Annotated in this window: 88 protein-coding genes; 9 read left to right on the forward strand and 79 right to left on the reverse strand. The window is 51.1% G+C overall.

What is annotated here, in order from left to right; translation table 11 throughout:
- Positions 1–108: 108 nt before the first annotated feature.
- From sigF to PCH05_RS13310, 11 genes are all read right to left on the reverse strand, one after another.
- Positions 109–864, reverse strand: a complete 756-nt coding sequence (gene sigF, locus PCH05_RS13260; RefSeq protein ID WP_127602879.1) for an RNA polymerase sporulation sigma factor SigF — start codon at positions 862–864, stop codon at positions 109–111.
- Positions 865–876: 12 nt separating this feature from the next.
- Positions 877–1,338 carry an anti-sigma F factor gene (gene spoIIAB, locus PCH05_RS13265; RefSeq protein ID WP_127602880.1) on the reverse strand — a complete coding sequence of 154 codons (462 nt, stop codon included), beginning with the start codon at positions 1,336–1,338 and terminating at the stop codon, positions 877–879.
- Positions 1,335–1,688, reverse strand: a complete 354-nt coding sequence (gene spoIIAA / locus PCH05_RS13270) for an anti-sigma F factor antagonist (RefSeq protein ID WP_127602881.1) — start codon at positions 1,686–1,688, stop codon at positions 1,335–1,337. Before spoIIAA ends, spoIIAB begins: the two co-directional genes overlap by 4 nt.
- Positions 1,689–1,779: 91 nt before the next feature.
- Complete coding sequence (locus PCH05_RS13275) at positions 1,780–2,958, reverse strand: D-alanyl-D-alanine carboxypeptidase family protein (RefSeq protein WP_127602882.1); 1,179 nt, start codon at positions 2,956–2,958, stop codon at positions 1,780–1,782.
- Between the two features lie 233 nt (positions 2,959–3,191).
- Positions 3,192–4,016 carry a purine-nucleoside phosphorylase gene (locus PCH05_RS13280; RefSeq protein WP_127602883.1) on the reverse strand — a complete coding sequence of 275 codons (825 nt, stop codon included), beginning with the start codon at positions 4,014–4,016 and terminating at the stop codon, positions 3,192–3,194.
- Entirely contained in the window at positions 4,003–4,938 is a 936-nt protein-coding gene (gene xerD / locus PCH05_RS13285; RefSeq protein WP_127602884.1) for a site-specific tyrosine recombinase XerD, read from the reverse strand. Before xerD ends, PCH05_RS13280 begins: the two co-directional genes overlap by 14 nt.
- 83 nt (positions 4,939–5,021) lie before the next feature.
- A complete protein-coding gene (locus tag PCH05_RS13290) occupies positions 5,022–5,309 on the reverse strand; it encodes a DUF4227 family protein (RefSeq protein WP_307719538.1) in 288 nt (95 codons plus the stop codon).
- Positions 5,310–5,432: 123 nt separating this feature from the next.
- On the reverse strand, positions 5,433–5,912 hold the full coding sequence (gene fur / locus PCH05_RS13295) for a ferric iron uptake transcriptional regulator (protein ID WP_127602886.1): 480 nt from the start codon (positions 5,910–5,912) through the stop codon (positions 5,433–5,435).
- Between the two features lie 92 nt (positions 5,913–6,004).
- Positions 6,005–6,655, reverse strand: coding sequence for a stage II sporulation protein M (spoIIM, locus tag PCH05_RS13300; RefSeq protein ID WP_127602887.1), 651 nt, complete (start codon positions 6,653–6,655; stop codon positions 6,005–6,007).
- Between the two features lie 65 nt (positions 6,656–6,720).
- A complete protein-coding gene (locus PCH05_RS13305) occupies positions 6,721–7,944 on the reverse strand; it encodes an endonuclease Q family protein (protein ID WP_127602888.1) in 1,224 nt (407 codons plus the stop codon).
- Positions 7,941–8,513 carry an NUDIX hydrolase gene (locus PCH05_RS13310; protein WP_127602889.1) on the reverse strand — a complete coding sequence of 191 codons (573 nt, stop codon included), beginning with the start codon at positions 8,511–8,513 and terminating at the stop codon, positions 7,941–7,943. Before PCH05_RS13310 ends, PCH05_RS13305 begins: the two co-directional genes overlap by 4 nt.
- Before the next feature lie 98 nt (positions 8,514–8,611).
- Between PCH05_RS13310 and mciZ the strand changes: the two genes are divergently transcribed.
- Positions 8,612–8,761 carry a Z-ring formation inhibitor MciZ gene (gene mciZ, locus PCH05_RS13315; RefSeq protein WP_127602890.1) on the forward strand — a complete coding sequence of 50 codons (150 nt, stop codon included), beginning with the start codon at positions 8,612–8,614 and terminating at the stop codon, positions 8,759–8,761.
- 141 nt (positions 8,762–8,902) lie between these two features.
- Positions 8,903–10,129 carry a tetratricopeptide repeat protein gene (locus tag PCH05_RS13320; protein WP_127602891.1) on the forward strand — a complete coding sequence of 409 codons (1,227 nt, stop codon included), beginning with the start codon at positions 8,903–8,905 and terminating at the stop codon, positions 10,127–10,129.
- 74 nt (positions 10,130–10,203) lie between these two features.
- Here PCH05_RS13320 and PCH05_RS13325 read toward each other — a convergent pair whose 3' ends face one another.
- On the reverse strand, positions 10,204–11,328 hold the full coding sequence (locus tag PCH05_RS13325; protein ID WP_127602892.1) for a M20/M25/M40 family metallo-hydrolase: 1,125 nt from the start codon (positions 11,326–11,328) through the stop codon (positions 10,204–10,206).
- A gap of 103 nt (positions 11,329–11,431) precedes the next feature.
- Here PCH05_RS13325 and prli42 point away from each other — a divergent pair, with 103 nt between their 5' ends.
- Positions 11,432–11,533 carry a stressosome-associated protein Prli42 gene (gene prli42 / locus PCH05_RS13330; RefSeq protein ID WP_127602893.1) on the forward strand — a complete coding sequence of 34 codons (102 nt, stop codon included), beginning with the start codon at positions 11,432–11,434 and terminating at the stop codon, positions 11,531–11,533.
- Between the two features lies 1 nt (position 11,534).
- On the opposite strand, the gene lipB is transcribed toward prli42, so the two are convergent.
- The 5 genes from lipB to lpdA all read right to left on the reverse strand — a co-directional run bounded on the left by lipB (position 11,535) and on the right by lpdA (position 17,237).
- On the reverse strand, positions 11,535–12,233 hold the full coding sequence (gene lipB / locus PCH05_RS13335; RefSeq protein ID WP_127602894.1) for a lipoyl(octanoyl) transferase LipB: 699 nt from the start codon (positions 12,231–12,233) through the stop codon (positions 11,535–11,537).
- Between the two features lie 33 nt (positions 12,234–12,266).
- Positions 12,267–13,622 (reverse strand): dihydrolipoamide acetyltransferase family protein, encoded by a 1,356-nt coding sequence (locus PCH05_RS13340; protein WP_127602895.1) that lies wholly within the window; start codon positions 13,620–13,622, stop codon positions 12,267–12,269.
- Positions 13,623–13,642: 20 nt separating this feature from the next.
- Positions 13,643–14,629, reverse strand: coding sequence for an alpha-ketoacid dehydrogenase subunit beta (locus PCH05_RS13345; RefSeq protein ID WP_127602896.1), 987 nt, complete (start codon positions 14,627–14,629; stop codon positions 13,643–13,645).
- The gene (locus PCH05_RS13350; protein WP_127602897.1) at positions 14,620–15,660 is read right to left on the reverse strand and encodes a thiamine pyrophosphate-dependent dehydrogenase E1 component subunit alpha; all 1,041 of its coding nucleotides are present in this window, start codon (positions 15,658–15,660) and stop codon (positions 14,620–14,622) included. The genes PCH05_RS13345 and PCH05_RS13350 overlap by 10 nt, the downstream gene beginning before the upstream one ends.
- Positions 15,661–15,815: 155 nt before the next feature.
- Positions 15,816–17,237, reverse strand: coding sequence for a dihydrolipoyl dehydrogenase (gene lpdA, locus PCH05_RS13355; RefSeq protein WP_127602898.1), 1,422 nt, complete (start codon positions 17,235–17,237; stop codon positions 15,816–15,818).
- A gap of 202 nt (positions 17,238–17,439) precedes the next feature.
- Between lpdA and PCH05_RS13360 the strand changes: the two genes are divergently transcribed.
- Complete coding sequence (locus PCH05_RS13360) at positions 17,440–17,742, forward strand: DUF2627 domain-containing protein (protein ID WP_127602899.1); 303 nt, start codon at positions 17,440–17,442, stop codon at positions 17,740–17,742.
- A 44-nt stretch (positions 17,743–17,786) separates the two neighbouring features.
- Here the strand turns inward: PCH05_RS13360 and PCH05_RS13365 are convergent, their stop codons facing one another.
- Together PCH05_RS13365 and PCH05_RS13370 are read right to left on the reverse strand one after the other, a co-directional pair.
- Positions 17,787–18,125, reverse strand: coding sequence for a hypothetical protein (locus PCH05_RS13365; RefSeq protein ID WP_127602900.1), 339 nt, complete (start codon positions 18,123–18,125; stop codon positions 17,787–17,789).
- A gap of 95 nt (positions 18,126–18,220) precedes the next feature.
- Positions 18,221–18,433 carry a hypothetical protein gene (locus PCH05_RS13370; protein WP_127602901.1) on the reverse strand — a complete coding sequence of 71 codons (213 nt, stop codon included), beginning with the start codon at positions 18,431–18,433 and terminating at the stop codon, positions 18,221–18,223.
- Positions 18,434–18,612: 179 nt separating this feature from the next.
- On the opposite strand from PCH05_RS13370, the gene PCH05_RS13375 reads away from it, so the two are divergent.
- Positions 18,613–19,203 (forward strand): thymidine kinase, encoded by a 591-nt coding sequence (locus PCH05_RS13375; protein ID WP_127602902.1) that lies wholly within the window; start codon positions 18,613–18,615, stop codon positions 19,201–19,203.
- Positions 19,204–19,331: 128 nt separating this feature from the next.
- Here the strand turns inward: PCH05_RS13375 and iolB are convergent, their stop codons facing one another.
- The 20 genes from iolB to PCH05_RS13475 form a co-directional block, all read right to left on the reverse strand.
- Positions 19,332–20,141 (reverse strand): 5-deoxy-glucuronate isomerase, encoded by an 810-nt coding sequence (gene iolB, locus PCH05_RS13380; RefSeq protein ID WP_127602903.1) that lies wholly within the window; start codon positions 20,139–20,141, stop codon positions 19,332–19,334.
- Between the two features lie 27 nt (positions 20,142–20,168).
- Positions 20,169–21,215 carry an inositol 2-dehydrogenase gene (iolG, locus tag PCH05_RS13385; RefSeq protein ID WP_127602904.1) on the reverse strand — a complete coding sequence of 349 codons (1,047 nt, stop codon included), beginning with the start codon at positions 21,213–21,215 and terminating at the stop codon, positions 20,169–20,171.
- The gene (gene fba, locus PCH05_RS13390) at positions 21,203–22,090 is read right to left on the reverse strand and encodes a class II fructose-1,6-bisphosphate aldolase (protein ID WP_127602905.1); all 888 of its coding nucleotides are present in this window, start codon (positions 22,088–22,090) and stop codon (positions 21,203–21,205) included. Before fba ends, iolG begins: the two co-directional genes overlap by 13 nt.
- Positions 22,091–22,136: 46 nt before the next feature.
- Entirely contained in the window at positions 22,137–23,582 is a 1,446-nt protein-coding gene (locus PCH05_RS13395) for a CoA-acylating methylmalonate-semialdehyde dehydrogenase (RefSeq protein WP_127602906.1), read from the reverse strand.
- A 48-nt stretch (positions 23,583–23,630) separates the two neighbouring features.
- Entirely contained in the window at positions 23,631–24,635 is a 1,005-nt protein-coding gene (gene iolC, locus PCH05_RS13400; RefSeq protein WP_127602907.1) for a 5-dehydro-2-deoxygluconokinase, read from the reverse strand.
- A gap of 40 nt (positions 24,636–24,675) precedes the next feature.
- Positions 24,676–25,593, reverse strand: coding sequence for a myo-inosose-2 dehydratase (iolE, locus tag PCH05_RS13405; protein WP_127602963.1), 918 nt, complete (start codon positions 25,591–25,593; stop codon positions 24,676–24,678).
- A 23-nt stretch (positions 25,594–25,616) separates the two neighbouring features.
- Positions 25,617–27,491: a 3D-(3,5/4)-trihydroxycyclohexane-1,2-dione acylhydrolase (decyclizing) gene (gene iolD / locus PCH05_RS13410; RefSeq protein WP_127602908.1), complete on the reverse strand. Its 1,875-nt coding sequence runs from the start codon at positions 27,489–27,491 to the stop codon at positions 25,617–25,619.
- A 32-nt stretch (positions 27,492–27,523) separates the two neighbouring features.
- Entirely contained in the window at positions 27,524–28,321 is a 798-nt protein-coding gene (locus tag PCH05_RS13415; RefSeq protein WP_127602909.1) for an inositol monophosphatase family protein, read from the reverse strand.
- A 28-nt stretch (positions 28,322–28,349) separates the two neighbouring features.
- Positions 28,350–29,159, reverse strand: coding sequence for a Cof-type HAD-IIB family hydrolase (locus PCH05_RS13420; RefSeq protein ID WP_127602910.1), 810 nt, complete (start codon positions 29,157–29,159; stop codon positions 28,350–28,352).
- A gap of 34 nt (positions 29,160–29,193) precedes the next feature.
- The gene (locus PCH05_RS13425; protein ID WP_127602911.1) at positions 29,194–29,973 is read right to left on the reverse strand and encodes an MgtC/SapB family protein; all 780 of its coding nucleotides are present in this window, start codon (positions 29,971–29,973) and stop codon (positions 29,194–29,196) included.
- A 35-nt stretch (positions 29,974–30,008) separates the two neighbouring features.
- On the reverse strand, positions 30,009–30,896 hold the full coding sequence (locus PCH05_RS13430) for a sugar phosphate isomerase/epimerase family protein (protein ID WP_127602912.1): 888 nt from the start codon (positions 30,894–30,896) through the stop codon (positions 30,009–30,011).
- 14 nt (positions 30,897–30,910) lie between these two features.
- The gene (locus tag PCH05_RS13435; RefSeq protein WP_127602913.1) at positions 30,911–31,915 is read right to left on the reverse strand and encodes a LacI family DNA-binding transcriptional regulator; all 1,005 of its coding nucleotides are present in this window, start codon (positions 31,913–31,915) and stop codon (positions 30,911–30,913) included.
- A gap of 103 nt (positions 31,916–32,018) precedes the next feature.
- The gene (locus PCH05_RS13440) at positions 32,019–33,437 is read right to left on the reverse strand and encodes a phytase (RefSeq protein ID WP_127602914.1); all 1,419 of its coding nucleotides are present in this window, start codon (positions 33,435–33,437) and stop codon (positions 32,019–32,021) included.
- 22 nt (positions 33,438–33,459) lie between these two features.
- The gene (locus PCH05_RS13445) at positions 33,460–34,626 is read right to left on the reverse strand and encodes an ABC transporter ATP-binding protein (RefSeq protein WP_127602915.1); all 1,167 of its coding nucleotides are present in this window, start codon (positions 34,624–34,626) and stop codon (positions 33,460–33,462) included.
- 1 nt (position 34,627) lies between these two features.
- Positions 34,628–36,493: an ABC transporter permease gene (locus PCH05_RS13450; protein WP_127602916.1), complete on the reverse strand. Its 1,866-nt coding sequence runs from the start codon at positions 36,491–36,493 to the stop codon at positions 34,628–34,630.
- A 54-nt stretch (positions 36,494–36,547) separates the two neighbouring features.
- Complete coding sequence (locus PCH05_RS13455; RefSeq protein ID WP_127602917.1) at positions 36,548–37,711, reverse strand: ABC transporter substrate-binding protein; 1,164 nt, start codon at positions 37,709–37,711, stop codon at positions 36,548–36,550.
- Positions 37,712–37,750: 39 nt separating this feature from the next.
- Complete coding sequence (locus PCH05_RS13460; protein ID WP_164766644.1) at positions 37,751–38,617, reverse strand: protein-tyrosine phosphatase family protein; 867 nt, start codon at positions 38,615–38,617, stop codon at positions 37,751–37,753.
- Between the two features lie 334 nt (positions 38,618–38,951).
- The gene (locus PCH05_RS13465) at positions 38,952–40,052 is read right to left on the reverse strand and encodes a carboxypeptidase regulatory-like domain-containing protein (RefSeq protein ID WP_127602919.1); all 1,101 of its coding nucleotides are present in this window, start codon (positions 40,050–40,052) and stop codon (positions 38,952–38,954) included.
- A gap of 94 nt (positions 40,053–40,146) precedes the next feature.
- Positions 40,147–41,247: a carboxypeptidase regulatory-like domain-containing protein gene (locus PCH05_RS13470; RefSeq protein WP_127602920.1), complete on the reverse strand. Its 1,101-nt coding sequence runs from the start codon at positions 41,245–41,247 to the stop codon at positions 40,147–40,149.
- A gap of 94 nt (positions 41,248–41,341) precedes the next feature.
- Positions 41,342–43,141 carry a pyrroloquinoline quinone-dependent dehydrogenase gene (locus PCH05_RS13475; protein WP_127602921.1) on the reverse strand — a complete coding sequence of 600 codons (1,800 nt, stop codon included), beginning with the start codon at positions 43,139–43,141 and terminating at the stop codon, positions 41,342–41,344.
- A 696-nt stretch (positions 43,142–43,837) separates the two neighbouring features.
- Between PCH05_RS13475 and PCH05_RS13480 the strand changes: the two genes are divergently transcribed.
- Entirely contained in the window at positions 43,838–44,227 is a 390-nt protein-coding gene (locus PCH05_RS13480; protein ID WP_127602922.1) for a cupredoxin domain-containing protein, read from the forward strand.
- 70 nt (positions 44,228–44,297) lie between these two features.
- Here PCH05_RS13480 and PCH05_RS13485 read toward each other — a convergent pair whose 3' ends face one another.
- The 32 genes from PCH05_RS13485 to PCH05_RS13640 all read right to left on the reverse strand — a co-directional run bounded on the left by PCH05_RS13485 (position 44,298) and on the right by PCH05_RS13640 (position 71,086).
- Entirely contained in the window at positions 44,298–44,519 is a 222-nt protein-coding gene (locus PCH05_RS13485) for a DUF3006 domain-containing protein (protein ID WP_246049549.1), read from the reverse strand.
- Between the two features lie 9 nt (positions 44,520–44,528).
- Positions 44,529–45,416 carry a ComEC/Rec2 family competence protein gene (locus tag PCH05_RS13490; RefSeq protein ID WP_127602924.1) on the reverse strand — a complete coding sequence of 296 codons (888 nt, stop codon included), beginning with the start codon at positions 45,414–45,416 and terminating at the stop codon, positions 44,529–44,531.
- A gap of 18 nt (positions 45,417–45,434) precedes the next feature.
- Positions 45,435–46,286: a stalk domain-containing protein gene (locus PCH05_RS13495; protein ID WP_127602925.1), complete on the reverse strand. Its 852-nt coding sequence runs from the start codon at positions 46,284–46,286 to the stop codon at positions 45,435–45,437.
- Positions 46,287–46,446: 160 nt separating this feature from the next.
- On the reverse strand, positions 46,447–46,956 hold the full coding sequence (locus PCH05_RS13500; RefSeq protein ID WP_127602926.1) for a metallophosphoesterase: 510 nt from the start codon (positions 46,954–46,956) through the stop codon (positions 46,447–46,449).
- A gap of 461 nt (positions 46,957–47,417) precedes the next feature.
- Entirely contained in the window at positions 47,418–48,425 is a 1,008-nt protein-coding gene (locus PCH05_RS13505; RefSeq protein ID WP_127602927.1) for an anti sigma factor C-terminal domain-containing protein, read from the reverse strand.
- Positions 48,422–48,922, reverse strand: a complete 501-nt coding sequence (locus PCH05_RS13510; RefSeq protein WP_164766645.1) for an RNA polymerase sigma factor — start codon at positions 48,920–48,922, stop codon at positions 48,422–48,424. Before PCH05_RS13510 ends, PCH05_RS13505 begins: the two co-directional genes overlap by 4 nt.
- 212 nt (positions 48,923–49,134) lie before the next feature.
- Positions 49,135–49,941 (reverse strand): sporulation transcription factor Spo0A, encoded by an 807-nt coding sequence (gene spo0A / locus PCH05_RS13515; protein WP_127602929.1) that lies wholly within the window; start codon positions 49,939–49,941, stop codon positions 49,135–49,137.
- A 184-nt stretch (positions 49,942–50,125) separates the two neighbouring features.
- Entirely contained in the window at positions 50,126–51,463 is a 1,338-nt protein-coding gene (gene spoIVB, locus PCH05_RS13520) for a SpoIVB peptidase (protein WP_127602930.1), read from the reverse strand.
- A 105-nt stretch (positions 51,464–51,568) separates the two neighbouring features.
- Positions 51,569–53,305 carry a DNA repair protein RecN gene (gene recN / locus PCH05_RS13525; RefSeq protein ID WP_127602931.1) on the reverse strand — a complete coding sequence of 579 codons (1,737 nt, stop codon included), beginning with the start codon at positions 53,303–53,305 and terminating at the stop codon, positions 51,569–51,571.
- Between the two features lie 29 nt (positions 53,306–53,334).
- Complete coding sequence (gene ahrC, locus PCH05_RS13530) at positions 53,335–53,784, reverse strand: transcriptional regulator AhrC/ArgR (RefSeq protein WP_127602932.1); 450 nt, start codon at positions 53,782–53,784, stop codon at positions 53,335–53,337.
- A gap of 26 nt (positions 53,785–53,810) precedes the next feature.
- A complete protein-coding gene (locus PCH05_RS13535) occupies positions 53,811–54,293 on the reverse strand; it encodes a hypothetical protein (protein WP_127602933.1) in 483 nt (160 codons plus the stop codon).
- Positions 54,294–54,503: 210 nt separating this feature from the next.
- Positions 54,504–55,367 carry a TlyA family RNA methyltransferase gene (locus PCH05_RS13540; protein ID WP_127602934.1) on the reverse strand — a complete coding sequence of 288 codons (864 nt, stop codon included), beginning with the start codon at positions 55,365–55,367 and terminating at the stop codon, positions 54,504–54,506.
- A gap of 24 nt (positions 55,368–55,391) precedes the next feature.
- Positions 55,392–57,299, reverse strand: a complete 1,908-nt coding sequence (gene dxs / locus PCH05_RS13545; protein WP_127602935.1) for a 1-deoxy-D-xylulose-5-phosphate synthase — start codon at positions 57,297–57,299, stop codon at positions 55,392–55,394.
- A 252-nt stretch (positions 57,300–57,551) separates the two neighbouring features.
- Positions 57,552–58,418: a polyprenyl synthetase family protein gene (locus PCH05_RS13550; RefSeq protein ID WP_246049552.1), complete on the reverse strand. Its 867-nt coding sequence runs from the start codon at positions 58,416–58,418 to the stop codon at positions 57,552–57,554.
- A gap of 31 nt (positions 58,419–58,449) precedes the next feature.
- Positions 58,450–58,713, reverse strand: a complete 264-nt coding sequence (xseB, locus tag PCH05_RS13555) for an exodeoxyribonuclease VII small subunit (RefSeq protein ID WP_127602936.1) — start codon at positions 58,711–58,713, stop codon at positions 58,450–58,452.
- Positions 58,694–60,064 carry an exodeoxyribonuclease VII large subunit gene (gene xseA, locus PCH05_RS13560; RefSeq protein ID WP_127602937.1) on the reverse strand — a complete coding sequence of 457 codons (1,371 nt, stop codon included), beginning with the start codon at positions 60,062–60,064 and terminating at the stop codon, positions 58,694–58,696. Before xseA ends, xseB begins: the two co-directional genes overlap by 20 nt.
- Positions 60,065–60,079: 15 nt before the next feature.
- Positions 60,080–60,937 (reverse strand): bifunctional methylenetetrahydrofolate dehydrogenase/methenyltetrahydrofolate cyclohydrolase FolD, encoded by an 858-nt coding sequence (gene folD / locus PCH05_RS13565; RefSeq protein WP_127602938.1) that lies wholly within the window; start codon positions 60,935–60,937, stop codon positions 60,080–60,082.
- A 69-nt stretch (positions 60,938–61,006) separates the two neighbouring features.
- On the reverse strand, positions 61,007–61,459 hold the full coding sequence (gene nusB, locus PCH05_RS13570; protein ID WP_127602939.1) for a transcription antitermination factor NusB: 453 nt from the start codon (positions 61,457–61,459) through the stop codon (positions 61,007–61,009).
- Positions 61,460–61,642: 183 nt separating this feature from the next.
- Positions 61,643–61,879 carry a DUF2273 domain-containing protein gene (locus tag PCH05_RS13575; RefSeq protein ID WP_127602940.1) on the reverse strand — a complete coding sequence of 79 codons (237 nt, stop codon included), beginning with the start codon at positions 61,877–61,879 and terminating at the stop codon, positions 61,643–61,645.
- A gap of 11 nt (positions 61,880–61,890) precedes the next feature.
- Positions 61,891–62,430: an alkaline shock response membrane anchor protein AmaP gene (gene amaP, locus PCH05_RS13580; protein WP_127602941.1), complete on the reverse strand. Its 540-nt coding sequence runs from the start codon at positions 62,428–62,430 to the stop codon at positions 61,891–61,893.
- A 110-nt stretch (positions 62,431–62,540) separates the two neighbouring features.
- Positions 62,541–62,948 carry an Asp23/Gls24 family envelope stress response protein gene (locus PCH05_RS13585; protein ID WP_127602942.1) on the reverse strand — a complete coding sequence of 136 codons (408 nt, stop codon included), beginning with the start codon at positions 62,946–62,948 and terminating at the stop codon, positions 62,541–62,543.
- Positions 62,949–63,063: 115 nt separating this feature from the next.
- Positions 63,064–64,407, reverse strand: a complete 1,344-nt coding sequence (gene accC, locus PCH05_RS13590; protein ID WP_127602943.1) for an acetyl-CoA carboxylase biotin carboxylase subunit — start codon at positions 64,405–64,407, stop codon at positions 63,064–63,066.
- A 30-nt stretch (positions 64,408–64,437) separates the two neighbouring features.
- Entirely contained in the window at positions 64,438–64,935 is a 498-nt protein-coding gene (gene accB, locus PCH05_RS13595; RefSeq protein ID WP_127602944.1) for an acetyl-CoA carboxylase biotin carboxyl carrier protein, read from the reverse strand.
- A 144-nt stretch (positions 64,936–65,079) separates the two neighbouring features.
- Positions 65,080–65,913, reverse strand: a complete 834-nt coding sequence (locus PCH05_RS13600) for a SpoIIIAH-like family protein (protein WP_127602945.1) — start codon at positions 65,911–65,913, stop codon at positions 65,080–65,082.
- 43 nt (positions 65,914–65,956) lie between these two features.
- Positions 65,957–66,598, reverse strand: coding sequence for a stage III sporulation protein AG (gene spoIIIAG, locus PCH05_RS13605; RefSeq protein WP_127602946.1), 642 nt, complete (start codon positions 66,596–66,598; stop codon positions 65,957–65,959).
- A 20-nt stretch (positions 66,599–66,618) separates the two neighbouring features.
- The gene (gene spoIIIAF, locus PCH05_RS13610; protein WP_127602947.1) at positions 66,619–67,371 is read right to left on the reverse strand and encodes a stage III sporulation protein AF; all 753 of its coding nucleotides are present in this window, start codon (positions 67,369–67,371) and stop codon (positions 66,619–66,621) included.
- A gap of 13 nt (positions 67,372–67,384) precedes the next feature.
- Positions 67,385–68,572 carry a stage III sporulation protein AE gene (gene spoIIIAE / locus PCH05_RS13615; RefSeq protein ID WP_127602948.1) on the reverse strand — a complete coding sequence of 396 codons (1,188 nt, stop codon included), beginning with the start codon at positions 68,570–68,572 and terminating at the stop codon, positions 67,385–67,387.
- Between the two features lie 18 nt (positions 68,573–68,590).
- Positions 68,591–68,980 (reverse strand): stage III sporulation protein AD, encoded by a 390-nt coding sequence (gene spoIIIAD / locus PCH05_RS13620; RefSeq protein WP_127602949.1) that lies wholly within the window; start codon positions 68,978–68,980, stop codon positions 68,591–68,593.
- A gap of 9 nt (positions 68,981–68,989) precedes the next feature.
- Positions 68,990–69,193, reverse strand: a complete 204-nt coding sequence (gene spoIIIAC, locus PCH05_RS13625) for a stage III sporulation protein AC (RefSeq protein WP_076170008.1) — start codon at positions 69,191–69,193, stop codon at positions 68,990–68,992.
- 14 nt (positions 69,194–69,207) lie between these two features.
- On the reverse strand, positions 69,208–69,723 hold the full coding sequence (gene spoIIIAB, locus PCH05_RS13630) for a stage III sporulation protein SpoIIIAB (protein WP_127602950.1): 516 nt from the start codon (positions 69,721–69,723) through the stop codon (positions 69,208–69,210).
- Positions 69,716–70,708, reverse strand: a complete 993-nt coding sequence (gene spoIIIAA, locus PCH05_RS13635; RefSeq protein WP_127602951.1) for a stage III sporulation protein AA — start codon at positions 70,706–70,708, stop codon at positions 69,716–69,718. The genes spoIIIAB and spoIIIAA overlap by 8 nt, the downstream gene beginning before the upstream one ends.
- Positions 70,709–70,822: 114 nt before the next feature.
- Positions 70,823–71,086 carry a YqhV family protein gene (locus tag PCH05_RS13640; protein ID WP_371860544.1) on the reverse strand — a complete coding sequence of 88 codons (264 nt, stop codon included), beginning with the start codon at positions 71,084–71,086 and terminating at the stop codon, positions 70,823–70,825.
- Between the two features lie 202 nt (positions 71,087–71,288).
- On the opposite strand from PCH05_RS13640, the gene PCH05_RS13645 reads away from it, so the two are divergent.
- A complete protein-coding gene (locus tag PCH05_RS13645) occupies positions 71,289–72,026 on the forward strand; it encodes a 2-phosphosulfolactate phosphatase (protein WP_127602952.1) in 738 nt (245 codons plus the stop codon).
- Between the two features lie 91 nt (positions 72,027–72,117).
- On the opposite strand, the gene PCH05_RS13650 is transcribed toward PCH05_RS13645, so the two are convergent.
- The 6 genes from PCH05_RS13650 to PCH05_RS13675 all read right to left on the reverse strand — a co-directional run bounded on the left by PCH05_RS13650 (position 72,118) and on the right by PCH05_RS13675 (position 77,533).
- Positions 72,118–73,116: a DUF1835 domain-containing protein gene (locus PCH05_RS13650; RefSeq protein WP_127602953.1), complete on the reverse strand. Its 999-nt coding sequence runs from the start codon at positions 73,114–73,116 to the stop codon at positions 72,118–72,120.
- A gap of 199 nt (positions 73,117–73,315) precedes the next feature.
- Complete coding sequence (locus PCH05_RS13655) at positions 73,316–74,569, reverse strand: aspartate kinase (protein WP_127602954.1); 1,254 nt, start codon at positions 74,567–74,569, stop codon at positions 73,316–73,318.
- Between the two features lie 201 nt (positions 74,570–74,770).
- Positions 74,771–75,328, reverse strand: a complete 558-nt coding sequence (efp, locus tag PCH05_RS13660) for an elongation factor P (RefSeq protein WP_127602955.1) — start codon at positions 75,326–75,328, stop codon at positions 74,771–74,773.
- Between the two features lie 37 nt (positions 75,329–75,365).
- Positions 75,366–76,442, reverse strand: a complete 1,077-nt coding sequence (locus tag PCH05_RS13665) for a M24 family metallopeptidase (RefSeq protein ID WP_127602956.1) — start codon at positions 76,440–76,442, stop codon at positions 75,366–75,368.
- Positions 76,443–76,493: 51 nt separating this feature from the next.
- A complete protein-coding gene (aroQ, locus tag PCH05_RS13670) occupies positions 76,494–76,940 on the reverse strand; it encodes a type II 3-dehydroquinate dehydratase (protein WP_127602957.1) in 447 nt (148 codons plus the stop codon).
- 83 nt (positions 76,941–77,023) lie between these two features.
- Complete coding sequence (locus PCH05_RS13675) at positions 77,024–77,533, reverse strand: YqhR family membrane protein (protein ID WP_127602958.1); 510 nt, start codon at positions 77,531–77,533, stop codon at positions 77,024–77,026.
- Between the two features lie 203 nt (positions 77,534–77,736).
- On the opposite strand from PCH05_RS13675, the gene PCH05_RS13680 reads away from it, so the two are divergent.
- Positions 77,737–78,732, forward strand: a complete 996-nt coding sequence (locus PCH05_RS13680) for a DUF1385 domain-containing protein (protein ID WP_127602959.1) — start codon at positions 77,737–77,739, stop codon at positions 78,730–78,732.
- Positions 78,733–78,739: 7 nt separating this feature from the next.
- The gene (locus PCH05_RS13685; RefSeq protein ID WP_127602960.1) at positions 78,740–79,066 is read left to right on the forward strand and encodes a hypothetical protein; all 327 of its coding nucleotides are present in this window, start codon (positions 78,740–78,742) and stop codon (positions 79,064–79,066) included.
- 72 nt (positions 79,067–79,138) lie between these two features.
- On the opposite strand, the gene PCH05_RS13690 is transcribed toward PCH05_RS13685, so the two are convergent.
- A complete protein-coding gene (locus PCH05_RS13690; RefSeq protein ID WP_127602961.1) occupies positions 79,139–80,071 on the reverse strand; it encodes a patatin-like phospholipase family protein in 933 nt (310 codons plus the stop codon).
- Positions 80,072–80,147: 76 nt separating this feature from the next.
- Positions 80,148–81,767: a family 10 glycosylhydrolase gene (locus PCH05_RS13695; protein WP_127602962.1), complete on the reverse strand. Its 1,620-nt coding sequence runs from the start codon at positions 81,765–81,767 to the stop codon at positions 80,148–80,150.
- Between the last annotated feature and the right edge of the window lie 67 nt (positions 81,768–81,834).

Genomic DNA, 81,834 nt, shown 5'->3' on the forward strand with positions numbered 1-81,834 from the left:
CTGAAGTTTTTCTTGGGATTATAGAATGGTTCAACTTCGCTGAAATTTATAAATTCTGTAATCATAAAAAAAGGAACGGATAAGGAAATTTCCTTATCCGTTCCTTCTTCACTGCGCGATCTGATCGCGGATCAGCTGCAATATTTTCTTTTCCAGACGCGATACCTGCACCTGGGATATGCCAAGCCGTGATGCGACCTCCGATTGCGTCTGATCCCGGTAATACCTGAGGTATACGATCAGCTTTTCCCGTTCGGAAAGTCCGTCGATCGCCTCGTTCAAAGCGAGTTTGTCAAACCAGCGCTCCTGGGAGTCATCCGCAATCTGATCCATCAGGGTGATCGGATCGCCATCATTTTCGAATACCGTTTCATGAATCGAGGTCGGGGGCTTGTTCGCCTCCTGGGCAAACACAACCTCCTCTGGAGTTACGCCCAGCTCGTCAGCTACCTCCTTAATCGTAGGCAGCCGGTCGAGATGCTTCGAGAGCTCGTCCTTCTTCTTGCGGACCTTGTTGGCCATCTCCTTCAGGGAGCGGCTGACCTTGAGCGTGCCGTCATCGCGCAGGAACCGCTGGATTTCCCCGATGATCATCGGAACGGCATAGGTGGAAAATTTAACGTCATAGCTCAAATCGAATTTATCAACAGACTTCAGCAGACCGATACAGCCGATCTGAAACAGATCCTCCGGCTCATAGCCGCGGTTCATGAACCTTTGTACAACGGACCAGACGAGACGGATGTTGCAGTTTACCAGCGTATCGCGGGCCATGCTGTCTCCGGTCTGGCTCAGTGCGATCAGACGTTTGACTTCCGCATCTTCCAGATAGGTCTGCGAAGGTTTTTTCACATCAGCATCCATGGCGCCCAACCCCTAATTATACAAAGCTTTCTTGGATTCAATCCTTTTCTTCATCCTGATCGATGTACCGGAGCCGGGTTCGCTGGAAACTTCAAATTCGTCCATGAAGTTCTCCATGATCGTAAAGCCCATACCCGATCTCTCCAGTTCAGGCTTTGACGTGTACAGTGGCTGACGGGCCAGATCCAAATCCTCAATGCCCGCTCCCTTGTCTTCAACCGTAATGGTAACCGTATCTCCGACGATCTCGGCGGTAATGGTCACTTTACCATCCGGATCACTGTTATAGCCGTGAATGATGCTGTTCGTGACCGCTTCGGAAATGACCGTTTTCAGGTCGCTCAGCTCATCCATAGTCGGATCAAGCTGGGAAATGAAAGCCGCGACGGTAACCCGCGCAAACGATTCGTTTTCCGATTTGGCTGCAAATTGGAGCGTCATGAAATTGCGCTGCAAAGCTTGTTCCTCCTTCATGACACAACCTCCAGTCCCGAGAGCGCTTGACCCTCGTTATCATAAATAGGCATGATCTTGAACAGCCCGGACATGTCCAGCAGACGATAGACCGCTTCATTCACATCGCATACCGCCATCTTGCCGCCCTTGCTTTTGATCAGCTTGTAGCGTCCCAGAATCACGCCCAATCCGGAACTATCCATAAACTGCAAGTCCTTGAAACTAAGAACCAAATGCTCCGTTTGTCCTCTCTGGATGGATTCATCCAGCTGTAAACGGACATGATCGGCGGTATGATGGTCCAATTCGCCGGATAGACGCACAATCAGTGTTTTGCGATGATGCTCCATTTCCACTTTCAGATTCACGCCTGCTCACTCTCCTTCCTGTCTTGCACAAGGATTTCTACGCAGTAAAATGAGATTCCTGCCCCCCGACAAAACTAGAAGAAAACCGCTATCAATCTACAAGAAACAATTTGGCCGTCGTCCGCTTGAACAGCTTCCACCAGCTTGCCTTTCCGATTTGTTCCGGAGATTTGAGCTCGAATTCCTTGAGAACTTTGTCGCCCTGGTAAACAACCAGCTTACCGAGCACTTGGCCGGCCTGAACCGGAGCTTGAATTTCTTTCGGCACCTGCAGCTCGTGACGGACGCCTTCGGCTTTAGCATTTTTCTTCAGCAGCACGCTGTAATTCTGACCTGCGCTCAGCGTTAATTCCTTCACATTGCCTTTATTGACTTTGACCGTTCCGATCGGATCTCCCGGCTTGAATATCGTATGTGTCGTGTACTGCGCAAACATATAGTCGAACATTTTCGCCACTTCTTCATTGCGCGTTTTCGTATTAGGCTCGCCCAGCACCACGGCTACGGCTCTTAAATTACCGTTAACCGCCGTAGCGGAAAGACAGAATTTCGCTTCCGAGGTATAGCCTGTTTTCAATCCGTCCGCGCCCGTATAGAAACGCACCAGCTTATTCGTATTGACGAGCCAGAAAGGCTTCTGCGTATTTTTGCGCAGATAATCCTGATAGGACCCCGTATATTTGGTAATGTCCTTATGCTTTAACAGCTCCCGGCTGATGACCGCTATATCATGGGCGGATGAATAATGATTCTCCGCAGGCAAGCCGTTACAGTTGGCAAAATGGGTGTCGGTGAGCCCAAGCTCCTTCGCTTTGTCATTCATCATCTGCACGAAGGCTTCTTCGGTTCCCCCGATTTTCTCGGCCATCGCGACGGAAGCATCGTTACCGGATGCCATCGCGATTCCTTTCAGCATTTCATTGACGGACATTTCCTCGCCCGGTTCCAGAAAAATTTGCGAGCCCCCCATCGATGCGGCATATTCGCTGGTGCGGACCATATCGGTCAGCTTCAGCTTGCCTGAGTCGATTGCCTCCATGGTGAGCAGCATGGTCATGATCTTGGTGATGCTGGCTGGCGGCAGTTTATCATGGCTGTTTTTTTCATAAATGATCGTTCCGGTATCCGCATCCATAAGAATGGCGGACTTCGCATTCGCCGCGAGCTCCGCCCCGGCCTGTTTAGCCTTTTCCTCTGCAGACCCCGTCTGCGGAAATGCGGCAGCCGTTAAGCAAAAAGCGAGCACAACTGCCAATAGCGTCTTTCTCAAAATAAGTCCCCTCCTGACCTCTGGTCATTAGTGATATGAGAATCTGCAGGTAGGCCAGAGTTGCCCATGTGCTTCTCCGGTTTGCAAATTCTGATATTGCTGCTGTTTTCCAGTGTCGGCAGGTTGACAGAAAAATATTCCATGAAACCCGAGCGTATTCAGGAAAATTTCGGAAAACAAAAAAAATCCACAGGTCAATGACCTGTGGATCTCACGCGCTTAAGCTCGCTTCATTACATATTCGGGATGACGGCGAGCACCAGGCTCAAAAATTTCTCGCGTACGCGGTCTGTCGTTTCCATGACTTCGTCATGCGAGAGTGGCTGATCCAGGATGCCGGCAGCCATGTTGCTGATGCAGGAAATGCCAAGCACCTCAATACCTGCATGGCGTGCCACGATTGTTTCCGAAACCGTCGACATTCCAACGGCGTCAGCGCCCAGTGTACGAAGCATCCGAATTTCTGCAGGTGTTTCATACGTCGGTCCGAGCAGGCCTGCATACACGCCTTCCTGGACTTTAATACCCTTGGACTCCGCCGTGTCTTTGAGGAGCTTGCGCAGACGGCGGCTGTAGCCCTCGGACATATCCGGGAATCGAACCCCGAGCGCGGAGTCATTCGGACCTACCAGCGGATTTTTACCTGTCAGGTTCAAGTGATCGGATATCACCATAAGGTCGCCCGGCTCATAGGAGATGTTTACGCCTCCGGCGGCATTCGTAACGAGCAGGCTTGTAACACCCAGTTCTTTCATTACACGGACCGGGAACGCGGTCACTTCAGGGCCGTATCCTTCATACATATGGAAGCGGCCTTTCATCATGACAACGGCACGGCCTTCAATGTTGCCGAGCAGAAGCTCTCCGTCATGTCCTTCTACAGTGGACACCGGAAAATGGGGGATATCCTGATACGGAATCGAAATCCCGTCCTGAATGAGGTCCGCAAGGATCCCGAGACCGGAGCCGAGAATGAGGCCTACCTCCGGTTTCACTCCTGTTTTGCCTTGAATATAAGCTGCTGCCTCTTGAATGACTGTCTGATTAATCGTTGTCATGTGAAGATCTCTCCTTCAATTGGGTTGAATGCATGCGCTCCCGCGGATGATGGCTCTCATAAACTTCCTTCATTGCTTTTTTCGTCAAGGCGCCATAGAGGGGTGAGGCGGAGATGTCAGTATACCCCAGCATTTCCTGTACCGACCGGATATCCGCACCGTCCTCCAGCAAATGGGCCGCGAACGAATGGCGCAGCGTATGCGGAGTAATTTCTCCGTTGATGCCGGACTCTGCGGCGTATTTTTTTAATATTTTCCAAAAACCCTGTCGGGTTAATCGGGACCCCAGATTGTTGATGAACAGGCTCTTCTCCTGTTCTTCTCGAAGCAGCTTCGGACGCATGCGTGTGATGTAAATCTCCACGGATTCCGCCGAAATGCGGCTGATCGGAAGGACCCGCTCTTTGCCCGAACTGCTTGTACAGCGGATAAATTTCATATCCGGATTTACGTCTCCCAGGTTCAGTGCCATCAGCTCGGACACCTTCATGCCTGTGGCGTACAGCAGCTCCAGCATCGCTTTATCCCTCATACCGGGCGCGGTCGTAATATCCGGAGCCGCAAGAAGACGTTCCACCTGCTCGACTGTCAGCACCTGCGGAACTTTCTTCTCCAGTTTCGGCGTTTCCATATACAGTGTCGGGTCCTGCTCCAGCAAAGATTCCTTGACCATGTAATGAAAAAAAGAACGCAGCGATACCAGCTTCCGCGTCACCGTCGATGCTGCGAAGCCATGCCCTTTCATATCGTTCATGTACATGGAAATATGCAACTTCTTGATTTGGTCTGCCGACTCAATCCCCTGCTCCTCCAAAAACCCGAAAAATTGCAGCAGGTCGCGCTCATAGGATTCGAGCGTATTACGCGACAGCCCCTTCTCATCACCGATATAACGAATGAAGGATTGAACGTACTGCATCATAAGTTGAAAAAGCTCCTTCGGATAGATTCGCTGATCCTTACATCAATTCGACAAGAAACTCCATATCCCTGCCTGCTGCCCCACTATTCACCGTACCAGTAGAAAAACCGCAGTCTGTCTCCCATCATCTCGCCGGTCCGGGCCTTGTCTGAAGGCTGGAACGCCTTCACTGCATGTCCCTCCGGGATCCGGTAATGATCGACCGGAGTAATCCATGCGCCGATCATGCCAAACAGCTGGTACAGCGCATAGGTAAGCGCCGCAAACACAATCAGAAACTTCAAGGACGACAAGCATCTCCGCACAGATATGATCACATTATCACGCTCCCGGCAAATAGAATGCAGCCGGCTTGCGGCCAGCATCCTCATTATTCCCAGCTTATGAACCGGGATCGGGTTATATGACAAGCCTGTCTTGAAGTCACCAAAAAAGCCCTCTCCGACAGAAATGCCGGCGAGAGCTTGTGATCTTGGAGGATCATATTCGATTGTTTAATGATCCGACTTCTTGTCATCGCTGCGCTGACTTTCTTCCTTATCCTTACAGCGGTAACAAATCCCATGGAAATCAAGTCGGTGATCGGAAACCGTAAAATTAAACTCGCGTTCCAGCCGCTCTTCAAGCGGTCCCAGCCAGTCCTCGCGGATTTCATCCATGCTGCCGCATTTCACGCAGATCAGATGATGATGGTGGTGTTTTGCGGTATCAGTCCGCAAGTCATATCTTGCAACGCCATCGCCGAAATTAATCTTTTCCACGACATGCAGTTCGCTGAGCAGCTCAAGGGTACGGTATACGGTAGCCAGACCGATTTCAGGAGCCTTTTCTTTGACGAGCATGAAAACATCCTCTGCACTGAGGTGGTCTTCTTCATTCTCGAGCAAAACTCTGACGGTAGCTTCCCGCTGGGGTGTCAGTTTATAGCCCTGGGATTGCAATTGTTGTTTGATTTTATCGATCCGCGCTTCCATTTTCTCCCTCCCCACAGGAAAATCACTGCACCTTTGCTATATCACATCTTTCATTATAGGGGGAGTTACGCCGCAAAGTCAAACGATTTTACTTACATCCCGGGCAGTCCGGCGGTTTGCAGCAGCGTCGGTGTAACCCATCTCATCATGGCCGGAGTCACCCAGGTTTCAAACGAGGAAATGCCCAGCATGATCAGACACATGACCAGCGTTAAACCGACATAAGACGCGAATGGACGCACCACGTTGACACGATTATGCATCATGACCCTGTTTTTGATCACATGCAGCGAGAAGGCGATGGCAGATACGCTGGAAACGATCAGCACCGGAATGATAATCAGATTCGGCGGAGCGACGGTTACAAGCGCAAAAAGCAGGCCTTTCCATGAAAATTGACCCACCAGGTACCCGACCGCAAATCCGACCAAAACGCCCTTCAAGAAATCTAAAATAAGAATTCCGGGCAGACCGATGACAGAGAGTCCCAGAAACCAGATTAAACCGACCCACTTCAAATGCAGCCCCGCGATATTCCAGAACGAATCTGCTGCCACCGTCCCGGTTTCGCTTTGATCAACGGTAAGGAAAAAATTTTGAAGATACCGTCCCAAATCCTGCTGCTGTTCGAGCGACAACGCATTCACCATAAGCGCCCCGAAGATGACTCCGACGAGAAACAGCACGGCAACGAAAATATAAAGAATCGTCTGCTCCTTCAAGGTATGGCGGAAAGTTCGCATACAGGATTCCCCCTTCCTATCACATACCTCTACTCTATGAAGACAAGCTCCAAACTATGCCCTTGTCACTCGCTTGGTGCTGCGACCTTCCCGTACGTGCCGCCCCCACCGGAAACGAGAGACAGCGTGCCGTTTCTTGCCTGGATGATCTGACCGGCCATGCTCTTCCCGACGACCTCCGAAAGCTCCGCCTCGTCGGCTTGATGCAGGATAGACATTTCCGTTCCAAAACGGGCGAGCAGCTTCTCCATCGTCGCTTTTCCAAGACCCGGAATAAATTCCAGCGGAACTTGATAATGATAGGCCGGGCGATGGGAGGGCATCTCGGAATCCTTTCGGTCAGCGATATCCAATATCCGGTCGAGAACCCCCAGTACCTTTTTGGATCCGCCGCAGTACGGGCACACGCCGGTGATCACCTCGGCTTGATCCAAAATGCGGCTGCAGCCGAGACAGTATGTGCGGTGGTATTTTCCCAGACGGGGGTTCAACCCGTAATTGGCTGTCACCGCCCGTCCCTCAGAACGTTCAAGGGCCAGCATAAGCTCCTTAAAGCTGGGCTCACTCATTCGAATGCGGTTGTATTCCCTGCCGATCTTGCCTAGAGAATGGGCATCCGAATTCGTTACGAAGGTGTATCGGTCAAGCTCGGAAAGATGCCCTGCCATGTCGGAATCGGCGCTGAGCCCAAGCTCAACGGCGCTGATCATGGACAAGTCCAGCACTTCAGACATCTTCGGGGTCACGTTGCCATATAGGCCTTTGTGAGGCGTAAAGACATGCGCAGGAATCAGGATCCCGCCCCGAGCGTATATTTCCTCCTGCAGCTGACGCCCAGGCACGTAAATCCGCTGGGAGCTGAGATTCACATTTTTCATATGCTTGGACATCCACGCCGTAAAATGCTGCATGACCTTCAGGCTCGGAAAATAGGCGAGCAGATGCGCAGCGCCCTTGCCTTCTTCATAAATTTCGATTTCGCTCCCCAGCAAAATCGTCGTCCCCCGGTAGGAGATCCCTCCATCCGCAATCTCGGTCATTTCCCCGTTATGCAGGCAGTCCATAATGTCCTTTTGCACTTCCGGCGAATGGCAGTCGATGATGCCGACCAGATCGATGCCTTTGCGCTCTGCTGCCTCCCTGGCAATATTCGCGAAGGTCAAATCCTTGCTGCCGCTGATTTTAACGGCCTGTCCGGAAGTGGATCTCCCAATGTGAATGTGCAGATCGGCATAAAATTCGTTCAGAGCAAAGCCTTCTGTATATGGTTTGGTCAACGGCCGGTTCATAATCCGAATGTCCCTGTCGCCAGTTTCAGCTTCCAAGCATAAATGGCCATCACCGTCTTGGCATCACTGATTCGTCCGGAACGGACCGCTTCTTCCGCTTCCTCCAGGGTCAGCTCATACACTTCAAGAAACTCATCCTCGTCGGGAGCGGCATCGCCGCTGGCCAAATCCTCCGCGACATACAAATGTATGATCTCATTCGCAAAACCCGGAGACGTATAGAAGGAATGTAAAAGTCGAATGCTGCTGCATACATACCCGGTCTCTTCTTGCAATTCCCGTTTTGCTGCCTCAAGAGGATTCTCATCCTTTTCAAGCTTTCCAGCCGGAATTTCCAGCCCGCAGCGGCCCATGGCCTGCCGGAACTGATCCACCATTACGATTTTATCTCCATGAACGGCAAGTACAGCCACGGCTCCCGGATGCTTGATGATTTCTCGGGTGGCGGTACTTCCATCGGGCAGCTTTACCGTATCGATTTGCAAGGAAATGATTTTCCCGTCGAATACGGGCTTGGTCGAGACTGTCACTTCGTCAAGTTTTGAATTCTGGTTCGAAATAGGTTTCAACGTCTCATCTCTCCTTCATTTTAAAAACGTGCATGTTTGTCCATGCTGATACATATGGTGTTATTATAACAAACTTCAAGCTGAAAGAAGGGAAGCGAATGAAGAGCTATCGTACGAAAACCTCTTTTCATATGACTGGGAAGGCATGGCAAATTCGAATCATGCTGAAGCAATGGATGCAGGAAACAGAACCGCTCACTCCGCTGGCACAAATTCTGAAGGACTCCAAAGGAAACGAAAGAGGCTAAACTGCGACTTTAATCCCTAATCCATAAGAAAATTCTCAAAAAATGTGAGAAATGTCACGCTTTTTTGGATTTTTATATTTTTTCTTTCGCTTCCTATAACTCTGAACAGATAAAGTTGTTATATATAGCGGAGGGTTCATTATGAACAAAGGTCATTTATCTTTATTGCTAAAATCCCAGCCCGAATCTTCTACATTACATTATAAATTAGGAATATGGTACCGCTCCCGCGGTATGATGGACGAGGCCGCTGCAAGCCTGGAGCAAGCCCTGTCTTACGCATCCCGGAGTCCTGAAGGCAGCAAGGAGCATACCTTTGATGAACCCTTGTGCTGGCTGGAATACGGCAAGCAGCTCCGGCTGCTCGGCCAATCCTCCCAAGCCGCAGCGGCATTCGAGCAGTGCTTGAACCATAACGGCTACATCATTGAGGCTCTGGTGGAAATCGGAGACATGCTCTACCGGGCCGGAATGACTGATGATGATTTGACCCTCAGGCTTACTGCCATCGCATCCGCGTCAATCCAGAATCATGCCATCCCCGTAGCGGAGGCTCTCAGGTTACTTGGAGCTTATCATGCAGCCACTGAAATCTACGCTGCCAGCATGCAGTCGAAAGGCTGGACAGAAAACAATTTAGTCCATTATATCCTTTGTCTTATTTACATAAACCAATTCAAGGAAGCGCTCGCCTTATTATCAAGGAAAGCGATTCATCAGGAGCGCGTTCTTCTGATGACCGCCCAGCATATCATCCGGGTTACAGAAGTTATCAATGTATGCAAATGCTGCCTATACGGTATGAACGGAGGAAACGGCATGCCAGCTTTGTCACGGTATGAAGCCTTAGAAACAGCCAAAACAGCCATCGCACTTGGAAAAATCGATGAAGCTCTCGCCATCTTGTCCAGTCCTACCCCACACGAGTACAATGAATTGATATATACCTTGTATCAGCAAGGTTATCGTGAATTGGCCGCGAATCGGATCGCGGAAATGGATCAGCTTCCGCTTTACGAGCGTAGTCAGATCTCCCTCGACCTTTGTTTCATCGCTGCGGAAATTCAGTACGATACCGGTAAATACGAGGAAGCCGCCGCCATCTTCGAAGCGATATACAGTACGGATCCCAATCATTCACCAGCTAGATTCGGCGCAGCTTCCTGCTATCTGCAGCAGACCCATCGATCTCTGATCTCCAAGATGGAAAGCTGCGTGATCGGCAGCGAAACGTTCATGAAAATCGACCGCTATCTCAGCAACATTACCCGCGCACTCCACATCCTTAACATTACGCAGTGGCATACGGAATGGACGCCTGCCCAGCAGCGCAATCACCAGGCTACCTCTGCCGCCATGTTACATTAATAAGCATGAAAAAGGCTATTCTCAGCCGGCTTTACATGGGCCGCCTGAGAATAGCCTATTATTGTATTTCAGTTTTATTTCGTTGTCTCGCGAATGATGCTGATGATCATTTCCGCTGCTTTTGCCATATCTACCGCGCGAATCCGTTCTTTCGTCGTGTGAATATCTTCATAGCCGAGCGCCAAATTGACTGTAGGGACGCCCATGCCGTTGAAAATATTCGCATCGCTTCCCCCGCCGGAATGGAACGTCCGGCTGCTGAGGCCGATGCTTCGAATCGCACGCTGAGCCAGTTGAACGACCTCGTCATCCTCGCCAAAGTTAAATGCAGGATACACGATTTCACTGATAAACTCGCATTTTGCCCCGCATTCCGAAGCGGCGCTTTCCAGCGCTTCCCGCATATGCTCGATCTGCCGCTCTACTTTATCCTGAACAATGCTGCGCGCTTCCGCATCAAGCTCAACGTAATCGCATACCACGTTCGTGGCGCCGCCCCCGGCAAATTTACCGATGTTGGCGGTCGTCTCATGGTCCAACCGGCCGAGCTTCATCCGTGAAATCGCTTTGGAAGCAACCTGGATCGCGCTGATTCCGTCTTCGGGATTCACGCCGGCATGGGCGGACTTGCCGAAAATCTTCATTTTCATTTTAGCCTGGGTGGGTGCCGCAACCGCGATGGCGCCGATTTCTCCATTGGAATCGATGGCGTAACCAAGCTCCGCGTCCAGGTATTTCGGATCCATGCAGCGTGCTCCCAGCAATCCGGATTCCTCGCCTACTGTAATGACGAATTGGATCTGACCATGCTCAATCTGATGTTCCTTCAGCACTTTAATGGCTTCGAACAACACCGCAATCCCGGCCTTATCGTCAGAACCAAGGATCGTCGTGCCGTCGCTCGTAATCCAGCCGTCCTCGTGAAGCGTAGGCTTGATTCCTTTACCCGGTGCTACCGTATCCATATGGCAGGTGAAAAACAGCTTCGGTGCCGTACTTCCCGCCTTGCCTTCCATCGTCACGATCAAATTTCCCGCGCCGTGCCCCGTTCTTTCCTTGGAGTCATCTTCCATCACATGGAGACCCAAATCACCGAATTTCTTCTTCAACAAGGCAGAGATTTCTTCCTCATGCCCTGTTTCGCTGTCTACCTGTACCAGCTCCATAAATTCTTCCACTAAACGGTCTTGTCTGATCATTGGACTTTCCTCTCTCTCCTGGTTAAGTTACAATAAACATAGCAGTCTGCCCAACAGAATTCATTACTGCACCCATAAATCTTAAATCTGAAAAGGAGAAGCTATGCAAAATAAGAAATGGTTCCGTGTTTTTGTTTACCTGATGCTGATCGCCATGTTCGGTTCCGTTATTTTCGGAGTCGTTGAATCCCTGATCGCCCGCTGATTCAGCGGGCCGTTTCATTTATCGGGTCTTTCACTGCCTCAAATCCGAAAATGTCGGTAAAGAACGGTACAATTTCCTCCGCCACTTGCTCTACGGTAAACGTCATGCCGGTGCACTCCTCGAGCGAGGTGACCCCATACTCCTGGATGCCGCAAGGAATAATTCCTTTAAAGCCCTGCTCTCCGATCCCTGCCTTGATATTGAAAGCAAATCCGTGACTTGTCACGAATGCGCGCCGGCTTCGGCATTTATTAAATTTCACTCCGATAGCGCACACCTTCAGATCACCGACCCACACGCCCGTATATTCCGGCTTACGACCCGCCTCGATGCCGTAGTGCCCCAAGTAATTGATCACGACCTGCTCCAAATCGCGCAAATAGGCGTGCAAATCCAGTCCCGCCCCCTCCAACATAAGCAAAGGGTATCCGACCAACTGCCCGGGCCCATGGTATGTAATGTCGCCGCCACGGTCAATCTCAAACAAACCGATGCCCTGCTCCTCCAGCTGTTCCTTGCTTAATAGCAGATGCTCAGGATGCCGCTGTGAACCAATGGTGTAGGTTGGCGGATGCTGCAAGAGCAGCAGGGTATCCTGCTGCTCTCCAAGGTCAATGCTTTTTACGATCGATTTTTGCAAATCCCAAGCTGCATCATAGCCCATCATCGGCGTATACGAAACATGAAGTGCTTTGCTCATAAATGATTCACGCCCTCTCCAGATGATGAATGATTAATATACTTTGGTATCCAGCGTATAGGCTTCGATATTCTCCTTCACCCGCTGCAGGAAGCGTCCGCAGATCACCCCGTCGAGAATCCGATGATCCAGAGACAGACAGATGTTGGCCATGGAGCGGACCGCAATCATGTCATTGATGACGACCGGCTTCTTCACAATCGATTCGAACGTCAGAATCGCGGCCTGTGGATAGTTGATAATCGGATAAGAGAGAATCGATCCGAAGGAACCCGTATTGTTCACGGTAAAAGTACCGCCCTGCATGTCGTCAAGCTTCAGCTTGCCTTGCCGGGTTTTGTTCGCAAGCTCTTCGATCTCGCGCGCTAGTCCGGCGATGTTCTTCTGGTCCGCTCGTTGGATGACTGGCGTCATGACCGAATCCTCCGTGCCAACGGCCAGCGAGATGTTAATGTCGCGTTTGACGATAATTTTATTCACGGCCCACACAGAGTTCATGATCGGATAATCCTTGATCGCATTCACGACAGCCTTCAGGAAGAATGCCAGATACGTTAAATTATACCCTTCTCTGCGCTTAAATTCATCCTTCAGCTTGTTGCGCAAAAGCACGAGGTTCGTCACATCCACTTCCACCATGGTCCACGCATGCGGAATTTCGGAAACGCTCTGACGCATGTTGGTTGCAATCGCGTTACGGATCGGCGTTACGTCGATCAGCGTTTCGCGTTCGCCCCCTCTTTCCACCTCGATCGGCGGAATTTTAGGAGATTCGGACATATGCAGTCCCGAATTTCTTTCCGGCTGCGGCGGCTTCGGAATATACTGCTCCGGCGTAACGGCAGGGTTGGCATGCGGCAGGTCCTTGAACGGAGATTTGACTTCCGAAGCGGTTCCTGCTTGCGGACGGGCAGCGCCGCCCTTTTCCACGAAAGCTAAGACATCCTTGCGGGTAATCCGTCCCCCCATACCGGTGCCCTGAATCATGCTCAAGTTGACTCCATGCTCGGCTGCCAGCGACTGAACGGCAGGTGAGTATCGGCTTCTCATCGACTGATCGCCTGTAAGTTCAGCTGCTGCATTCGTTTGCGTATCCTGCTGTGCTTGATGATGTTGGATAGGTGCTGGAGCCTGGCCTTCGACCGCCATGCGGCAGATAACCTCTCCCACCGCGACCTTCTGGCCTTCCTCAGCCACCCACTCGGCCATAACGCCGTCTATGGTGGAAGGAATTTCGGCGTTTACCTTATCGGTAACAACCTCACAGATCGGTTCATACTGCTCTACCTTGTCCCCCGGCTGCTTCAGCCACTTGGCAATCGTCGCTGAAACCAGAGATTCAGCCAGCTGCGGCATCACCACATCGGTTAAATTTTGATGTTCTGACATGTTTTCACCCCTAAGCTTCCCTAGTAGATTGCCAATTGACGCATGGCTTCTTTGACTTTGTCTTTGCTCAGCATATAGAACTTTTCCATAGGTGGACTGATCGGCATCGCCGGCACATCCGGGCTGCAGCAGCGCATGATCGGAGCGTCCAGATCAAACAGGCACTCCTCCGAAATAATGGCCGCGACTTCGGCGCCGACGCCTCCGGTTTTGTTGTCTTCATGAACGATCAGCACCTTGCCGGTCTGACGGACGGCTTCTATGATGCTGTCACGGTCGAGCGGCTGCAGCGTGCGCAGATCAAGAATATGCGCCGTGATGCCCTCTTCCTTCTCCAGCTCCTCGGCCGCCTGCAGACAGAAATGAAGCGGCATGCTGTAGCCGATCACGGTAATGTCCGCTCCCTCGCGCAGCAGATTGGCTTTTCCGATTGGTACGGTGTAATCTTCAAGGGGCACATCGCCCTGGATCATTTTGTAGCATTTTTTATTTTCGAAGAAAAGAACCGGATCCGGATCTTGAATCGCAGCCTTCAACAAGCCTTTGGCATCGTATGCCGTAAACGGAGCGACGATTTTCAGACCCGGCGTGCCGAAGAAAATCGATTCCGGACATTGGGAATGGTACAGTCCGCCGAAAATGCCGCCGCCGATCGGCGCGCGGACCACGACAGGACAACTCCAGTCATTGTTAGAGCGATAGCGGATCTTGGCCGCTTCACTAATGATTTGGTTGGTAGCCGGCAGCATGAAATCCGAATACTGCATTTCCGCGATCGGCTTCATGCCGACCATGGCAGCACCAATGGCAACACCGGCAATAGCCGACTCGGCCAGGGGTGTATCCAAGACCCGTTCTTCGCCGAACTGATCCAATAGGCCTTTGGTCGTCGTAAACACGCCGCCTTTGACACCGACGTCCTCACCAAGAACAAATACCGATTCGTCCTTCTCCATCTCTTCCTTGATGGCTAGACGAATCGCATCGATATATTCCATTACTGCCATGTGGTTTCCCCCTCTTTACGATCATCCGCGTAGACATGCAGCAGCGTATCTTCCGGTTTCGGATAAGGAGCTTTATCCGCAGATTCGGTCGCATCCTTAATTTCCAGGGATACCTGTTCCAGCAGATCCGCATCCTTGGCTTCATCCCAGATACCGCAGTTTATCAAGTAGGTTTTAAACCGGGCAATGCCGTCCTTCTTCCAGTTTTCTTCAATTTCTTCTTTGGTCCGATATGCCAAATCATTATCGGAGGTGGAATGCGGGGACAAGCGGTACATCATCGCTTCGATCAGCGTCGGTCCTTCACCGCGGATCGCCCGTTCGCGGGCTTCCTTCACCGCCTTGTATACGGCCAGCGTATCATTGCCGTCCACGCGAATGCCCGGGAATCCATATCCGAGCGCGCGGTCGCTCACCTTGCCGCTGATTTGTTTATGAAGCGGAACGGAAATCGCGTATTGGTTGTTTTCGCACATAAAGATGACAGGCAGCTTATGCACGCCGGCAAAGTTGCAGCCTTCGTGGAAATCGCCCTGGTTGCTGGAACCTTCCCCAAAGGTAACGAAGGAAACAAGCTCCTGCTTTCTCATTTTGGCAGCAAGCGCAACGCCTACCGCGTGTGGAACCTGAGTGGTGACCGGACTGGAGCCGGTCACGATACGAAGTCTTTTGGAACCGAAATGTCCTGGCATTTGACGTCCGCCGCTGTTCGGATCTTCCGCCTTCGCAAAAGCCGAAAGCATCAGTTCGCGTGCAGTCATGCCTACCGATAATACGAAACCATAGTCGCGATAATAGGGAAGGAAATAATCCTTCTCGCGGTCTAAAGCAAATGCCGCGGCTACCTGAGCGGTCTCTTGACCCACGCCCGAGACGTGGAAGTTAATTTTGCCTGCGCGCTGCAGCAGTAAGTTACGCTCATCAAACTTGCGTGCGAGCAGCATATATCTGTACATGTCAATCACTTGTCCGTTGCTGAGACCAAGCTGCTCATGTTCATGCCCTGTTCCAACAGTACCTTGTTCATTCATGCGAGGTACCTCCTTATTAATGAAGCCTTTGACCAGTTTCTTAACCTGATATTAAAACCTGGTACTAAGACTTGGGTTAACCTTATTATAATCCTTCCCGCACCAAAAAGAAAAGGAGGTTTTTCAAACTTTTCTGACGGTACCCGATCAACTGGTCACAAACCGATCGAAAGTCCATCCACCGCCAGCATGCCTTCACCAATGATTTCGGCAAGCGTCGGGTGCGGATGAACCATCTGCCCCACTTCCCATGGCGTGGCATCCAGAAGCTGCGCCAAAGCCGCTTCGCTGATTAAATCCGTCACGTGCGCACCGATCATTTGCACCCCAAGAATGTCGTTAGTCTTAGCATCAGCTACAACCTTTACGAAACCTTCCTTGCTGCCATGCACGAGCGCTTTGCCAATCGCCTGGAAAGGGAACTTGCCAACCTTGACATCCATGCCCTTTTGGCGGGCTTCTTTTTCCGTCATTCCCACGCTTGCGACCTCCGGTCTGGTATATACGCAGCGCGGAATCAGATGCTGGGCAATCGGATGAACGGCTTCACCGGCAAGATGGTTGACGGCTGCAATGCCTTCATGACTCGCCGCATGCGCCAGCTGTAATCCTCCGATGACATCGCCGATGGCATAAATATGGCCTTCTCCGGTTTGCAGATAAGGATTCACCGCGATAAAGCCGCGCTCCACGCGCACATCCGTATTCTCCAGCCCGATATTCTCCACGTTCGCCTGACGTCCAACAGACACGAGAATGCATGAAGCTGTCAGCTTCTCGCTCTTTTCTCCCTTGCGCATGTCCAGGCTGACTTGCCCCTCCTTCGCCTGATAAGTATCCGGCTGTACTGTGGATCCGGTATGGATGGCAACCCCGCGTTTAGCCAAGAGCTTCTGAAGCTCGCGAGCCACCTCTTCATCCTCGGCAGGCAAGAGCTGGTCAGCAGCTTCGACAATCGTGACCTGCACCCCGAAATCATTCAGCATGGACGCCCACTCGACGCCAATCACTCCGCCGCCGACGATGATGATGGATTCCGGAAGTGCCTCCATTTGCAGCGCGTCATCGCTTGTCAGAATATAACGACCGTCAGGCTCCAACCCCGGCAGCGTGCGCGGACGGGAGCCCGTTGCGATAATGAGGTTCGTCGCTACGACCGTCTCCATGTCGCCATCCGCCAATTCGACTGCGACGGCTCCGCTTTTCGGAGAGAAAATCGAAGGACCGGTAACGCGTCCTTTGCCCTCGAGCACTTGAATTTTATTTTTGCGCATCAAATACTGCACACCTTGATGCAACTGTTCAACGATGGCCGATTTCCGCTCCTGCACTTTCGAGAACACCAGCGTCGCTCCTTGCGTCTCAATGCCGTAGCTTTCACTATCTCGAATCTCCGCATATACTTCCGCGCTGCGCAGCAGCGATTTGCTTGGAATGCAGCCGCGGTGAAGGCAGGTCCCCCCCAGCTTGTCCGCTTCAATAATGACGACCTGCTTGCCGAGCTGTGCTGCCCGGATCGCCGCCACGTACCCACCAGTACCGCCTCCTAGAATTGCCACGTCACAAGTAATTGTCATATCCATCCCCCACATATATTTTTCATTTGATTTGATTTTATTTGCACCATAAACTCTATGTATGGTCTCACCCTTGTATCTTTTATATTGTACTCTCTTTTTCCTTCAATACAAATCTTAAGGCCTGCCGAAATGGACAGAAGTTCATGAAAACGTTATGATAGGAATAAGCAAAAAAGAACGACAGGAAGGGATTTTCCATATGAAATTAATCGTTTCCCGATTCATTGCAATCCTTATACTGGTCGTACCGGGATTGATGGCAATGACAGGGTTTTTATTTATGAAGGACGCCGTATTCGCCTTCTATTCGGTCCACGGTGATGCGAGCGTAGCCCATCCCGCATTCGGCTGGGGTCATTTTCTTCTCGGCTTGCTGCTGTTCGTGGCAGGCATGAGCTTCCTCGGCGGATGGATTCTGTACCGCGACCGCAAACGGAATTACGTTGGACCGAGGTTCAAGGAAAAGCGCAAGCCGAAGCCTCCGGCGCAGCCCACGTCATAAACACAGCAAAACCCCGCCTCAGTTTTCATATGTGGTGGGGTTTTTTAATGTTTGCGCGTCAAATGGGATTGAGACAATATCGCCAGCGGACTGATCAGATCCGGGCCGCTTGCGATGACATCCAATGGGATATCTTCTTCTTCCTCCCGCTTCTTGTTGCCCAAGACCGGCTCCTCCGTTAATGAAGTGCTGGTCAATATCACTTTCAGTTCGTTATTGCGATTGTAAAGCACGGATTCCACCACGAAAAAGCCGGAGAGAAGAGCACCCACGACAGCAATTTGCTGCGGACTTAATTCCGTAGACGTAATCGAAGCCCGAAGGGGCTTTTTTCTTGGAGGAGCTTTGTAACCGCCCTGCGGCTTTTTTCTGGGACGCCCCACTTCATCACCCCACCATATCTGATGTACTTCTGATACAGCATATAACGGGAAAGCGAAATTGGTGTATCTTAAACGGAAAATAACCTTCGTTCACACTATTCGTATAAAGCGTCCCTCAGCTTGGTGGACATCCTCGATTCCTTCGAAGAGCTTTTCAGAATGGTTCTCCGTAAAGCATGGTTCTGCTTCGTGGAATGGCTCAAATCCTCCAGCAGCTCATTTACGAGCGTTTGGATTTCCGGCGCCTTCTCCAGCTCCTTCGACAATTCGGCGATTCTTTCCTTATAATGTTCAATCTTCTCAAGCATGGTTTTAACCTCCGTCGTCCTGCATTTTCATCCCTAACCTTATCACTTTCTGTCCTTTACAGCCAGTCCGCAAATGTCTATAGCCACCCCCCACGGATTGTGGTACTCTATAAAAGTCGCCATTTTTCGTGATTCTTCATCCAGTGAAGACCTGCTTCAAGTGGGAAAGGAGCATACAAGTGAATAGAGGACGGATTACCGTGATTACGGGACCCATGTTTAGTGAAAAATCAGGTGAACTCATCCGCAGATGCCAAAAGCTGGTGCAATATGGACGGAAAAAGCTGATCGCTTACAAGCCGGCTGAGGATCAACGGTACGCAAAAGATGAAATCGTCAGCCGGATCGGTTACCGGCTGCCGGCCATTTCCATTCCGAAGCATCTCACTGACGAGCTCGTAGGCAAAATTCTCAGCGAAACATCCGATGCGGACGTCGTTGCTTTTGATGAGGTTCAATTCTTCAATAAACCGATCCTCGGTCTTGTCGAAGAGCTGGCATACCGCGGCAAGCATGTGATTGTGGACGGCTTGAACATGGATTACAGGGGCAAGGAATTCGGTTTCATCGGCGGTCTCTTGGCGATGGCCGATGACATTCAGCAGCTCACCGCCTTCTGCGCGGTTTGCGGAAGCCCCGATGCCGTCTTCACGCAACGGATCGTGAACGGCAAACCCGCGCCGCTGGGTTCGATCATTCTGATCGGGGATTCGGACGATTACGAGCCGCGCTGCCGGAACTGCTTTGTACCTCCCCATAAAGCTCAATAACAGCCGGATCGCCGGTCTGTTCTTATTTTTGAGAATTACGCAGAGAACCCCCTTCCTGTTCAGGATAGGGGTTCTCTTTTTCGTGCGTTAAGATCGAATCCAGCATGCTTTTCCCTCGGCACGATTGCTTACTTCGGGTTCATGATCCACGCATGATCCGGATCGTTGTGAAACTTCCATACCCGTTTCGGGCCGGCCATCACGTTCAAATAATATACGTCATAACCGGGTGGAGCGGATACGGGGTGATACCCCTTCGGAACCAGCACCGTCTGGCCGTCGCCTACGATCAGCGTCTCATCAAGACTCCGGTCATCCGTGTATACCCTCTGCATCGCGAAGCCCTGCTCAGGCTGAACCCGGAAGTAATAAGTCTCTTCCAGCAGTGATTCGTCAGGCAGCGCGTCGCGGTCATGTTTGTGAGGGGGATAGCTGGACCAGTGGCCCGCGGGGGTGAACACTTCCACGACAAGTAGGCTGTCCGCGGATTCGGTCTCCGGCAGAATGTTGTGTATCTTTCGTTCGAGCAAGCCATATCCCCTGACTTCCGTCCCGACATCTCCGGGTTCGATCAGACGGGCATCATGCCCTCCATGTCCGGGCGCGGCGCAGACCGCGAATTCCAGCGGCGTCAACGCCAAAACCTCAACCCTGTCGTCATTCGGCACATATACGGCATATGGCGGCAGCTGTTCGAAAACGTTCATGCGCTCCCCGATCCCAAGCCATTGCTTTTGACTCGTTGTGACATCGGCTCGGCCTTGAATCAAGACTAGGCATAACTCCTGATCCCCCGTTGTTCTACTGAATGTCTGACCTTCCGCTAACTTCACCACCTGAAAGCCCACATATGTCCATCCGGCCGTTTCCGGTGTGACCGAGAGAACGACCCCGTCTTCTTCGGGACGGGCTGCCGGATGCACGATCAGCTTTGACATCGGCCTCTCTCCTTTCCCCGTGAGGGTTCAATTCGCTGAAATACCCGCTGATTCGCTTAATGGATGAATTTCGTCGATCCGTACCGGTCTTCCATAATGCAATGACCATTTGGCCGCAAGTGCGGCCCGTTCCGCTTGAAGGCCGTCGTTTCCGTTAACGGACAGCGGCGTTTGGTTCAATATCGATTCGATAAACGCATGTACCTCATCCCGGTAAGCCTGTTCATACCGCTCAAGGAAAAAATGAAGCGGTTTGTCGCGCGTGACCCCTTCGGCCGTACTGATCACCACGGTGTTCGGATAATCATTCGTGACGGATGCATTTCCCTGAGATCCAAACACTTCAACCCTCTGGTCATAACCGTATACCGCCTGCCGGCTGTTATCAATAACGCCCAGCGCACCGTTTGCGAAGCGAAGCGTGACGATTGCCGTGTCGACATCGCCGTATTGGCTGAACAGCGGATTGATGAGCACGTTTCCGGTGGCATACACTTCTTCGATCTCGCTGCCCGAGATGAACCGGGCCATGTCAAAATCATGAATCATCATGTCCATGAATATGCCGCCCGATACTTTAACATAGTCCGGATGCGGCGGACTGGGGTCGCGCGAAGTAATTTTGATGACATGCGGATCGCCGATAGTGCCGTTCTGGACATGCTCCCTCAAACGCATGAAATTATGATCGAAGCGGCGGTTAAAGCCGACCTGCAGTTGGATGCCCGCCTGGCGGACCACCTCAAGCGCTCGGCCGGTCGAAGCCAAATCCATGCTTACCGGCTTTTCGCAAAATACATGCTTACCGGCTTGTGCCGCCTGCTCGATTAATGGAACATGCGTATCCGTGGATGAACAAATGAATACCGCGTCGATGTCCGGGCTTCCAATCAAGTCGTCGCTGTTCGCGTAAATCCGTTCAATATTCCTCGCGGAGCACCACGCCTGCAGTTCCGGACCGCAAAATAAATCGCTCATGGCAATGACCTCTACCTCGTTCATTTTCATCAAATGGTCCGCATGAATCTTGCCGATTCGGCCTGCTCCGATAATACCGACTTTTACTTTTCCCACCGCTTGCTTCCTCCCGCTTTACCTGAACTTCCGAAGAGGTTCATTTTTAATTGGACGGACTCCTTGATCGCTTTCTTGGCCGGTATGAGATATTCCCGCGGATCGTAAGTACGGGGATGTTCTTCCAGGTACTGGCGGACCGCCTCCGTAAATGCCGCTTGATTATCGGTGTTTACATTTATTTTACTGGTGCCCAGCTTGATTGCCTGCACAATTTCATTTTCAGGCAGTCCGCTGCCTCCGTGAAGCACGAGCGGCAGGCCCGTCAAGTCTCGAATCTCAGCCATTCTCTCAAAACCGAGCCGGGGCTGCCCCCGGTATGGCCCATGCACCGATCCGAGGGCCGGCGCCAGGCAATCGATCCCGGTATCCCGGGCAAGCCGGAGACATTCCTCCGGAACTGCATATTGTCCGTCTTTGTCTTCAATGACCAGATCGTCTTCCCTTCCGGTAATGCGCCCGAGCTCTGCTTCAACTGTTGCCCCTCGCGCATGGGCAGCCTTAACGACCGATTTCGTGATCTCGATATTCTGCTCCAGCGGGGCATGGGATGCATCGATCATGACCGACGTAAAGCCCGCTTTCAAGGCAAGTCCGCAGATTTCATCCGTGGATCCATGATCCAAATGCAGAGCGACGGGCACGGTGATTCGGTCATATTCCATCAAACTCCGTACGATCCCCGCAATACAGGGCAAGCCCCCCATATAAGGAATGTATGCTTCGCTGACCCCCAGGATAACCGGGGACTCCGATTCCTGGGCTGCCGTAAGAATAGCCTCGGTAAATTCGAGATTGACCAGATTAAATTGACCTATGGCATATCCGCCTGCCAAAGCATCCGACAGCATTTCCTTCATTGATACCAGTGCCATATTCGTCCTCCTACCCGTCGGGTGATTCAAGTGGGTTTACAATCATTCACCAACGGGAAGTGACCATTTTCTTCCGGGTGTAAAATTCCACGCCATCCGTTCCGTTGGCATGCAAATCGCCATAAAACGATTTCTTCCAGCCCGAGAAAGGGAAGAACGCCATCGGGGCCGGAACACCTAAATTGATCCCCAGCATGCCCGAATCGATTTCATCGCGGAACTGTTTGACGCTGCTCCCGTTCTGCGTAAACAAGCAAGCGCCATTGGCAAATTCGGAGGCATTCGCGACTTCGATCGCCTCCTCCAGCGATTCAGCGCGCATAACGGACAGGACAGGGGAAAAAATTTCATCCTTCCAGATGACCATGTTCCGCTGCACCTGGTCGAATATCGTCGGCCCGACAAAATACCCCGTCCCGCAAGCCTCCTGATCCTCACGTCCGTCGCGGATAATCCGCGCCCCTTCCTTCTCACCGATTTCGATATACGATAACGTCCGCTCCTTATGAGGACCCCGAATGACCGGACCGAGGAATACGCCTTCATCTTTCCCGTTACCAATCGTAAGAAGATCGGCTGCGGCCTTCAGCCGCTCAACCAGTTCATCGCCGATCCCGCCGACCGCCACGACCACGGAACAGGCCATACAGCGCTCGCCTGCTGAACCAAAAGCGGCATTCACGATCTCCTTGACTGCCAAATCGAGGTTCGCGTCGGGGAGAACGATGGAGTGGTTCTTGGCTCCTGCAAGCGCCTGTACCCGTTTGCCATGGGCCGTTGCCGTCTTATAAACGTATTCGGCGACGGGCTGGGAACCGACAAAGGATATCGCCTTAATGTCCGGATGCTCCAGCAAACCGTTGACGACTTCGCGCGCGCCATGGACAATGTTCAGCACCCCGTCCGGCAGGCCGGCTTGCTTAAACAGCTCTGCCAGGCGCCCTGCCAGAAGCGGTGTCCGTTCAGAAGGCTTCAGCACGAAGGTGTTGCCGCAGGCAACAGCCAGCGGAAACATCCAGCAGGGCACCATCATCGGAAAATTAAATGGCGTGATCCCTCCAATGACACCCACCGGATAACGGTACATGCCCGATTCCAGATTCGATGCGATATCGGGAATTTGTTTGCCCATCATAAGCGATGGAGCGCCAGCCGCGAATTCAACGCATTCGATACCGCGGAGGACCTCACCATAGGCCTCTCCTGTGCTTTTCCCGTTCTCCCGGGTGACGATTTCGGCAAGTTCCTCCCAATGATCGATCAACAATTGCTGGTATTTAAATAAAATCCTGGCCCGCTTGGGTACCGGCGTTCGGCTCCAGCTCGGAAACGCGGCTTTGGCGGCAGTGACGGCCCTATCCACATCCTCCTTCGTAGAGAGCGGGACGAGAGCCAATACCTCCTCTGTCGCCGGGTTATATACGGGTTCAGTGGCTGTGGCCGCAGAATCGACCCATTCACCGCCAATCCAATTTCCTAATCTATTCGTCATTGTCATGTTTCTCCTTTCCTGCCATTCATGCGCTTTCAATGATTCGGTTCATTTTACTTCTTCGCGCTTGGACTGCTCGATAAAGCGCTGCACCTGCTCTGCAGTCGGCATTGCGTCCGAGCAGCTGTGGCTGGAAATGACGATGTTCGCCGCTGCGCTTCCATGTTCCATGCTGTTCCCGATCGTCCATCCCTGCAGCATGCCGTATAGAAATCCCGCTGCATAAGCGTCGCCGGCTCCAAAGGTCTTCACGACGTTTGCCGGAAAGCTTCTTGCCCTGTGCTCGCTGCCATTCCTCGCATAGGCGATGGAGCCTTCCTTGCCATGTTTGATAATGACGATCTGAGCGGAATGATCGAACCATTTGCCTGCCGTAATCCGGTCCAGGTGAGCCGGGTTGTCCTCAAAGCGCTCCATGATATCGAACTCCTCACGGGTGCCAATGATCACATCGCATTTCTCTGCGGCCAGATTGTAATAGACGGCCGTCTCTTCCGCGGATGTCCATGTATATGGCCTGTAATCAATATCAAAAGCAATGACTACTCCATGTTTTTTGGCATACTGCAGGGCCAAGAACACGGCTTCGCGTGAAGGGCTCTTCGCAAGCGCCGTACCGGAGATCAGGAGCATTTTCGCTTGGGCGATCAGCTCTTCACGGACTTCGCCCGGCTGCAGATTCAGATCAGCCGCATGGTCGCGGTACATGAGAATACTGCAATCCGTCGGGCTTTTGATCTCGGTAAAAGCGAGACCCGTGACGGCTCCGGTCCGGTCCGTAACCACATTCGAGGTACCGATGCCATTGCGTTCCAAATACTGGACGATAAAGCGTCCCATTTGATCGTCTGAGACTTTGCCGACAAAGGCACATCTCTTGCCCAGTCTCGACATTCCTATGGTGATGTTAGCCGGAGACCCGCCGACATACTTGGTAAACGTAACGGTCTCTTCCATCGGGCGGTTAATCTCATTCGCGTTCAAATCGACGCAGAGGCGTCCGATTGCCACGAAATCAAGCGGTTTGTCGGCATGAAAAGACAGATAAGTCATAGCTTCACAACCTTCTTTCCAGCGAAATTACGAATCGCCTTCATGTATGAGTCTGATAGATCCTGTCGATCACGTTCCCTATATATTCCAGAGATTTGGCAGCATATTCGCGAGCCGGATGAACCGCAGGATCCTGTTCTCCTTCAAGCATGGCCCAGCCGGAGTAATTCATGTCCAGCAATTCCCTGAATATCGGATCGAAATCGATGCAACCGTCTCCAGGAACTGTAAAAACGCCTTTACGGATGCAGGTAACGAAATCAGAGCCTTCCTTACGAGCTTCCTCCAGAACCGCCTCGCGGATATCCTTCAAATGGACGTAAGCAATCCGGTTCCGGTGTTTTCTAAGCATAGCCAGCGGGTCTCCTCCGCCGTAATAGGCATGACCGGTATCGAACAGCAGGTAGACCAGCGACGGGTCTGTCATCTCCATCAGACGGTCAACCTCTTCTGGCGATTCGATGACCGTTCCGCCATGATGATGGTATGTCAGCTTAAGACCATGCTGGAGAGCTATTGCCCCTGCTTGATTCAGTCCATCCGCAAGCTGCTCCCATCCCCGTTCATCCAGCCGCTGGACTTCCTTTTCGACGGGCGTTCTTCTCGGATCAAAATGAAGCGATCCTCCGATTTCGCAGGTGCTGATGACGGTGCTCCCCAAATCACGGAGAAATTCCGCGTGTTTACGGTAATGTTCCAGTTCCGAGTCACGCCAGGCGGAATCCGTGAACAAGACGGACTTCCACTGGGATACAAGCCGGATTCCCCGATTGGACAGTTCTGTTTTTAACAGGCTCGGTTCCTTCGGAAACTTGCGTCCCATTTCGGTGCCTGTCAGCCCTAACGCTTGGATGTCATCCACGATCTGCTCGAAGGTGGTATGATCTCCATGCTCCCGCACATCCTCGCCGACCCAGTTAATAGGATGAATTCCCAGGCGGAAAGGCAGTGTCCTCAGATTCCCCATTTGTCTGTCCTCCTCTACCAATCTCTCGACTTCAGCGCATCCGTCTTCTGTTTCATTTTTGCATGGGCAGCCGTCACTTTTTCGCTGGGTGACACCTCCGGAACGCCTACATTCCACCAGGACTCGTAGCCTTGGGAATTCGTGCCCGGCAGTACCGGGATTTCGATCAGGGTCGAAACCCGTTCCTGCTTGGCAAGCAGCAGCGCTTCTTGCAAAGCCTCTGCCGAGGCTGCTTTATAGGCGGCAGCTCCCAAACTCAAGGCCTGAGCGGTAAAATCAATTGGCATGTAATCTCCCGATAATGCACCATTCTCGGACCGGTAGCGGAATTCATTGCCGAAGCCGTCGCTTCCATGCTCCCTCTGCAAATTATGAATGCATTGGTAGCCGTGGTTGTTAAAGAGCAAAACCGTTATTTTACGCCCCTCCTGCAGGCTGGTAACAAGCTCGGAATGCAGCATCAGGTAGCTGCCGTCGCCTACAATGGCGTATACGTCCCGCTCCGGCTCCGCCAAGGCAGCTCCAAAGGCACCGCTAACCTCATAACCCATACAGGAAAAGCCGTATTCCATGTGATAGGTTTTCGGCTGGGCGGACCTCCATAACCGGTGCAGGTCGCCGGGAAGGCTGCCTGCGGCGCAGACGATGACTGCAGACGGATCAATGGTTTGGTTGATGATGCCAAGCGCCTCCGTCTGCACGAATCCGCCTTCATGCTTCAAAGCATACAGGCGGTCCACCTCGGCATCCCATTTCTGCTTAAGGGCCGCGATGTCCTGAAGTGGATACCCGGCAGCATATCCTGCCTGTGTGAGCGCTTTCGCCAGCGCCTGCAAACCTTCGCGCGCATCGCAGATTAAGGCATAGCCGTTGAGTTTGACGGCATCCATAGCGTTGATGTTCACATTAAGGAATTCGACCCCTTCGGATGAGAAGGCCGATTTGGAGGCTGTCGTGAAGTCGGAGTAGCGGGTGCCAATGCCGATGACCAGATCCGCATCCTTGGCGAGCAAGTTCGCCGCAAGCGATCCGGTCACGCCGATCCCGCCGACATTGAGGGGATGATCCCAAGGCAAGGAACCTTTGCCTGCCTGCGTTTCGGCAACCGGAATGCCAAAGGCTTCGGCAAAGGCAGCAAGCTCCGATTCCACGCCTCCGTACAAAACGCCTCCTCCGGCCACGATCAGCGGCTTCTTCTTGCCCCTGATCAGCTCCACAGCCCTGCCGAGTGCCTCTGCCGCAGGGGGTCTGCGGTCCAGGTAATGGACTCTCTTCTCGAAGAAAGAGAGCGGGTAATCATAGGCTTCAGTCTGAACGTCCTGCGGAAGTGCCAGGGTTACTGCTCCGGTCTCTGCCGGATCGGTGAGTACTCGCATCGCATGAGCTGCCGCTTTCATCAGCTGCTCCGGACGGACGATCCGGTCCCAATATTTGCTTACAGCTTTCAGCGGCTCGTTCGCGGAGATGGTATAATCGCTGCCTATTTCAAGCTGCTGCAGCACGGGGTCGGGCTGCCTTGAAGCAAAATTGTCTCCTGGCAGCAGCAAAACCGGAATCCGGTTCACCGTTGCCGTGGCGGCAGCAGTCACCATGTTCAGTGCACCGGGGCCGATCGACGTCGTACAGGCGAATATTTCCCGCCGGTTTGTCTGCTTGGCGAATGCAGCAGCTGCATGGACCATCCCTTGTTCGTTTTTGCCTTGGATAAAGGTCAGGTCCAAACCGCCCCGCTCCAAAGCCTCGCCGATTCCCGTTACGTTTCCGTGACCGAATATTCCCATGATGCCCTTGAAGAATTTAGTCTCTTGACCATCCATCTGTACATACTGCCGATCTAAATAACGGAGCAAGGCTTGAGCCATGGTTAGCCGAATCGTCTTGGTCTCCATTTGCCCCATCCCTCCCTTATCGCTTCATTCTATCATTTGAAACAATCCAACAGCGGCGCATGGATGCGGGCGTTTGAGGCTGCAATATCCGTAACCTCCAGGCTGTACGGATTTCCGGCCGTATCGCTTACCTGTCCTCCCGCCTCCTTGACAATAAGTGCGCCAGCGGCCACGTCCCATGCCTTGAGTCCGTTTTCCCAAAAACCATCCAGCCTTGATGCTCCGACATAAGCCAGATGGCGTGCAGCCGATCCGAGCGAGCGAATGGTCCTGCACTCGTGAATCAGCTTTCCGAGTCCGCCATAAACGGCAAGGCGGGCTTCCATGCTTGACGGGAATCCCGTGGCAATGACACTCGTATTCAAACCTTCCTTATCGGATACGCGTATTCGATTGCCGTTTAGAAATGCACCTTGATCCTTTACGGCCCAGAACATTTCATCCGCGCACGGGTCATACACAACCCCTACTAGCATTTCACCCTCGCATGCAAGGGCAATGGAGACTGTAAAGCCGGGAATGCCCTGGACGAAGTTGCTTGTTCCGTCTATGGGGTCCACGATCCATACGTAGGGCTTCGATTGGGCATCCGCAACGATCTCTTCAAGTGAACTTCCATTTAAATACGTTTCTTCTTCTCCCAGAAAGCGGTGGTCGGGATAATGATCCGCGATTCCTTTCCGGATCAGCAGCTCCGATTCCTTATCCACTTCCGTCACCACATCGAAGCTGGATGACTTTTCTTCGGTAAGGATCCCCTCTCCCATCTTGGAAAGGATCAGTTCGCCTGCCGAACGCGCGAGCGATTGAGCCAGACTGAGATATTCCATTCTCTAACATCACTCCCAGCATTTTTATTCAAGCAAGAAGCTCTTTATTATTCATAATTCCGTTGATGATGTCGGCGATCGCATGATTTTCGTGATGAACCGTCAAGCTGGTTGCATGCGTTTTCAACGTTGGATGGGCATTCTCTACAGCAAAGCTGTGATCCGCCTGGCGGATGATCGCCAAATCGTTCAAATTGTCTCCCACGGCAATCGTGAACAGCTCCTTATTCGGCAGCAGCTTCAGCAGCTCGATCAGCGAGGTCCCCTTGGATACGCCATAAGGAAGAATTTCCAAATAGTTATGTTCCGAATAAACGATTTCAGCCGGAAACCCGATCTCCTCTGCTTTCTTCTCGATCGAGATAAGATCGGATGAATTCCGGGCAATCAAAAGCAGCTTCGTTACCGCTTGATCTTGCGTGCCTTCCGGCAAGTCGCTGCATACAACCCCGTCCTTGCGTTCATGGTATTCCAATAAGGCGTTGCGCCAAGGAGCGTAAACCTCCCCGTCCCGGTAGACGAGCATTGCCCAATCCTCCGATGCTTTGGATAGCGCGAAAGCCCAAAATCCATCCGGAATGACCATGTTTTTTTCGAACAACACCTTTTGCGTCACAGGGCAGTATATTTTCGCTCCGTTATACAGGATCAGCGGCGTGGTCAAATTCAGCTGCATGATATAGGATGTGACCGCCTGCTCCGTGCGTCCGGTGGCAATGGTAAACAATCCGCCCTGCTCTTCAAACTTCCGAATGGCTTGGATGTTTTCCTCGCTGATTTGCTGCGAGGATGTCAACAAAGTCCCGTCAAGATCACTGACCAGCAATATATTTTTCAATAGCTACAACCACCTGTCATTGCGTCTTCTTTCTTTATGGCATGGAAACCGTCTCGTTCTTACTTTCGCTGATGTCCAGCTTAGCGGAAACATCCCGTTTGATCGTCGCTTCAACGGACTTGGCGATGTTGAGCGAAATGATTTCCTCCATTGCCCGTAAGCACTGATCCGTCTGAACCGCCGTGACACTTAATAAAAGGGCTACATCGGACTGCTCTGATTTTCCATTCCCGGAAGAGTCTCCATGAAGCATTTTGACATTCGTCACCGCCACATCGTACTCCTTAAGCTTCGATATAATCAGATCGAGTTTGCCCGGCTCGTCGCTCACGACCATCTGGATCTCATGAAAGCGGCGTTTCTTGATCCAGATCTTTTCCCACTTGTTAAACAGGAACAAATTCACCAAGACGATGACTGTACAGGTAATCGCCCCTATAAAAAAACCCGCTCCCACGCATAATCCAATCGCCGCCACCACCCAGATGCTGGCAGCCGTCGTCAATCCCTTGATCATATTGCCGTTGCGCAGAATGGCCCCCGCTCCCAGAAACCCGATTCCACTGATAACCTGGGCGGATAACCGGGCGGGATCGACCCTGACATTCGTCTCGTCAACGAATTCCGAAAATCCGTATATGGATAACAACATAATGCTTGCCGAACCCAAGCAAACCTGGATATGAGTCCGGAAACCTGCTGCATGATTGCTCCATTCTCTCTCGAATCCAATGATGCCGCCTAGTACGGCGGCCAGTACCATGCGAACGACCAGCTCCCATGGAGTGATGTGCCAAATATCCGTTGCCGGCATCGTGCTTCGCTCTCCTCCTCCAGTACGTTCCCTGGCTATCCATTCAATACAGCCTTCTTCAATCTCTGGATCGATGCCGAGGCATGATCCAAGATAGGCCTGTCGCTTCCGAATTTGTACATGGTCAGCTCAAGGTTATATATGCCCTGATAACCGGCATTCTGCAATGCTTGCACGTAATGCGCGAGAGGCAGGCTCGATGGATCAGTCAGAGGCTGATGCGTTCCTCTGCTTCCAATGCCATGAATATGGGTGTGAACGACCCGCCGAATAAATTCGGGTTCAGGCAAATCCAGGATCGGCACCTGAAGCTTCCGGCCTTCCTGGCTGTGCAGCAGGTCAGAGTAGAAGTGTCCCATATCCCAGGTGATACCCAGAAGCGGACTTCCGACTTGCTTCACCATGTCCAGAACACCCGCCGTCGTGTCACCCGGATCTACTTTGCCTGTTTTCTTGCGGTTGTTCTCCAAGGCGAACCGAAGGGGAAGCTGTTCGCGTTCAACGATGGAAGTCCATTCACGGAACAATTCCACGGTGCGCCCAAACAGCTGCTCCTCGCTTCCGGATGCCGCATCATAAGCATGGATGGCCATCATGACCTCATCCTGATGATTTCCCAAGTGACGCAATATATATTTCATCGATGGGTACACATCTTCGAAGCGGTTCCCGACCATGTTCCCTTCCACGTGCCCATGTACCGTAATTTTCAGCCCCGCGTCCCAGATCCGTTGAATGACTTCCGCATAGGCTACCGGATTCGCATGCCTCGGAAGAATGCGGACTTCAATAGAGCATACGCCTTGCTCTTTCAACCAATGCAGGAATTCGTCCACACTGTCGCAGCTCCCGATCAGATCATGGGGAGTACGCCGGGTCAAAATCCCCTGGAAAACCGGGTCTTGTATCGAATAGCCCAGCATCTTCGTTCCGCTCCTTACGTGATGGATTGGCAGGTGTTGCGAATGATCAGCTCCGTATCAAACAGGATGGATGAGCCTTTCGATCCTTTGGTTTGGATCATTGTCATCAGCAGTTCCGCTGCCCTTCTTCCCATCTCCTTGCGGGGCTGGGCAACGGTCGTTAACTTGATCCAATGCAAATTGCTGACCTCCAAGTTATCGAAACCGACGATGCTCATTTGCCCAGGAACAGAAACTTTTTGCTCGGCCAGCCATTCGAGGGCTCCGATTGCGAGAATATCGTTCGCTGCAAAAACGGCCGTCATTTGGGGATAAGCCGACGCAAGCTGTGCCATGGCTTGAAATCCGCCTTCATAAGATCTCGCTCCGAAGACGATGCCTTCCGGATGAATGTCAATGCCATGCTTGTTCATGGTATCGCGGTATGCCCGGTACCGTTCCTGACCGGTGTAAGAGTATTCCGGCATGCCGATAAAACCGATATGCTCATGATGAAGCGAGAGCAAATACTCGACGGCTTTGCAGGAGCCCTGGTAATGGTCTACGTCAACGAATGGCATTTCCAGCTCAGCCGGTGGCCTTCTGCGAAGGAACACGACGGGAATATCCAAATTTTTAAGCAGCTGAATCATCTCCGAGTCCATAAAATCCGACGTGATGATCAGCCCATCCATTTTTCGCTGCGCCGCACTCAGCAGGAAGCTCTCCTCCTTTTCACGGCTTCGTGAAGTATTTCCGTACACAACCTGGTAACCGTCATCCGATAATACCTCTTCGATTCCTTGAGCCATCGCCGACAGAAACGGGTCCGTGATATCCGGCATCATGAGTCCAATGGTGTAAGATCTGCGCTGAATCAAGCTTCTTGCGACGGCATTTGGCGTATAATTCAGCTCTTTCATGGCTTCCAGCACTTCCTGTTTCGTTTCCGGCCGGATGTCGGGATGATTATTCATCGCTCTGGATACGGTTGATACGGAAACTCCGAGTTTTTTTGCTACGTCTTTTATCGTTGTCATATGGTCTCCTCCATGGGGGCAAATTCTTGGTAACGATTCCGGTAACGTTACCAGTTTAATCCAGACCTATTTCATTTTCAATCCCTTTTCGGAAGGCTTCTGGTTATCTTTTCTTCATCTTTCGAGGATCCACGCCCTTCATCTCCAGCTTATCGTCCGAACCCTTTGCGATTTTCTCCCAGGCCACGACCTTGTAATTTTGGTTGGCCACGCTTCCGTCCGGTTCGGTATTGGTGTCATCCTGCGTAATAAAGAATCCGTTCGGATAGCGGTTCCCCAAGCCGTATGAGATGACGTCGATGCCGTCTGTCTCCGATGTGCCGTCTATCGCGCTGCCGTCTCCAACCATAAACGTGGTGATGTATTCTCCGTCTTCCCGGTCATAAAGCGCATAGCGATTGCTGCCTTGGCTCGAAGCAATCAGATAGCCTTTTCCGTCCTCCGCATAATAGATGGCCAGCCCTTCCACATCGGCTGTGAGCCTGATCCCGTCTACCGTATCGATCCGTGCTTCCGGAAGAAGTCCGCCATCCGGCTCGGCGTTGAATTTCCAGATCGCCACATTCTCTTCGGCCACGTAGAACTTGCCATATTCGTCATCCGCCACGATGCCTTCCGTGACGCTGCCCAGCTTGAGTTCGCGAACCAACTTGCCGTCTACCTTGCCGCTGCCGTTATCGAACAGCTCCCACTGTTCAAATTCTCCGTCCTTCCCAGTGATTAAACCGTACATCTTACCGCTTCGCTGGCTTTGATATAAGCTGAAGCCGTACACTTCCTCCATATGGGAAGCAAGGTTGTTGCCTGTCACTTCGGTCAACACGCCTGTGGAAGGATGAATGGCGAATATGTTGATTTGGTTCGTAGTGCGGTTGGTGGATGCCGCGATATCCACTTTTTGTCCGTTTAATTTGAAATTATATCGGACATCCACGTTGTTCATTTTACCGACTCCGTAAGATCCGACGCGTTGGCCATCCAGATTGTAGGCCTCGATTCCCCCGGGATTTGCCTTTTTGTTCGCACCGATAATCAGGCTTTTCTCCGGATGATTCGGATGAACCCATACCGAAGGGTCGTCGGCAGCATCCCCGGACTGCTCCGCGGGTTCCGTTTCCATATCGGCCTTCACTTTAAACATTTTTGCCTTGGATTGTCTCGTAATATCGAGGACATTGCCGCTTGCGTTCTCCAAATTCACGTTCTTAATAAAAACATCGTCTTCAGAAATAAGGGCTGTCGTCCCCTCCAGGATGACCGCAGCCGCGAAGCTGCCCGTTTTATTTCCGATTTCATATTGCGTGCTGCCTACCGTCACTTTCCCGACAAGGCCGTTTCTCAGCTTAAACAAAACGGAATGGCTGTTCACGTCCCACACGGAAGCTGCACCGATCGGATTCAAAACCTCCGCCTGCAGCGGAACGTACTCAATCTCCTCTTCTTCAGCCGAAACTGCGGCAGACATAGACAGCACCAGAGCGCTGCTCAACAGAAATGTAATACCTTGTTTATATGTTTTCATTTTCATCATCCTCTCCGAATATTTATTTGCCGCTTACGCCCACAGCCAGGCCGGCTACGTCATTCACCCCCGCAAGGGCACCGCTGTACTCGCTTGCCAGCGGAATCAATCGTTTACTTTCACGATCGTAAACATTTACCTTTTCTTTCGGAAATGTGATCCAAACGTCGCTTCCGATCGGGTATTCCTTTTCCCCCATATACTTCGCAAGCAGCATCGTTTGATCGTTGACCATAAGCTGGATCAATGTTTCCGAACCTGCCGGCAAAATCGAAGATACGATACAACGGATGCCTGACTCGTTCCGATCCTCATGGATGGTAATGTCTTCCGGATAAATCGTCAGCACGATTTCTCCGCTGTGCTTTTGGCCGCTTGGAATGTCCACGGTGCCAAGGCCCGATTCCGTTACCAGGCAGCCGTCCTGATAGCTGCAGATCGCATCGACGAAATTAATCGTCGGATTCCCGATAAAATCGGCCACCCTTAGATCGGCGGGATGACGGTAAATTCCCCGCGGGGTATCCAGCTGCACCAAATCTCCTTCGAAGAAAACCGCGATTTTCGTCGACATCGTCAGCGCCTCGACCTGATCATGGGTAACATAAATAATCGTCGTATTCAATTCGCGATGCAGTCTTTTCAGCTCCGCCCGCATCTCGAGCCTGAGCTTGGCATCCAGATTGGATAACGGCTCATCCAACAAAAGGATTTTCGGCTCCGTGACGATCGCCCGGGCAATGGCGACCCGCTGCTGCTGGCCTCCGGATAATTCCGAGGGGTAACGGTCCTTATATTGGATAATCCTCATTTTTTCCAGCGCCGTCTCCACCCGTTTTCGGATATCCTGTTTCGTGACCTTTTTAATCGTCAGACCGAAGGCGACATTTTCAAACACCGTCATGTGGGGCCAAAGGGCATAGCTTTGGAAAACAAGGTTTAATCCGCGCTTCGAGGCAGGCGCATAATACCGGTTTCTTCCATTAACGACTTCCTTGCCGCCGATGGTTATGATCCCTTCTTCCGGGTTTTCGAGTCCTGTAATCACCCGGAGCATGGTCGTTTTGCCACAGCCGGACGGCCCGAGAAGCGTCATGAAGTCGCCTTCCTCGATCACGAAATCGATGTCTTTTAAAATATGGTTGTGATCGAAATACTTATTGATTTTTTTAAGTTCGATTCTGCTCATGTTAGCCTCCTATCCCTTTCGTAAGGTCTGCTTTTCCCCATTTGGTAGCGATGAAATACGTCGCGATAATAATGGCGATGATGATCACGGTGATTGCGTTGGAGAATTGCTGGTATCCGCTTTCGGCATATTGAAAGGTTAATGTGGTCAGAGTGCCCGTTTTCGGGGTCACCAGAAGAATGATCAAGTCCAGCTCTTTCATTGCACTGATGAAGCCAAGCAGAAAGGCGCTGATCACTCCTTTCCGGGTAAGCGGAAGCATAATGCGGATAAATCTGCGGAAGAACGATGCCCCCTGGATTTTGGCTGCCTCCTCCAGCTCTCCGCTGATCTGCATCACACTGCTTGTTCCTGACCTTGTCGCGAAAGGCAGGTCTTTGACGACCGTAATCAGAATGATGATGGTGATGGTCCCGTACAACGCAGGAATGAGAAATCCCGGTTTGGCGAAAATGGACAGGTAAATCGCCGCGAAGGCAATCCCCGGAATCAGGTAAGGAATAAAGGTTAACTGTTCGATGAGTTTGCCTGTAAATGTGCGTCTTCCCTTGGCGATGATATAACCGAAGGTCACCCCGAGAATCGCAGACAGTCCGGCGCCGCCAAACGCGATGAACAGCGAGTTTTTCAGTGCCATACGAATGTTGTTGCTCATCAGCACGCCGACTTCACCCGATGCAATGTTCGGATCGGACGCTCCCGTCCAGAAATGCGTCGTGAAGTTGCTTAGGCTGTATACGCCCTCCTTCAGCATGAAGGATTGCAGGAAGAGCATGAGCAGCGGAAACACACCGGCAGCGAACATAAACAGCATCACGACTGTAAAGACCGGCATTTTCCAACGGCCGAGTGGCGTAAGTGTTTTGCGGGCGTCCTTTCCTCCGACAGTTGTGTATCCCTTTCTTTTGCCTATGGCTTTCTGGTTGATATAGATCGTTATCGCCGCGATAAGAATCAGCACGAGACTGAGAATGTAGCCTTGGGAGGCCATACGGCTGCGTATGCTGCTGTATAGCATCGTCGCTATGGTGTAGTACTTGATCGGCAATCCGAGAAAGGCTGCCGGACCGAAGGTACCCATCGACTTGGAGAAGGTCAAGATGAATGCGGAGAGGATGGCTGGCAGGACCAAAGGGAACGTTATTTTTCTGAGAATCGTTCCGCGGCGAGCGCCGAGAATATCGGCCGTTTCTTCCAAGCCGCTGTTGATCGAGCTGAGAGCCACGGCCAGCAGCAGGTAGAAGAACGTGAAGTAATGTCCGACGAGCACGACGACGATCGGGATTAACCCATACGACATCCAGTCGGGCGGGCTAACGCCGAAGACGGATTGAATGAGGCCCGGGCTTCCGCCGATCCGGTCGTTCTTGAAAATGACAAGCCATGCCATCGATTTCATCCAGGATGGAAGCATGTAAGGAATGATGGCCATGAAGGCGATCGACTTTTTGAAAGGAATATCCGAGCGCGTCACGAGCCAGGCCAAGGCTCCACCGAGAATCGCCGACAATAAGGAAACCCATATGGCAATGTTGAGCGAATTCAATATCGGTTGATAAAACACGTTTTTGCTGATGGCGCTTGTCGTCATATGGATCCAGTGCTCAAACGTCAGCTTGCCCGGCTCTGCTTCGGAGTAGGCTCGAAGATCGTCATGGCTCCAGGTGACCGTGCTCGATACCATTTCGTAGAGCGGAATCAAAATCGTGTAGATCAGAAATACAATCGCTGCGATGCTGATCAGATGCAGCGGGTTGCTGAAAAAGGATTTCAACTTATTTTTGAGCCTTGTCTTGTTGAATTTGGAATCCGTCTTTTGGGGCTTGATCTGGATGTATTCTGCCTTTGAATATTCTGCCTTGCGCATCGGTACACACTCCTTCTTTGAAACTCACAACCCCGCAGGCAAAAGAATGCGCACTCATTTGATGTTTTTGATCCAAAACTCGCGGAATTTAATAGAGTTGCTGTAATAATAGTTGGCATCATACGCCCAGACATCCAGCTGATCAAGATTGATTGGGTTTTTATGCTCCGTTGCGGTATTGGCTGGCCAGGATCCCAGCACGTTGAACGGTCTGAGTCCCTCCCCCGCACCATCCACTTCGCCCATCATCCATCGGATCATCAGTTTGGCAGCCGCGGAATGCTTCGCTTGATCGGCTACATACAAGTAAGTAGGCCCGAGCACCGAAATTTTTGGTTTCATATTGAAATTGGCGCCGATTGTCAGTTCCTTTTGTTCGATGTTCCGCAGTTTCGATGAAGCTCCAATCCCTACCGGCGGCTTGGCTTGGCTGTCGTTTCCGACATTTTCAACGACGTCATCGCTGGATTTCACCAAAACCGGATCGTTCTTGAGCAGGCGGGCAATGAATTCATACCCTGCATTTTCCTCCGTAAGCTCTATTTCCTTTCCGTATAGTTCCTTATACGCCGCAGCCATATCATCCGAATGCTGAATCATCGACAGGAGCAGCTCCATCATATCGGAGGAATCCAGCGGATCGTTGATCAGAACCCTGGTTTTCCATTCCGGTTCGGTCAGCTGCCACCAGTTCGTCACAGGCGATTCCTTGTAAACTTTCGTGTTGTAATACAAGGTCCGGATCGATGCGTAGGACACGATTCCGGGTAATTCTTGAAACGGCTTAGCCAATTTGTCCATGATATCCTTCGGTTTATACGCATGCAGGATTCCCCTGCTGACCAAATCGGAAGATACCACCCCTAAAGCATCTTTGACGAATACGACATCCGCGTTATATATGCCTGACTCCTGTTCGCGCACGAGCTTTTCGACAATTTCATTCGTGCTCATATCGAAAGCCTCCACGGTAATTCCCGGGTACTTGGCCTCGAAGGAAGCTTTCACGTCTTTAATCCGACTGGACTGGGAGTATACGACAACCATTCCCTCTTCTTTGGCTTTGGCATACAGCTCATCCACGGTTTCGGTTTTATCCAGTCCCTGTTCAGCCGCCCATTCCGCAGATGCGGTATCCCCCTGCTTGCCACCGCCTGAGCTGCATCCTCCGATAACCATAGCCGCACATAAAGAGAGCAGCAACAACATTTTCCCCATCCCTTATAACCTCCCTTATTAAGTACTGATCAACAAGCCTTAGCTTATATCTCTCTGTGAATGCAGCCATTCCGACCATCCGGTGTCATAGTCCCCATGCCGGCTGGCACAATACTCATAGAACTTCCGGATAAAATCCAATCGGTCGATCGCTGCTTTGTACAACTCCTCGCCGTCGTTTGGGCTCATTCGGTACATGTCCCTGCCGCCGATATTTTGCTGCCTCCGTAATATATCCTGAAGGCTCACATGATCCGCGTTGCGCATCATGTCGTACATCAAAATAAACGATGTCGCCCTTCCTACCCCTCCTCTGCAATGAAAATGAAGCCAAGTACCACCAGGAAGCGCTTTCACGAATTGAATGAATTGATCCACCACTTCATCAGGCGGTCTATGGTGATCAGTCACGCAAAAACGATAGTAGCCCAGGCCTTCCGATTCCGCTAATTCGGCTTCGCTCTGCACGGTTCTCGGACCCTCGATCTCCTCCTCACAAAGGAGGGATTTGCCTTCGAGATAATCAAATATTACCTTCTCCTCCTGCCTCATCCCTTCCAAATTTTGTTTTTCGAGCGAGAGAACTTCCTCTCTGGTTAAGCCTCTATTCGCGGTATTGTCTTCACCATACCAGCTCATGGCCTTGCCGTTCACGAACCCGTGACATTCCTGCCTCAGATCAACGATGGTGATCGGATGCTCTGGAATCACGCGTTTCATGTATTCCAATCCGCCGCGTGAGAATTGTCCGCTGGCGGATGCCCTGAGCTCGGCGAGTCCCGTCGTATCGCCTTCATGATCGGCCGGATGGATACACATACGAAACCGTTTGGGCGCTTGATCGATATCATCCGCTTCGATTAATCGATAGATCCGGCGATTTCTCATCTCAATAGAGTCATTCAAATGATTATCCTCCAAAACTTCAATGTAATTTTTAAGGTATCCGGAATTTGAGACATATGACAGGAGCCAAAGATGGTGTGTGAAATACGAGTTGTGTAGGGGAATAAAGCGGGCGTCCATAAGAACGCTTTCAAAAAATCATTATAATACGTTATAACGTTGCTCTTCTGCCGGAACTGTGATGATCGTATTGCTCATTCCATCCCTCCTCAGAAAAGTCACTTGCCTCTGGTAACGTTATCGGTAACGTTACCAGAAAACTATAGCGTTATTATAAAACTACAACTTTCAGGTGTCAATAGGGTTTCTTGACGATTTCAGCAAAAAAAGCTCTTCATGATGAAGAGCTTTTCAGCTGAGCTTGAATATGATCTGGTTCATAAATCCGGGCTGGAGGTATCCGCTCGGATGGAATGACGTCGCCCGCTTGTAAAGGAGACGCCTGAAACAGACGAATTTTCGTCTCATATAAATGCGGGTGCTCCTCCCATACTTTCTTTGGCATCGTCAATAGGAAAGCACCGTCCTTGGTCGGAACCGTCGACGTGTACGTTACCGACTGGCCGGAAGAAACGCCGATCATAATGCCTTGATAGACCGCGCCGGGAAGCAGCCTCGTTCGCAGCATGCTGGAAGCCAGCTCCAGACCGTGCTTCGGCAGAGTGATGTCTGCCTCCAAGCTCGTTTGAGAGGGAATCGTCAGTAAGATATTTTGCTGCAGGGCGTAAGTCATTTGATTTATTTGGACGCGCAGACTTACCGCTTCAACATTTTTGGGGATGGCTTCGAACAAATAGCCGCCATTTGCCCCCGACGGCTCCGAGGAAGTCAAAGGCTCCATCCCCTCCTCTTCCCACAGTTCGATGACTGCTCCCTTAACCGGTTGACCGCCTCCGTCTTTGATGATCCCGTACCAACCGTAACGGTCAAACATCGGTGCAGGAAAAAACGTTTTTGTTTCCAGCTGCGCCTGCGCATGAACTTCGACTTGATCCGGGTGACCAGGCGATGCGACGACGCTTTTTATGGTAATCGGATATGCAATCTGCAGCTCAGCTTCGGCCATTTTCATCGCGTCCTTCATGGGTTGATCCAGGTCCTTGCCCTGGACTGTCGCCTTATCCAACGATTGAATATGCACCGGAATCTTGAGCGGCTGACTTTGGTCGATGACGGCATCGAACCTTCCGCTGAGGTCAGTCTCTACCGTTTTGACGGTTGAGATGGCTACCGACGCCCGTGCTACGGGCTGATTGTCGAGCAGCACTTGACCTTGAAGCTTCGTCATATGGGAATTGTCCATCTGCCAGGCTTTGACCGGGAGCTCAGACTGCAGGAACGTGATCGTTCCATGATGCTCGCCGCTGACTTCGGTGCCGCAGGCTGTAAGTACCAGAAGAAGCATCATCAGCAGGAGCCATCCTGTATTCTTCATATTTCCCTTCCCTTTGCAGATACTGCATTCCGTCATTGAAAAAGACAGGGATGCGATCCCTGTCTTGCTTCATGATTGAACGCGTCTGCTAAAATTAAGCTTTGGGCGTTTCTGCCTTAATATGCGTCGGATCCTTGGCTGCCGGTTTTTGCAGCTGATCCGAAGTCATCGTATCTCCAGGCTTCAATTCCTTCTCGATAAACCGGCTGAAGTTGGTTTCATAAAAAGTCGGCCATTTGTCCCATGCCTCTTTCGGTATCGTCAGCGTAAACTCGCCTTCCTCGTCCGGAATCGTTACCTCATATTTTACGTCATCCCCTACATCCAAGCCTACCATAATCCCGGTGTACAAGGCGCCCGGCGCTTCTTTGCTGACCAATGTCGGTGGCTCGTCCCGAATAACGGTTCCTTCCTTCGGAAGGATGATGTCCGTTTCGATGCTCGTTTCGTCCGGGAAGAAGTATACTTTATCCGGAGGCAGCGTGTATTTCACTCCATTATACCCTACTTCCAGGTTGATCTCTTCATCGTCTTCGGGAATGTAGTACATATTGAATTTACCGTCTTTATCCGCCGGCGTGGATTTGGCAAAGCCTTCACCGCCGTCCCGCGTAATCCATACGACCGCATTCTCGGCAGGCTTGTTATCCGCGCCCATGACGACTCCGTGAATGCTGTATTTGTCTTCGTGAATGACAGGCCATTTCTCGCCCGGCTTCAACTGAGCTTTAACGTGCACGTCAACCTTGCTCGAATCCTTCGCGTTTACCGTCGTATTCTGTATTTGGAGCGGATAATATACATGAAGAGGGATTTCCGTATTCAGCAGTTTTTCCGATTCCTTCTCACCGATCTCCTTGCCGTCTACCTTTGCCTTATCGATCGACGCCACTTTAATGTTGACCGTGGAAATCAGGCTTTGGTCCACCAGCAATTCAAAAGAACCATCCTTGCCCGTTGTTACGGTGTGGTTATTGCTGCCTACCTTCACTTCCGCGCTCTCCACTGGCTTGTCGCCTACCAAGAGCTTGCCTTTTACGGGCACCGTATGTGAATAATCCATGTTCCATTGCTTGACCGGGAAAGACGTCTGATCCAGGGTCAGCTTGGCGTCCGGCGCTTCTTTCCCGCTGCCGCAGCCGGCCAGGGAAACCGCAAGCGCAGCCACGATGGATAGCTGTGAAACTTTACGCATTAAACAAGACTCCTTTCGCATCTGTTGCCGTAGATAACAAAAGGACAGGCTGTCAAAAAGCCCGCAGCCTGTCCAATGTAATATTGACGCTTAATTATTTCTTGGAGTGTGCGCTGCTGTCATCAGCACTGCCTTCATGACCTTGCGTTTTATCTCCGCCAAGTCCAAAGACCATTATTTGCGGTTTGGAACCACCTGTCGTTTGAACAAAGTAATCCTTGCCGTCCACAGTAAAGAAGGAAGGTGCAGCACCGATGTTGTCACCCGTAGTTTGGAATGTCCATACGAGTTTACCAGTTTTGATATCCATCGCGTTCATTTTACCGTCAAGCTCACCATAGAATGCAAGACCGGCGCTATTGCTAGTAAAGCCGCCTCTCATCATATCGGTGGTTTTGTTTTGGTATGCCACTTTACCTGTGTTCATGTCAATTGCGGTAATTGTGCCATAGGACTTGATATTATCTGGAGCTGCTCCCATGGTTGTACCAAAAGCTTTGGCTCCTACATAAGCATCATTGTGCGCTTCCTCCGTTGATTTTGCGGATTTAAGGACATTTGGTGCTTCAATACCAGGGATCAGAACAAAGTTCGATTCTGGATCATAGGTTTCTGGTGCATAGTTTTCGCCGCCTAGTGTACCTGGATATACCAGAACACCTTCAGGCGTTGGTTTTGGATGGTCGATTTTTGCAAAAGGCACACCGTCATAGATGACTTTGCCTGTTGCGGCATCCCATGCCCACCATTGTCCGGATTTACCGCCTTCGACAACAACCTTTTGCTGTTTGCCGTTCACCGTTGCATTCATCAGCATTGGAGAAGCAGCTGCGTCATAGTCCCAAAGATCATGGCTGATTTCTTGCTTAGCCCATTTCAATTTGCCCGATGCTGCATCAACAGCAACCACAGAGTCCGTGTACGGGTTCGCTCCAGGACGGTCCTCACCATAGAAGTCAGGAGCCGGGTTACCTACGGAGAAGTACATGATTCCGGTTTCTTCATCAATGGTTACAGGGCACCATACTGCGCCGCCACCTTGGTATTTGTTGCCTGCCAGCCAGTCTTGGCCTTTCGGCGGAACGGTCCAGAATGGGGAATCCCAAGCAGGAGTCAGGTCGCTTGCTTTGTAAGCCATCACGAAACCGCGTGCGCCGTTATCGCCACCGCTGCTGCCGATGTAGATGTTTCCTTTATAGTAAATAGGAGCTGTTGTTTCATAGTAGCCGTTATCCAGGGTAACTTCCGGAATCGCGTTCGAGATCGGCTCCATCTTGATCAGCTTGCCCGTTTTTTGATCCAGTGCAACGACGTTGTTGTCGACGGTCAGCATGAAAACTTTACCTTCAGCTACCGCCACACCACGGTTTGCAACAATGCCCGCTTTTTTGAAATTAGCCGCTTGAGCATCATCCGGTTTCCAGTGCCACAGTTGCTTGCCACTAAGCGCGTCAAAGGCGAATACCTGGCTGCCGCTGACTGATACATATACCACGCCGTCGGCAACAACCGGATAGCTTTGATTACCGTTCAGCACGGAGCTGTCCAGCTTTTTGAATTCGGCGGACCAGATCACGCCAAGGTCTTTGGCATTGTCTGCCGTAATGCCTTTGAACGGAACATGGCGGGTATTGCCCAGATCATATCCCCACGTTGGGAAGTTCTCAAACTTTTTGCTTGCCGGATCAGCGGAAGCGTCTGCCAGCGTCGACTTCACGCCATAAGCGTCGTCTTTGGTATCCGCGCCCGTGCTTGCATTCGAATCCGTTTTTGCTGTTGAATCGGTTTGCGGCTTCGCATCATCCGCTTTTTTGTCATCCGCTGCATTGCCGCAGGCGGACAGCAGCATCGTGGCGGCGATAATTGCGCTAGCCAATTTCATTTGGTGTTTCACAGAAATACCCCCAGTAAATATTTAATATAAATGCTAATCACTTTCACAGCGTAGTCCGTACTGCTTTCACCCTGAGACGGACTGCATGTCAACTCGATCGTCAGCCCTTAATGTTCTATGTAGAACCGCAACATGAATGAAAGCGTCTTCCTGCTGTTCCGCAATTTCTCCAGATGCATGACTGAGGCATAGCTCCGATGTTGGCCATCTTCATCATACAACCTTTTTTACCTTACAAACGTCTTACATGAAGTTCGCAGAACCATCCTTCAACTCATAGAACACCCTTTGCCTTTCTCAGATGCATCGGCTCATCGTCGTTTTTGCTTGGCGTGTTCCTGATCCTGTTCGGAATGTCTCTGCTCTCCATTACCCCTTCCTGGTCCATTGTAATCTGGGCACTACGTCCCTTTACAAAGTTAAGGAATATGTTAACGATGTTTCAAACGTTAAGTATCATACTCCCCGTTAACAAATTCGTCAATATTGTTACATATTACAATTTTGTCATATGATATTTGTCATTGAAAAAGTGGTGGAGAATACTATTGTTTTTGCAAGAATTAACGCATGAAAATATTAAACTTCAAAAAGCTTAAATGTGTTTGATGTTGACAGCGACATATGAAAGGGGTAAACTCATGTTTTGTAATGGTTAATGATTTAGCCACATACTAAAAGGGGAGGCACATAGAAATGAAAAAGAAATTATTCTCTCTAATCGCTGTTGCTGCTCTTTCCGCATCTGTTCTTGCGGCTTGCGGCAACGATGATTCCAGCTCCAGCAGCGCATCCGATTCTTCGTCTTCCGCAGGCGGGGATACGAAAGAAATCACCGTCAACGCGAAAAGCTTTGAGTTCTCGCCATCTGAAATCAAAGTGAAAAAAGGCGATAAAGTCAAATTGACTTTGAAAAATACGGACGGTGCGCATGGTTTGGAAATTCCCGAGTTCAATGTGAACCTGCAAAAGGACGGCACTGCTGAATTTACAGCAGACAAAGCCGGAACATTCGACTTCGACTGCTCTGTAATGTGCGGCGCCGGCCATGACAACATGACGGGTCAACTGATTGTAGAGGAATAATCTATATATTTGTATATATCTTTTATTCAACAAAAAAAACTCTTCAACTTGTTCAAGTTGAAGAGTTTTTTTAATCTTCCCACACATCATCCATTAATTTTTTGATATCACGGGTTCGCTTCCGTGTCAGTGCGGAATTCGGAACCCATCTTTCCCCGTTCCATTCCACGACGTCCCCTGTTTTGACATTAACGTCCACGTTCCTTTTCGGGATGGCCTCAACGGTTCCTTCGATCTCGATGTTGCAGTAATCGCCTTCGTATCCTTCGATATATCCAATATTTCCTTTCACATGCGCCACTCACCTTTCTGTGACAATATGAAGTGATTTCCCGTCCGATGTGATCGTGATGGTTCCCTGCTGATCATTTCGGTATACTTCTACTCCCTGCTTTTGCAATCGATTTAACACGGCGCTTTTAGGGTGCCCATAAGTGTTGCCCTTTCCCACCTGAATGACCGCGTATTTCGGTTGGACTTGCTTCAAAAATTTCAGTGTCGTGGATGAATTGGATCCATGGTGCCCGACCAAAAGAACATCCGCATGCAGATCGGCACCCGAAGCAAGCATATCCTTTTCGCTTTCCGATTCGGCATCTCCCGTCAGCAAAAAGGACGTATGACCGTAGGTGACCTTAACGACCGCACTCATGTTGTTTGTATTCTCATAAGTACCGTTCGGAGCCAGCATATCCACGTGCACCTGATCATCCAGATCAAAGGAGAGGCCGGCTTTGGCCGTTTTGACCTTCAAGCCCTTATTTTTGATCGATTGGAGCAAGGATTCGAATGTTTTGGTGTTGGACTGCACCTTAGGCATATATATGGCGCTAACCGGCAGATGATCAATCACTTTGTCCAAACCGCCGATATGGTCCGCATCCGGATGTGTCCCGATAACGACATCGAGTTTCTCAATATGATAGGTTTTCATATAATCCAGCATCACTTGCTCTTTATCGTTGTTGCCTGCGTCGATCAGCATCGTCTTACCGGAAGGGGTGACCAGTAGCTGCGAAGCCCCCTGTCCCACGTCCAGAAAATATACTTTCAGCTTTTGTCCGTCAACCGGATCCGTTGTTCCTGCTCCTGGCAAATCTCCAAGGCTGCAGCCCGCAACAATGAACATGCTAATCGCGGCCAACATGATTAGGATGCGTGTGTATGTACGACTCTTAGATGTTATCATAATCTTCCTTTCCCGGTTTTACGGACGGTATTCCGGATAAAATTCGAAGCTTGCGTCCCCGGCTTGCAATAATCCGTCCTTGTAAATGTACGTTAACTTGATATCACCCACGAATTCCGCAGGCGAAACCTGCACTCCCGTCGTCGCGGTCAATTTGCCGTCCTTTACGGCAAACTGCATCACGCTTCCGATTCCAGGCTTGAAGCCGTTCGAATCGCCACCAGAGAACATCAAGTCTTGGGGAAGCGTGTAATGCTTATCATCGAGAGAGACATCAAGCGCTTTATCGGTGTAGGTGCCTTTGAATCGCTTCATTAATGCGGTCAAAGCATCCTCCACGAGGATTTGATCCCCTTGAGCATTATACACAAGCGCGTTCGACTGGTAAACTCCGGTACCGTAACCCGTCGTCAAGATGACGACGACTTCCGGTTCGCCGTCTCCGGTCACGTCCTTGAATTCGATCCATGGCGCGTAGGAAGGGTTCATGACATTGTACCCAGGCAGGCTGCGGCTGAATATCGGCGTTTTGATTAGCAAATGATCATAGGTGCCGGTTTCCGTTTGGTTACCTGTGATTTGGATGGTCTTGTCTTCGGATTCGGCGATCTTCACGCCGGCTTTATCGTTAACCGCAACGGTGTTGGTCTTCTCGTCGTATGAAACTTCCTTGCCGAACAGCTTGCCGAATTCCTTCACCGGAAGCATCACGACGCCGTCGACCTTTTGAGCCGCCTTGGCGGTCACGAGCTCCGTGCCGTTCAATACGATTTGTATGGGATTGGCCTTTGCCATGGCCATGATGGATGTGCCGGATATGATAACAACTGCGGCTGCCGAGGCAGCGATAATCCATTTTTTATATGTCAACGTGAAGCTCCTTTCTTAACGCTTAAGCTCCGCTTTTCAGTTAATGCCTTTCTGCTACTTTAATACTACTTTCTTGAGACAGGCATTTCCAGCCAAAACTTTGTAACCTTTACCAGCGAAGCAGCAAAAAGATTTGAGCTTTACGCTTGTCAGAGGATCGTTACTGCTCCTCGTCCGGGACCAGGCTGTTTTTGATCTCGTCAAAAGAAACGGGCTTGTAGTCCCACAGCTCCACGCTGGCGTTAAAATAATGCTTCCCTTCATACTTTTGGCTGTGAATATGACCGTGAATATTAACGTATGGCATATGCTTGTTCATATACAGCGGTTCATGGGATAGTAGGAAGAAGGATTGATAGATGATCGGGAATTCGCTTACTTCTTGAAACCCGGCGTCCAGCCACCAAGCCTTGCTCCGTCCGCGGTCATGGTTACCCAGAATGAGGAACTTGTGTCCGTTTAAACGTTCCACGATCGCCCGTGTCTTGTCTTTGTTGTAAAAAGAAAAATCGCCAAGGTGAAAAACCTTATCCTCTTTCGCCACAACCGAATTCCACTGCTGAATCATATATTCATCCATCTCATCCGCATCGCGGAACGGTCTGGATTCAAAATCGATAATTTTCCCATGACCAAAATGATGATCCGAAATCACGAATACGCGGCCCATTTTCCATTTCCTCCCTTATTATATATCCAATTATAACCTAGTCTCTTTCACATTTTACAAATTTATCTGAAAATCATGCTTTCCGAAATATCAAAACGAAGAAAGGCACACTCTTTCTATAGCGACTATCGCTATAAAGAATGTACCTTCTACACCGCCTTGCATCTATGGATCAACTTATGAAAAATCTCTGTTCGAGCTCCACCTCTTCAATCCACACGTCCTGTATGGCGCTATCTTTGATATATTTCCATGATTCATAATATTCCTTTGTCATATATAGCTTGACCTTGAATCGTTTGCCCATATCAAATTTGACCTTATACCCAACAATCTTTTTAGACACTTGCACGACATCTCCCATGAATATTGTGATAGCAATAGTGTAACACAAACCCAAGCCGCCGTTAGCTATTCCATGAAAAAAGTCCAACGAACATGCGTGCATCACCTCTCCCGGCTCAATACTTGCTTACAATCGCCCCCAGCACTGCTGCCCGCACATAACTTTTGGTTCGTAAACCGAGCAACGCTTCCGGACTGCCGGTCACGACAACGCCTATATTATGTACATCATCCGGTGTCGGTTCGGGATTGCTGCCTCGTAACGAGTCGAAAATCTGATGATATTCCCAATTAAAATTCCCCTTATGCTTCAATCCTGTTTGGATGAAAGAAATGAAATTTTGCTCGTTGTTTTCAAAAATGTCCTCGCTGTCGGCATAGGCCGAATATCCATAGACATTGCTGCTGGATACCGGAAGATACGGAATTTCTCCCAGAAATTTTACGTAGTCCGCTGAATACGTATCGACCCAAAACCAGCGCGCGTGCACGCCCGCAGGCAGCATCGAACGAATCTCCTTCGAAGTATAGCTGCGGTCGAAGGAGACCGCCATCTCCACTCTTTTTTCCGGATCCATGGCGCCCAGCTGATTCAGCTCGTTCAGCATCTTCGTATACCGCACGTCCGGATGATAGAACAAAAGCTCTCTCTGCCCGTTATGCACATTGTAGGATCTTGCAAAATTCATGCCCTGCTCCACCATCTCCGGATCTGTTACGCTAAGCGGGGAATGGCCGCCTTGATAACGCGAAAAATGGTTTAACACATTGTACTGTATTTTCTCCTCAGCCCACGGGAGCGGAATTCCTTCGATGACTTTATAGGTTTGATACATCGCCGTCCCCCCCCAGATTCCGTCCAGTGACTGCAACTCACCAAGATTCACATTCGGTTCCGAAATTTTCTTGAATTGATTAAGATCTTCATAAGCAAAATTCAAGCTGCGTGTCAGCAGCATTCGATTCGCCACCAGCAGGCCAAAGAGAATCAGGAGTGTGCAAAGCACCGAAATGAGGACATTCCGAAGGATCGTTTTTCTTTTGGTCCTTTGGAGCAGCTTGCGGAAATTCTTTTCTTCGCTTGGATCAAGCTCATCCAGGCCATCTGTAAACTCATGATTCATATGCGAATGTCTCCTTCAACAATTTTTTTGAACACCTTTCTGGCGCGGTATAATTCCGTTTTGATCCGCTCTGTCTTTACATTCATCAGCCGGCCGATTTCGTCATAGCTAAGGTCCATTTCATACTTCATAATAAGCAGCTGCTTGTACTTATGAGGGATTTGATCCAAAAGCGCCCTTATTTCTCGACTCTTTTCTTTCTTCAAATAATCATCTTCCGGAGAATACTCCCCGTGCAAAGAAACGGTTTCGATCGGTACGCTCTTCCCTCGCTTGATCTCTTTTCTGTACAGGTCGTAATATTTGTTGGTGGCAACTTTAAACAGCCAGGACGTAAACTTTTCCGGATCGATGGATTCAACATGCCCCAACCCTTGCAGAAGGGTATCCTGAACAATCTCCTCCGCATCGGGCGGACGTGCGCCGATTCGAATCAAGTAGCGTTGAATCGTCGTTCCTTTTCCGAGTAATTGCCTTATGAAAGCATCATCGTTCATTGCCCGCTCCTTTCCACTGACATAACGAAGAAAAGCGATGGTATGTATACAATCCATATAAATTCTCTTAAAATTCCGGACTACAATTTGGCTTAAAAACATAAAAAACCGCCGTTCATTGGATTTCCGCGAAACCCAATCAACAGCGGTCTTTGACAAGCGTATCATATTTAAAACAATTTGGGAGTACGAATTCAATGCCCCTAACCCTTTCAGGACACCTTGTGCTCGATTCTCAGCTTGTCTGCGACCATGGCGATGAATTCGCTATTGGTCGGCTTCGACTTGCTGATATTGATCGTGTAGCCGAACAGGTGGCTGATGGAATCGATGTTGCCGCGCGTCCAGGCGACCTCGATGGCGTGACGGATGGCGCGTTCCACGCGGGAAGGCGTCGTTTTGAATTTTTCGGCGATGGCCGGATAGAGCGTCTTCGTGATGGCGCCCAAAATTTCAATGTTGTTGTACACCATCGTAATCGCTTCGCGCAAGTACTGATATCCTTTAATATGCGCAGGAACGCCGATTTCATGTATGATCGACGTAATATTGGCGTCCAAATTTTTGCCTTTGGCCATCGGCACGACATTGGATTTGATCGTGGATGTCATGCTGACATTCCCCGCCGTTACACTCTGTCCGCCTACAAGCTGACGAATCCGGCTCGCAAGAACTTCCATATCAAACGGTTTAAGGATGTAATATGAAGCTCCAAGCTGCACAGCCCGTTGAGTGATGTTCTCCTGGCCGAAAGCAGTCAGCATGATGATCTTGGGTTGCGGAGACAAGTTCATTTCCCGCAGGCGTTCCAATACGCCCAAACCGTCCAAGTGTGGCATGATAATATCCAAAATCAGAACGTCAGGGACTTTTCGTGATTCACTTATCATATTAAGTACTTCCTCGCCGTTATAGGCGATTCCCGTAACCATCATATCTTCTTGCTCCGTAATATACTCTGCAAGCAAATTTGTGAATTCACGGTTGTCATCCGCCAACAAAACCTCGATTTTTTGCACTGGCTGCTTCCTCCTTAGAATCATTATCCAATTTTTTTTGTCTGAAATAGTTTTCGACATCCGAATTTAAATTCCTTCTGTCGAAAATTATTTTTGTTTATTTTTTTTTGTTGTTGATTTATAATAAATAATTTCATTCAAATTCCTATGTATTTCTTCTTTTTACGACAAAAAATCTTAAGGCTCAGCTAGCCTTAAGATTTGATGCGTTGTCTTTTGCTTGCCCCGGAATCACGCCTGAATCCTGAAGCATCCATTCGATGAAGCAGCCGTAACCGGATTTCGGATCATTCACGAATACATGCGTTACCGCTCCGATCAGCTTGCCATCCTGTACAATGGGACTGCCGCTCATTCCTTGAACGATCCCGCCCGTTTTTTCGATCAGACGAGGATCCGTGATCCGCAGCACGAGTCCCTTGGTAGCGGGCGCATCCTGTTTGGCTACGTGAACGATATTTACCTTGAATTTTTCAACCTGCTGGCCATCCACCACCGTCAGAATTTCAGCTGGACCTTCCTTAACGTCCTGGGCGAATGCAACGGGAAAACCCTCTTTATAAAGGCTGTAATCCGGGTTTTGATTCATTTTTCCGAAGATGCCGAAATGCGTGTTGCGTTCAATATTGCCTAAGATTTTACTGTCTTTCAGAAAATGCGCTCTTTTCTCTCCGGGTTCCCCATCCTGCGATTTAGAGATGGATGTAACACTGGACTGCAGGATTTCTCCGCTGCCAACCGTTATCGGCGTTTGCGTGTTCATATCGGTAATGACATGACCGAGTGCTCCATATACGCCTTGGTCAGGAGCATAAAAAGTCAATGTACCTACCCCGGCAGCGGAATCGCGGATATAAAGTCCAAGCCTCCATTTGCCTTCGCTTTGGTCATAAGCCGGCGTCAGCTTTGTTTTCATCACTTTGTCTCCGCGCTTAAACGTGATTTCCAGCGGCTGCTTGCTTTTGCCGGCATCCTCCACAATTTGGGATACCTTCGTAATGTCCTGAAGCGATACCCCATTCATGTGCGTCATTAGATCACCGAGCTGAATACCTGCATTTTCTCCCGGGGAAACTCTTGACGTAGGGTCGACATGCACCAGATGGTGACCTACAACCAGAATCCCTGCCGATTTCACCTTAACCCCAATCGTCTGTCCTCCCGGAATGACCTTTAAGCCCGGTATGACATGGATCTGTACCGTTTTAAACGGGATCTTGCCAAACAGCTTCAACGTCAGCTTGGCTCTGCCGCTTTGCTGGGGGTGCAGCTGAAGCGGATGCTGAGGCGAAACCTTGAATGTCGGAGAAGCCGAACCATTCAACTGCAGCACATCCGGACGGTCCACGGTTGCCTGTGCCGCCACCGGCATGGCCAACTGAACGGAGCCCGTGTCGCCAGCGAACATCTTGATTTCGCTAGGGATGGCTTTCAAGCTTTGCACAGGTGCGGTAATGCTTAAACAACACAGAAAGAAGACAATGAAAAGACCGAGCATTTTATTCCTGAGGCTGGAGTTCAATGGCTGTCACGCTCCCTTTTGCTTCTTTCGCTTGACGAAAAAGGTGATCGCCAATTGCGTACCTTTAAGATTACCCTGCCCTCAGGCTTTTATTACTGTCAATCATTACTCTGGTGCGGTTTTGGCAGCTTTCCGCTCCTCCGCCAGCTTCAGCATTTCCTGGGCATGATGGAGCGTTTTTTCCGTGATTTCGACGCCTCCCAGCATCCGCGCCAGCTCCTCCACCCGTCCTTGAAGGGATAGCTCCTCCACACGCGTCATGGTGCGTTCGCTTTCAATATTTTTTTCGATCAAATATTGATGGTCCGCCATGCAGGCCACCTGCGGCAAGTGAGTGATCGAGAACACCTGGCAATCCTCTGCCAGCTTATCCAGCTTCTCGGCAATCGACTGCGCCGCTCTGCCGCTTACACCTGTATCCACCTCGTCAAAAATGAGAACGGGAATGCGGTCATGCCTTGCAAAAATGCTCTTCATCGCAAGCATCATCCGGGACAGCTCACCGCCGGAGGCGATTTTGCTCAGTGGTCGCAGAGGCTCGCCGGGATTCGGGCTGATCATGAATTCCGCAACGTCGATGCCTTGACGCGTCAACCTAACCTTCTGTCCATCGATCTCTGCACCCTTCGAGTCCTCCAGTCGATCCAGCCGGACCTCAAGCGATGTCCGCTCCATGTGCAGGTCTTTCAGTTCCTTCTCGACCTGTCCGGCCAAATCCGCAGCGCACATTTGACGCGCACGGCTCAGCTCAAGGGCGGCTTCGATCAAGCCCCCGAGCATTTCGTCCCGCCGTGATTTGAGCTCCTCAAGCCGTTCATCCTTGTTCTCGAGCGTATTCGTCTCCTGCAAAATATTATGGTAATACCCGAGAATTTCATCCACACTTTCTCCATACTTACGACGCAAGGTTGAGATGAGATCGAGCCTTTGCTCCACTTCATCGAGACGTTCCGGATTAAACTCCACTTCATCCCGGTAATCGCGAAGTTGAAAGGCTGCATCCTCCAACTGGTAATATGCCGATTGAAGCTGTTCCAGAATCGGCTTCAGCTCCTTCTCATCATATTGTACGACATCTTCAAGCCGGGACACCGCCGTGCTGATGGTCCCGAGGCCCTGTTGACCATAAATCAGGTCGTAAGCGCCTGACACGGAATCCATCATTTTCTCGCTATGGGATAGCTTGACCCGTTCTTCCAGAAGCCATTCATCCTCGCCGGATTTTAAGGAAGCCGCAGAGATTTCCTCCAGCTGAAACCGGTACAGATCGAGCATCTGGTATGTTTTCTGGCTGTTATTCATCAGCTCCCGGTATTCCTTCTCAACTTTCGAAAAGGAAGCATACTGCTCCTGATACTGCTTCTTTACCGGTCCGATCACGGCTTCGCCGTAGGTATCGAGAAGATGCAAATGGCGGTCGGCACGCATCAGATTCTGATGCTCGTGCTGGCCGTGAATATTGATCAGCTGCTCGCCGATCTCCCGCAGCATCGTTAAATTGACGAGCTGCCCGTTGATGCGGGAAGTGCTTTTCCCCTGACTGGTCACTTCCCTGCGTATAATCAGATACTCTTCCCGATCGGCATCAATGCCGATTTGCTCCAGCGCATTCCATACAGGATGACTTTTATGCAGCTCGAACATCGCCTCAATTTCCGCTTTATCGCAGCCATACCGAATCAAATCGGCTGAGCCTCTTCCGCCGGCAATCAGTCCGAGTGCATCAATGACGATCGATTTGCCGGCACCCGTTTCCCCTGTCAGGACATGAAACCCTGCATGAAATGACACATCCACCGCCTCAATAACGGCCAAATTACGAATGCTTAATGTCATCAGCATTTAAAAGCCCCTCCCTCAACACCGCTGATTTATGAAATATAGCTTTTGATAAGCTGAACCAGGCTCTCGCTGTCCTCATTGGTTCGGCAGATCATCAGAATGGTGTCATCGCCGCAAATGGTTCCCATGATCTGGTTCCATTCCATATTATCGAGCAATACCGCAATGGCGTTGGCCGTGCCCGGGAGGGCTTTCATGACCACAAGGTTGTTGGTGTAATCGATATGCACGAAATTGTCCACAAGGGCCCGCTTCAGCTTCTGGATCGGATTGTAGCGCTGGTCCGTCGGCAGGGAATATTTATATCTCCCGTCGTCCATCGGTACCTTAATGAGCAGCAGCTCCTTGATATCTCTCGAAACCGTTGCCTGCGTAACTTGAAAACCGGCTGCTCGCAGAGCTTCAACCAGCTCGTCCTGTGTTTCGATTTCATTATGCGTAATGATTTCCCTAATTTTAATGTGTCGTTGACCTTTCATAAGAACCTCCTGAAAAAATCTTATATTTATTCATCATATCCAATGGCATCCTCTTCATCCCAATCAAAATGGATGCAGGCGACCTCATGGTTCTCCACATCCACATACAGCACGCCGCCACAGCCCGGATACAGCAAAAAGTAAGGGAGCAACCGATCCCTGATCGAGCTTCCGGTCCAATCCATGGGCATCCGGCTTCGTGCCACTTTGACCAGGTAGAGAATGTTCTCATCATTCCTTACAATCATATCAATAAACAAACGGCTGTAAAATTCTTCCCCATCGACGTCAAAATAAAGCGGAACCTTGATTTTGCCGCCCAGCACCTCGTATCCCGCACGCTCCAGCATATCGACTGCCGGGTGGTCGGGAATTTCTTCGTTGATAGGCATTTCCGGCACGCGGGCCGGCATCGGCTTAAACAGCCAGTTTCTCATTCCATAACCAATCCAAATCAAGAGCAGCAACCCAATCAGAACCATGACGAGCCAATCCGCCCGTTCCTCCATCCCGATCACCTCATGGTTTTATTCGCGTAAAAGGAAGAAATTCCTTTTTTGTCCGAATAGAAACCTGCAGGTGAAGGCGGTATTCCCCGGCCAGATTGCCATACGAATTACTGCATAAAGATCGATTTCAACGACATTATATCCCAAACAGACGTTCTCGTTCAAATCCATTTTAACGATCCGCAAAAAATCCTTCAATGAAAAAGAAACTCATCCTTTGGATGAGTTTCCTGTAAAGGTGTGAGCAGCCTCAGCCACAATATCATGGACAATTGCCGAAATCCGCTCATGAACGGCTCCCGGATTTTCCTCTTCAGCCACTTCGTTATCTTCGTTCAAACGCCAGTGGGCCAAAAATTCAATATTCCCCTCACCGCCTGTAATCGGTGAAAAGGTCAGCCCGTTGAGCTCAAACCCCAGCTCATGGGCGAAGGTCAGAATATTCATCAGCACTTCGCGATGTACAGCCGGATCACGGACCACACCGGATTTGCCGACCTTCTCCCGCCCTGCTTCAAATTGCGGCTTGATCAATGCCGCAACATCTCCCGGTCGCTTCAGCAGCGCCTTAAGCGGGGGCAGAATGATCCGTAGGGAAATGAAGGATACGTCGATGCTGGCGAAATCCGGCTCGGGCCCTTGTAAATCATCAGGCGTCATGTAACGGAAATTTGTTTTTTCCATCACGCAGACCCGCTCATCATTGCGCAGAGACCAGTCCAGCTGATTCGAACCGACGTCGATCGCGTATACATAATCCGCTCCATGCTGAAGCGCGCAATCCGTAAATCCCCCCGTGGATGACCCGATATCCAGCATGGCTCTTCCCTGCATATCGATACCGAAGGTCTTGATCGCTTTCTCCAGCTTCAATCCCCCGCGGCTGACATAAGGATGAACCGCCCCTTTGACCCGGATCACGATGTCCCTCGGCACCTTCATGCCTGCCTTTTCAATGCGCTCTTCGTTTGCGAGCACCAGTCCGGCCATAATGGCTGCTTTGGCTTTCTCGCGGCTATCATAAAATCCCTGCTCAACCAGCAGGATATCAATCCGTTCTTTTGGCGAATTCATGTTTGTCTCCCGATTCTTTAAGCATTAAGAGGAGTATCCCGTTTTGCTGATGCCAAAGGAATGCAGCGACATCAGTTTTTTGACCTCGACGCACACGGCTTCGGACGTCAGCCCGGTCTCCTGACGCTGCTCCTTAACGCTGCCATGCTCGATAAAACGGTCCGGAACGCCCATGAGCGACACCCGCGCGTCAAAGACATGCTTCGCAGCGTAGAATTCCAGCACGGCACTGCCAAGGCTTCCCGCCTCGCTCGCTTCTTCCAGAACGATCATGTTCGTATGGCTGTGTGCCAGTTCAAGGAGCATCTCTTCGTCTACCGGTTTTAGGAAACGGGCATTAACGACGCGCAGATTAATCCCTTCACGCTTCAGCTGCTCGGCAGCATCCAGGGCAACCTGAACCATCGGGCCGCAAGCCAGTACAGCATACCCCTCGCCTTCGCGCACATTCTCCCATGTCCCGATCGGAATCGGCACAAGCTTCTCGTCAAGAGGCACTCCCAATCCGTTGATACGCGGATAACGGTAAGCGATCGGCCCGTCATCGTAATCCAAGGCTGTTTTCATCATATGGCGAAGCTCGTTCTCATCCTTGGGCATCATCAGGACCATATTCGGAAGATGACGCAGGAATGCCACGTCGAAGACGCCTTGATGGGTTTCTCCGTCCGCGCCGACGAAGCCCGCACGGTCAATCGCGAATGTCACGTTGGCGTTATGACGGCAAATGTCATGCACGATTTGGTCATAGGCCCGCTGCATGAACGTCGAATAGACGGCAAAAACCGGCTTCATGCCTTCCATCGCCAGCGCGGCGCACATCGTTGCCGCATGCTGCTCGGCAATGCCGACGTCGATCATGCGGCTTGGAAATTTCTCGCTGAACGGGATCAGCCCTGAACCACTGGGCATGGCCGGTGTAACGGCTACAATTCTCGGATCCTGTTCGCCCAGCTCGATCAGTGTTTTGGCAAATACATCGGTGTACATGGGATTCCCGGCGGACTTAAGCACCTGGCCGGATTCAATTTTGTACGGAGAAATGCCGTGCCATTTGTAAGAGTCAGCCTCGGCAGGCTTGTAGCCTTTGCCTTTGGTCGTCAACACATGCACAAAGACCGGACCTCGAACGTTGTCCGCCTGCTTGAAGGTCTCAATCAGCTTTTGGGTGTCATGTCCGTCCACCGGTCCGAGGTAAGTCAGGCCGAGCTCCTCGAACAGCACGCCGGGTACCATCATATATTTCAGGCTGTCTTTCAGACGGGAGCCGGTTTTGGCCAGCTTGCCGCCGATCGCCGGAATTTTCTTCAGCAGAATCTCAAGTTCGTCCTTCGCGCGCAAATAATGGCGGTCGGAACGAATTTTGCTCAGGTAATTGTGCATTGCGCCCACGTTCGGGGCAATGGACATTTCGTTGTCGTTCAGGATGACCATCAAGTCTTTTTGCTCATGACCGATATGGTTCAAGGCTTCGAAAGCCATACCGCCGGTCAAGGCGCCATCGCCGATAATCGCGACGACTTTGTTGTGTTCTCCTTTGAAATCCCGGGCGAGAGCCATGCCCATGGCAGCCGACAATGAGGTGCTGCTGTGACCAGCCTCCCATACGTCATGCTCGCTTTCATTTCTTTTAACGAATCCGCATAGCCCTTTGAACTTGCGAAGGGTATCAAACTGGTCCATCCGGCCGGTCAGCATTTTATGAACATATGCCTGATGTCCGACATCAAAAATAAATTTATCACGTGGACTGTCATAGCAGTAATGCAAGGCCAGCGTGAGTTCGACCACTCCCAAATTTGATGCGAGATGCCCTCCGGTCACAGACAGCTTCTCAATCAGAAATTGACGGATTTCAGCCGCCAAAACATTGAGCTCGTCAACCGATAGAGATTTGATTTGTTGCGGCTCTTTAATTTGCGGAAGCAGCACGTTGATCTCCCCGCTTTCCTCGATATAATAGAGTAATTTCTTTTCTTCCGGCTATCATCTACATAAATTGAAGTAAAGTAAGAATAAATCCTTTCCTGCATCCTTACGGTTCCCAAGAAAACAAGATTAGCTTTAAGTTCACTTTATCTAGGAAGCCTATTGTCTTGTATATGGTTACGCTTTCCTCACAGAAACAGCGATTCTTTTCGTCATTATATCACAAAACGCGCCGCAAACATAAAATGATGCCGATTAGTGGTCCCGATTCATCAGATAATCAGCGATCTGCAGCAGCCTCGACGGATCTGCGAATCCGGCTTCAAGAACCGCGGCCTTCGCTTCCCTTGTGAGCCTTTCCACTTCGATCCGGGATGCTTCAAGCCCGATAAAATAGGGATATGTGACTTTTTCCTGCTTCATGTCGCTTTGTGTTTTTTTACCCAGTTTAGCTTCGTCGCCAACAATATCCAGAATATCGTCTTGTATCTGGAATGCAAGCCCAAGCTTGCGTCCAAACGTGCGCAGCGCCTCGAGCTTTAATGCATCCGCTCCGGCAATTCGGCCCCCCGCAAGCAGCGAGAACATGATAAGGTCGCTCGTTTTGTGAAGATGGATATACTCCAGCTGGGACAGCTCGGTGAGGCCCTGCTCGCCTTCCATGTCGGCAGCCTGTCCTCCCACCATGCCTCTTGGGCCGGCGAGCTCGGACATATCCATTGTGATTTCCACGACCCGCTCAGCAGGGACTCCGTGCAGCCCCGCTAGGCGCGCAACAAGGTAGAAAGCATGTGTCAATAGGGCATCTCCGGCCAGAATTGCCGCAGCCTCCCCGAACACCTTATGGTTCGTCAATTTGCCGCGGCGGTAGTCGTCATCATCCATGGCCGGTAAATCGTCATGAATCAGGGAATAGGTATGGATCATCTCAACGGCACAGGCAGCGTCGAGAGCTGCATCCATATTGCCTTCCAGAACTTCGCAGGCAGCCATCACAAGCAGAGGCCGCATACGCTTTCCCCCGGCCATCAGAGAATACTGCATCGACTCCCGAAGTGTGGACGGAACATGCCAGTTTGCCGGAAGACTCTCCTCCAGTCTCGCTGTGACCCTCTCAACGATGTTTTGGTGATACGCGGTGAAGGACACCTGTTCACTCAATTGCGTCACCGCCGTTTACGTCAAGCTCACTGCCGAACGGCTTTTTCCGCAGCTCGCCATTTTCTTCAACAATCATTTCGATTCTGCGTTCCACCTGTTCGAGCTTTTGGCTGCAGAGCTGCGACAGCTTCATTCCTTCCTGAAAAAGCTCGATCGCTTTCTCCAATGGGACATCGCCGTGCTCGAGCTCGCCGACGATATCCTCCAGCTGAATCATGGCGTCCTCAAATTTGAGTTCAATTTCCTTGTCCGTCATTTTGCCCATCCTCCTTCATTCCCCATACCTGGCATGAAAGCTGACCGTCGCTTACCTTGATCTGGACCAGATCGCCAGGCTGAACGTCTTTAATCGATTTAATGAGATGCTTCTCCTGCTCATCGTATACGAGGCTGTAACCGCGCGCCATAACCTTAAGCGGGCTCAAGGCGTCCAGTTGTCTCAGGGATGAGCGCAGCTGAGACTGCCTGTTTTTCAACATCGTCTGTATCAGCGATACCAGCTGTTTACGGCTGACTTCATTCCGCTTGGTGGCATATGACAGCTGCTCCCGCGGATTATATCTCATCAGTCCATGATGGATTCTGCTTTGCTTCTCTTTGCTGAGGCTCAGCTTCGTACGCAAGCTTCGTTCAAGACGCTGCCCCAGCATATCCAGACGCTCCGCATGCTGCAGCATATATCTTCGCGGATGCATCAGCACAGGAGACCGCTGCAGTGAAGTCAGAAGCTGCCTGCTCCGCTTCACGCGCTCCAAAAGCAGCTGCTTCAGCAGACGACGGCGCTGTTGAAGCCTTTCGTTCAGCTCGGCTGCATGCGGCACGGCCAGCTCGGCTGCTGCCGTCGGCGTTGCAGCCCTCAGATCCGCGGCAAAATCCGCGATGGTAAAATCGGTTTCATGCCCTACTGCAGATATCACCGGAATATAGGACGAGCGAATCGCCCTGGCGACCGATTCTTCATTGAATGCCCATAATTCTTCAAGCGATCCGCCGCCACGACCGACAATCAGCACATCGGCCTCTTCCATCTCGTTCAAGTCGCGGATCGCGCGCACAATCGATGGAGCTGCCCCTTTGCCCTGCACCAGAACCGGATACAGCACGATTTTGGCCTGGGGATAACGGCGTCCGAGGGTAATCATAATATCCCTGACAGCCGCCCCCGTCGGGGAGGTGATCACCCCGATGGTTTCAGGAAACTCGGGAATCGGTCTTTTTCGTTCGACCGCGAACAAGCCTTCTTCCTCGAGCTTTTTCTTCAGCTGCTCGAAAGCGAGGTACAAGCTGCCGATTCCGTCCGGCTGCATGTGCGTGGCATAAAATTGATACTGCCCGTCCCGTTCGTAGACCGTCACGTTCCCCCGCGCAATCACCTTGGCGCCTTCCTTGGGTACAAAGGGAAGCCGCTGATTGTGGGATGCAAACATAATCGCCCGGATCCGGCTTCCCTCATCCTTAAGCGTGAAATACATATGACCGCTGGAGTGATGGGTAAAATTCGAGATTTCCCCTCGAATCCAGACATCGGATAGCAAGACATCCGAATCCAGCTTCATGCGGATGTATTTATTTAAATCCTTGATTGAAAAAATACGTTGTGGTTCCATAGGAGAACCCCCCTCTTACACAAGCCCGTGATGACGTTTCGCCGCAATCAACGTGTTCTTCATCAGCATCGTAATCGTCATCGGACCAACGCCTCCGGGAACGGGGGTGATCGGGCCTGACACTTCCTTCACGCTTTCAAAATCCACGTCTCCCGCAAGCTTTCCGTTCTCGAGGCGGTTCATGCCCACGTCGATGACCACGGCGCCCGGCTTCACGTAGCTCGCATCAATGAAGTTTGCACGGCCGATGGCTACCACCAGCACGTCGGCTTGGCGCGCAATTTCGGGCATGTTTGCCGTACGGGAGTGGCACATGGTTACGGTCGCATTTTCGCGTTGAAGGAGAAGCGACACCGGTTTGCCTACAATATTGCTTCGTCCAATGACTACCGCATGCTTGCCGGACAACGAAATGCCTGCGCGCTTGATCAGCTCGATAACGCCTGCAGGGGTGCAGGGCAGAAGACTGTCGTCACCGATCACGAGGTTCCCGACATTCACGGGATGGAATCCATCCACGTCTTTGTCCACGGCAATCGCGTTAATGACTGCTTTTTCATCGATATGCCCGGGAAGGGGCAGCTGCACCAAAATGCCGTCGATGCTGTCCTGACGGTTCAGCTTGTCCACGAGCGTCAGCAGCTCCTCTTGCGAGGTCTCGGCAGGCAGACGGTGAACCTCAGAGTAAAATTCCAGATCGTGGCATGCTTTTTCCTTGTTGCGTACATAAACCTGGGATGCCGGATCTTCCCCTACAAGCACAACAGCCAGTCCGGGCACAACGCCTTTGGCCGCCATTTCCTTCACTTCGCCCGCAATGCTGCCGCGGATCTCTTCGGATACCTGTTTACCGCTGATGATGGTTGCACTCATTCTACTCTCTCCCCTGTATATGAAATGATCGTTAATATTTGAAAAAAGCAAAAGGTCAGCTTAAAGCCTTTAGGATGGATCCTTCTTCAGCTTGTCCAGCTCGCGGATCATGTTCCCCAAAACCCCGTTGACGAACTTCCCGGATTCATCCGTGCCAAAATGCTTCGACAGTTCAATCGCTTCGTTGACCGCAACCTTAGCCGGCACATCGGAAGAGTACAGGAGTTCATACGCTGCAAGACGCAAAATCTGGCGGTCAACTCTCGACAGACGGCTGATCTGCCACCCCTTCAAATAATTTTCGAGCAGACCGTCAATGCCCTGCTTATGGCTCCATACCCCGTTTACGAGCTCAAGCACATATGTCTTCAATTCGATTTCGTTCGTGATGACGCGTTCCGTATCATTCTCCTCCGAAGCTTCATCAAGGAGCATATTCACCGCATCTTCGCTTCCCACCTCGTTCATTTCCATCTGATATAAGCTTTGCACGACGATTTCCCTTGCTAAACGTCTTTTCATTATGTTCCTCCTGAACCAGTCATAAGTGGTACTTCTTATTAGTATGGGTTGCCGTAAAAGGTTTTTTGCATCCTTTTCCGTATCCCTTTGTTAAAATTGCAAAAAAAATCCGTGACACGTTTCACCAGAAAATGGGCATTATGAAGCTGCAGCTCTTTTTTCCGGAGAAAGCATATCACGGGTTCATTTGAACGGACGCCAGCGCTCAGAAAGCCACTGTCCCATTTCACGCCAGCGAAAATAAGAACCTAAACGCAAGTCCTTTCTTTTGCCGGCAGCATATCCTATGAACACAACCAATGCAAAGAACAACATATCCCAAAAACCCGCAAACAAATAAATAAAACCAAAAAAGATTCCGCCGGCTACGCCGATAATCCGTCCTCTGTGACTCTCCCATATTTCTTTCCAGAGCGCCATGGAATTCACCTCTATTCCACTCTACTCTTGATCGCTGTCGACTGGGCCACATTAGCAATATAGACGGCCACGTTCGACACCGGAATGCCAGTTGTTTCTTGAAGATAATCATGAACCTGCTTCTGAATATCGGTTGTCATTGCAGGGATGGAGACGTCTCCTTCGACCACCGCGCGGATCATGATTTCGAGGCCGGCCTCCGTCACGCGGATTCTCGCCTTCAAATCTTTGGCGCCACGGACTCTGGAAGCGGCTTTCAGGCAAAGGTTCTCGATCGTTTCCACCGAAATCTGGATGTCTCCGTACTCCGTGCGCTGATCAATCGAGGGGACATGAACCCGTTCACGGCGAATCGAAATATAAAAAAATCGGATGCTGAGCAGAAACAGCACGGCAGCAACGATGATCACCGTCAGTTGCAGCGTCGACTGGTCCATATAGTCACCCAGCGACGGCACCAGATCACTCATGCGGAGGATGGCAAATACACTAATTACTCCGATACTCAAGCTGTACACAAACAGCAAAAGTCTATCCAGTATCTTGGCCACGAATAGCACAGCCTCCTTAAATTAGAGTAAACCCTCGACGCATGTCGGGGGTTATAAATAGATTGAACTAAAGATCCGATATCTTTAGTTCAATCTATGGCTATCACTCTTTATTTCACTCGCTGACTGAACTCGATGTCTTCCGTTCTTTCCGCGCTTTTGAAATGAACGTCATGAATTTGGACATTCACCTCGATGACGGTCAGCCCGGTCATCATTTCGATCGACCGTTTGACGTTGCGCTGGATTTCGGTAGCCACTTCAGGCAGGCGCTGTCCGTATTCGATAATGACGGACACGTCGACTGCAGCCTCGCGCTGTCCGACCTCCACTTTAACGCCCTTGGACAAATTTTTCCGTCCCAAAAGCTCGGCAATGCCGCCTGCAAAGCCGCCGCTCATGCCGGCAACGCCCTTAACCTCCACGGTCGCAAGGCCGGCAATGACCTCGATGACTTCAGGAGCAATTTGTATTTCACCGATATCCGTACGTTCAGACTCACTCGGTACTGTGCTCATCAGGGTTCAACACACCTTTCAGGTAAGATGGACAACCGATACACCTGCCAGGACGCTATCATTCACTCATAATATAACATTAACGGTGAATCATGACAAACATCCTGTCTTAGGTTTATATCTCGTTTTCCTCTAGGAATTTAATATCGAAGTCACCTTTGTTGAAGGTAGGATGCTCCATAAGCTTCAAGTGGAACGGAATCGTCGTATGAATGCCTTCAACAGCGAATTCGGACAACGCCCGCTTCATCTTGGCGATCGCCTCATCACGAGTTGGAGCCCATACAATCAGCTTGGCGATCATGGAATCGTAAAAAGGAGGGATGGAATATCCCTGATAAGCCGCGCTGTCTACCCGAACACCCGGACCTCCCGGTGGCAGATAAAACTGGATTTTACCAGGAGCAGGCATAAAGTTTCTGTCCGGATCCTCCGCGTTAATGCGGCACTCGATGGAGCTGCCGTTGATCACGATGTCCTCCTGGCGGAAAGAAAGCGGATTGCCTTCTGCCACGGAGATCATTTCCTTAATCAAGTCGATGCCGGTAACCAATTCGGTAACCGGATGCTCCACCTGAATCCGGGTGTTCATCTCCATGAAGTAGAACTGGCCATCCGGCCCAAGCAGGAATTCAAGTGTTCCCGCACCGGAATAATTTACGGCTTTAGCCGCGCGAACGGCTGCCTCGCCCATTTTGTCGCGGACTTCCTGAGTCAGCACCGGACAAGGCGATTCTTCAACGAGCTTTTGTCTGCGGCGCTGCACCGAGCAGTCCCGTTCACCCAAGCTGACAGCATCGCCATAGTTGTCGGCCATGATCTGAATTTCAACATGCTTCATGCCGCTGAGGAATTTTTCAAGGTATACGCCTGCGTTGCCGAAAGCCTTTTGGGCTTCCTGCTGAGCTGCGGTAATCTGTTTGATTAACGCCTGCTCATCTTCCGCGATGCGGATGCCTTTGCCTCCGCCGCCTGCCGTTGCTTTGATGATCAAAGGATATCCGATATCCCGGCCGATCATCACCGCTTCGTCCAAATTCTCGACCAATCCGTCGGAGCCTGGGATGACCGGCACGCCGGCCTCCTTCATCGTTTGCTTCGCCACGGATTTATCGCCCATTTTGTTGATGGCATCCGCGGACGGCCCGATAAAGGTGACGTTGCAGGATTCGCAAATCTCCGCAAAGTCGGCGTTTTCCGCGAGGAAACCATAGCCGGGATGAATCGCGTCGCACTCGGTCAGCGTTGCCACGCTCATGATGTTCGTGATATTCAGATAACTGTCCTTGGACAGCTTCGGACCGATGCAGTAGGCTTCATCCGCCAGACGGACGTGAAGCGCATCCTTGTCCGCTTCGGAATAGACAGCAACCGTGGAAATGCCCAGCTCCCGGCAAGCCCGGATGATACGAACGGCAATTTCACCGCGGTTGGCTATCAGGATTTTTTGAAATTTCATGCAAGTAACCTCCCTTTCGTCATGCGGTGTTTATTCCGATTTCACCAGAAACAGAGGCTGTCCGAATTCAACCAGTTGTCCGTTTTCCACGAGGATCTCTACGATTTCGCCCTTCACTTCGGCCTCCAGCTCATTCATGAGCTTCATGGCTTCAATGATGCAAACCGTGGATTTTTCATTGACTTTATCGCCGACACTGACAAATGCGCCTGCTTCAGGGGATGGGGATCTGTAGAACGTGCCCACCATTGGAGAAACAATCTTATGTAAGGAAGCGTCGGCTGCATTTGAAGCGCCTGCTGCTGGCTGCTCTCCGGCTGCGACTGCTGCAGGTGAATTCACTTGCTGAGGGATAACCTGCTGGGGAACCTGAACATAAGGCTGCGCAATCGCTTGGCTCGCGATCACCTCGGTCTTGTTGGCCTTGCGGATCGTCAGATGCGTTCCTTCCAATTCGATATCCAGTTCATGTACAGAGGTCTCGTCGACCAATTGAATTAATTCTTTGATTTCGCTTAACTTCAACATTCACAATTCACTCCTTCAAGGAAGCACCTGGCTTCCGGACATACATGCACATAACGATATGTATTATATCACAAACGATAGAAATGGAAAGAGTCCAAGATCATCCCGGACTCTTTCGACGTTTTTCCAGTTTTTTCACCTTGCTTAAGGCGCCATGTATTGCACGCTGACTTTATCCTGGGATACGTTCAGCTCTTTCATGACCAGCTCAACGATGCTGACGGCCTGTTTGACATCCGGTTTGTCGCTAAGGACAAGCACTTGATACTTATTGTTTGCTTCTTCCTTCACGAACGCGTTAGCAAAAGAAAACTTTTGTTCCAACTCTTCTTCGATGCCTTGGATTTTGCTTTCCTTCGTTTCCAGCGCGTTGAGCTCTTCGCTGGCCTTGGCCGAAGCGGCAGCGTCTTGGCTCATATCGTTCATTGTGGCCAGCAAATCGTTATGCTTGTTCGCCTTGGCCTGCTCGCGCTGGAACTGATAAGATTCAATTTGGCTCGCACCGGAGCTCTTTTGTGTTTGGGCAGCCACTTCTTTCAGTACTTCCTCATCGGTTTTACCTGTTTTAGCTGTCGTTTTTCCGTCTGTTGTTGTTCCTGTTTTGCTTGTCGATGCTGTCTTATCGGATGTAGCCTGATCCTTGGTATCCGTTTTGGCAGCTGTTTTATCGGTGCTGTCCTTCGCCGCATCCTTGCTTGTATCCTTTGCAGCGCTGTCCGTGCTCGCATCGGACTTCGCCGCATTATCATTGACTTTGCCGTCCGTGATCACTTCCGTTACCTCTACGCCGTTTTCCGTCGTCGTTTTTCCGGCTGAAGCTTCCTTATCCGACGTCTTTACATTCGTTCCGACCTGCTGGCTGTCGGTGACCGGTGTTTTGGATGAACCGGAATCCCCCGTAAACAGGTAGTAAGCGGACAGCACAACCATCAAGCTCAGCATCGATACCAACCAAATCGTTTGTCTCTTATTGTTCATTCCCTAAATCCTCCTCAAATTTGAACTCATTATTCGAATCTGCTTACCCCTGTTTGCGCGGTACAACCGATATGCGGTATCCCGGCACGTTCAATCCCTTTTCGACCGCGTCGACGATCAGCTGCTTGACGACCTCGTTCTCCGCACCTTTGGCGACAATGAGTACGCCGCGGATTTGCGGCTTCACTCGTTTGGTAATGACCGGCGTTTGGGTGCCGGACTGCTCGTATGTGACGACCTCGCCGTCTCTTGTATACTGCGTCGTGTGGCGCTTTCCGCCGTTTGCGTCATTTTCGTCCGACTGCTGCTGGGAATCCTTTACGTTTCTCTGGTATATGATTTCGTCTGTGGAATCGACCGTTACCATGATGTCGACCGTGCCGACGCCGACGATTTTCTCCAGGATTCCCTTCATCTTGTCCTCCGCCGCTTCCTCAATGCTGGTAAAGGCATTGGTCTCTTCGGAGCTATTTTGAAAGGTTTCCTTGGATGACGATTGTTGCGGCGGTTCCCGGCCTATATTCTCGTTATCGAGTTTTTTGACGTTGACAAAGGAGTTAAACAAAATGATCGCGACGCCGATCAGGCCCACGATGATCAGCCAGCGGAAGGTATTGATCCTCTTCCCGCCTCCCTGCCCGCCGCCACCGATCCACTGCTCCAGCTTTCTGAACCATTTCCCCACTTACGCTCACCCCGTTTTCGTTATAGCTTCTGGTCACCTGCAGAACCGTCTTGCACGATGATCGTTTCCGGCTCGAGCCCCCATGTATTTCCAAGCATTTTTTTTATCGCTTCCGCCTTATCATTGCTTTTGCCTTCCGGCGGCGATGCTCCCTCTTTCCCGGAAGAAGCCTTTGCTGACTTGGAATCTCCCTTTGTCTGATCCATCTGAACTTCGACCTGTACAGGCGTTACCGGCTCGATTCGGATATCTTGACCCGGTTCCGGGTTCGCACCACTTTGCTTCGCAGCCGCTTCATCCTCCTGCCGCAGCACGACCGTAACGCCTTTGATATATGGGTTCTGATCAGCTCCGCCATTCTGATCTTTTCCATCCATTCCCAGCACTACACTGACCTCGGCGGTGTTCTGTCCGTTTTGTTTGCGGATCTGTTCTTGCATCTGAGCAGCGATCTCGCGGGCAGCCCATTCAAGCGATTGCTGATTCTGCTGGTTCTTCAGCTGCTGGGCCTGCTCCATGATCTGCTGCAGGCTTCCCTTGCTTCCGCCCGCTGCGGACTGCTGGTTGAATCGATTGAAGGCTCCGGCGAGCTTGATGTCTGCCGCATCCGTTAGCAGCTTGATCAGCGGACTCAGCAGCGTTAAAAGGATCAGCAAGCTCAACACCAGCTTGACGTATCGTTCCATGGACCGGCTCGGAAGGATGAGATCGACGAAGGAGGCCAGCAGCACCACCATGATAATTTCCTTGAGCCAACTGCTCAGCCAGGTCATTTTGCGCCCCTCCTTATCTCATCATGACGGTCACGTTGCCCGCCGTAAGCATGATCGTGATGGCGAGAAAGAACATCAACCCGACCGCCGCCAGCGCAGCGAAGACATACAGCATGCTTTTTCCGATCGTTTCAAGACAGGTTGTGATGGGCGAGTCGCCCAGCGGCTGCATGATGGCAGCGGATATGTTGTAGATCAAAGCGAGAACCAGGATTTTAATCGCCGGGAACGCGCAAAGGAAGAGAATGATGATGACGCCAACCAGTCCGATGGAGTTTTTGATAAGCAACGAAGCCGAGATGACCGTATCCGTCGCGTCAGCGAACATTTTTCCGACGACCGGTATGAAGCTGCCCGAGACATATTTGGCTGCCCGGATGGTCACCCCGTCTGTAACCGAGCTCGTTATTCCCTGGACCGAGATGACTCCCAAAAAAATCGTGAGCAGCACACCCAGGAACCCGACGCTGAGGTTGCGGAGCAGATTGGCCATTTGCGTCAGCTTGTACTTGTCGGAAAGCGAACTGACCAGGTGCAGAACCGCCGAGAAGAACAAGAGCGGAAAGATCAGCGTATGTATCAGCGTTCCGACGGTATTGATCATGAAAATAATGAGCGGATGCGTGACCGAAACCGTGACCACATTGCCCATCGATGCCAGCAGTGCGAACAGGAGCGGCACCATGGCCATCATGAAATCGATCATCCGGTCGATCGCTTCCTTGGCATAACCGATGGCGACGTTGAAGCTGTTGATCGCCAGGACGATGATGACCATGTAACAGAGCGAGTACGCGACTTTGCTGACGGATTTCCTTTCGAATGCGGTCTGAAGCGTCTCCAGAATCATGCTCATGATGCTGAGCATCACGATCGTGACGAGCAGCTTCCCGTTGTATAGAACTTCATGCCACATGAAGGAGCCTAAGGCTGAAAATACGTTTTTGACATTGAAGCTGTCGCCGCCGGGAAGCAATATATCCATAAAGGAAGGCACCTTCTGATCCGGGAAAAAGCCTCCGTAATCCTTCATCAGGTTGTTCCAGTAAGACTCCACCTGATCTTTCGGCAGGTTCTCCGCCTGCTGCTTGATCCACCCATCCGTAGGCCCATCTGCAAATACCCGGGTGGCGCCAATCAGCAGAAACAGGATCAGGAACAGGATCGAATGCCGTATATCGCGCCGTTGTTGTCCAAGCATGGGAATTCCCACTTTCTTCTACGAAGGCAGCAATTTCAGTACCGTTTCGATGATGATGCCGATAATCGGTACCGCGAGCACCATGATCAGTATTTTGCCGGCCAACTCGATTTTTGAGGCTATATTTTCCTGCCCTGCGTCCCGCACCACCTGCGCGCCGAACTCCGCAATATAGGCAATGCCGATGATCTTGAGTATCGTCTTCAGATAGATCATGTCGACGCCGGAGGATTTGGCCATCCGCTCAAGTTCCGAGATGACGGTGCTGATCTTGCCCATCAGGAACATGAAGATCAGAACGCCCGTAGCGGTGGCCAGCAGAAATGCGAACATAGGCTTTTGCTCTTTGACGACCAGAATCAGAATGGTTGCGATGAGTCCCAGACCCACCACCTGTATAATTTCCATATGCAACCCCTACTGGAACAAAAAAATAGTTTTGATCTCCTGCAGCAGGTTATCGAGCAGCCGGACGACCATGAACAGCACCACCACAAAGCCGATGACCGTCACCCAATGAGCCATATCCTCTTTTCCCATTTGCTTGAGCACCGTGTGGATCATCGCTATGATGATGCCGATTCCCGCAATCTGGAAAATTGCGTTCACTTCAAAGTTCATTCCCTGGCACCTCGCTAAAAGATCAAAATGACGATCAATGCTCCTATTAACAGTCCTAGACTCCGGCTGATCTTCTCGTATTTCGCCTGCTCGTCCCTCGCCATCGCTTCCTCATGCTTCAGCTGCTGTGCGGCTAACGCGATATGCTTGATCTGGTCCTGCCTGTCGCTTGTCCCAAGCGTGAAGCTGAGCTGATGAAGAATGTCCCTTTCGGGCGTTTTCATCGCGGTCCTTTTCCAGTTCTCTTGCAAGGAACGCTGGATGCTCTCCTGAGCCGTGATGCCGCTGGAGGCCATATAATGTGCCGCCCGTTTGAACAGGGGACGGAGCGGCTCTCCCAGCTGCTCTGCCATTTTGCTGAAGGCATCCGGCAATGGCGTAAATCCGTAAGATATTTCGGTTTCCAGCCGCTGCATCGCCAGAATCAGCTCCCGGATCTGCTTGGGTCTGGCCGCGAACCGCGCCGCCTGGTGAAAGCCCGCGAGCGTTCCCGAGAGCAGGATAAGCACCGCGCCGAGCAGCTTAAGCATGATAGGCCTCCCCCTTCATCCGCAGCTGAAGTCCGCGCATTTGCCTGTCCAGCAGCCGGAAACTCGTTCTCCCTCCGCTCCGATGCAGGATGACGTACATTTCAAACATACGCTCCTCCATCAGCCTGCGCATGGCGGGCCGGTTACGCAGCTCCTCGGGCCCGCTGCCATGTGCGGAGGCAATGACGGTGATGCCTGCGTGTAGGGCTTCGGTCACCGCTTCCGCATCCTCTTCCCTGCCGATTTCGTCCACGATCAGAACGTCCGGGGACATGGACCGGATCATCATCATCATGCCTTCCGCCTTGGGGCAGGCATCCATGACATCCGTCCGCGGGCCGACATCGAAGCTTGGAACGCCATGCAGACTGCCGGCGATTTCCGAGCGTTCGTCGATGATGCCCACCTTAATCCCTTGCGGAGGAGGATCCGCTATCAGCGAACCGCCTCGGCTGATCTGTCTGGCGATGTCTCGCAGCAGCGTTGTTTTGCCATGCTGCGGCGGAGAAAGGATGAGCGTGTGCCTCATTCTCTTCTCCTTCACATCGTAGAGATAAGGCATCATCTCATTGGCAGCTCCCTGGATTTCTTTGGCAATCCGGACATTGAATCCGCTGATATCACGGATATGCTCGACCCGCCCCCCCGACAATACCGTTCGCCCGGAAAGTCCGATGCGGTGTCCGCCTGGAACGGTAATGAACCCCTTGCGCAGCTCTTCTTCCAAGGTATATAAGGAATGATTGCTGATCAGGTCCAAAAATGTGCGGGTGTCACTGCGGTCGGGCTTGTAAGCTTTGTCCTCCTCCAGGGTAAACATGCCAATTCCGGTTACGAATCGATGCCCTCCGGATCCGTTCACTTCCAGCGGTCTGCCTTCGCGAATGCGTATTTCCTCCAGTCTCCCGAGATCGCCTTCGGGCAGTTGGAGCAGAATGGACTTGATCCGGTCCGGAAACAGTTCAAGCCAGTTTGGATTCGTAATACGACCACCCCCTAGCTGTCCTTCTCTTAACCGTGTTCCTTTTCATAAGTCTATTAGATGTTTTTTATACCTCATGTTTATGCTTGTACTTCAGATTTATGACGAACGAATCTATCATTTTTTTAAAATTCCGATTAAGAGACAGGACACGCCTACGAAAATCCATAGGATCTTTCCCCACGAAAGCTTGTCAGCAAGTCCGATGAGTCCGATCGAAGTGGTTAAAATAAGAACCGTCGGGCCTACAAAAGCCAGCATGGAATTGACGGCAAGGGCTTTGTCCACTTGCATGAGCCTTAGCATAAACAAGGCCGCCGCGATCTCGATTGTTCCCGAAAGCATGCGCAGCGTGGCCATACTAATGACGAACTTGTCCACGGATGGAAACCTCCTTACAAAAGAATGTGCATCTTTTATATGGATATGCGGCAATCTCTCTTTTTAGATATGTTTTAAAAGAAACAACTGAGGAACATTTCTGTACCCGCCGCATATATTAACTGTAAATTTACTAATTTCTATGGGCTTAACCAGCTGATAGAGATTCGCACATATAAGTGGCTTAAGGAGGATTAAATCCATGCGGGTGGATGTGATTGCCAATGTGGACAATATTAGATCGGAGGATTTTATTCAAAAAAGCGCCGTCGTAATCGACGTGCTGCGCGCTACGAGCACGATGATCACAGCGCTCGCAAGCGGCGCGCGCGGTCTGCTTCCCGTAGAAACCGTCCCCGAGGCCCAAAGCAAGCGCAGCGAACATACCTTTGTCGGAGGAGAACGCTATTACAAAAAGATTCCGGGGTTTCAGGCCGGCAACTCCCCGCATGACTATATGTCTGAAGAGATTGCTGGCAAGCTGGTCATTCTGACGACATCCAACGGTACCCGCGGGATTTTGAAATCGCAGCGTGCTTCGCGCCTATTGGCGGCGTCTTTCCTAAACGGTACGGCCTGCGGCTCTGCGCTTGTTTCTTTTGACCGCGACGTTATCCTGCTGTGCGCCGGCTGCAGAAACGATTTTTCGCTGGAAGACGGCCTGTGCGCCGGGATGATTATCGATGCGATGGAATCCATCCTCGACCAGCCGCTGCGCCTGAACGATCTGGGCATGGCCATGAAGCTAGCCTACAACCAGTGCCGCCATAACCTTTACGAGACCGTGATGGAATGCTCTTCCGCGAAACAGCTCGTCAAGCTAGGCTTCGCCCATGACGTGGAATACTGCACCGGCGTGGATACCGTGCCCGTCGTCCCGGCAGCCAAAAACGATCTTGTGCTGACACCGCTGAATTTGATTGGAACCGCCGGACGCTAAAGAAACGGCTTCATGTCCAGCAAACGAGCGATGGAACAAAAAAACGGCGGTGCCAGGATACTCTCCTTCGCACCGCCGTTTTTTCATTTGCTCACTCTCTGCAATCCACAAGCGCCTTCGCTTCCACATCCCAGCGCCATGCTGCGCGCCTGCCAAGGAGATGGACACCCCCGTACCACCGGTCGATGCCGCAGCGCTCCACATGATCTTCCCCGCGTAATACCCGGGTTCCCCACTCCGTCATGACTAGCCTGCTGGCCTGAAAATCGGCCGACGGCTGGATAAAGCCGGGAAAAGCCTTCGTCCCTTCCAGTTTCAGCAGCGGGCTTTTCCCCTCGCACATGCTGCTCAAAACATGCCAGTACTGCAAATCCCCCATGCCTAATCCGTGCAGCTGATTTCCGATTTGCCTGAACAGCTCGATCGGCGAGCCTATGCCTGAGTCGATATGTTCCAATGTCAGCTGCTCAATGATGCCCAATCCGTTATCGGTGGAGGGATACCGCGATAAATGCAGCCCGAACGCCTCCTTCACAAACGGCAGCGCCGACGTGTCTTCCCGCAGCAGCTTCTGGAGATCCTTTGGATCCGGCGAAGTGTATGCCTCCCAGACTGCGCTTCCGAGCTTAAGCTCGTCTTCCCTTACGGCGTGCCAGGTACCGGATAACGTCTTGAGCTGGCTGGCCGATAATTGTCCGAGTCCACGGAAAAGGCCCACTCCAGGGTAGTCACCGATACAGAGCAGGTGCAGTCTCGTCTGACCCAAGGACTGCCTGGCGAACCAGTGCAGCAGATAGCTCAGCATGGTCTGGTCGAACAGATCATGCTCGAACCAGAGCACGATGTCTTCATATTCGCGGAACCGGGCCAATTGAAGCTCCTGTGCCTCGCTGGACCGGATAAAATCTTCTTCCGGTATTCCCATGGCCTTCTCCAGATATTTTGCGCGGACCGAGCGATGAGAAGGTTCGGCTGCCTCGCGGAAAACGGGTCCTTCCGGATACACCTCGCGCCAGACGAGAATATCTCCCTGGACGACCCCTTGCTGAAGCGTTTTGGCGACGGCATCGCCGTTGACAATATGCAGCATGCTTTTTCCCCCTTCGTACAATTGCGGGAACACGGACACGAAGTTTTTTCCCTTTCTTCAGAATGTCCACCATATACATGAAGAGCAGCTTTCTCCCCTAAAAGGTTACGTGGCTGCCTCCATAAACGAAAAAACGGCGATGCCAGGATGATCTCCTTCGCACCGCCGCTTTATCCCTTTATATGCTCCCTAGTTCCTCTTAACGGCGTTCCTGCGGTCCTCCGACAAACACCTGTGCATCCGTATCCAAGTTGTAAGCCGTATGCAGCGCCCGGACGACCTGTTCCAGGTTGCCGTTCTCGATGACGCAGGATGTCTTGATTTCCGACGTGCTGACCATTTTAATGCTGACGCCCTGTTTGGAAATAACGTCAAACATTTGGGCAGCTACGCCCGGATGGCTGATCATGCCCGCGCCGACGATCGAAACCTTCACCAGGTTGGTCTCGGAAGTCACTTCGCGGTATGGAAGCTTGGATTTGAGGCCGTGAATTACTTCAAGCGCATACTCGCTTTCGGACAAGGAGGTCGTAAAGGAGAAATCCGCCTTGCCGTCCTGAACACCGCTTTGTACGATAATATCCACGTTGATCGAAGCGTCGGCGAGTGCGCCGAATACTTGAGCCAGCACGCCCGGAATATCCTCCACGCCAAGAATGCTGATTCTTGCCACATTTTTATCATAAGCGATGCCGCTTACTACGACTCCTTGTTCCACGCTCGTTTCCTCCTTAACCGCTGTACCTTCGTTATAGTTGAAGCTGGATCTGACGACCAGGTGCACCTTATGATGCTTGGCGTATTCGACCGCCCGCGGATGCAGGACAGCCGCCCCCAGATTCGCGAGCTCCAGCATTTCGTCATAGGATATTTCCTCAAGCTTGCGCGCGCATTTCACCATGCGCGGGTCTGTCGAATAAATTCCGTCCACATCCGTATAGATTTCGCATACATCCGCACCGATCGCTGCCGCGAGCGCAACAGCCGTCGTATCCGACCCGCCGCGTCCGAGCGTCGTGATTTCGCCGTCCTCGGTCATGCCTTGAAAGCCTGCGACGATGACGATTTGATCGTTTTGCAGAGCGGACTGTACGCGTTCAGGTATAATATCCATAATCCGCGCTTTGCCGTGCACAGGTTCTGTACGGAATCCAGCCTGCCATCCGGTCAGCGAGACGGCGCTGCGTCCAAGCTGATGAATGGCCATCGACAACAGGGACATGGAAATCTGCTCCCCTGTCGTCATCAGCATATCCATTTCCCGTGCGGGAGGCTCAGGATTCAGAAGCTTCGCTTGATCAATCAGGTCGTCCGTGGTATCTCCCATCGCGGAAACGACCACGACGCATTGATGTCCTTCGTCCTGCTTCTCAACGATGCGTCTGGCGACGCGCTTCATTCGCTCCGTGTCTCCTACAGAGCTGCCTCCGAATTTCATGACGTACAGTGACAACTTCGATTCACTCCCCACTCATTATCCAAATGTCTATTTTACGCTTTAAATTAGTATAATACGAAAGTCCACCGGAGAGGTAGACTTTTTTTCCTGTGAGGCTATGTATATCAAGGACTTTTCCTGCTTATGCAAAAAATCCCCCTCACTGGAGGTGAGGGGAATCCGAAGTTCAAACCGTTCCTTTTCCGAAGAAAAAAACTACGCGCGGGAGATGTACTTTCCTTCACGGGTATCGATCAGGAGGACATCGCCTTCGTTAATGAACAGCGGAACCTGAACGTTCAGGCCGGTTTCAACCTTGGCGTTTTTCGTAGCGCCCGTAGCCGTGTTGCCTTTGATGCCCGGCTCGGTTTCAACAACCTTCAGCTCAACGCTGGTAGGGAGGTTGATGCCCAGGATTTCGCCTTGGTAGCTGACAATGTTTACGTTCATGTTTTCTTTCAGGAAGTTCAGTTCCCATTCCAGCTGATCGCTGTCCAGGGTGAATTGGTCGTAAGTTTCGTTGTCCATAAACGTATGTTCCTGGCCGCTCGCATACAGGTAAGAAACGCCGCGGTTTTCGATGATCGCACGGCCGATGGTCTCGCCAGCACGGAATGTGCGCTCTACTGTATTGCCGTTACGAAGGTTTTTCAGCTTGGAGCGAACGAAAGCCGCACCTTTACCTGGTTTTACGTGTTGGAAATCAAGAACGGTAAAAATATCGCCATCCACTTCTACCGTTAATCCTGTTTTAAAATCGTTTACTGAAATCACAAAAATGCCTCCTAAAATAAAATATATATTGCGTTAATCACACCGGCAATACGGTAAATTCCTTCGACGAATGCGTCAAGACAGCATTTCCCGTCTCCGTGATCACAATATCATCCTCAATGCGAACACCGCCAAGTCCCGGAATGTAAATGCCCGGTTCAACGGTGACGACCATGCCCGGCTGCAGAATATCGTCGCTCAGCTTGGACAGCCGCGGATTTTCATGCACTTCCATACCGAGGCCGTGGCCTGTACTATGGCCGAACATGTCCCCGTAGCCGTATTTCGCAATGATGTCGCGCGCCAAAGCGTCAGCTTCGCGGCCGGTCATCCCAGGCTTAATGTGTTCGAGGGCATGCAGCTGCGCCTCCAGAACAATGTTGTAAATCTCTTTCAGCTTCGGATCAGGCTCGCCGATCGCGATGGTACGGGTCAGGTCGGAGCAATAGCCGTCAAGAAGCGCGCCAAAGTCAAACGTAATCAGCTCGTTGCCCGCAATCACGCGTTCGCTGGCAACGCCATGCGGCATCGCGGAGCGTTCTCCGGAGGCGACGATCGTGTCAAACGAGGAGCAAGTCGCGCCATGGCGACGCATGTAGAATTCCATCTCGAGATCGACTTCGCGTTCGGTCATTCCCGATTTGACGAAGCCCAAAATGTGATTGAATGTACTGTCGGCAAGATCCGCAGCTCTCTGCATCACCTTCAGCTCCTCAGCATCCTTAATGATGCGCAGCTGTTCAACGAGGCCCGAAACCGGCACCAGTTGAATCGGCTTAAGCTGCTCTGCATAAGCGCTGTATGAAGCAAAGGACACATCATCCTGTTCAAAAGCAAGCTTGTTGATGTTGGCGGAAGCCAGCAATTCCTTGACCGTATCCGTAACCCGCTGCGCATGTTCGACAACCTTGAAATCCTTCGCTTGCTGCGGCGCCTGGGTCATATAGCGGAAGTCGGTCAGCAAATATGCGTCGTTCAAGGTCACCAGCACATAGCCTGAAGAACCCGTAAATCCGCTCAGGTAACGGCGGTTAATCGCGCTGGTGACAAACAATGCCTCCACATTTTTTTGCTGCATCGCTTCACGCAGTTTAAGTACACGATGGTTGCTCATAAGCCTTTCGTCTCCTCTCACTTCACAGCTTCATCCGGAAGAGGCAGCGACCTATTGTCCCTGACTTTCCAAGTGGCGAAGCAGGGCAATCAATCCAAGTTCATAGCTTACAGCACCGAATCCCGCAATCTGTCCAACGGCAACGGGAGCGATGACCGACGTATGACGGAACTCTTCCCGGGCATGGATGTTGGATAGATGCACCTCAACCGTAGGTATCCGTACGGAGCTGATCGCGTCCCGCACAGCATAGCTGTAGTGAGTCAACGCGCCAGGATTCAGGACGATCCCGTCGGCATGGCCGAGAGCGCCATGGATTCGGTCGATGATGTCGCCTTCATGGTTGGATTGATAAAATGTAACCGACACGCCCAAAGCTTCCGCCTTTTGAAGCAAACCTTCCTCGATGGCTTGCAGGCTTTGAGAGCCGTATACACCGGGCTCCCGAAGCCCAAGCAGGTTCAGGTTCGGTCCGTTGATCACCCATATGGTTCTCAAAATGGTATTCCCACCCTTATCGTCAAATAACCATCTGCTATTTTAACATAGGGAATGTCCACTTGAGAAGTTTTTTTGCTCGCTCAGGCCTTGGCATGCTGCGGTTCCCGCTTCCGTTCATCGGTAAACTCCACCGCGATGGTGTAGCCGATAAACAATCCCCAAAGCAGAAACAGGCAAAATTCACTGACGATCGTATTCCATCCCAGCTGCCGAAGTGGCTTGACCATATGAAGTGCCGGGCCGGCGGCGGCAAAAATGAGGCACCACCATACCATTCCATAGATGATCCCCGGCCACGGTCCTCTCATCTTGCGGAAAAGCAAAGCGTATATAATTGATGCAATCGTCGAGAGGAGAATAAACAGCAGCCAGCCGGCGAGATGGCCGGAGCCGCTTTTCAAAAACGAAAGCTTAAAGAACGGGGCTCCAAGAAAGCCCGGAATCACTTTCGTAAAATGGAATGAATAAAACACCCAGTGAATGGCGCCCCAGATCAGTCCCGCAAAAAAACCGAGCTCAAGCGCAAACGCCATAACGTTCGTGTTCCCATCCTGTAACTTTTGTTGATGAGCGGCAGCCTGTGTCGTCATGTTAGAGGACTCCTTTTGTTTTCCTTAGTATGCACATTTCGACCAAGCCATAACCAACTAGAAATTGAAGCGGAAATTCGATACAATAGACTTAATCAAACTCAGGCTTTCCTTGCGCACTCTTCATGCCTCGAAAAGCCGGGTTACCGATGCAGGACCTGTCGGATCCTGTATACATCCATTACTCGGGGAAGGTGAACTGGTTGTCGCAAGAATCAAAAACTGTCAGCTACGGCGGCCAAGCCGTTATTGAAGGCGTTATGTTTGGCGGCAAATATGTCAATGTGACAGCCGTACGTCGCAAGAATCAGGAGATTACATTTTTGGAAGTGCCCAAGGAAGATAAGAACTGGGTCCGCAAGCTGCGCAAGGTCCCGCTGCTGCGAGGCATCGTCAGTATCATAGATTCGAGCGCCAAGGGAACGAAGCATTTGAACTATTCCGCAGATGCATATGCGGACGATACACTGGAGCCTGAAGAGCGCGAAAAGCTGAAGGAGAAGGAAGAATCCAAGTGGAGCCTCAGCATGATTATCGGCGTGGCTGCGGTAGGCGTTCTCTCCTTCGTGGTCGGCAAGCTGGTGCTCACGCTGCTCCCGGTATTTTTGGAAAGTTTCTTGTTCGGCAAGCTTTTCAGCAACTATATTCTGCATAATCTCATTGAAGGGGTCATCAAGCTCCTGCTGCTTCTGGTGTACCTGTGGGCCATTTCCCAGACGCCGGTGGTCAAGCGTTTGTTCCAGTACCATGGTGCAGAGCATAAAGTGATTACCACCTATGAGGCAGGCGAGGAATTGACTGTACAGAACGTGCAGAAGCACAGCCGGCTCCATTATCGCTGCGGAAGCAGCTTTATGATGCTCACGATCGTGCTGGGCGTCCTGATCTACTCCCTTGTACCATGGGATAACATGACGCAGCGTGTGCTGCAGCGGATTGTTTTGCTTCCTGTCGTGATCGCTATTTCGTTTGAATTTTTGAAAATGACGAACTCGCTCAGAGAAGTACCCGTGCTGCGCTATCTCGGCTATCCTGGACTGTGGCTGCAGCTGCTTACTACCAAGGAACCGAAGGACGATCAGGTCGAGGTTTCGATTGCTTCCTTTAAACGTATGCTCGAGCTTGACGAACAAATGGAAAATGCACCTGCATCAAACCAGCCTGTCAGAACTGGAGTCTTGGATCCCCTGAAAGGATGAGGATGAGATGAAAAGGCATGCGATAATCTTTTGGGTTGCCATGGTGCTTGCTGTCATTGGCATCGTAGATATGGCATTCTTCGATAAGGGAGCACTGATCCGGTTGCTGCTTATCCCCTTGCTCGTGTTCGGTGTCATATTCCTGCTCTACAAGTATCAGCCCGGACGTGCCAAGAAGCAGAAGATCAAAATCAAGCCTTCCGCCAAAACGATGGAAAAGGTGGCTGCTGCCAAACGCACGAACCAAACTTCCGGCAAAAGAAAGCATTATCCTTTTCAGGTCATCGAGGGTTCCAAAGGCAAAAACGATGATCAGCAGCCCAAATATCATTAACGAGCAAATTTAAACAGGCGCCCGCCGCATCCCTTCAAGAGGGAGCGACGGGCGCCTTCTCTATTCATCAATTCATTCCTTGAATCTCGCAAAAAATTTGCTCCCCGCCTGCAAGCCAGACTCATACAGCTCCGCGCTTTGATCCGGTGTAATATGAAACTGCGTCGTCCCCACGCCAAGCGTGGGGATTTTGATCGTTCTGAACCGGTTGACCTGCTCGATATACCGTTCATCGTGAGCCGAAAGCATCGTTTCAAACATCGCCTGCAGCATGCTGATCGGTCCCCGTATGATATGGGGACTTCCGGAACTGCGGCCTACCATCTGAAATCCGATCGTCTGAATAGACGTCTGACCGAAGGATGGCTGCTCTGCAGGTGAAGTCGAATCGAACAGCCAGAGCGGGAAGTTGCTGAGGAGCCCTCCATCCACAACATAGACGAACTGGTCTTTAAACGATTTGCCGCGAGCGGCATTTCCGCACATTCTGAGTATGACGGGATCAAAAAAATAAGGAATGCTCGTACTCATGCGAATGGCTTTGGACACCTCAAAGGCAGCAGGATTGATCCCCAGCTTGATCAGGTCATCCGGAAGCACCAGTATTTTGCCGTTGGTGATATCGGAGGCGATTATCATCAATTTACCGTGGGGGATATCGGAAAAGGTGCGTATTCCTTTGGTTCTTAATATATTATGAATCCAGAGTTCAAGCGCTTCGACGGAGTAAAGCCCTTTTTTAATAAATAGGCGTACCGCAGGTCCGATAATTTTGGCATTAAAAATGGGAGCTCTGTGTAGAAAGGAATCGAATGGCGTCGTCCTGACGATTTCGCTCATTTCGTCAGCCGTAAAGCCGGCAGCAAGCAGAGCGGCAACGATGGATCCGGACGAGGTTCCTGCCAGCCTGTTGAAAACGACGCCCGCATTTTCGGCTGATTTCACAGCGCCTGCAAGCGAGATCCCCTTGACCCCGCCGCCCTCAAAAACAGCGTTGATGAGCATACAAAAACCCCCGTCCTCAACTATTCAAAATAATGTATGAGAACGGGAGTCGATTCATGACTCGATATGAACGTAATTATTGCTGATAAAATGCAGTTAATGCCGGAATAAGTCCAAGCGGATTATTGATCAGATGCGCGGCTCTGAAAAAGATGGAGCCCTTAATATCCGCGTATTTTTCATTGTATAGGAGCTGATTGATGATTTCCTGTGAGCTCTGCCATCCGGCTTCCGTCGTTCCAAGCTTGTATGGCGCCTGGCCAATCAGCAGATCGACACCTGTGCCGGCCACTTCGGCAGCCCACCAATCGACAAGCTTATCGTATTGCGCGATTTTGAACGACATGCTCCAGTAGATTTGCGGAGCGACATAATCAATCCAGCGGTTCTGAATCCATGTTCTGACGTCCGCATACATCGAATCGTATGCCGTAACGCCGGCTTTCGTATCCGAGCCCGTCACGTCAGTCGCTTTATTGCGCCATACACCGAACGGGCTGATGCCGAATTCGACCGAAGGCTTCGCCGCATGTATCGATTGTCCAAGCTTTTGGACGAATTGATTGATGTTGTCTCTGCGCCAGTCGGCTTTGGCAAGGCCTGTCGTATTATAAGTACGGTAGGTAGCATCATCATTAAACGTGCCGCTTGACGGATAGAAGTAATCATCCAGATGCACGCCGTCGACGTTGTATTTATTCACGACTTCCATCACGACGTCGATAATATGCTGCCTTGCTTCCGGAATGCCGGGGTTAATGATCGGTTTGCCGTCCGTCGTCACGATCCAGTCCGGATGCTGCACGACGACCGAGCTCGGAGCCAGCTTGGATACGGCCGCGCCGGAGCTGGCCCGGAACGGATTGAACCAGGCATGGAACTGCATGCCCCGCTGATGGGCTTCCTCTATCATGAACTGAAGCGGATCATAACCCGGATCCTGCCCCTGTTTACCCGTTAAATACTCGGACCAAGGAACCAAATCCGATGGATACAAGGCGTCGCCTGCAGGACGTACCTGCACGAATACCGCATTAATACCGATCGCCTGCAGCTTATCCAGCATCGATCTGAATTCCTGCTTCTGCTGATCTATTTTCCCTACGGATTTCGTCGAGGGCCAGTCCAGGTTGGACACGGTAGATATCCACGCCCCATGAATGCCCTGCGCCTGCTGCCCCGTACCCGGGCTTGGGTTCGGCTGCCCCGGCTCGGCCGGATTCGGCAGGCTTGGTATGTATGAGCCGGACAGCAGCGCAATGCTCTGCGCCGCTTGATTCCAAACCACCTGCAGGCCAAGGTTCTCGCCTACAAACCGCAGCGGCACCATGATTCTGCCGTTTTTGATGTCCACCGAAGCATCAAGCGCCACGGCGCTCCCGTTGACCAGAGCCGTTTTCTTGCCGCTGGTTAACGCCAAAGACGAGCCGCTGCCGTTAATGCTGACGGTTTTTGAGGCTTGCTCCCAATTGACCGATGCGCCGAGTCCTTCGCTAATGACGCGGAGCGGAACCATCGTAACGTTCACTTTCGGTATGATGTATGGGGCGACGTCGCTATTGATTTTGTCTCCATCAAGCGTGATCGTGATGGACTTCTTTGAAGTTTCCGCTTGAACAGAACGACTGGTAACAGGTAAGAACAGAACAAACACGAGTGCCAGAACCATCCATTTGTGAAACTTCCAAAACCTCATTCTACGAATCCTCCAGTAATGATAGATTTGCAGGCATAAGAAAAACGTCTATCGACGTACCTTCAAA

Origin of the sequence: Paenibacillus chibensis, from assembly GCF_004001045.1 — a bacterium.
Classification (GTDB): Bacteria; Bacillota; Bacilli; order Paenibacillales; family Paenibacillaceae; genus Paenibacillus_AQ; species Paenibacillus_AQ chibensis.

Bases quoted from the DNA above. Each gene is read 5' to 3' on its own strand.
- iolD (WP_127602908.1), bottom strand. From the start codon at position 27,491: ATGGAGACCAAGACGATTCGGCTAACCATGGCTCAAGCCTTGCTCCGT.
- xseA (WP_127602937.1), bottom strand. From the start codon at position 60,064: ATGGAACCACAACGTATTTTTTCAATCAAGGATTTAAATAAATACATC.
- PCH05_RS13480 (WP_127602922.1), top strand. From the start codon at position 43,838: ATGAAAAAGAAATTATTCTCTCTAATCGCTGTTGCTGCTCTTTCCGCA.
- spoIIIAB (WP_127602950.1), bottom strand. From the start codon at position 69,723: ATGCTTAAGCTGCTCGGCGCGGTGCTTATCCTGCTCTCGGGAACGCTC.
- PCH05_RS13395 (WP_127602906.1), bottom strand. From the start codon at position 23,582: ATGACGAATAGATTAGGAAATTGGATTGGCGGTGAATGGGTCGATTCT.
- PCH05_RS13340 (WP_127602895.1), bottom strand. From the start codon at position 13,622: ATGTCAGAACATCAAAATTTAACCGATGTGGTGATGCCGCAGCTGGCT.
- sigF (WP_127602879.1), bottom strand. From the start codon at position 864: ATGGATGCTGATGTGAAAAAACCTTCGCAGACCTATCTGGAAGATGCG.
- PCH05_RS13490 (WP_127602924.1), bottom strand. From the start codon at position 45,416: ATGATAACATCTAAGAGTCGTACATACACACGCATCCTAATCATGTTG.
- folD (WP_127602938.1), bottom strand. From the start codon at position 60,937: ATGAGTGCAACCATCATCAGCGGTAAACAGGTATCCGAAGAGATCCGC.
- spoIIIAC (WP_076170008.1), bottom strand. From the start codon at position 69,193: ATGAACTTTGAAGTGAACGCAATTTTCCAGATTGCGGGAATCGGCATC.
- lpdA (WP_127602898.1), bottom strand. From the start codon at position 17,237: ATGACAATTACTTGTGACGTGGCAATTCTAGGAGGCGGTACTGGTGGG.
- recN (WP_127602931.1), bottom strand. From the start codon at position 53,305: ATGCTGATGACATTAAGCATTCGTAATTTGGCCGTTATTGAGGCGGTG.
- PCH05_RS13305 (WP_127602888.1), bottom strand. From the start codon at position 7,944: ATGAACCGGCCGTTGACCAAACCATATACAGAAGGCTTTGCTCTGAAC.
- PCH05_RS13665 (WP_127602956.1), bottom strand. From the start codon at position 76,442: ATGAGCAACCATCGTGTACTTAAACTGCGTGAAGCGATGCAGCAAAAA.
- PCH05_RS13585 (WP_127602942.1), bottom strand. From the start codon at position 62,948: ATGAGCACAGTACCGAGTGAGTCTGAACGTACGGATATCGGTGAAATA.
- PCH05_RS13675 (WP_127602958.1), bottom strand. From the start codon at position 77,533: ATGACGACACAGGCTGCCGCTCATCAACAAAAGTTACAGGATGGGAAC.
- lipB (WP_127602894.1), bottom strand. From the start codon at position 12,233: ATGAGCAAAGCACTTCATGTTTCGTATACGCCGATGATGGGCTATGAT.
- iolB (WP_127602903.1), bottom strand. From the start codon at position 20,141: ATGTCAAAGCTGATCGTGCATCCGGCAGCCCGTCCCGAAGAAGACGGG.
- mciZ (WP_127602890.1), top strand. From the start codon at position 8,612: ATGAAGAGCTATCGTACGAAAACCTCTTTTCATATGACTGGGAAGGCA.
- PCH05_RS13505 (WP_127602927.1), bottom strand. From the start codon at position 48,425: ATGAATCATGAGTTTACAGATGGCCTGGATGAGCTTGATCCAAGCGAA.
- PCH05_RS13430 (WP_127602912.1), bottom strand. From the start codon at position 30,896: ATGCTGGGCTATTCGATACAAGACCCGGTTTTCCAGGGGATTTTGACC.
- spoIIM (WP_127602887.1), bottom strand. From the start codon at position 6,655: ATGCGAACTTTCCGCCATACCTTGAAGGAGCAGACGATTCTTTATATT.
- fur (WP_127602886.1), bottom strand. From the start codon at position 5,912: ATGGAAGCGCGGATCGATAAAATCAAACAACAATTGCAATCCCAGGGC.
- fba (WP_127602905.1), bottom strand. From the start codon at position 22,090: ATGGCACTGGTATCAATGAAGGAAATGCTGTCGGATGCTTTGGCAGGC.
- xseB (WP_127602936.1), bottom strand. From the start codon at position 58,713: ATGACGGACAAGGAAATTGAACTCAAATTTGAGGACGCCATGATTCAG.
- accB (WP_127602944.1), bottom strand. From the start codon at position 64,935: ATGTTGAAGTTAAGCGAAATCAAAGAATTAATTCAATTGGTCGACGAG.
- PCH05_RS13690 (WP_127602961.1), bottom strand. From the start codon at position 80,071: ATGCTCATCAACGCTGTTTTTGAGGGCGGCGGGGTCAAGGGGATCTCG.
- PCH05_RS13435 (WP_127602913.1), bottom strand. From the start codon at position 31,915: ATGACAACGATAAAAGACGTAGCAAAAAAACTCGGAGTTTCCGTATCA.
- PCH05_RS13470 (WP_127602920.1), bottom strand. From the start codon at position 41,247: ATGCGTAAAGTTTCACAGCTATCCATCGTGGCTGCGCTTGCGGTTTCC.
- nusB (WP_127602939.1), bottom strand. From the start codon at position 61,459: ATGAAAAGACGTTTAGCAAGGGAAATCGTCGTGCAAAGCTTATATCAG.
- PCH05_RS13645 (WP_127602952.1), top strand. From the start codon at position 71,289: ATGCGGGTGGATGTGATTGCCAATGTGGACAATATTAGATCGGAGGAT.
- PCH05_RS13500 (WP_127602926.1), bottom strand. From the start codon at position 46,956: ATGGGCCGCGTATTCGTGATTTCGGATCATCATTTTGGTCATGGGAAA.
- PCH05_RS13455 (WP_127602917.1), bottom strand. From the start codon at position 37,711: ATGGGGAAAATGTTGTTGCTGCTCTCTTTATGTGCGGCTATGGTTATC.
- PCH05_RS13290 (WP_307719538.1), bottom strand. From the start codon at position 5,309: ATGAGGATGCTGGCCGCAAGCCGGCTGCATTCTATTTGCCGGGAGCGT.
- PCH05_RS13280 (WP_127602883.1), bottom strand. From the start codon at position 4,016: ATGACAACGATTAATCAGACAGTCATTCAAGAGGCAGCAGCTTATATT.
- PCH05_RS13425 (WP_127602911.1), bottom strand. From the start codon at position 29,973: ATGCCGGCAACGGATATTTGGCACATCACTCCATGGGAGCTGGTCGTT.
- prli42 (WP_127602893.1), top strand. From the start codon at position 11,432: ATGCAAAATAAGAAATGGTTCCGTGTTTTTGTTTACCTGATGCTGATC.
- xerD (WP_127602884.1), bottom strand. From the start codon at position 4,938: ATGATGCAGTACGTTCAATCCTTCATTCGTTATATCGGTGATGAGAAG.
- spoIIAB (WP_127602880.1), bottom strand. From the start codon at position 1,338: ATGAAGGAGGAACAAGCTTTGCAGCGCAATTTCATGACGCTCCAATTT.
- PCH05_RS13650 (WP_127602953.1), bottom strand. From the start codon at position 73,116: ATGCTGCATATTGTCAACGGCGATGCCGTCGCCAAAACGCTTCAGCAA.
- PCH05_RS13510 (WP_164766645.1), bottom strand. From the start codon at position 48,922: ATGAACGATGATGCTTTCATAAGGCAATTACTCGGAAAAGGAACGACG.
- PCH05_RS13325 (WP_127602892.1), bottom strand. From the start codon at position 11,328: ATGATCAGACAAGACCGTTTAGTGGAAGAATTTATGGAGCTGGTACAG.
- accC (WP_127602943.1), bottom strand. From the start codon at position 64,407: ATGAAATTTCAAAAAATCCTGATAGCCAACCGCGGTGAAATTGCCGTT.
- PCH05_RS13465 (WP_127602919.1), bottom strand. From the start codon at position 40,052: ATGAAGAATACAGGATGGCTCCTGCTGATGATGCTTCTTCTGGTACTT.
- spoIIIAE (WP_127602948.1), bottom strand. From the start codon at position 68,572: ATGCTTGGACAACAACGGCGCGATATACGGCATTCGATCCTGTTCCTG.
- spoIIIAD (WP_127602949.1), bottom strand. From the start codon at position 68,980: ATGGAAATTATACAGGTGGTGGGTCTGGGACTCATCGCAACCATTCTG.
- PCH05_RS13370 (WP_127602901.1), bottom strand. From the start codon at position 18,433: ATGCTTGAGAAGATTGAACATTATAAGGAAAGAATCGCCGAATTGTCG.
- spoIIIAF (WP_127602947.1), bottom strand. From the start codon at position 67,371: ATGACCTGGCTGAGCAGTTGGCTCAAGGAAATTATCATGGTGGTGCTG.
- PCH05_RS13685 (WP_127602960.1), top strand. From the start codon at position 78,740: ATGAAAAGGCATGCGATAATCTTTTGGGTTGCCATGGTGCTTGCTGTC.
- PCH05_RS13440 (WP_127602914.1), bottom strand. From the start codon at position 33,437: ATGAAAACATATAAACAAGGTATTACATTTCTGTTGAGCAGCGCTCTG.
- PCH05_RS13535 (WP_127602933.1), bottom strand. From the start codon at position 54,293: ATGGAGGAACGGGCGGATTGGCTCGTCATGGTTCTGATTGGGTTGCTG.
- PCH05_RS13345 (WP_127602896.1), bottom strand. From the start codon at position 14,629: ATGGCAGTAATGGAATATATCGATGCGATTCGTCTAGCCATCAAGGAA.
- iolC (WP_127602907.1), bottom strand. From the start codon at position 24,635: ATGACTTATCTGTCTTTTCATGCCGACAAACCGCTTGATTTCGTGGCA.
- PCH05_RS13320 (WP_127602891.1), top strand. From the start codon at position 8,903: ATGAACAAAGGTCATTTATCTTTATTGCTAAAATCCCAGCCCGAATCT.
- PCH05_RS13360 (WP_127602899.1), top strand. From the start codon at position 17,440: ATGAAATTAATCGTTTCCCGATTCATTGCAATCCTTATACTGGTCGTA.
- PCH05_RS13695 (WP_127602962.1), bottom strand. From the start codon at position 81,767: ATGAGGTTTTGGAAGTTTCACAAATGGATGGTTCTGGCACTCGTGTTT.
- PCH05_RS13575 (WP_127602940.1), bottom strand. From the start codon at position 61,879: ATGGCGCTCTGGAAAGAAATATGGGAGAGTCACAGAGGACGGATTATC.
- PCH05_RS13600 (WP_127602945.1), bottom strand. From the start codon at position 65,913: ATGAACAATAAGAGACAAACGATTTGGTTGGTATCGATGCTGAGCTTG.
- ahrC (WP_127602932.1), bottom strand. From the start codon at position 53,784: ATGAAAGGTCAACGACACATTAAAATTAGGGAAATCATTACGCATAAT.
- PCH05_RS13445 (WP_127602915.1), bottom strand. From the start codon at position 34,626: ATGAGCAGAATCGAACTTAAAAAAATCAATAAGTATTTCGATCACAAC.
- PCH05_RS13415 (WP_127602909.1), bottom strand. From the start codon at position 28,321: ATGGAATATCTCAGTCTGGCTCAATCGCTCGCGCGTTCGGCAGGCGAA.
- PCH05_RS13450 (WP_127602916.1), bottom strand. From the start codon at position 36,493: ATGCGCAAGGCAGAATATTCAAAGGCAGAATACATCCAGATCAAGCCC.
- PCH05_RS13350 (WP_127602897.1), bottom strand. From the start codon at position 15,660: ATGAATGAACAAGGTACTGTTGGAACAGGGCATGAACATGAGCAGCTT.
- PCH05_RS13540 (WP_127602934.1), bottom strand. From the start codon at position 55,367: ATGAATTCGCCAAAAGAACGGATTGATATCCTGCTGGTTGAGCAGGGA.